At 68.7% G+C, this 115,343-nt stretch carries 78 protein-coding genes and 7 pseudogenes; 50 read left to right on the top strand and 35 right to left on the bottom strand.

Features of this window, described 5'->3' with window-relative positions; all coding sequences use genetic code 11:
• Positions 1-131 precede the first annotated feature (131 nt).
• The 4 genes from C4B68_RS05965 (at position 132) to C4B68_RS05950 (ending at position 5,929) form a co-directional block, all read left to right on the top strand.
• A complete protein-coding gene (locus C4B68_RS05965) occupies positions 132-1,307 on the top strand; it encodes a substrate-binding domain-containing protein (protein WP_099502860.1) in 1,176 nt (391 codons plus the stop codon).
• A gap of 183 nt (positions 1,308-1,490) precedes the next feature.
• Complete coding sequence (locus tag C4B68_RS05960; RefSeq protein WP_099502858.1) at positions 1,491-2,213, top strand: SDR family NAD(P)-dependent oxidoreductase; 723 nt, start codon at positions 1,491-1,493, stop codon at positions 2,211-2,213.
• 72 nt (positions 2,214-2,285) lie between these two features.
• Complete coding sequence (locus tag C4B68_RS05955; RefSeq protein WP_206337068.1) at positions 2,286-4,871, top strand: ATP-binding cassette domain-containing protein; 2,586 nt, start codon at positions 2,286-2,288, stop codon at positions 4,869-4,871.
• Positions 4,868-5,929: an ABC transporter permease gene (locus C4B68_RS05950; RefSeq protein ID WP_099502854.1), complete on the top strand. Its 1,062-nt coding sequence runs from the start codon at positions 4,868-4,870 to the stop codon at positions 5,927-5,929. Before C4B68_RS05955 ends, C4B68_RS05950 begins: the two co-directional genes overlap by 4 nt.
• Positions 5,930-6,029: 100 nt before the next feature.
• Here the strand turns inward: C4B68_RS05950 and C4B68_RS05945 are convergent, their stop codons facing one another.
• Positions 6,030-7,745 carry a sigma-54-dependent Fis family transcriptional regulator gene (locus C4B68_RS05945; protein ID WP_099502852.1) on the bottom strand — a complete coding sequence of 572 codons (1,716 nt, stop codon included), beginning with the start codon at positions 7,743-7,745 and terminating at the stop codon, positions 6,030-6,032.
• A gap of 109 nt (positions 7,746-7,854) precedes the next feature.
• On the bottom strand, positions 7,855-8,550 hold the full coding sequence (locus C4B68_RS05940) for a GntR family transcriptional regulator (RefSeq protein WP_099502850.1): 696 nt from the start codon (positions 8,548-8,550) through the stop codon (positions 7,855-7,857).
• A gap of 233 nt (positions 8,551-8,783) precedes the next feature.
• Between C4B68_RS05940 and C4B68_RS05935 the strand changes: the two genes are divergently transcribed.
• From C4B68_RS05935 to C4B68_RS05925, 3 genes are read left to right on the top strand one after another with little or no spacing between them, the layout of a single operon-like run.
• On the top strand, positions 8,784-10,274 hold the full coding sequence (locus tag C4B68_RS05935) for an NAD-dependent succinate-semialdehyde dehydrogenase (protein ID WP_099502848.1): 1,491 nt from the start codon (positions 8,784-8,786) through the stop codon (positions 10,272-10,274).
• Positions 10,271-11,509: an iron-containing alcohol dehydrogenase gene (locus C4B68_RS05930; RefSeq protein ID WP_099502846.1), complete on the top strand. Its 1,239-nt coding sequence runs from the start codon at positions 10,271-10,273 to the stop codon at positions 11,507-11,509. The genes C4B68_RS05935 and C4B68_RS05930 overlap by 4 nt, the downstream gene beginning before the upstream one ends.
• Positions 11,497-12,483 (top strand): 3-hydroxyacyl-CoA dehydrogenase, encoded by a 987-nt coding sequence (locus C4B68_RS05925; RefSeq protein WP_306511384.1) that lies wholly within the window; start codon positions 11,497-11,499, stop codon positions 12,481-12,483. Before C4B68_RS05930 ends, C4B68_RS05925 begins: the two co-directional genes overlap by 13 nt.
• A 115-nt stretch (positions 12,484-12,598) precedes the next feature.
• On the opposite strand, the pseudogene C4B68_RS44645 reads toward C4B68_RS05925, so the two are convergent.
• A pseudogene (locus C4B68_RS44645) lies at positions 12,599-12,688 on the bottom strand (SAM-dependent methyltransferase); the annotation flags it as partial.
• 117 nt (positions 12,689-12,805) lie between these two features.
• Here C4B68_RS44645 and C4B68_RS05915 point away from each other — a divergent pair.
• From C4B68_RS05915 to C4B68_RS42995, 4 genes are all read left to right on the top strand, one after another.
• On the top strand, positions 12,806-13,735 hold the full coding sequence (locus C4B68_RS05915) for an aldo/keto reductase (protein WP_099502844.1): 930 nt from the start codon (positions 12,806-12,808) through the stop codon (positions 13,733-13,735).
• 276 nt (positions 13,736-14,011) lie between these two features.
• Entirely contained in the window at positions 14,012-14,353 is a 342-nt protein-coding gene (locus C4B68_RS05910; protein ID WP_099502842.1) for a hypothetical protein, read from the top strand.
• A gap of 176 nt (positions 14,354-14,529) precedes the next feature.
• Positions 14,530-15,714, top strand: a complete 1,185-nt coding sequence (locus C4B68_RS05905) for a DnaJ C-terminal domain-containing protein (protein ID WP_104879960.1) — start codon at positions 14,530-14,532, stop codon at positions 15,712-15,714.
• Positions 15,715-15,833: 119 nt separating this feature from the next.
• Entirely contained in the window at positions 15,834-16,112 is a 279-nt protein-coding gene (locus C4B68_RS42995; protein WP_373682237.1) for a transposase, read from the top strand.
• Between the two features lie 251 nt (positions 16,113-16,363).
• Here C4B68_RS42995 and C4B68_RS41755 read toward each other — a convergent pair whose 3' ends face one another.
• Positions 16,364-16,657 (bottom strand): hypothetical protein, encoded by a 294-nt coding sequence (locus C4B68_RS41755; protein WP_167458938.1) that lies wholly within the window; start codon positions 16,655-16,657, stop codon positions 16,364-16,366.
• Between C4B68_RS41755 and C4B68_RS44640 the strand changes: the two genes are divergently transcribed.
• Both C4B68_RS44640 and C4B68_RS05890 read left to right on the top strand, forming a co-directional pair.
• On the top strand, positions 16,613-17,443 hold the full coding sequence (locus tag C4B68_RS44640) for a PIN domain-containing protein (protein WP_373682236.1): 831 nt from the start codon (positions 16,613-16,615) through the stop codon (positions 17,441-17,443). The genes C4B68_RS41755 and C4B68_RS44640 overlap by 45 nt on opposite strands.
• An 822-nt stretch (positions 17,444-18,265) precedes the next feature.
• Entirely contained in the window at positions 18,266-18,805 is a 540-nt protein-coding gene (locus C4B68_RS05890; protein ID WP_099502839.1) for a manganese efflux pump MntP, read from the top strand.
• A gap of 3 nt (positions 18,806-18,808) precedes the next feature.
• Here the strand turns inward: C4B68_RS05890 and pqqE are convergent, their stop codons facing one another.
• From pqqE to C4B68_RS41750, 11 genes and pseudogenes are all read right to left on the bottom strand, one after another.
• Positions 18,809-19,945: a pyrroloquinoline quinone biosynthesis protein PqqE gene (gene pqqE / locus C4B68_RS05885; protein WP_099502838.1), complete on the bottom strand. Its 1,137-nt coding sequence runs from the start codon at positions 19,943-19,945 to the stop codon at positions 18,809-18,811.
• Entirely contained in the window at positions 19,938-20,267 is a 330-nt protein-coding gene (pqqD, locus tag C4B68_RS05880; protein ID WP_099502903.1) for a pyrroloquinoline quinone biosynthesis peptide chaperone PqqD, read from the bottom strand. Before pqqD ends, pqqE begins: the two co-directional genes overlap by 8 nt.
• A gap of 5 nt (positions 20,268-20,272) precedes the next feature.
• Complete coding sequence (gene pqqC / locus C4B68_RS05875; RefSeq protein WP_099502836.1) at positions 20,273-20,971, bottom strand: pyrroloquinoline-quinone synthase PqqC; 699 nt, start codon at positions 20,969-20,971, stop codon at positions 20,273-20,275.
• Positions 20,972-20,986: 15 nt separating this feature from the next.
• On the bottom strand, positions 20,987-21,877 hold the full coding sequence (gene pqqB / locus C4B68_RS05870; protein WP_099502834.1) for a pyrroloquinoline quinone biosynthesis protein PqqB: 891 nt from the start codon (positions 21,875-21,877) through the stop codon (positions 20,987-20,989).
• Positions 21,878-21,985: 108 nt separating this feature from the next.
• Complete coding sequence (gene pqqA / locus C4B68_RS05865; protein WP_099502832.1) at positions 21,986-22,081, bottom strand: pyrroloquinoline quinone precursor peptide PqqA; 96 nt, start codon at positions 22,079-22,081, stop codon at positions 21,986-21,988.
• A 47-nt stretch (positions 22,082-22,128) separates the two neighbouring features.
• Positions 22,129-23,829: a PQQ-dependent dehydrogenase, methanol/ethanol family gene (locus C4B68_RS05860; protein ID WP_099502830.1), complete on the bottom strand. Its 1,701-nt coding sequence runs from the start codon at positions 23,827-23,829 to the stop codon at positions 22,129-22,131.
• Positions 23,830-23,854: 25 nt separating this feature from the next.
• Positions 23,855-24,316: an MSMEG_3727 family PQQ-associated protein gene (locus C4B68_RS05855; protein WP_099502828.1), complete on the bottom strand. Its 462-nt coding sequence runs from the start codon at positions 24,314-24,316 to the stop codon at positions 23,855-23,857.
• Between the two features lie 326 nt (positions 24,317-24,642).
• A complete protein-coding gene (gene katG / locus C4B68_RS05850; protein ID WP_099502826.1) occupies positions 24,643-26,883 on the bottom strand; it encodes a catalase/peroxidase HPI in 2,241 nt (746 codons plus the stop codon).
• A gap of 41 nt (positions 26,884-26,924) precedes the next feature.
• Positions 26,925-27,899, bottom strand: coding sequence for a DNA-binding protein (locus tag C4B68_RS05845; RefSeq protein WP_240634194.1), 975 nt, complete (start codon positions 27,897-27,899; stop codon positions 26,925-26,927).
• A gap of 786 nt (positions 27,900-28,685) precedes the next feature.
• Positions 28,686-29,522 (bottom strand): annotated as a pseudogene (locus C4B68_RS05840) (RNA repair domain-containing protein); the annotation flags it as partial.
• 19 nt (positions 29,523-29,541) lie between these two features.
• Positions 29,542-29,685 carry a hypothetical protein gene (locus tag C4B68_RS41750; protein WP_167459016.1) on the bottom strand — a complete coding sequence of 48 codons (144 nt, stop codon included), beginning with the start codon at positions 29,683-29,685 and terminating at the stop codon, positions 29,542-29,544.
• A gap of 113 nt (positions 29,686-29,798) precedes the next feature.
• On the opposite strand from C4B68_RS41750, the gene C4B68_RS05835 reads away from it, so the two are divergent.
• Positions 29,799-31,997 (top strand): hypothetical protein, encoded by a 2,199-nt coding sequence (locus tag C4B68_RS05835; RefSeq protein WP_099502901.1) that lies wholly within the window; start codon positions 29,799-29,801, stop codon positions 31,995-31,997.
• Positions 31,998-32,099: 102 nt separating this feature from the next.
• On the opposite strand, the gene C4B68_RS05830 is transcribed toward C4B68_RS05835, so the two are convergent.
• The gene (locus C4B68_RS05830; RefSeq protein WP_099502820.1) at positions 32,100-34,085 is read right to left on the bottom strand and encodes an N-6 DNA methylase; all 1,986 of its coding nucleotides are present in this window, start codon (positions 34,083-34,085) and stop codon (positions 32,100-32,102) included.
• 143 nt (positions 34,086-34,228) lie between these two features.
• Here C4B68_RS05830 and C4B68_RS05825 point away from each other — a divergent pair, with 143 nt between their 5' ends.
• The 4 genes from C4B68_RS05825 to C4B68_RS05810 all read left to right on the top strand — a co-directional run bounded on the left by C4B68_RS05825 (position 34,229) and on the right by C4B68_RS05810 (position 44,117).
• Positions 34,229-35,170 carry a serine/threonine-protein kinase gene (locus tag C4B68_RS05825; RefSeq protein ID WP_099502818.1) on the top strand — a complete coding sequence of 314 codons (942 nt, stop codon included), beginning with the start codon at positions 34,229-34,231 and terminating at the stop codon, positions 35,168-35,170.
• 98 nt (positions 35,171-35,268) lie between these two features.
• Positions 35,269-36,531 carry a serine/threonine-protein kinase gene (locus C4B68_RS05820; RefSeq protein ID WP_099502816.1) on the top strand — a complete coding sequence of 421 codons (1,263 nt, stop codon included), beginning with the start codon at positions 35,269-35,271 and terminating at the stop codon, positions 36,529-36,531.
• A gap of 141 nt (positions 36,532-36,672) precedes the next feature.
• Positions 36,673-39,915 (top strand): DISARM system SNF2-like helicase DrmD, encoded by a 3,243-nt coding sequence (gene drmD / locus C4B68_RS05815; RefSeq protein ID WP_099502813.1) that lies wholly within the window; start codon positions 36,673-36,675, stop codon positions 39,913-39,915.
• Positions 39,912-44,117, top strand: a complete 4,206-nt coding sequence (locus tag C4B68_RS05810) for an Eco57I restriction-modification methylase domain-containing protein (RefSeq protein ID WP_099502811.1) — start codon at positions 39,912-39,914, stop codon at positions 44,115-44,117. The genes drmD and C4B68_RS05810 overlap by 4 nt, the downstream gene beginning before the upstream one ends.
• A 9-nt stretch (positions 44,118-44,126) precedes the next feature.
• On the opposite strand, the gene C4B68_RS41245 is transcribed toward C4B68_RS05810, so the two are convergent.
• Positions 44,127-45,143 (bottom strand): type IIL restriction-modification enzyme MmeI, encoded by a 1,017-nt coding sequence (locus C4B68_RS41245; RefSeq protein ID WP_373682235.1) that lies wholly within the window; start codon positions 45,141-45,143, stop codon positions 44,127-44,129.
• Positions 45,144-45,146: 3 nt separating this feature from the next.
• Here C4B68_RS41245 and C4B68_RS44635 point away from each other — a divergent pair, with 3 nt between their 5' ends.
• Positions 45,147-46,073 carry a tyrosine-type recombinase/integrase gene (locus C4B68_RS44635; protein ID WP_099502809.1) on the top strand — a complete coding sequence of 309 codons (927 nt, stop codon included), beginning with the start codon at positions 45,147-45,149 and terminating at the stop codon, positions 46,071-46,073.
• Between the two features lie 105 nt (positions 46,074-46,178).
• Here C4B68_RS44635 and C4B68_RS05800 read toward each other — a convergent pair whose 3' ends face one another.
• Together C4B68_RS05800 and C4B68_RS05795 are read right to left on the bottom strand one after the other, a co-directional pair.
• Positions 46,179-46,385 carry a DUF397 domain-containing protein gene (locus C4B68_RS05800; protein ID WP_099502807.1) on the bottom strand — a complete coding sequence of 69 codons (207 nt, stop codon included), beginning with the start codon at positions 46,383-46,385 and terminating at the stop codon, positions 46,179-46,181.
• The gene (locus C4B68_RS05795) at positions 46,382-47,176 is read right to left on the bottom strand and encodes a helix-turn-helix domain-containing protein (RefSeq protein WP_373682238.1); all 795 of its coding nucleotides are present in this window, start codon (positions 47,174-47,176) and stop codon (positions 46,382-46,384) included. The genes C4B68_RS05800 and C4B68_RS05795 overlap by 4 nt, the downstream gene beginning before the upstream one ends.
• Positions 47,177-47,479: 303 nt before the next feature.
• Here C4B68_RS05795 and C4B68_RS05790 point away from each other — a divergent pair, with 303 nt between their 5' ends.
• From C4B68_RS05790 to C4B68_RS05775, 3 genes are all read left to right on the top strand, one after another.
• Positions 47,480-47,947, top strand: coding sequence for an ATP-binding protein (locus tag C4B68_RS05790; RefSeq protein WP_180289297.1), 468 nt, complete (start codon positions 47,480-47,482; stop codon positions 47,945-47,947).
• Positions 47,948-48,558: 611 nt separating this feature from the next.
• Entirely contained in the window at positions 48,559-50,181 is a 1,623-nt protein-coding gene (locus C4B68_RS05780) for a competence protein CoiA family protein (RefSeq protein WP_099502805.1), read from the top strand.
• Between the two features lie 326 nt (positions 50,182-50,507).
• Complete coding sequence (locus tag C4B68_RS05775; RefSeq protein ID WP_099502897.1) at positions 50,508-50,837, top strand: deoxyxylulose-5-phosphate synthase; 330 nt, start codon at positions 50,508-50,510, stop codon at positions 50,835-50,837.
• 60 nt (positions 50,838-50,897) lie between these two features.
• On the opposite strand, the gene C4B68_RS05770 is transcribed toward C4B68_RS05775, so the two are convergent.
• The 4 genes from C4B68_RS05770 to C4B68_RS05755 all read right to left on the bottom strand — a co-directional run bounded on the left by C4B68_RS05770 (position 50,898) and on the right by C4B68_RS05755 (position 57,780).
• Complete coding sequence (locus C4B68_RS05770) at positions 50,898-51,980, bottom strand: DNA polymerase III subunit beta family protein (protein WP_099502803.1); 1,083 nt, start codon at positions 51,978-51,980, stop codon at positions 50,898-50,900.
• Positions 51,981-52,056: 76 nt separating this feature from the next.
• Positions 52,057-54,069 carry a serine/threonine protein kinase gene (locus tag C4B68_RS05765; protein WP_099502895.1) on the bottom strand — a complete coding sequence of 671 codons (2,013 nt, stop codon included), beginning with the start codon at positions 54,067-54,069 and terminating at the stop codon, positions 52,057-52,059.
• 169 nt (positions 54,070-54,238) lie between these two features.
• Positions 54,239-56,785 (bottom strand): GmrSD restriction endonuclease domain-containing protein, encoded by a 2,547-nt coding sequence (locus C4B68_RS05760; RefSeq protein ID WP_099502801.1) that lies wholly within the window; start codon positions 56,783-56,785, stop codon positions 54,239-54,241.
• Positions 56,786-56,940: 155 nt separating this feature from the next.
• Positions 56,941-57,780, bottom strand: a complete 840-nt coding sequence (locus tag C4B68_RS05755; RefSeq protein ID WP_099502799.1) for a hypothetical protein — start codon at positions 57,778-57,780, stop codon at positions 56,941-56,943.
• Between the two features lie 301 nt (positions 57,781-58,081).
• Between C4B68_RS05755 and C4B68_RS05750 the strand changes: the two genes are divergently transcribed.
• On the top strand, positions 58,082-64,042 hold the full coding sequence (locus tag C4B68_RS05750; protein ID WP_099502797.1) for an AAA domain-containing protein: 5,961 nt from the start codon (positions 58,082-58,084) through the stop codon (positions 64,040-64,042).
• A gap of 110 nt (positions 64,043-64,152) precedes the next feature.
• Here the strand turns inward: C4B68_RS05750 and C4B68_RS05745 are convergent, their stop codons facing one another.
• Complete coding sequence (locus C4B68_RS05745; protein WP_099502795.1) at positions 64,153-66,324, bottom strand: UvrD-helicase domain-containing protein; 2,172 nt, start codon at positions 66,322-66,324, stop codon at positions 64,153-64,155.
• A 180-nt stretch (positions 66,325-66,504) separates the two neighbouring features.
• Here C4B68_RS05745 and drmA point away from each other — a divergent pair, with 180 nt between their 5' ends.
• The 13 genes and pseudogenes from drmA to C4B68_RS05680 all read left to right on the top strand — a co-directional run bounded on the left by drmA (position 66,505) and on the right by C4B68_RS05680 (position 88,113).
• On the top strand, positions 66,505-70,335 hold the full coding sequence (gene drmA / locus C4B68_RS05740) for a DISARM system helicase DrmA (protein WP_099502793.1): 3,831 nt from the start codon (positions 66,505-66,507) through the stop codon (positions 70,333-70,335).
• A complete protein-coding gene (gene drmB / locus C4B68_RS05735) occupies positions 70,332-72,224 on the top strand; it encodes a DUF1998 domain-containing protein (protein ID WP_099502791.1) in 1,893 nt (630 codons plus the stop codon). The genes drmA and drmB overlap by 4 nt, the downstream gene beginning before the upstream one ends.
• Complete coding sequence (drmC, locus tag C4B68_RS05730; protein ID WP_099502789.1) at positions 72,221-72,985, top strand: DISARM system phospholipase D-like protein DrmC; 765 nt, start codon at positions 72,221-72,223, stop codon at positions 72,983-72,985. The genes drmB and drmC overlap by 4 nt, the downstream gene beginning before the upstream one ends.
• 496 nt (positions 72,986-73,481) lie before the next feature.
• Positions 73,482-73,583 (top strand): annotated as a pseudogene (locus C4B68_RS05725) (IS6 family transposase); the annotation flags it as partial.
• A 431-nt stretch (positions 73,584-74,014) separates the two neighbouring features.
• Positions 74,015-77,761: a S8 family peptidase gene (locus C4B68_RS05720; RefSeq protein ID WP_180289296.1), complete on the top strand. Its 3,747-nt coding sequence runs from the start codon at positions 74,015-74,017 to the stop codon at positions 77,759-77,761.
• Between the two features lie 551 nt (positions 77,762-78,312).
• Positions 78,313-82,200: a metallophosphoesterase gene (locus C4B68_RS05715; protein WP_143674362.1), complete on the top strand. Its 3,888-nt coding sequence runs from the start codon at positions 78,313-78,315 to the stop codon at positions 82,198-82,200.
• 19 nt (positions 82,201-82,219) lie between these two features.
• The gene (locus C4B68_RS05710; RefSeq protein ID WP_240634190.1) at positions 82,220-83,485 is read left to right on the top strand and encodes a HupE/UreJ family protein; all 1,266 of its coding nucleotides are present in this window, start codon (positions 82,220-82,222) and stop codon (positions 83,483-83,485) included.
• An 88-nt stretch (positions 83,486-83,573) separates the two neighbouring features.
• Complete coding sequence (locus tag C4B68_RS05705) at positions 83,574-83,840, top strand: EVE domain-containing protein (RefSeq protein ID WP_240634189.1); 267 nt, start codon at positions 83,574-83,576, stop codon at positions 83,838-83,840.
• Positions 83,841-84,036: 196 nt separating this feature from the next.
• Positions 84,037-84,390, top strand: a complete 354-nt coding sequence (locus C4B68_RS05700; protein WP_306511380.1) for a DUF6247 family protein — start codon at positions 84,037-84,039, stop codon at positions 84,388-84,390.
• Entirely contained in the window at positions 84,387-84,650 is a 264-nt protein-coding gene (locus C4B68_RS05695) for a hypothetical protein (RefSeq protein WP_099502781.1), read from the top strand. The genes C4B68_RS05700 and C4B68_RS05695 overlap by 4 nt, the downstream gene beginning before the upstream one ends.
• A 236-nt stretch (positions 84,651-84,886) precedes the next feature.
• Positions 84,887-86,116 carry a formyl-CoA transferase gene (gene frc, locus C4B68_RS05690; protein ID WP_104880065.1) on the top strand — a complete coding sequence of 410 codons (1,230 nt, stop codon included), beginning with the start codon at positions 84,887-84,889 and terminating at the stop codon, positions 86,114-86,116.
• Between the two features lie 313 nt (positions 86,117-86,429).
• Complete coding sequence (locus tag C4B68_RS05685) at positions 86,430-86,990, top strand: beta-class carbonic anhydrase (protein ID WP_099502779.1); 561 nt, start codon at positions 86,430-86,432, stop codon at positions 86,988-86,990.
• A gap of 322 nt (positions 86,991-87,312) precedes the next feature.
• The gene (locus tag C4B68_RS05680) at positions 87,313-88,113 is read left to right on the top strand and encodes an acyl-CoA dehydrogenase family protein (protein WP_099502777.1); all 801 of its coding nucleotides are present in this window, start codon (positions 87,313-87,315) and stop codon (positions 88,111-88,113) included.
• 27 nt (positions 88,114-88,140) lie between these two features.
• On the opposite strand, the gene C4B68_RS05675 is transcribed toward C4B68_RS05680, so the two are convergent.
• Positions 88,141-88,830, bottom strand: coding sequence for a GntR family transcriptional regulator (locus C4B68_RS05675; protein WP_180289294.1), 690 nt, complete (start codon positions 88,828-88,830; stop codon positions 88,141-88,143).
• A 272-nt stretch (positions 88,831-89,102) separates the two neighbouring features.
• On the opposite strand from C4B68_RS05675, the gene C4B68_RS05670 reads away from it, so the two are divergent.
• From C4B68_RS05670 to C4B68_RS05655, 4 genes are read left to right on the top strand one after another with little or no spacing between them, the layout of a single operon-like run.
• On the top strand, positions 89,103-89,582 hold the full coding sequence (locus C4B68_RS05670) for an NAD(P)H-dependent oxidoreductase subunit E (protein ID WP_099502773.1): 480 nt from the start codon (positions 89,103-89,105) through the stop codon (positions 89,580-89,582).
• Positions 89,579-91,282, top strand: a complete 1,704-nt coding sequence (locus C4B68_RS05665; RefSeq protein WP_240634187.1) for a formate dehydrogenase beta subunit — start codon at positions 89,579-89,581, stop codon at positions 91,280-91,282. The genes C4B68_RS05670 and C4B68_RS05665 overlap by 4 nt, the downstream gene beginning before the upstream one ends.
• Entirely contained in the window at positions 91,279-94,104 is a 2,826-nt protein-coding gene (gene fdhF, locus C4B68_RS05660; protein WP_099502771.1) for a formate dehydrogenase subunit alpha, read from the top strand. The genes C4B68_RS05665 and fdhF overlap by 4 nt, the downstream gene beginning before the upstream one ends.
• 31 nt (positions 94,105-94,135) lie before the next feature.
• Entirely contained in the window at positions 94,136-94,318 is a 183-nt protein-coding gene (locus C4B68_RS05655; protein ID WP_099502769.1) for a formate dehydrogenase subunit delta, read from the top strand.
• A 65-nt stretch (positions 94,319-94,383) separates the two neighbouring features.
• Here the strand turns inward: C4B68_RS05655 and C4B68_RS05650 are convergent.
• Positions 94,384-94,667: pseudogene (locus C4B68_RS05650) on the bottom strand (GTP 3',8-cyclase MoaA); the annotation flags it as partial.
• A 377-nt stretch (positions 94,668-95,044) separates the two neighbouring features.
• Between C4B68_RS05650 and C4B68_RS05645 the strand changes: the two are divergent.
• The gene (locus tag C4B68_RS05645) at positions 95,045-95,977 is read left to right on the top strand and encodes a LysR family transcriptional regulator (RefSeq protein ID WP_099502767.1); all 933 of its coding nucleotides are present in this window, start codon (positions 95,045-95,047) and stop codon (positions 95,975-95,977) included.
• An 18-nt stretch (positions 95,978-95,995) separates the two neighbouring features.
• Here the strand turns inward: C4B68_RS05645 and C4B68_RS05640 are convergent, their stop codons facing one another.
• Complete coding sequence (locus C4B68_RS05640) at positions 95,996-97,588, bottom strand: FadD7 family fatty acid--CoA ligase (protein ID WP_099502765.1); 1,593 nt, start codon at positions 97,586-97,588, stop codon at positions 95,996-95,998.
• A gap of 266 nt (positions 97,589-97,854) precedes the next feature.
• Between C4B68_RS05640 and oxc the strand changes: the two genes are divergently transcribed.
• Entirely contained in the window at positions 97,855-99,606 is a 1,752-nt protein-coding gene (gene oxc, locus C4B68_RS05635; protein WP_099502763.1) for an oxalyl-CoA decarboxylase, read from the top strand.
• Between the two features lie 71 nt (positions 99,607-99,677).
• Positions 99,678-100,934: a formyl-CoA transferase gene (gene frc / locus C4B68_RS05630; protein ID WP_099502761.1), complete on the top strand. Its 1,257-nt coding sequence runs from the start codon at positions 99,678-99,680 to the stop codon at positions 100,932-100,934.
• Between the two features lie 376 nt (positions 100,935-101,310).
• On the opposite strand, the gene C4B68_RS05625 is transcribed toward frc (C4B68_RS05630), so the two are convergent.
• Together C4B68_RS05625 and C4B68_RS41745 are read right to left on the bottom strand one after the other, a co-directional pair.
• Positions 101,311-101,751 carry a PAS domain S-box protein gene (locus C4B68_RS05625; protein WP_099502760.1) on the bottom strand — a complete coding sequence of 147 codons (441 nt, stop codon included), beginning with the start codon at positions 101,749-101,751 and terminating at the stop codon, positions 101,311-101,313.
• A pseudogene (locus C4B68_RS41745) lies at positions 101,675-102,025 on the bottom strand (type ISP restriction/modification enzyme); the annotation flags it as partial. The gene C4B68_RS05625 and the pseudogene C4B68_RS41745, both read right to left, overlap by 77 nt.
• A gap of 69 nt (positions 102,026-102,094) precedes the next feature.
• On the opposite strand from C4B68_RS41745, the pseudogene C4B68_RS05615 reads away from it, so the two are divergent.
• A pseudogene (locus C4B68_RS05615) lies at positions 102,095-102,756 on the top strand (class I SAM-dependent methyltransferase).
• 424 nt (positions 102,757-103,180) lie between these two features.
• Here C4B68_RS05615 and C4B68_RS05610 read toward each other — a convergent pair.
• Complete coding sequence (locus tag C4B68_RS05610) at positions 103,181-104,341, bottom strand: C40 family peptidase (protein ID WP_099502758.1); 1,161 nt, start codon at positions 104,339-104,341, stop codon at positions 103,181-103,183.
• 174 nt (positions 104,342-104,515) lie between these two features.
• Here C4B68_RS05610 and C4B68_RS05605 point away from each other — a divergent pair, with 174 nt between their 5' ends.
• Entirely contained in the window at positions 104,516-105,385 is an 870-nt protein-coding gene (locus C4B68_RS05605) for a DUF429 domain-containing protein (protein ID WP_099502756.1), read from the top strand.
• Between the two features lie 102 nt (positions 105,386-105,487).
• Here the strand turns inward: C4B68_RS05605 and C4B68_RS05600 are convergent, their stop codons facing one another.
• Complete coding sequence (locus C4B68_RS05600; RefSeq protein ID WP_099502754.1) at positions 105,488-106,456, bottom strand: ABC transporter substrate-binding protein; 969 nt, start codon at positions 106,454-106,456, stop codon at positions 105,488-105,490.
• A 465-nt stretch (positions 106,457-106,921) separates the two neighbouring features.
• On the opposite strand from C4B68_RS05600, the gene C4B68_RS05595 reads away from it, so the two are divergent.
• From C4B68_RS05595 to C4B68_RS05580, 4 genes are all read left to right on the top strand, one after another.
• Positions 106,922-109,696 (top strand): ATP-binding protein, encoded by a 2,775-nt coding sequence (locus C4B68_RS05595; RefSeq protein WP_240634186.1) that lies wholly within the window; start codon positions 106,922-106,924, stop codon positions 109,694-109,696.
• A gap of 2 nt (positions 109,697-109,698) precedes the next feature.
• Positions 109,699-110,184, top strand: coding sequence for a roadblock/LC7 domain-containing protein (locus C4B68_RS05590; protein WP_099502752.1), 486 nt, complete (start codon positions 109,699-109,701; stop codon positions 110,182-110,184).
• A 117-nt stretch (positions 110,185-110,301) separates the two neighbouring features.
• Positions 110,302-110,733 carry a DUF742 domain-containing protein gene (locus C4B68_RS05585; protein WP_099502887.1) on the top strand — a complete coding sequence of 144 codons (432 nt, stop codon included), beginning with the start codon at positions 110,302-110,304 and terminating at the stop codon, positions 110,731-110,733.
• A gap of 34 nt (positions 110,734-110,767) precedes the next feature.
• Positions 110,768-111,295, top strand: a complete 528-nt coding sequence (locus C4B68_RS05580) for a GTP-binding protein (protein WP_240634674.1) — start codon at positions 110,768-110,770, stop codon at positions 111,293-111,295.
• A 72-nt stretch (positions 111,296-111,367) separates the two neighbouring features.
• On the opposite strand, the gene C4B68_RS05575 is transcribed toward C4B68_RS05580, so the two are convergent.
• The 3 genes from C4B68_RS05575 to C4B68_RS05565 are packed head-to-tail and all read right to left on the bottom strand — an operon-like array spanning position 111,368 to position 113,891.
• Positions 111,368-112,042 (bottom strand): ABC transporter permease, encoded by a 675-nt coding sequence (locus C4B68_RS05575; RefSeq protein ID WP_099502748.1) that lies wholly within the window; start codon positions 112,040-112,042, stop codon positions 111,368-111,370.
• Positions 112,039-112,746 (bottom strand): ABC transporter permease, encoded by a 708-nt coding sequence (locus tag C4B68_RS05570; RefSeq protein ID WP_099502746.1) that lies wholly within the window; start codon positions 112,744-112,746, stop codon positions 112,039-112,041. Before C4B68_RS05570 ends, C4B68_RS05575 begins: the two co-directional genes overlap by 4 nt.
• A complete protein-coding gene (locus C4B68_RS05565; protein WP_099502744.1) occupies positions 112,743-113,891 on the bottom strand; it encodes an ABC transporter ATP-binding protein in 1,149 nt (382 codons plus the stop codon). The genes C4B68_RS05570 and C4B68_RS05565 overlap by 4 nt, the downstream gene beginning before the upstream one ends.
• A gap of 281 nt (positions 113,892-114,172) precedes the next feature.
• On the opposite strand from C4B68_RS05565, the pseudogene C4B68_RS42980 reads away from it, so the two are divergent.
• A pseudogene (locus C4B68_RS42980) lies at positions 114,173-114,487 on the top strand (F420-dependent methylene-tetrahydromethanopterin reductase); the annotation flags it as partial.
• Here C4B68_RS42980 and C4B68_RS05555 read toward each other — a convergent pair.
• Entirely contained in the window at positions 114,444-115,343 is a 900-nt protein-coding gene (locus C4B68_RS05555) for a CDP-alcohol phosphatidyltransferase family protein (RefSeq protein ID WP_099502742.1), read from the bottom strand. The pseudogene C4B68_RS42980 and the gene C4B68_RS05555 overlap by 44 nt on opposite strands.

Raw genomic sequence — 115,343 nt, 5'->3', positions numbered from 1 at the left:
ACTCCGATCACGCCGGCGACCCCGCCCTCGGAGTCGGGCCGGGCGCTCGGCTCCCGCGGCCCGGCGCCTGCGCACACCTGGTGCTCTCGGGCCACCGAGGTCCTTCATCGCTCTCGACGAGGAGACATTCCATGTTCATCAAGAAGCGGGCCGTCGCAGCGACCAACGTCGCCGCCGCCATGGCCATGGCACTCAGCGCCTGCGGGGGTCTGTCCACCAGCTCCGTCGGATCGACCGGTTCCGGTGGCTCCGGTGATTCCGGCGCCTCCGGCGGCCCGTGGCCGACCGTGAAGGTGGGCGGTGTCGGCGTGCAGGCCGACATCCCGGACATCAGCAAGTTCTGCGGCACCAAGCCGATCAAGGTCGGCTACGCCGACGGCAACAACAACAACACCTGGCGCAAGGCCACGATCGCGCTCTTCAAGGCCCAGGCGGCCAAGTGCAAGAACATCACCCAGGTCGTGGTGACCGACGCCCAGAACAACACCCAGAAGGCGATCTCGGACATCAACTCGATGGTCGCCCAGGGCGTCAAGGTGATCGTCACCTTCGGCGACGCCGGACAGGCCCTCCTGCCGGCCGTCCAGAAGGCGACCGCGGCCGGCGTCGCGGTCGTGCCGATCGTCTCCGGCATCGGCGGCACTCCGGGCAAGGACTACGTCGACTTCGTCTCCGAGAACGTCGAGGAGTACGGCAAGAACCTCGCCGACTGGACCGTCAAGGCGATGCACGGCAAGGGCAACCTGATCATGCTCGGCGGTGTCGCCGGCAGCGCCTACTCCCAGACCGTCTACGAGGGCGTCAAGAAGGCCGTCGCGGCCAATCCCGACGTGCACCTGCTCAACGCGGACGGCTACGTCGCCACCGACTGGGACGTCAGTAAGACGCAACAGGTCGTGGCCGGTCTCATCACGAAGTACGGGAAGATCGACGGCATCGTCTCCGACTTCGGCGGCGGTTCGGTCGGCGGTATCCGCGCGTTCATCGCCGCGAACAAGCCGCTGCCGGTCTGGTCGGCCAATGACTCCAACGAGTTCGCGTCCCTCTGGTACCAGTACCACAAGCAGTACCCGAGCTTTCAGATCGCGACCGAGTCGTCCCGTAACTGGGTTGTCGAGGCTGCTCTGAACAAGGGGCTCGCCGCTTACAACGGCATCACCGACACCGAGCCCTCGACGTACAACCTGGAGATCATCGAGGACTCGACCAACCCGAAGATGATGCCGAAGTACGACAAGTCGCTGCCCGCTGACGCGATTCTCTCTTCCGGTCTGACCACCGAGCAGATCAAGGCTCTCTACAAGTAGGCCCTGTAGCAGCCCAGTCGGCATTGAGGTCATCGCAATTCCCAGCAGATGCCCGGGCCTTCACGAATTCCTTCACGGCCCGGGCGGCCGACCTCAGCGCTTTCGACAGCGATTTCCCGCACGAACCCCCTTTCCCGCAGAAACCCAACCACGCAGCCACGTACGGATATCCGAGGAGCACCCATGAATCGACTCGACGGTAAGGTCGGCATCGTCACCGGCGCCTCGCGCGGCATCGGCCACGCGATCGTCGACGCCATGGCGGCCGAGGGCGCGGCCGTCATCGCGACCAGCCGCGCTGCCGCCGACGACTCATTCGGCGCCGGCGTCACCTACGCGTCCCTCGACGTGTCCAGCGAAGCCGACTGGCAGCGTGTGATCGCCGAGGTCATCGACCACCACGGGCGCGTCGACTTCCTCGTCAACAACGCCGGCATCATCGCCTATGAGACCGTCCACGAACTCACCAGTGAGGAGTGGAACCGGGTCGTCGCGGTCAACCAGACCGGCACCTGGCTCGGGATGCGTGAGGTGATCCCGCAGATGATCACCCAGGGCGGCGGCAGCATCATCAACGTCTCCTCGATCTGGGGCAGCGCCGCTGTCGCCGGTGCGCACGCCTACCACGCGACCAAGGGCGCGGTGCGCAACATGTCCAAGAGCGCCGCCGTCAGCTACGCCAAGGAACGCGTCCGCGTGAACTCGGTCCACCCCGGTTTCATCTGGACCCCCCTGACCGAGGCTCAGGCCCCTGAGGTGAACGAGTACGTCATCTCCCAGACCCCGATGGGCCGCGCCGGACGGCCCGAGGAGATCGCCGCCGGAGTCGTCTTCCTCGCCTCCGACGAGGCCAGCTTCGTGACCGGTTCCGAGCTCGTCATCGACGGCGGCTACCTCGCCCAGTAAGGGCCCCGTCAACGAGCCGAGGCGCCGGCCGACCACTCAGGTCCGCGCCCCTCAATCCTCCAGGAGTCCGACGTGACCAACTTCGGCAGCAAAGGGCCTGAGACTCAGGTCCGGCCACCGCAGCAGGGCGCCAGCCCCAACCCCTCCCAGTCCCACCACGCGGCAAGTCAGACGGCAGGGCAAGCCGCTTCGGTGCTCTCCATGCAGGGCATCGGCAAGTCCTTCCCGGGCGTGCGCGCACTGGACGAGGTCAGCTTCGACGTCCGCCCGGGCGAAGTCCACGCCCTGGTCGGCGAGAACGGCGCCGGCAAGTCCACGCTGATGGCCGTGGCCTCGGGCGCGTTGGCGGCGGACGACGGCACCGTCGTCATCGGCGGCGCCCAGCTCACGCACGCGCAACCCGAGCAGGCGCGCGGCCTCGGGCTCGGAATCGTGCGCCAGCATCCGGCGCTTCTGCCCGACCTGACAGTGGCGGAGAACATGGCCCTCGGCGTCGGGTACCAGCGCGTCGGCGGACTGCGCCGCGCGGCCGCCTGGGCCCGCGAGACGCTCGCGCCGTGGGAGATGGAGATCGACCCGCGCGCCCGCGTCGGCGATCTGTCGATGGAGAAGCGGTTCATCATCGAGATCGCCAAGGCGCTCGCGCTGAACCCGAAGGTCCTGATCCTCGACGAGCCCACCGAGCATCTCAACGCCGAAGAAGTGCAACGTCTGTTCACGAAGGTCCGCGAGACCGTCGCGACCGGCGCCGGTGTCGTCTACATCTCGCACCGCATCCCTGAGGTGAAACAGATCGCCGACCGGATCACGGTCCTTCGCGACGGCCAGACACGCGGAACCTTCGGCGCCGGGGCCGTCACCGAGGCGCAGATCGTCGAGCGCGTCGTGGGCCGCAAACTGGAGACGGTCTTCCCCGCCAAGGAAGCTGTTCCCGCGGGCGCGGCCGAGCGACTCGTCGTGACCGGGCTGTCCGGTCACGGCTTCGACGACATCTCCCTGACCGTCCGCTCCGGCGAGATCGTCGGACTGGCCGGGGTCCAGGGCAATGGCCAGACCGAGCTCGTCCGTGCCCTGGCCGGCCTGGTCTCGACGTCGGGCGAGGTCGTCGTCGACGGGCAGCGGGTCAGCGGCGGGAACGCGGCGGCGGCGAACGCCGGTGTCGTCTACGTACCGGCCGACCGGCACGGCGAAGGTGTCTTCCTGCCACTCGGCGTGAGCGAGAACATCGTGGCGCGCACCCTGCACAAGGTCCGACGCTTCGGCCTGGTCAGCGACGTACGGACTCAGGCCACCGCGAGGGACCAGATCCGCAACCTCGCGATCAAGACGCCGACCCCCGATACGCCGATCAGCTCGCTGTCCGGAGGCAACCAGCAGAAGGCCGTCATGGCACGCACGCTGCTCGCGACACCGAAGGTCCTCGTGGTGGAGGAGCCCACCCAAGGTGTCGACGCCGGTGCACGCGTCGACCTGTACAAGATCCTGCGCACCGCGGCCGACGACGGCGCCGCCGTCATCGTGCTCTCCTCCGACAACGTCGAGCTGGAGGGCCTGTGCCACCGCGTGCTGATCATGTCGCGCGGAAGCGTCGTCGAGGAGCTCACCGGTGAGGAGATCACCGAAGCGGCCATCGCGCACGCCGCCCTGACCTCGACGAGCGTGCGCGGCCACGAGAAGACCCGGCCGGCGAAGCGTCGCCGACTGCGGGACTGGCTGGCCGGCGACCAGGCCCCCGCGGCGGTGATCGCGCTGATCGTCGTGCTCCTCGGTCTCGGTACCGGAATGCACAATGGCGACTACTTCGGCCAGCTCAACCTCAACAACCTCCTGCTCATGCTCGCGCCGCTGTTGCTGGTCGGTGCCGCGCAGCAGGTCGTCGTCATGGGAGCAGGGTTCGACCTGTCCGTCGGCCCCCTCATGGGCTTCCTGGTCGTGATCGGGTCGTACTGGATCGTGGACGGCGGAAACCTCGTCGTCGGTCTGATCATCATGGCCGCCGGCGCGCTCGCCGTAGGCGTGATCAACGGCGTCATGGTGACCTGGTTCCGCATCAACCCGGTCGTCGCCACCCTCGCGGTCTACATGGCCCTCCAGGGCATCTACCTGTCCCTGCGGGACACGCCGGGCGGCACGATCTTCCCGGCGGTGGCAGCTGGCATCCAGGCCCACTTCGGCGCGGTTCCGCTGGTGACCATCATCGCGGTGCTCCTCGTGCTCCTCCTTGAGCTGGCACTGCGCCGCACCCGGTGGGGCGTCGAGCTGCGGGCTCTGGGGTCCGAGCCGGACGCCGCGGAGCGGCTCGGGGTGAAGATACGGCTGATCCAGTTCACCTCGTACGTGATCTGCTCCGTTCTGGTCCTGCCCGCCGGCATCATCCTGATGGCCCAGATCGGCATCGGTGACGGCCGTCCCGGTCTCGCCTACACCCTCAATTCGGTGACCGTGGTCGTGCTCGCGGGAGCGAGCATCTTCGGCGGTCGCGGTTCGTTCATCGGGATCATCGCCGCGGCACTCCTCGCTCAGCAGCTGGTCAATGTCTCCCCGTTCCTCAACCTTTCCCCTGCCTGGGGCTACTGGCTCCCGGGCCTCGTCACCATCGGCGCCGCGGTGCTGTACGCGCAGCTCCGCCGTACTCGCCGGACGGGAGCACACGCATGACCACCCGACCCACCAACGCCTCCCGTCCCCCTGCGAGTTATGACGGGAACGCCATGGGCACCTTCGACGCGGGCGCCACCTGGCGCCGTCTCCTGTCGGGCAGCGGGGTGGGGATCGTGATCGCCACGATCATCCTCTTCGCCCTCAGCCCCGCCATCGCGCAGGGCAGCCTGGGCTCAGCCCCGCTGCTGAGCATGCTGCCCTTCGCCGCCGTGCTCGCCATGGCGGCCGCCGGCCAGACCCTCGTCGTGCAGCAACGCGGCCTCGACCTGTCGGTGCCCGGCATGATCGCGCTCGCCGCGGCCCTGTGCACCTGCATGGTCCAGTCCCACGGCTGGCCGGCGTGGCTCGCCGTCACCGTCGCCGTGATCGCCCCCGCTCTCGTCGGCCTGGTCAACGGAGTCCTGGTCGCGGTCGCCCGCGTCATGCCGCTGGTCGTGACGCTCGGCATGAACGCGGTCCTGCTGGGCACCGTCCTCGCTATCTCCGGCGGCTCACCGGCCACCGCGCCGGGCGGCCTGAGCCGGTTCTCCGTCGACCGGACCTTCGGCATCCCGAACACGTTCATCATCGCGGTCCTCATGCTCGCCGTGGGCGGCATCATCGCCAAGCGCTCGGCGGTCGGGCGCCGGTTGACCTACATCGGCGTCAGCGTTCCCACCGCCTCGGCGCTGGGCATCCGCGTCACCCTCTACCAGGTCGTCGCCTACGGGTTCGCGGGCCTCGCCTACGGCGCCGCCGGTGTTCTCCTGGCCGGCTACACCCGCACTCCCGGGCTCTTCATCGGGGACAGCTACGTCCTTCCGACGGTCGCGGCCGTAGTACTGGGCGGCACCGCCATGACCGGCGGTCTCGCGAGCATCGTGGCCAGCGGCGTCGGGGCGCTCTTCCTCACCCAGCTCGGACAGCTGCTGCGCTCGCTGGGTTGGAACGACGCTCAGCAACTCATCGCGCAGGCAGCGGTCCTGGCCGCGGTGGTCCTGCTGCGCCAGGCCGCCCCCGCCCTTCGCGGGCTGGCCCAGCGCCGACGCCAAAGGGCGCTGCCCACGGCCGGATGACTACCGAACGACAAAGTGGTCCGGGACTCTGGTCCCGGACCACTCTGTGCATACCTGTGGCTGCGAAGGGGCTACGCGGATGCCGCCTCGAAGTCGTCCGTCACGAGTCGGTGATCTTGTAGGCCTTCATCTTGCGGTAGATCGTCGCCCGGGACAGGCCGAGTATCTCCGCGGCACGGGAACGGTTCCCGTCCGCTTCCCGCAGCGCCCGGGAGATCGCCTCGAGCTCGGCACGCTCGATCATGGTCAGCGCACGCGAACCCTGGATCCGCTCCGGCAGGTCACTGGGCAGGACGTATCCGCGCTTACCGGCCAACGCCAACCCCTCCACGACGTTGTGGAGTTCCTTGAGGTTGCGCGGCCACTGGTATCCGGTGAGCAGGCCAAGGGTCTCCGCATGCGGTTCCAGGCCGACGCCCGGCATGGCCCGGTCCGTGAAGTAGCGCCACAGCGCGGGCAGGTCGGCGGTACGTTCCCGCAGCGGCGGAACCCACACATGGGACGCCCCGAGACCGACCGCCGTCTCCTCCGCCTCCGCGGCCGAGCGAAGCGTGGCGGTGAGCATCACCGGGCCCTTCAGAACGCTCATCTCCAACAGCCCGGCCAGCGCGAGCCTGGCAGCGGGGTCGAGGGCGTCGAAGCCCTTGACGATGACGGGCGCTCCGCCTTGCAGCCGCTCCGCGATGTTGCGAAGCCATCGCTTCCCGCCGATCAGGGTCCGCTCCACCGTGTCGATCACGATGTGGGCACCTGGCCCGGGATCGCCGGAACGGAAGGGGAGCCCCAGGGCGAGCGACGTCTTCCCGACGCCGGCCTCGCCGGCGATCACCACCGGCCGCGTCGCCTCCCGCCTTCGTGCGACCGCGTGCAGAGCCGCCATCCAGTCCGGCGAGCGTCCGATCAGCTGCGTGCGGGCCGGCCCCAGCGCGGTGCTGGTCGAGGTCCTGCCCCGCTGGAGGGAGACGATCGCTCCGGCGCCCGTCTCGACCGGAGCCAGCCGGACCTCGGTGAGGCCGCCGGAGAGCTCGATGATGAACCGGCCACCGGACTGCCGCTGGACCAGCTCTCCGAGCACCGCGACATCCGCGCTGGACAGTCGGGCGGCGCCCTGGCTCTGCATGATCAGTCCCTGCGGACCGAAGCCGACCACCGCGCCGGCCTTCGCCTTCGAGGCGTCCACGAACGCCTGGAAGACCGCCCGGGCCTGGGGGGAGGCCACATCGAGGAGATGCTGCTGCAACTGGTCGGCGACCGTCTTGACCATGGGCCGCAGCAGCGAACGGCCCTCGATGATCCCGCTGGACAACGTCACCACAGCGACGATCTTCTGGGTCAGCGGGTGCCGGATCGGCGTTCCGGTGCAGACGGCGTCGCTGTACATGTCCGCGTAATGCTCGGCGCCGGTGATCTGGACGCAACTCCCGGTCGCCAGGGCCGTACCGACGCCGTTGGTGCCCACGAGCGACTCGTCCAGGACGGCCCCGCGGTCGGTGCCGACTCTGTCGAAGTGGCGCCAAGCGTCATGGTCCGCGGCCCAGCGCCCGAGAATACGGCCCTGGGCGTCCGCGAGCAGAAGGCCGACGCCCGTTCCCGACAAGTCGGCGGAGAAACGCGACATCGGCGCCTGAAAAAGATCCAGAAGATGCTGATCGAGCTCATCTTCCGCGACATGCGGCACCTCGCGGACATTGGTCGGCACACCGAGCGCCTCCCGGGAACGCTCCCAGGATCTCAGCAGCGCAGGCGCCACATCGATGCGGTCGGTGTTGCCGGTCAACCATTCGTCTTTGAGTGCGTTGACTGGCCCAGTCGACATGCCCTTCCCTTCCTAATGCAGAGCCGGAGCATAATGCGGCATGGCCCGTCTAGCGCCATCTCGCGATGATTCTGTAATCAGAGGAAGATCGACGAGTGTCGATTCCGGATCATTCGAGTCGCTTGAGGCCTCGGGCCAGACGCTGGCGATACTCCTCGACGGCCAACGCCGCCGCGCCATGGACATGGTGCTCGCACGCGGCTCGTGCCGCGACGGCGTCACACGAGACAGCCGCGGCTTCGATGATGCGGCCGAATTCCTCGAACGAGATCCGCGCCCGTTCGTCGTCGATGAACGCGTAGCGGCGAAAGATCTGGACCCGAGCGTGGACGCGGGCGACGTCCTCGGCGAGGACCGGGTTGCCTGCCCCTTCGAGCAGGAGCCCGTAGAACCGCTCGTTCGCCTCCTCCCGTGTCTGGACGGTGCCCCTGAGGTAGGTCGTCTCCATCTCGATCAGGAGCGCTTGCAAGTCCTTCTTCACCTGCTCCGACGCACGTGCCACGAAGAGTTCGCCCACCAGGCCCTCGAGCGCGCGCCGTACCTCGTAGATCTGCTCAATGTCCCGCGGCGTCAACACGGTCACGACCGGACCGTGGTGGGCGACCACCGTCACCAGCCGCTCCGCCTCCAGTTGGCGCAGCGCCTCTCTGACCACGGTGCGTGAGACGTCGTAGGCCTCGCACAGGGCGCTCTCGCGCAGGGCGTCGCCAGGCTGGAAGGTCCCGCTCAGGATGTCTTCCCGAAGCAGCCGTGTGATCTGCTGCCGCAGCGGTGCCGCGTGTCGCGTCAGTCTCGAAGTGCTCATGGCGGCTCCCTCAACCTCCAACTGTCGCTTGCCAGGCCCGGCGGCTCTTGGGGCTGGTGAGGCACTGTCTCAAATCGATGCACCAGACCGGATCCGGCACTTTGGCCCGTAGCGTAATACGAGATGACGGTAATACGACACCGCGGGAACGTGCCGTGCCGTAACGGCGGCAGCTCCACCCGAGCCGGTTGGCTGCCGCCGCACCGCTCCCGCCGAAAGAGGAGGACCCTTCCATGACGACACCGACCGCGCCGGTCACCGCACAGGTCCGCGGACGGGAGATACCCGTCGATTTGTACATCGACGGTGCGTGGACCCACGCAGCCGAGACGTTCTCGGTCGTCAACCCCGCCAACGGCCGGACGATCGCCGAGGTCGCCGACGGCACGGTGGAGCAGTCACGCGCCGCGCTCGACGCGGCCGTCGCCGCCCAGGACGCCTGGCGGCATGTGCTTCCGCGCGAGCGTGCCGATCTGTTCCACCGCGCGCACCGGCTGCTCCTGGAGCGTGCCGACGACATCGTCGAGACCATGACGCTGGAGAGCGGCAAGCCGCTGGGCGAGGCCCGGGGCGAGTTCCAGCTCTCGGTCGACTTCTTCCTCTGGTACGCCGAGCAGATCGCCCACCTCCACGGCACCTACGCGCACGGCTCCCGAGGCGCCTACCGCGTCGTCACCACCCACCAGCCCGTCGGCCCCTGCCTGCTCATCACTCCGTGGAACTTCCCGCTGCTGATGATTGCCCGCAAGGCCGGCGCGGCGCTCGCCGCCGGATGCACCGTCGTGGTGAAGTCCGCGAAGGAGACCCCGCTGACCTGCGCGCTGTTCGTACAGGCGCTGCACGACGCCGGTTTCCCGGCGGGTGTGGTCAACCTCGTCCACACCACGACCTCGTCCAAGGTGTCGGCGGCGCTCATGGCGGACAGCCGGCTGCGCAAGGTGAGCTTCACCGGCTCCACCGGTGTGGGCAGCACCCTGCTGAGCCAGGCCGCCGCGAACATCACCAACGCCTCGATGGAACTCGGCGGCGACGGCCCGTTCATCGTGCTCGACGACGCCGACCTGGACCTGGCGGCCGAGCAGGCGATCGTGTGCAAGTTCCGCAACGCCGGCCAGGCGTGTGTCGCGGCCAACCGGATCATCGTCGACAGCAGTGTCGCTGAGGAGTTCACGGCCAAGTTCGTCGCGCTGACCGAGAAGCTGAAGGTCGGCGACGGCTTCGATCCGGCCACCGAGGTCGGCCCGATCATCTCGGCCCGCCAGCGCGACACCGTCAAGGAACTCGTAGACGGCTTCTCCAAGATCGGCGCGACCCTGCTGACCGGCGGCAAGGAGGTGCCGGGCGACGGATTCTTCTTCGAGCCGACCGTCTTCTCCGTGACCGAGGCCGATGACGACCTGTGCCACCAGGAGCTGTTCGCCCCCATCGCGACGATCTACACCGTCGACTCGGCCGCCGAGGCGGTCAAGGTCGCCAACGACACCACGTACGGGCTCGCCGCGTACGTGTTCACCCGCAACGTGGACCGCGCCATCGCCGTGAGTGAGCGCCTCGACTTCGGCATGGTCGGCATCAACCGCGGCATCATGGCCGACCCCGCTGCCGCGTTCGGCGGCATCAAGGCTTCCGGCCTCGGCCGCGAAGGCGGACACGAGGCGATCTACGAGTTCCTCGAACCCAAGTACCTCGCCATCACCGTGAACGAGACGGAGGCAGGCCTGTGACCGCGTGCGTCGGCTCCCTCGGCGTCCTCCGCCAGCCCAAGACCGTCATTTTCGGCCCCGGCGAACGGCGCCACCTGCCCCATCTCCTGGGCGAGATCGGACGCCACGTCCTCGTCGTCACCGACGCCCGCATGGCACAGGTGAGCGAGTTCAAGGACATGGTGACCGCCATCGAAGGACAAGGGATCACGGTCTCAGTGTTCTCCGAGGCCGAACCGGACCTGCCCCGCGAGAACGTACTCACCGTCGTCGACCGGTACGGCGACGCCGACGTGGACGCCCTGCTCGCCGTCGGCGGCGGATCCTGCCTCGACCTGGCGAAGGTGTCTGCCGCCGTCCTCGCCCACGGCGGCGACGTCCGCGACTACTACGGCGAGTTCCTCGTCCCCGGCCCCGGGCTACCGGTCATCACCGTACCCACCACTGCCGGCACCGGCGCCGAAGTCACCTGCATCTCGGTCGTCTTCGACCAGGACAAGGGCATGAAGATCGGCGTGGCCAGCCCCCACCTGGAGGCGTACGCCGCCGTCATCGACCCCGAACTCACGGTCTCCTGCCCGCCGGCACTCACCGCGGCCACGGCAGCGGACGCGCTGACCCACCTGGTCGAGACATTCACCGACCGCGTCAAAGATGTGACCCCCGACTTCCTGGCCAACCACCTCTACATCGGCAAGAACCCGCTGACCGACATCTTCTGCCGCAGCGGCCTGACCCTGCTCAACTCGTCCCTGGCGGGCGTGGTCGCCGACCCGACCGACATCGAGGCACGCTCCGCGACCATGCTGGCCGCGTACAACGCGGGCATGGCCATCAACACCGCCGGCACCGCTGCGGCGCACGCGATCCAGTCCCCGATCGGTGCACTGACCCACACCTCGCACGGATTCGGCGTCGGAGCGCTTCTGCCGTACGTGATGCGCTTCAACCTGCCGACCCGGATCGCGGAATTCGCCGAGATCGGTACGCTGCTCGGCGCTGCGGACCCCGAGTCGACGGTGTTGGATCAGGCGAAGGCCGGCATCTCCCGCATCGAGGCGCTGCTGGAGACCGTCGGCTGTCCGACCGACCTGAAGACGCTCGGCCTGGACCCAAAAGACTTCTCCTACGTGGCCGACCAGGCGATGCTCGCGACCCGCCTGACGGCCAACAACCCGCGCGACCTCACCCACGAGTCCGTGATCGAGATCCTCCAGCGTGGCTACGACAACGACCGCACCTGGTGGTCGGTGTGACGAGCACAGATGTTGAGCCGGCGCATGGCCCGACGGAGCCGGTCGCCATCGCCGGCGCCGGCTCCATCGGGGTCGCCTTCGCGATCGTCTTCGCGAGGGCCGGGCACGAGGTCCGGCTGTGGGATCCGTACCCGGCGGCTCTGGAGCGAGCCAACGATGAACTCTTGGACCGCCTCGACCAGTTGTCCGTGCACGGCCTCGTAGAGACTCCGAGCGCGGTGAGTGAGCGGGTGACGTTCGCTCGCGAATTGGCGGAGGCGGTCGAGGGGGTGGCGCTGGTGCAGGAATGCGCCCCGGAGCGGGTGGGGGTCAAGCAGGATTTGATCCGGAGTGCGGCCCAGAGCGCGCCTGCTGAAGCGGTGTTCGCCAGCTCAAGCTCAGCGATACGTCCCAGTCTGATCGCAGCGGACCTGCCCGAAGGGCTGGGGGAGCGGATCCTGATCGGCCACCCCGGCAACCCGCCGTACCTCATCCCGGTGATTGAGCTCGTCCCCTCACCCAGCACCGCTACATGGGCCGTCGAGCGCGCTCGCACCGTCTACACCGGTGCGGGGCTACGCCCGATCACGGTCAACCATGAACCGGAAGGCTTCGTGTTCAACCGTCTCCAAGGCGCGATACTCCGTGAGGCCTACTGCCTGGTCCGCGACGGGGTAGCGACCGTCGACGAGATCGACGAAGTCGTCCGCAGCGGTCTGGGGCGCCGATGGAGCCTCATCGGCCCGTTCGAGACCGTGGACCTCAACACCCGCGGCGGCCTTGAATCACACGCGGAGAAGATGGGCCCCGCGTATGCGCGAATGGGCGCCGAGCGCGGGCAGAACGACCAGTGGACGCCGGACTTGGTGTCGACCGCGGTACGCCAGCGTCGCACTCTCTTGCCGCTGGACCGATGGGAAGAGCGGGTTCGCTGGCGGGATGAGCAGCTCATGCGGCTGACGCCACTGTGGGAGGACATCCGTGGCACATCCTGAGCGGGCTCCAGTTACCGCTCAGCACATTTGATCGGATTGGACGGGGATCCTGATCGAGGGGCGTCCTGATCGGTGATCCCGGGGCGACCGGCGGGCAACCCGGGAGTGCTCGGGATCAGATGCGGCGGGCGGCCCAGACGGTGCGCTCGGTGCGTATCGCCAGGTCGTCGCGGCGCAGGATGCTGTGCGGGCTGGCGGTGTCGAGTGGGCAGGTCCCTGCTGAACAATCTTGATCATCGACTCGGTGCTGGATGGATTGGGCCTGCGATCGTCATGCGGGGGTCGCTCGCGCTCCGTCAGCACGCTCGGACAGGATGGTCCCATGAAAATGATCTCCTTCCCCCAGACCGAACTGCGCGCGTCGAACGTCGTCCTGGGGCTGATGCGCATCGCCGAACTAGCAGATGACGACATCCGCACCCTCTACGGCAGCGCCCGGGACGCCGGGATCAACACCTTCGACCACGCGGACATCTACGGCCCCTCCCGCCACGCGTGCGAAGCGCGGTTCGGGCAGGCCATCAAACTCTCTGCTGCGGAGCGGGAGTCGATCGTCATCCAGAGCAAGGTCGGCATCCGGTCCGGCTTCTTCGACTTCTCCAAAGAGCACATCGTGCGCACCGTCGACGAGTCGCTGGCGGCCCTGCGCACCGAGTACCTCGACGTGCTCCTGCTGCACCGGCCCGACACCCTCGTGGAGCCGGAGGAGGTGGCCGCGGCCTTCGACGAGCTCCACTCGGCCGGGAAGGTCGAGAACTTCGGCGTTTCCAACCACACACCGGGACAGATCGAACTGCTTAAGACGGCGGTGCGCCAACCGCTGGTGGCCAACCAGGTGCAGCTGAGTATCACCCACTGCCCGATGATCGCCTCGGGAATCGCCGCCAACATGGCCGATCTCGGTCAGTCGGTCGACCGCGACAACGGCCTGCTCGACTACTCACGCCTCCGGGGAATGACCGTGCAGGCGTGGTCGCCGTTCCAGAAGGGGTTCTTCGACGGGGTCTTCATCGGTGACCTCGAGAACTATCCGGAACTGAACGCCGTCCTCGACGAGTTGGCCGCGAAGTACGATGTGACTCCCACCGGGATCGCCGTCGCGTGGATCACTCGCCATCCGGCGAACATGCAGGTAGTACTCGGGACCACCAACCCAGGTCGGGTGGCCGAGTCGGCGGCGGGCTCGGAGCTCCCGTTGACCCGTGAGGAGTGGTATCGACTCTTCCGCGTGGCCGGCCACATCGTGCCCTAGCCTGCGCGTTTCGCTTAGCATGCTGTCCGGATCTTGATCGGGAAAGCGAAAGTGCCTTCTGAATTGGAAGATGAGGCTTGTCGAAGGTCTCTGTCATCACAGCGGGAAGGCACTTTCTCCTTGCACACTACCGGGTCACGCCCCCAGGCTTGTTGCCTCGGCCGACGGTCGCGGGGTGGTCAACCACGCCGGATCCCTGTGGGGTGCCGAAAAGGCACGCATAGCAGTTGACCGGGCACTTTGCACTCCGGTCCGGTGATGGCAGCCTCGGGCTGTATGGCGCTGCGCATGCTCTACCTGATCTTCATCCGGCTCCTCGGACTCCTGGGCGTCGAGCGGGGGTTCCTTCTTCCGGGCGGCGGCGGGGAGCGCGTCGAGTTTCTTCCGCGCCGCTTCCCTGTCTCTCTGCGCCTCGTTGATCCATTGGGTGACGACGGCGGGGTCGGCTCCGGCTTCGAAGGCGGCCTGGTAGCGGGCGAGTCGGCGTTCGCAGTCCTTGATCGCCTGGCGTGCTTGAGCCTGCTCACGTCGTCCAGATCTTGGCCATGGAGACCGATGGGCGACTACCGGCCTTACCCGCTGGCCCCTTCGTCCCGAACGCGATCGGGCGTTCCCTGACCGTGGTTGGGGACCGCTGTCATGGCCGTTTGACTCCTATCCGCGTGGGATGTCTTGTCGGCCAGGACCACATCCGGCCGGGTGCGGGGCCTTCCACGGCGTTCGCAGTGCCCAATGCAACCGCCGTAGGCCAGGATGTGTCTGTCCAACGGAGGGCTTCGTGAAGGAAGGGCCTGATGGCGGTGACCGGCGGTCGGGGTTACGGGAGTTATGCCGCTCTTGTCTTCGGCGTGGTGCTGTTCTGCTGGGGGCTGTCGCCCTTCCTGACGGACGGCGTGGACTGCGGCGGACAGCGGATGAACGAGTCCGACAAGTGCGTGACCACGACCGTGAACGCGAACCATGTCAACAGCCACACCTCCGACCTCGCGGAACAGCGCAGTGCGAACCGGCGCTTGGGAGTACTCGGGATGGCCGTCGGCGGGGCGATAGTCCTCGGCTCCTGCTACATAATCCGCCTCCAGGTGCGGGCGCGGCGCGAAGAGCGGCCTTTTCGTCTTCAAGTCGTCGAACAGCGCGGCCGTTTCGCGCGACTGAGGTCGAGACGGCACGACGAACCGCGGCACATCCGCGGGGTGGTGCGGCTGAGCCCCACGGAAGCCGCAGCCGGCACGACAAAGACGGTGGAGTACCGGGCCCGGGTGCGCTGCGATTACTGCCATGGAACCGGCAAGGACGGCCAGAAACGCTGCCGTGTCTGCGGGGGAAGCGGGCTGACCAGGCGCGCCCCGCAGTCGGTGACGATCCGGGTCCCCGCCGGAACCCGGGACAAGAGCATCGTACGCGTACGCGGCAAGGGCGTACCGGGCCGCTATCCGAGGCCGTCGGGTGACCTGCTGCTGTCCGTGCGGCTGGTCTCCCAGGACGGGGGAAGCAACGAAAGGGGACACACCGGCGGCGGACGCAAGGACGGCAGGGCCCAGGACGGCGTACGGGCGCAGGAGGGATGGGCGTCACCGCGGCCGGCGCCCGCGCGGGAACCGGCCGCACAGGGATCGACCGGTTCGGCGGCAGGTCCCGTCACCGTGACCGGAAAAGGCGTCCGCTTCACGGCCGGACCCACGGGATTTCTGGTACAGCAGGAGCGCAGGTCGGCCGCCGGAGGCCGGAACTGGGTGGACTATGTGGAGCTGTCCTGGCCGGACATCGCCGACCTGGGCTTCGACAGCGACCGGCACGACCCCGTCGTCGCGCTGTACGCGGTCCGCGCGGCCGGTGGTCGTCAGCACGTCGTGGATTCCCGTTCCTTCAGCACGGCCCAGTGGCAGGACGTGGCCAAGGGCGTCGAGCGTCTGAGCGGAGGGCGGATCACCCTCGACCTCAGCCGGCGCGACCTCCCGGGCGGCCTGCGCGACTCCTGATCGTGACCAAGGCGGCCGACTCCTCACGGGTCGCCGCCGCGAGCAACCCTGTCGAGAACCACACGATCAGTACTGCGGGGCGCTGGGCAAGACCGCGAAACTGTCAGGTGGCCCCGAGCGTGCACCTGGTCACCGACGTCGCCTCCTGCCCGGTGGACTGGCGGCTGTTCCTGCCCGTCGAGTGGGACCGGGCCGCCGCGCCCGCCGAGGAGGCCGACCGGGTGGACCGACGCCGCCGGGCCCGCATCCCCGACGCGGTGGGGCACGTGCCGAAGTGGCAGCTGGCCCTGGACATGGTCGACGAGCTGCGCTGCTGGGGCCTGGACCCGCCGCTGGTGGTGGCCGACGCCTTCCGCGAGGGGCTGACCGAGCATCGCGTATGGGGTGGTGCGCTCTGATACCGCGGTGCTGCCCGAGCAGGCGGTGCGGACCGCCCCGGCATGGTCGGGCACCGGCCGGAAGCCGTGCCCCGTTACCGGCAGGCGCCCACCGCAGTGCGGGAGTTGGTCCTGGGCGCCGGGCGCGATCTCGTCGCCCGCATGCACGACCTGGGTGCGTCCGTCGGCGACAGGGAGGCCGCGGTCGCTGGAGCCCTACGACACGCCCGACGCAGGATCGGGTTAGACAAGGCGAATCGGACACCCGCCGGTCACTCAGCGTGGATGTTCGGCCGGACCTCCACGATGATGTCCGCGTCCGCCTCGTCGCCCTCCTCGTCACACCAGAGGAGGACCCGCACGTGCCTCGCCCGGGAAAGGCCGCGCATCTTCCACTCGGTCATCAGGTCGGCGACGACGAGGGCGACGGCGTATTGGGGGCCCTCGCTCGAATCATCGGCGGTGATCGCGCCCCGCCACCGTTCGGAATCGCTGCCGTAAGGGCGCCATCCCTCCGAGCCGTGCGGCTCGAAGACCCGGTACACCCAATCCGTCTCGGTGCCCATAGCACCGATCCTGTCACTGCAAGGAGTCCCCTGCGCCGTATCGGATCGACGCCCGCCGAGCGCGGGTCGACCGGCTACAACAACTGCCCCGACGTCCTGGAGCTGGACGACGGCGAATTCCTCGTCAGCGGGGAGCGGCTCGGCGCCGGACATGCTCTGGTGCCGCAGCGTCATCCCGAGCACGAGGTGGCGCGCAGGGCGTTTCGCGAGGCGTCGGCGACGGTGATCTCGCCACTGGTGTTCGCCGAGATCGAGCACATCATCACGCGCAACGTCGACCGCAAGACCGCGCACGTGGTGCAGGACTGGCTGCTGCAGCAGGAGCGGTCCATGCGCGTCCTGGTACCGGAGGTGTCCGCCGCCGCGTTGCGTACCGCGCGGACCGTCCAGGACCGGTACGCGGAGCTGAAGCTGGATCTCGCGGATTCGGTGAACGTCGTTCTGGCCGGACAGTACGAGACGGACACCGTGCTCACCCTCGACAGGCGGGACTTCCGCGCCATCCGCCCACTGACCCGGCACCCCGCGTTCCGGCTCCCGCTGCTTGCTGCTGGCACCGAGGCCACGGTGGTCGAGCGCCTGGCCGCGGCCCTGCGCCCGGGCGGTCTGATCGTCGCCGGCTTCGGCCTGGACGAGGCCCACCTGCCGGTGCCGCCCAGCATCACCCTGCCAGAGTACGACGACTGCTGCGCTGCGGTTGGCCTCACCATCGTCGACCGCTTCGCCACCTGGGACGCTGCCCCTTACGACGGCGGCGGCTATGCCGTCAGCGTCCACCGCCGGTGAGGCTCTGCGGGACATCTTGATCACCGCGCCCGCCCCGCGTCCAGCAGCTTCTCCGGGCAGTCCGCGAACAGCCAACTGGAGCGGTTGGCAACCAGTTCTCACGAGGAGATGGTGGGACCACCCGGAGGATCTTGCATCCGGAACCGCCCTTGCGGGATCACGACCGTATCGTTAGCGGTCAACTCGCCCCTCGGACACAACCACTGACGATACGCAGATGAGGGCCTCGACCCGGTGGTCGGGGTCCTCGTTGTGTGTTCGTGGGTGACGGTGATGCCCAGGGCGTCGTAGAGTGGCCCTTTCTCGTCGGCGTTGACTGCGTGGATGCACTGTGCAATGTGCCCATTACTCTCAGCCATCTCCCGGGTTGTTGCGTTGGCGCCTCGGCGACCGGCACCCGAACTGATTACCGAATCAGAACGGCTCGAGCGGTCGTGATCAACTCGGCGGCATCCTCCAGGAATACGCGCATAGAATTTGACCTGCGCGGGCTCAGTAATCGGCACCGCACGACGGTCGAATGTTGAAAGGGCGAACGACAATCGTGAATTCCGTGAGTCCATTGTACGGCCGCCGACTCGTCCGGGTCGGCTCCTGGCTCCGGCGGATTTCCGTCGATGCGGGAGTGTTTCCGGGAGCGGGCCGTCGCGAGGTGGCGATTCCGCGGGCCATCGTCGGGTGAATAGTGTCGAGAATCTTCGAGAAATCGGCTTGCCGGATTTATTCCGCGGACCGTCCGAGATATCATGTCGTCATGGCCGACCCTAGTCTAGGCAGCGTCGTTCCTGCCCGCGTCGGTCTTCATCGGGCAGCGACGCCGTCATGATCTGGGAAATACTGGGCCTGGGTTTTGTACTCAGTCTCGATAATTTCCGGGTATCGATCGCTCTCGGCACCGTCCCATTCGGTCTGAAGCGCGCGGTGCAGGTCGCACTGACCTTCGGGCTGTGGGACGCGATCATGCCCCTGGTCGGGCTGTTGATCGGTCGCCAGATCGGAGAGTCCGTCGGGGACGTTGCCGATTTGGTGGGCGCGACCGCGCTCGGTGGGTACGGTCTCTACCTTGTCATCTCGGCCCTTCGGAACCCCGAGCCGGACGAGTTGGACCACCCGTGGGTGCTGTTCGGCATCCCTTTGACGCTGAGCCTGGACAACCTGTTCGCCGGGGCGAGCCTGGGGATCCTCGGGCTCTCGCCGTGGTTCTCGGCCGCCGTCTTCGGCGTCATGACGGCGGTGATGTCGCTGATCGGGCTGCGGCTCGGGCGGGCCGCGGCGCGCCTCATCCGGATCCGCTCGGACCTGCTGAGCGGAGTCGCCTTGATCGTCGCCGCTGTGGCGCTGCCGTTTGTGTTCGGCGGCTAGCCCTCACTCAACCCCGGGAGCGGGCCGGTCCGCTCCACCCGGTTGGCGGGCCGGCCGGCGAACCCGGTGCGGGCGGGGGATAAGCGGAAGATCGTCGGCCCGCGAGTCGGCGTTGGCGGCCTCGACCGCCCGGGCGACCAGGTCGTGGTCGGGCGACAGATGGCAGACCGGGTCGGTGCGGGCGGCGTCGCCGGTGAGCAGGAACGCCTGGCAGCGGCACCCGCCGAAGTCCAGCTCCCGCCGGGGGCAACTCCGGCAGGGCTCCGGCATCCAGTCCGTCCCCCGGAACGCGGTCATCACCGGTGACTCGGCCCAGATCCACGCCAGCGGGTCCTCCCGCACGCTGGCCCGCGGCAACGGCAGGGACTGGGCGGCCGGGCAGGGCAGGACGTCGCCGTTCGGCGTCACGGTCAGCTGCCGGGAGGCCCATCCACCCATGCAGGGCTTCGGGTAGGTGCTGTAGTAGTCGGGGATGACGTAGATGACGTCCATGCGGTCCCGCAGCCGGTCCCGGGCGGCCCGCACGACGACCTCGGCCGCCTCGAGCTGGGCCCGGCTCGGCAGCAGCGCGGCACGGTTCCGCCAGGCCCAGCCGTAGTACTGGGTGTTGGCCAGCTCCACCCGGTCCGCGCCCACCTCCTCGGCCAGCCCGAGCACCTCGGCGACGCGGTCGATGTTGTACCGGTGCAGCACCACGTTCACGGTGAGCGGCCAGCCCAACTCCTTGACCAGGCCCATCGCCTCGATCTTGCGTCGGAAGGACGGGGTCCCGGCGATCCGGTCGGACAGGGCCGGCTCGTCGGCCTGGATGCTGATCTGCACGTGGTCCAGGCCGGCGGTCCGCAGTTGCTCGGCCCTCGGACGCGAGAGCCCGAGGGCGCTGGTCACGAGGTTGGTGTAGAGGCCCAGATCGTGGGCGTCCGCCACGATCTCCACCAGGTCGCGCCGCAGCAGCGGTTCCCCGCCGGACAGATGGCACTGCAGAACCCCCAGGTCGCCGGCCTCGGCCAGTACCCGCCGCCACTCGTCCGTGGTCAGCTCGTCCTGGTACTCGGCCATGTTCAGCGGGTTCGAGCAGTACGAGCAGGCCAGCGGGCAGCGGTAGGTGAGCTCGGCGAGCAGGCCGAACGGGCTATCCATCGTCGAGCTCCACCCAGCGCCGGGCGACGAGCCGGCTCAGGAACTGCCGCACCTCGTCGTCCGGGACGGCCTGGTAGCGTGCGCCCAGCTCGGTCACGATCTCGGCCACGGTGTGCCGCCCATCGCACAGCTCGAGGATGTCCGCGCCGCTGCCGTTCAGAACCACCACCGTCTCGGGGTTCAGCAAGATCTGACGCTGCCTGGTCCGGCAGAAGGTCATCCGGACATGGCGCGCCAACCGGGGCCGGTCCGAGCCGGACACCCCGACGACGGATCGGGTCCTGGTGTTGGTCTGGGTCGTTCCGGTAGGGGTCGGGTCCATGGCGGTCACTCCGGGTAGGCCTGGTCGATGGCGTCCAGCAGGCTCCATAGGACGTCGCACTTGAACGACAGCGCGTCGACGGCGCGCGCCTGGGACTCGGCGGAGAGGCAGTGCGCAGTGACCACCTCGAGGGCGTGCTCGCAGTCGCGGGGGGCCTGCTCCAAGCGGGCGCGGAAGTAGGCGAGGCCCTCGGAGTCGATCCACGGGTACCACCGCTCGAACCCGGCCAGCCGCGCCGCCATCAGGTCGGGCGCGAACAGCTCAGTGAGCGAGGACGCCACCGCCTCCACCCACGGGCGGGTCCGGGCGAAGTTCACGTAGGCGTCGACGGCGAACCGCACGCCGGGTACCAGGTGCCGGTGGTCCAGGACCTCTTCGCGGGTCAGCCCGGTGGCCTCGCCGAGGCGCAGCCACGCCTCGATGCCGCCCTCGCCGGCGGCAGTGCCGTCGTGGTCGATGATCCGTCGGATCCAGCGGCGGCGGACCTCGAGGTCGGGGCAGTTGGAAAGGATCGCGGCGTCCTTGCGGGGGATGTTCTCCTGGTAGTAGAAGCGGTTGGCCACCCAGCCTCGGATCTGCCTGCGGCTCAGCTGGCCGGCGTTCATCCGGACGTGGAACGGGTGCTGGTCGTGGTACCGCCGCGAGTGGGCCCGCAACGTCTCGACGAAACCGTCGGCGCCGGTTCTCGTGGTTGTTGTCGTCACGGCCCTACACCTGCCCTACACCTGGACCTCGAGGCCGTCCATGGCCACCTCCATGCCGCTCTCCTCCACGATGCGCCGCTCGGGCGCGTCCTCCAGGAGGATCGGGTTGGTGTTGTTCATGTGCACGAAGATCGTCCGCCCCACGCACAGCGACGAGAGCTGGGCCAGGCTGCCGTCCGGGCCGTCGATGGGCAGGTGGCCCATCTCCCGGGACGTCCTGTCGGCCAGGCCGAGCCGTACGAGTTCGTCGTCGCGCCAGCAGGTCCCGTCGATCAGGAGGCATGCGCAACCCTCGACCTCCACGCGCAGCGCCGGCGTCAGCGATTGCACCCCTGGCAAGTACACCAGCGTCGCCCCGCTGCGCTCGTCGGTCAGCCGGTAGCCCACGACGCGGCCGTGGTCCACCCCGGCTCCGAACCGAGCGCGCTTGATGGTGGGCACGTCGAACGCCCGGCAGGACAGCCCGTCCGCCAGGGCAAGGCCGGCGCCGGGGATCACTGCCCGCCACTCGACCGGGCAGTAGCGCTCGAGCGTGCTCAGAATCCCCGAGCCGCCGGCACCCAGGATCTTGGGCACCGTCGGCGTGGCGTACAGCCGCAGGGCGCGGGCCTCGCGCAACAGAAGCAGTCCCAGCGTGTGGTCCAGCTCGGCGTCGGTGAGCAGCACCGCCTCCAGCGGCGTCGTCCGGTCCTCGTGCGGGTGCAGGCCGGGGAAGGCCTCGATCTGGGTGCGGGCGTCGGGCGAGGCGTTGATGAGGAACCAGCGGCGGCGGTCGGCGCTGACCGCGACCGACGACTGGGTGCGCGCGAGGCCGGCCCGGGAGCGGACCGCGGCGCACACCGAGCAGCCGCAGTTCCACTGCGGGGAGCCGCCCCCCGCCGCCGAGCCCAGCACTCGCAGCAACACGCGGGCACTCCGTTCATCGAAAATCCGGGTCCGTCGCAGGCCGGCCGTCTGTGGCCGTCCTGAGTGGTTGGAGGGCGCCGGACCAGGTCCGGCGCCGCCCCACGTCCGCTAGTCCTCCAACCGATCGAGGTACATGGTCACCTCGGCCGCGACTGTGATCTCCTCGAATTCGGGCGTCTCCCACACAGCGAGCTGAGACTCCATGGATTCACCTCCTCTCTGCCCGGATTGCGGCAGGCTCCGGTCACGCGCTACGACGATTCCGGAAGGGCGAAGACGATCAGGGCGCTTCCGTGCCCCGCGCCGAGCATGCCGGGAAGGAATCCCTCGGTCCACCCGCCCCAACCGACCGGCACGGCGATGTACTGCCTGCCGTCGACCATGTAGGTGGTCGGGCTGCTGTGGTGGCCGCTTCCGCACTGGAACTGCCACAGCAGCTCCCCTGTGCGGGCGTCGAGCGCGTTGAACTCCCCGGAGGGCTCACCGGCGAACACCAGGTCACCACCGGTGGCCAGCACCGAGGCGCACATCGGGAGTTCGTTGCGCCAGCGCCACTTCTCCTCGCCGGTGGCGTCGAAGGCGCTGATGGACCCCGCCATGTCCTCGATGTCCACCTGAACGCCCGCGCCCCAGTACGGAATGCTCTCCTTGAACTCCCGGCGCCGCCGGGTGGCCGTGGCACCGGTGTCCTGGACCGGGACGTAGAAGAGCCCGGTCTTGGGGCTGTAGGCCGCATGGGTCCATTCCTTGGCGCCGGCCGGACCCGGGTAGAAGTGGACCGGTTCTCCCTCCTTGTCCGGGTACACCTTGGCCGTCACCTGGCCGTCCCTCGTGATCGCCCCCCACGTGATGCGGTCCACGAAGGGAGTGATCTGGACCCTCGCGCCGTTGGTGCGATCAAGGACGAAGAAGTAGCCGTTCTTGTCGAAGTGCCCGAGCAGTTTGCGCCCGTCCTGCTCGAACAGGATGCACTCCGCGACGCTGTCGTAGTCCCATACGTCGTGCGGGGTGCACTGGTAGTGCCAGCGGATCTGACCGCTGTCCACATCGACGGCGATGACGCTGTCGGTGAAGAGGTTGTCGCCCTCGCGGACGCCTCCGTCAAAGTCGGGCGCCGGGTTGCCGGTGCCGACGTACAGCAGGTTCGTCTCCGGGTCGAAGCTGCTGGTGACCCAGCAGTTCGCCCCACCGCGTGCCCAGGCCTCGCTGTCGGCGGGCCAGGTCTCCGAGCCGGGCTCCCCGGGCTTCGGCACCGTGTAGCAGCGCCACTGGTGCTCGCCGCTGTCGAGGTCGAACGCGTCGAGGTGGCCGCGTACGCCGAACTCGCCGCCGGAACTCCCGACGATGACCATGTTCTTCACGACCAGGGGGGCGACCGTGGCGCTCTCCGCGGCCCGGACGTCTCCGTAGGTCCTCTCCCAGACCCGCTTGCCGGTGGTGGCGTCGAGCGCGAGCACACGAGCATTCGCCGTGACGAAGAAGACCTTCCCCTGAGCCACGGCGACCCCACGGTTCACGTTCCCGCAGCACAAGGACACGTCGAAGGGGACCGCATGCTTGTACCGCCAGATCTCCACACCCGTCTTCGCGTCAAGGGCCCAGACCCAGCCGTCCCAGCCGGAGAGGAACATGACCCCGTCGACGACGATGGGGGCGGCCTCGAACGAGTAGGTCGACGCGCCCGCGATCAGGCCGGTCGTTCCGGCCTGGAAGACCCATGCGGGGCCGATACGCTTGACGTTCTCCGTGTTGACCTGGTCCAGCGGGCTGTACCGCTGCCCGTTGTAGGCGCCGTAGTAGGTGAGCCAGTTCTGGGGTTCCTCGCGGGCATTGAGTATGCGCTCGTAGTTGACGCCGGCCACTACCGGCGGCGCGACGTCCCCGCCCGCGACCTTGCCGGTCAGGGTTCCCTGATCGACAGCCTCACCCGCGTCCACGTAGTCGACGGTCATTTACACCGCCTCCTCCTTCTTCTTCCTATGGCCGCGGCTGTTCGGGACGGTCGAGGCGAGCCTCCGGCGGAGCGTCCCCCAGGACGACGATGGCCCCGGTCAGCCCTCGGCCCTCGTCATTGCCCGTGGGCGAGCCGAACCAGTAGTAGCCCGGCCCGTCGAGGTTGAGGGTCGCCCGGCCTCGCGAATGGTTCACCAACCAGATGAACTTCCGGTCGCCATTGCTCGGCAGGAGCGCGCAGTGCGTGTTCAGGTCGTCATTGACGAGCTCGAGCTCGATATCGCCTTCATGAGGCATGACCAGAATAGAGGGATCCCAGGTCAGCTCATCAGGGTTGATACGAATGGTGGCCTGCAAGCGGCCATCCATTCCCTCATGGGCCTCCCCAATGCTTCCGGTTCCCAGCACTTGACCCAGCGCTGCTTTGTTCTGCGCGGCCAACCCGATCTTGTTGAGCAGTTCGGTTCGCTCCTGCGCGGTCGTCATTGGGGCTTCACTCCCCTCATCGCGAAATCTCTGTACCCACTTCGCATCGGCCGCGCGGACGGCGGCGGCACGTCGCGGCAGGTTGCACACCTCCGCTCGGGCAAAAATGTTCTCCGAATTGACCTCTGAATTACTTTTTTCGCATGGCCCGATACTGGGTGGCAATCCTTATTCAATAAGCACGCTACGCCGGATGAATAACATCGACAACGGTGAGCGCCGGTTCGGGTCGGCTCATGCCGTTCGTCCGCGACCAGCTACCGCTCGTACCGGATGTGCCACCGCTAGGAGAAGCCGGAAGCCGGCATCCGGGCCCCGAGGGAGGATCAAGCGAGGTCGTACCGATCGAGGTTCATGACCTTGTCCCACGCGGCGACGAAGTCCCGCACGAACTTCTCCCGTGCGTCGTCGCTCGCGTAGACCTCCGCGACGGCACGCAGTTCGGAGTTCGAGCCGAAGACGAGGTCGACGCGGCTACCGGTCCACTTGACCCCGCCGGTGGCGCGGTCGCGACCCTCGAAGGTCTCCGCGGTCGCGGATGTCGGCTTCCATTCCGTGCCCGTGTCGAGCAGATTCACGAAGAAGTCGTTGGTCAGCGCTCCGGGCGCCGAGGTGAAGACGCCCAGTGGCGACTGCTGGTAGTTGGCGTCCAGCACCCGCAGGCCCCCCACGAGGACGGTCATCTCGGGCGCGCTCAGGTTCAGCAGGTTCGCGCGGTCGACCAGCAGGTGCTCCGACGGCAGCCGGTTGCCCTTGCCGCGGTAGTTGCGGAACCCGTCCGCGGTCGGCTCGAGCGGGGCGAAGGACTCCGCATCGGTCCACTCCTGCGTGGCGTCCGTGCGCCCCGGAGTGAAGGGGACCTGGACGTCGTAGCCGGCGGTCTTGGCGGCCTGTTCGACGGCGGCGGCTCCGCCGAGCACGATGAGGTCGGCCAGCGAGATCTTCTTGTCCCCGGTCTGGGAGTTCTTGAAGGACTCCTGGATCCCCTCCAGGGTGCGCAGCACCTGTGCCAGCGTGTCGGGGTCGTTGACCTTCCAGCCCCGCTGCGGCTCGAGGCGGATGCGCGCGCCGTTCGCCCCGCCACGCTTGTCGCTGACGCGGAACGTCGAGGCCGACGCCCACGCGGTCGAGACGAGCTGCGAGACCGACAGTCCGGAGGCGAGGATCTGGCTCTTGAGCGCGGCGATGTCCGCCGCCCCGACGAGCTCGTGGTCCACGGCGGGGACCGGGTCCTGCCAGATCAGCGTCTCCCGGGGGACCAGCGGTCCGAGGTAGCGCTGGATCGGACCCATGTCGAGGTGCGTCAGCTTGAACCAGACCCGGGCGAACGCGTCCGCGAACTGGTCCGGGTTCTCCAGGAAGCGCCGCGAGATCGGCTCGTAGACCGGGTCCAACCGCAGCGCGAGGTCCGTCGTCAGAATCGTCGGGGAGTGTGTCGTGGACGGGTCGTGGGCGTCCGGCACGGTGCCGGCCCCGCCGCCGTCTCTCGGGATCCACTGCCACAGACCGGCGGGGCTCAGCTCCAGGTCCCACTCGTAGCCGAACAGGGTCTCGAAGAAGCTGTTGTCCCATCTTGTCGGGGTGGGTGTCCATGTACCCTCGAGCCCGCTGGAGATGGCGTCCGCGCCCTTTCCGGTGCCGAAGCTGCTCTTCCAGCCCAGGCCCTGCTCCTCGAGCGGGGCGCCCTCGGGTTCGGGGCCGAGGTAGGCGCCCGGGTCGGCCGCGCCGTGGGTCTTCCCGAACGTGTGGCCGCCCGCGATCAGCGCGACGGTCTCCTCGTCGTTCATCCCCATGCGCCGGAACGTCTCGCGGATGTCCCGGGCCGCGGTGAGCGGGTCCGGGACGGTGTTCGGTCCCTCCGGGTTGACGTAGATGAGGCCCATCTGGACGGCGGCCAGAGGGTTCTCCAGCTCCCGGACGCCGCCGTGACGTTGGTTGCCGAGCCAGGCCCGCTCGGGACCCCAGTAGATGTCCTCGTCGGGCTCCCAGACGTCCGCCCGGCCGCCGGCGAAGCCGAAGGTCGTAAAGCCCATCGTCTCCAGGGCGCGGTTGCCCGCGAAGATCATCAGGTCGGCCCAGGAAATCTTGCGGCCGTACTTCTTCTTCACCGGCCAGAGCAGTCGGCGTGCCTTGTCGAGGTTGCGATTGTCCGGCCAGCTGTTCAGCGGCGCGAAACGCTGCATGCCGGCGCCCGCGCCACCGCGGCCGTCGCCGATGCGGTACGTCCCGGCGCTATGCCACACCATCCGGATCACGAGCGGCCCGTAGTGGCCGAAGTCGGCCGGCCACCACTCCTGCGACGTCGTCAGCACCTCGTCGACATCCCGCGCCAGGGCGTCGAGGTCGAGCGTCCGGAACTCCGCGGCATAGTCGAAGTCCTCGCCCATGGGGTCGGCCATGGCGGGGTGCTTCCGGAGGATCGTCAGGTTGAGCCGGTTCGGCCACCAGTCGCGGTTGCTCGCGCCCCCCGTCGGGTGACTGCGATACCCGGCCGGGACAGCGAGGCCGAGGCCGCCCGCGCTCCCGACGTTCGTCTCGCCGACAACGGCGTCCGGACTGTCAGACACGGGAACTTTTCCTTCCGGGAACAGATGTTGTGGAAAGGAACTCAGATGTCCAGCGCGCGACGCACGGCCGGCGCGTTCCGCCGGGAAACCGGCACCATCCCGTTCGTCCGGTCATCCATGACCAGAGACAGCTCGCCCTTGAGCCCGCGCTCGATCTCCCGGATGCGGCTGAGGTTGACCACATACCGACGGTGCACCCGCAGGAAGCCGGCATCCGCCAGCTCACTGTCGAGCTTGTCCAGGCTCAGAGAGGCGGCTCGCAATCGCCCCTGATCGGTGGAGAGCCACACGTCTTTCCCCTGCGATTCAGCGAAGGAGACTTCCGGCAGCCGCAGCAGCACCATCCGGTTGTCGCGCATCGCGACCAGTCGGCGCGGCTGCACCCGAGGGCGCGCGGACCCCTCCGCCTGAGGCAACTGCACCCCGTCGGAGGCACCGAACGAGACCAGGTTCCCGATCAGGTGTCCGGACGAGAAGACGGGTCGGATGCTGATCGATGTCGGCTCGTCGGCGAGGTGGGCGAAGATCTGCGTCGAGCCGACCCAGTCAGGATTGTGAGCTGCCTGCCTGGCGGCATGCCGGGTGGCCGCGATCAATTCCGGCAGCCCGGCATGCCATCGCAGCGTCGGGTCGACCGCCGGGGTGGACGCCGGGACACCAAGGAGCACGCTTGCCATGTCGTCGGCGATCACCACCTTGCCCGCGGCGTCCACCGCGGCGAGCGCCGCACTGGAGCGTGCCCTGGCCTGGGTGTAGGCCGCGACCAACTCGGCGCCGCTGTCGCGGGCGCGCCTCTTCAGCTTGTACTGGATCATGGTGGCCGCGTTCGCCAGCCAGCTTCCCGCGTCGGCGGGAAGCTGGCTGCGCCAGGAGCAGATGTTCAGGACCGCGATCGGTTCCCTGGTCACCACGTCACGCACCGCGATGCCCTCGCAGACCCAGTTGTGGAACGCCTGGCACCAGTGCTCCGCACCCCTGATCGGCACCGGGCCGTACGCCTCGAGCGCCGTGCCCATGCCGTTCGTGCCGGCCGCGGACTCGGACCAGCAGAACCAGGGCGCCAGATTGGAGTCACCGGCTCTGACGAGCGTGGCTTGATCACCCCACTCGGCCAGGATCCGGCCAGTGGCATCCGTGACGGTAACGATGCCACCGAAGTTGCCCACTTCACGTGCCACGGAGGCGGCACGAAATCCCAGCTCAGCGAATACGACATCGTGCTCGGGCGTATGGTCGAGCTCCGCGACGGCTACCGGTGCCTCTGTGAGGTGAGGATCGACCCGGTACTCCTCTCGGCAGCGGTGCCAGGAGATCGCCACCAAAGGCCGGACACCCGGGACCTGATCCTCGCCCTGCACGAACCGTTCCCACGCCGCGAGAACGGTGCCGCTTCCCGGGTTCGCCGAGATGGGCTCAAGCCGATGTACATCTTTCATGGTTCAGAACCGCCCTTGGTCCATCCCCAACGCCCGACGGCGTGCGCGCGGTCCGCGCCGGTCGCCGCTCGTCGTGGCCTGGCCTACAGCGGACTGGGCGCTGTCGCGCGTCTTCCTGCTTCGTCACTCGTCCCAGGCTGTGTCACAGACCTGCACTCCCCACCCTAGGTTGCGGGTGCCGATAAATCATCCGCCCAGGTGGGTGCCGCCGGGGCGCCGCTGTATGTACTCGCGGTGATCGAGCACGCCGGCCGCGCACGCCAGGCTTGCCTCACCCGGCTATGTGCCTCACCTGTCGGTGATCTCGGAGAGCCAGGCCGTGTCCTCCGGGCCCGGCGCTTCGGGGCCGGGCGCGGGCAGCCGGCGGACCTCGCCCGTGCGCAGGGCGACCGTGGCCCGTGGCCGCATCGGCCCGTCGCCCCTGCGTGAGAGCAGGACGAGTTCCCAGACTGTCGCCGTCATGGCGTCGAGCCGGGTGGCGCAGTCCGCGGTGACTCGCCGCGGATCCCGGGTCCGGCCCAGGGACAGATGTGGGGTGAAGTTCTTGGCGGGCCCACGACAGCGCGGGAACCGCTGCTGCAGTACGCGGTGCAGGTCCGCCCACGGCGCCTCGCCGGCCGCCGTCGGGTCGAGCCACACCGTGAAGTACGCCCTGTGCCGGAAGGTGCGCACCCCGTCCATCCGGGCGGTGAAGACCGGCGTCTCGGCCGTCGCCGCGGCGAGCAGCGGGGCCGCCCGCTCGAAGTCGGACTCCGGCACGAAGCCGAAGAGCACATTGACGTGCGGCGGCCAGCGGTGGATCTGCGGATCGTAGTCCCGGCGGATGTCCTGGATCGGCGGCCACAGCTCCGCAGGCGGGATCCAGGCCACCGCCGTGCGGGCCGTCGGGGACACGTCGAGGACGCCGGCGGGCTCGCCCCCGCCGGAGCTCGTGTCGAAGCTCAGGTCCGCTTGCGGGTCCCGCACCCGGCCGGCGCCCGACGCGTCGATGCGGTCCACACCCGTGGCCCGGTCCCAGACCACCTCGCCGTCCGCCTCGATGAACACCACCCGGTGCCACGGGATGTCGCCCCCGGGCACGAAGGAAGGCAGCGGGATGCGTTTGAGGACATCCCCGCGCTGGCTGATCCCCAGCACGAACCGGGCCGGGTCGAACCGCGGGTCCCAGCGGACCCGGTGATAGATCTCGTCGCTGGTCCGCATCACGCCTCCTCTCCCGCCTTCACACCTTCTCTTCCTCCAGGGTGCCGCCCACCCTGTCCTCGGCGGTTGTTCCGCTCGCACCGCGACGCATCAGGCGGGTGCGCCTGACGGGGGAGGGCAGGGAGAACCGGTGCGCCTGCGTGGTGAGCACCCGCGGCGGCACTGCCGCACCTCTTCTAGGCGTCCTGTCGGTTCTGGACCTGCTTGTTCGTCACGGCCGGTAGCGTGGGCAACGAGACAGAGCCCTGCGAAAGACAAGAGCGGGAAACCATGCGGATGATCTTCAATCCCGCGGAGGAGAACGAGTACGAGGCGGTTTGTGCTCTTCTTGTCCACCGGTTCGAACAGTGGGCCTGGGAGAACGGGATCGACGCCGATCCGTTCGTCGTCGAAGCCGCGCTGGACTACCGCCATCTCGGTACGCCGGACGGCAGGCTGGGACTGTGGGACCAGCGGCACATCGAGGAGTTCCTGCTCGACTGGGTTCCGCGGACGGTGACCGTACTTCCCGACGAGGAGCCCGCCGATGCGCCGGGCACCCTGCGGTGCCTGCTGCGGTATCTGGACGCCGTCCATCTTGCCGATCCTCGAGGGGCGTCCCTGCCCGAGGTGCTGGAGGCCGTCGACGCGGTGGCGCCCCGCTATGCGGAGGCGATGACCGACCGCAGCCGCTGGGGCCTGGCGAAGTTCTGGATCACTACCGCCGCGGAGCGGGGCGTCGACGTCCACGACGAGCAGGCGTTGCAGGACTTCGTGGGGCGGGCACAGGGTGGCGAGGTGCCCTACGACCCGGAGGTGCTTCAGACCATCGTCGAGCGGCACATGCGGAGTTCCGGGCCCGTACGGTCCGAGCCGCAGCTCCCGGTCGCGCTCCCGGGCGACGACGTCCTGCGGGAGCAGGCCGGCCGGTCACCGGTCCTGCGGCAGCTGCGTGGCTTGGCCGAGTGGGCGGGGCGCGACCGCAGGACGCTTACCGGTTCCGGCAGGCTGCGTCTGTCAGATGCCCGGGAACTCGTGGAGCGGCTGGACACCGGAGATGACACGGACTCGGTCCGCTCGTCCGCGGACCTGCCGCGCCTCAACCTCCTTGTGGAGTGGGCGAAGACAGCCAGGCTGATACGAGTCGCCAAGGGGAGGCTGTACGCGGTGGCCAAGGCCGAGCCTGTGCTGAACGACCCGCTTGCACTGTGGCGGCGCGCGTTCGACGCGTTCCGCGAGCTGCCCAGCCCAGTGAGAGGCGGGCGCGGCGGCAGGTACGGAGTATCCGTGCTGTTCGGCGAGTACGACGTGTACGACGTCGTCCTGCCCGACGTACTGGCAACCCTCTACAGCCTGCCGTACCCCATGCCCTGGCCCCGGCTGCGGGACACCGTCAACCTCGCTTACCGCTCGAGTTCCCTGCTCGAGGTCTTGGCCACGGACTCCATCGGGTTCGGACAGGCCGATGACGATCTGCGCACCGTGCTGGGTGTTCTGGAGGACCTGGGGGCGATCGAGTGCCACCAGGGGATGGCCGACCCTGTCTTTGCGGATCTGGCGATGAGCGAGAACGACCTCGAGGGGTGGGCCGGAACACCGGCCGAGGACGATGACGACCTCGAGACGCCGTCCGGCATACTGCCGGGGATGCCGACCGGACTTGCCGGGCCGCTGGACGACGCGCTGCTGGACGAGACCCTGTCGGGTGACGCCCTGTTGGACGGCGCCCCGCCCGATGACGCCCTGTTGAGTGACGCTCTGTTGGATGACGAGGCCACCCAGCGGGCCCGGAAACTGAAGTCCGAACTGAACTCGGGCCCGGTCGAGTTGATCCGTCTCACTGACCTCGGAACGGACTCCGTGCGCCGTCGGCTGCTGGCCGAAGGCCGGGACGCACCCCTGATCGGCGAGCTTGCCCAGGCCGCGCCGGCCGGTTTGCTGGGCGTCCTCGCCGATCACTACGATCCGGAGTCCGCCCGGGCGGAGCTCACCGCGTGGATCGCCGTCCACGGCGACCGGTCCGCGGCGCTGGAGCAGCTCGTCCGCGCGGTGCGGACCATGCCGTTCCGTACCCGGGCCGAGGCCATGCTGGACGTCCTCGTCTCATCGCTCGACGACGGGGAGCTCCTGCTGCGAAGCCTGCGTTCGGACCCCTCGCTGGCTCCCACCGCGCTGAGCCTCCTGGCCCGCCGGGAGATTCTCACCCCCGAGGACCTCACGGAGCCGGAAAGCCTGCTCATGGTCGCTGAAAGCCTGTTGCAGCTCTGTGAGGCGACCGGTGCCGACGGGGTGAGGGAGGTACTACGCCAACAGGGTCGCGAGGCCGAAGAGGCCCTCCGGGCGGCTCTGGCCTCCGGTCACCCGGACCGAGAGGGCCTCGCGGACCTTCAGGCCCTCGCCGAGCGTGTGCCCTGGGAGCGCAAGGCCCACGTCGGCCTTGTTCAGCAGCGCGGCCACCGAAAGAACGGCAGACGGGGCGGCAAGCGGCGCCGCTGAGGACCTGGCGCTCCTGGCGCTCATGGGCGACGCACCAACTCCATTGACTGGGCCGGTGGTTCGTCGCAGACAGCGAAGAGCGCCCGAACCTGTGCGATGCTGTCAGATGATCAGCCCACCCGCGGCGAGTAGATCGCTCATGTCGCCCACCAGCCCCTTGCCCAGGCCCTCCGCCCTGGTGAGAAGCGCCTCGAAGGCCTTGAGGCGACGGAAGGTTTCGGCGTAAGTCGCCTGCTCCTCCAGGGGAAGTTGGAGTACCTGAAGGCGCCGGATGTCAACCCTGGACGAGCTGGAGGCGTGGGTGCCTGCCTGGCGTCCGTTGGCGGGCGAGCGCAGACAGCCGGCGAGGAAATGGGCATCCAGTTTCTCCGGGTCCACCCGCAGGGAGTAGAGCTGGGGACCCAGGGCCATCGGCGGTCCTTCGTGCACCCATGCTTTGAATGCCCTGATCACTCCGGCGACCACGACGTCGCCCTCCTCCGCGATGGTGTGTGCCGAGTCGGCGAGGAGTAGCCCGCTGGGAGTGCCGTCCATCAGTAGGTCAGGAACGGTAAGGAGCGGGACGGCGGTTTTACGAGGTGGTGCCGCGGTCTCCGATGGTTGTTGCCCGGCGCGGAGCGTCAGGGCACCGGCCTTGACGAGGTCCCCGACGGTAGCTGTGGCCTGCGGTGTCTCGGCCTCGAAGCCGAGTTTGGAAAGATACTGCACCTGACCGGCCAGGTCGGTCAGGGAGGCCCCCAACTGTCCCCACGATGTCGCGAGTTCGATGCCGGATGGTTCCGTGCTCGACGCGGTGTAGCGACCCGGAGTGACGTCCACCTCGTCGTCCAGCAGGTCGAGCAGGGGGACGCGCACGGCGCTTTCCGGTAGGTCATCGTCCGGACGGTCGAGGGCTTCCACGGCGGAGAGGACGAATGAGCCGAGAGCGTCCCAGTCGGGTCCCGGCTCGCGCGCGCCGGGTCGTGCGAAGTGTGTGGCGTCCACGAGTAGCGCGTCCTGGCTGGGTGGAGCGGAGAGGGGGCTGTCCGGAGCTGCCCTCAGAACCCACAACTGGAGTGACACACTGTGCGGTTGTGCGCTGCCGGGTGGCAGGGCCACGACCGCTCGAAGCGCACCGGTACGCAGCAGGGAACCCCGGATGCGTCGGCCCGCCTTGCGTGACGCGACGGCGGGTGGAAGGACGATGACAGCTGTCCCGCCGGGCTTCAGGTGAGAGAGCAGGTGCTGTACCCAGGCCAGTTCCGGCTCGGTCCGCGGGGGTAGTCCGTGTGTCCAGCGCTGGTCGGTGGCGAGTTCCTCATAGCCCCAGTCGCGTTCGTTGAACGGTGGGTTGCAGACCGCGATGTCGGCTCGCGCCCCGGCGAACGGATCCTCGCGCAGCGCGTCAGCCGTGGCGATCTCCGTACGGACGTCCCTGTGCTCCGTGATGAATCCGAGCCGGGCGGAGGCCAGCGCTGCGAGTGCGGGATCCCGCTCGCACCCCAGCACTACCAAGCCCGAACCGTCGTATTCCTGCGCGGCCGCGGCAGGCAGATGCCCAGTGCCGCAGGCTGGATCGAAGACGGTCAGCCCTCCTTCGCCCTCGCCGAGACGGACGGCAAGGGCGATCCGGGTCATCAGCGAGGCGAGCTGCGGAGGTGTGCTGCTGAGCTGCCGTACATGCGTTTCGAGCCACCGTTGCAGCAGGAACTCAAAGGTCTCGCGCTGCCCCTCGCTTCGCCCCAGCCTCGCCGCCTCGCCCACCAACTCTCGGGCTTCGGCGGAGAGTTCGGAATGCGAAATCCGGGCACGAGGAGCACGCATTCGACGGGCCGCCTCGGCGACAGCCAAGCCCGACTCGTCCCTGCTGCCGAGTGCCTCGAACCGCGGCCAGAGGAACTCGCGGCCACCGATGTCCTTGAGCTTGCCGTTGTCCCGCAGCCATTGCTCCACCTCCGCCAGTGAGAACTGCGGACTGACGTCGGTGCCGCCGATGCGGGTGGGAAAAGAGTCATGACGGCGGCGCCAGTTGCTCACTGCCGCGCGCCCCACGCCGGCGATCCGGGCGATCTCGGCCAAGCTGACGGGTACGGCGTTGGTTGTACTCATCGAACAGTCTCCGAGGTGCTTGGCCGGCTGGGCTGGTCAGGGTCCCAGTGGCTGGGGTGCGTGGAAGGCTACTACGCTCATTGACTTTGTTCACAGTGTAGAACTACGCAGTCGCTGTGTGAGAAGTGTGGAAGATGGGCGAAATGCAGAAATTCACGGCGGGAACAGTGGTGCGCGACCGCTACCAGCTGCAGTCGGTTCTCGGCCGAGGCGTGATGGGGCAGGTGTGGCAAGGGTCTGACCTGTATCTCGAGCGGCCCGTGGCGGTGAAGACGATCGCCGCGGATCTGCTGGCCGTCCCGCAGAGCCGCAAGGAGGCGCTGGCTCGTTTCAAGAGGGAGGCGCAGGCCGCGGCGCGCCTCGACCACCCCAACATCACCACGGTCTTCGACGCGTCGATCACGGACGACACCTGTTGTCTGGTGATGGAACTGATCGAGGGCACCACCTTGGAGTACCTCTTCGACCAGCAGGAGGGCGAACGATTCGACGTGCCCTCGGCCGCCGCCGTCGCCGCCCAGCTGTGCGCCGGGCTATCCGCGGCCCACGGCGCCGACCTCGTGCACCGCGACCTCAAGACGCAGAACGTCATGGTTCGGCGGGACGGCGTCGTCAAGATCCTGGACTTCGGACTGGTGAAGCTGCTCACTGACGTCGACCCGCGCCTGACCATGACCGGCGAGGGCATCGGCAACATATTCTGCGCGTCACCCGAACTGCTCTCGGGCCAAGACCGTCTCGACGGCCGCAGCGATCTCTACGCAGTGGGCTGCCTGCTGCACCACATGCTCACGGGCAGAACGCCCTTCGCCACAGACCAGCCGGCGCTCCTGGCCTCCCGCCACCTGAGCTCGCCCCCGCCCGTCATCTCCGGCTCGGGCGTGAACGTCCCCGGCGCCCTTCAGGAGCTGGTCACGGCCCTGCTCGCCAAGCGCCCGGACGACCGCCCCTCCTCCGCCACCGAGGTCTACGCGGCCCTCGCCCCCTACCTTCCGGAATCTGACCCAGGGCTGGCCACCCGCCGCGGTCTGCCCGAGGACCCACGCCGCCCTTTCGTCGTACCGCAGGGGCCGAGGCCCGTGTGAACAGTGAGAGGATGCCCTCGCTGACCGGGTGCGCCCCGCCGCTCCCGGCCGCAGGGGTGTGACAGGCGCCGCGGGCGCCGGGACTGGGGACGGGCGCAATGCGGCGAAGCCTTGGACGGTACGAGCTCACGCACGAGCTGGGCCGAGGCGGCATGGGGGTCGTCTGGGCGGCGTACGACCGTGACCACGGCCGGGAAGTGGCCATAAAGCTCCTCGCGCCCCGCAGCCGCAGTGCCGAACTCACCACGTTGGAGCGCCGGTTCCTGCGCGAGGCGCGACTCACCAGCCGGCTGGACCACCCGGGCATCCCCGCCGTCCATGATCACGGCAGCCACGAGGGCGAGCTCTACCTCGTCATGGACCTCGTCCCGGGCCGTGCCCTCGACGCCGTACTCGAGAGCGACGGCCCGCTAGCGGTCGAGCATGCGGCAGACGTCGCACGGCGTGCCGCCGACGTGCTTGCCTACGCCCACGGCCAGAGCGTCGTGCACCGCGACCTGAAACCGTCGAACCTGATGATCACCCCGGGCTGCGAGATCAAAGTCCTCGACTTCGGTGTTGCGGCCGCCCTGGAACCCCAGCCTGGCGAAACCCGCTTCACCGCGGCCAACGCGACCCCCGGCACGGTCGTCTACATGGCACCCGAGCAGGCCGTGGGCAAGACCGTGCCCGCCAGTGACCTCTACTCGCTGGGCTGTGTCCTCTACGAACTGCTCACCGGGACGCCCCCCTTCACCGACGGCAGCCCCTTCATGCTGTACCACCGGCACGCGAACGAGCCCGTGCCTCCGCTCGCCGAGCGCCGCTCCGGCGTCCCGACCGGGTTGCAGATGCTCGTGGCGGGCCTGCTGGAGAAGAAGCCCGAGGACCGGCCTGCCTCCGCGGCCGAAGTGGCCGCCCTGCTCGCGGCCTGGGCCCCGGCACGGACGACGGCTGCTGCTACGGCGCTCGCGCACCCACGACTGACCGAAATCGCCGCCCTGCGCCAGTCCGGCCACCCCGCCCGCGCCTTGGAGGAGTACGGGGAACTCATGGCTGCCCCTGGCCTCGGGCGCGCCGACTTTCTCACCGCCCGAGCCGGAGCCGCCCTGTGCGTGGGCGCGCTCGGCCGCACCCGTGAGGCCCTGGACGAGCTGAAGTCGGTCCTCGCCGAGCAGCGCAGCCTTCTCGGGCCTGGTGACCCCGCGGTGCTGGACACGCGGTACGAGATCGCCGTGCTGCTGGTCCGTACGGGAGAGCGGCACGCGGCGGCGGAACTGGTGCGGCGGCTGGCCGACGACGAGGACAGGGTGCTGCCCGAGGGTGATACCCGGCACGGACGCAGTCGGATGTTGCTGGGTCGGCTGCGGCGCATGGCCTGAAGCTGAAACGTACTACGCCCCCAACTTTGTAATCTCTGTTCACAGTTGACGGGCCGTGTTACGCTCCGATCGTGCTGTTCCGGTGGGGAGACGGGCCACTGTCTACGGACGGCGCAGGGGACACCGAGGGGAACAGCGCCCATGACGCCAGCAGTTCAGCGCGAGACCGAGCGGACGGGGGCGGAACAGCTCCCCGAGGAAGGCAATCTCGTCGAGGTGCGCGGCCAGTCATGGGTGGTCGCACGCGTCGAACAGTCCCCGGCCGCCGACGGCGACGAGGACCGCCGGGGCGCCACCTTGGTCCATCTCCAGTCCGTCGCCGACGGCCGTTTCGGCGACACCCTCTCCGTCATCTGGGAGGTGGAGCCCGGCCGCCGCGTGCTGCCCGCCGGTTCTCTCCCCGATGCCTCCACCGGTTCGTACGACTCCCCGAACCGCCTCGCCGCGTTCCTCGACGCCGTTCGCTGGTCCGCTGTCGCCTCTGCCGACGCCAAAACCCTCCAGGCTCCGTTCCGTTCGGGCGTCGCCGTGGAGCCGTACCAGCTGGAGCCGGTCTCCCGGGCGGTCGGCGCACCCCGCGTCAACCTCCTCCTCGCCGACGACGTCGGTCTCGGCAAGACCATCGAGGCCGGCCTCGTCGTGCAGGAGCTGCTGCTGCGCGGCCGGGCCCGCCGCACCATGGTCGTCTGCCCGGCCGGCCTCACCCTCAAGTGGCGGGACGAGATGGCCGAGAAGTTCGGCCTGGAGTTCACCATCGTCGACTCCGAGCACTGCGCCCGTCTGCGCCGTACCCACGGCACAGCAGCAAATCCCTTCCGCGTCCACCCGCTCACCATCGTCTCCCTGCCCTGGCTGCGCGGCCAGAAGGCCCAGCGCCTCCTCGACGAGGTCATCGGCGCCCCCGAGGAGAGCCCCGACGGCGAGCACAAGCGCTTTTTCGACCTGCTCGTCCTCGACGAGGCGCACCACGTGGCGCCCGCCGCACCCAAGCAGGTATACGCGGTCGACTCCCAGCAGACCAAGCTGATCCGGCGCCTCGTCCCGCACTTCGAGCACCGGCTCTTCCTCTCGGCCACCCCGCACAACGGCTACCCCGAGTCGTACACGGCGCTCCTGGAACTCATCGACGACCAGCGCTTCGCGCGCGGCGTGGACCCTGACAAGGAAGCCCTCAAGGACACCGTCGTACGTCGCCTGAAGTCCACCGTCACGAACCCCGACGGGACGCCCCGCTTCCGTACCCGCAAGACCCTGGAACTCTCGGTCAACTACACGCCGCAGGAGCGTGAGATCCACCAACTGCTCGGATCGTTCGCCGAACTGCGCCGCAAGAAGCTGTCCCCGAAGGCCCGTGGTGGCCGCCGCGCCGCAGACCTGGTGACGCTGCTGCTGAAGAAGCGCCTGTTCTCCTCTCCGGCGGCCTTCCTCCACACCGTCCAGGTCTACCTCTCCCACCTGGAGGACACCGGCTCCTCCCGCGGTCGCGCGGCCGCCGCCGAAGTCCCCGAGTGGCTGGAGGAGTTCGCCGATCTCGTCGCCGACCTCGACGACACCGGCCTCGTCGACGCCGAAGACGACGCCCTCACCCGCTCCACCTCCCTCACCCCCGCCGAGGACGGCCGGGAACTGGACCTGCTCCAGGAGATGGAGCGCTGGGCCTTCACCCACGAGGCCGCCCCAGACTCCAAGGCCGAGACCCTGATCCGCGAACTCAAGGCGATCTGCCGGCCGTCCGACGGCACGTTCTGGACCAACGAGCGGGTAGTCGTCTTCACCGAGTACCGCGACACCCAGGAGTGGCTCTACGACCTCCTCCAGCAGGAGGAACTCACCGACGGCGGCCGCGTCGAACGCCTCCACGGCGGCTTGTCCACCGAGGAACGCGAACGCATCCGCCTCGGCTTCCAGGCCGACCCGTCCCTCCACGAGGGCAAGGTCCGCATCCTGCTCGCCACCGACGCCGCCGGCGAAGGCATCGACCTCCAGAACCACTGCCACCGCCTGATCAACTACGACATACCCTTCAACCCCAACAAGCTCGAGCAGCGAATAGGCCGCATCGACCGTTGGGGTCAGAAGAGGGACCCGGAGATCTACCACTTCATAGGCTCCGGATGGGAGCAGGCCCAGGCGGGTTCCTACGAGGCCGACCTGGAATTCCTCTCCCGCGTCGCCAAGAAGGTCGCGCGCATGGAGCACGACCTCGGCTCCGTCAACGCCGTCCTCGCCGACGCCGTACAGCGCCGCATGACCGGCGACATCGCGCCGGTCGACATCGAGAACGCCAAGCCCAAGCCGATCAAGGGCCGCCGCACCGGTGGCGACGTCGCGCCCGAGCAGAACGTCACCGCCCAGACCAAGAGGCTCGCCGACCAGTACGAGGGCACCGTGTCGTCCCTCGGCCTGACCCCGGCCAACGTCAAGCGCGTCGTCGACACCGCCCTCGGCCTCGACAACCAGCCGGCGCTGCTGCCCTCCTCGTTCCGTGCCAAGCAGTTCGAGCCCGGCGACCTCTTCGAGGTGCAGCCCCTCTCGGGAAGCTGGGAGCGCGCCACCCGCGGCCTCGCCCACAAACTCCGCGAGGGCGAACAGTGCCCCCTCACCTTCTCCCCGGCGGTTGCCGCACAGGCCCAGGACGACGTGGTCCTCGCCCACCTCAAGCACCCGCTGGTCGCCCTCTCCACGCGCCTGCTCACCGCAGCCGTCTGGAACGCCGACGTGGTTGACCTGAACCGCGTCACTGCCGTCGTCTCCGACGACCCCGGCGTCACCACCACCCTGGTCTCCGCCTACGCGCGCTACGTCCTTGTCGGCACCGACGGCACCCGCCTGCACGAGGAAGTCCTGTACGCGGGCGGCTGGTTCGGCGACACTGGCCGGTTCCGCCGCTGGGAGTCGGTGAACGAACAGGGCCGGGTCCTGTCCCAGGCGCTCACCGAGGGCACCGAGGCCGCCCCGCACCTACGTAAGGAGCTCACCGAGTCCTGGCCCAGGCTCCGCGACCCGCTCTACAACTCGCTGGAAGCTCGCGCCACCGAACTCGGCCGCCAGCTCGGGAGCAGGCTCGCCGATCGCCGGGTCGAGGAGGAGCGCCGTATCACCGCAACTCTCGACCGCTTCGAGGCCACCCTGCGAGCCAAGCTCAAGGAGGAGGGTGACGGCGACGGCGAACAGCTCGCCCTGCTGTCCACCCACGAGCTCACCGGCCACGAACGCCGCCAGTTCGAGGACGACCGCCGCCGCTGGCGGGAACGCCTCGAAGGCCTTCCCGCCGAGCGCGAACGCGAACTCGCCGCCATCGCCGCCCGCTACCGCGAACCCCGCTCCCACCTCTTCCCCGCCGCCGTCGTCTTCGTCGTTCCCGCAAAGGAAGCCCGCCGATGAGCCCCCGCCGCCCCATGAGCAGTGGAGTCGCCGCCGCCAAGGCCAAGGCCGCCGACGGCCGCAGGCAGCACCAGGAGTGGCTGGACCTCACCGAGGTCTCCGGCCCCTTCCTGACCATGCCCGTCCTGCTGAGGGCCTGGCCCCAGCTCGACACCCTGGAGAAGGACGAACGCGCCCGGCTGCGCGCCCGCCACGCCGACTGGCAGACCGACACGACGGCGGGGCGCGACGAATGGGTGGCGTACATCCTGACCCGGCTCCTGGGCTGGAACGACGCCTTGACTCTCCGCGTGGGCGAGTTGGAACACCACGGCCTGGACCGCCTCACGCTGCGCGTCGCGGAGCACAACACCGAGGTCCGCCCCGACTTCGCCCTGGTCGACCCGGGGACCGATCTGGCGACCGAGCCCAGCGCCGAGACCGCCGCCAAGCGGGTGCGGCTGCTCGGGATGACCGTTCCGGCCGGCACCGCGCCCACCGCCCGCGCGGGAGGCGGCGGCGACTGGGCGGCGGCGCCGGCCGACCGCCTCGCCCGTCTGCTGCGTCACCACGGGGTGCCGCTCGGCCTGGTGACGGACGGCCGCTGGTGGTGCCTGGTCTGGGCGCCACTCGGTGGCGTCACGACCACGGCCGTCTTCGACTCCATCGGCTGGAACGAGGCGGCGGAGCGGAACGTCGTCCGCGCGTTCGTGTCGCTGCTGCGGCGCCGCCGCTTCTTCGAGTACGACGAGTCCGAGACGTTGGTCGGGCTGCTGAAGGCGAGCCTGGCGGCGGGCGAGGACGTCACCGAGGCGCTGGGCGTCCAGGTACGGCAGGCGGTGGAACTCCTCGTCGACGCCATAGGCCGAGCCGACGTCCGGGCCGTCGAGCACGGCGCACCGGGCCTGCACGGGTCCGGCGTCGGCGCGGGCGAGGTCTACCGGGGCGCGGTCGCGGTGATGATGCGCATCGTCTTCCTCCTGTTCGCCGAGGAGCGGGGCCTGCTGCCCGCCGACAACGAGGTGTACGCGCGCTCGTACTCCGCCCGCTTCCTGCGCGACGAGCTGAAGGCGCGCGCGGACGAGGAGGGCGAGACCTCACTGGAGCACACGACGTCGGCGTGGCACCGCCTGATCGCTCTCTTCCACGCCGTGTACGGGGGAGTGGACCACCCGGGCTCCGGCTTCCACCTGCCCGCGTACGACGGCTCGATCTTCGACCCCGACACGTATCCGTGGCTGGAGCGCACCACCCCGCTGCTCCCGATAGACGACCGTACGGTGCTCCACATGCTCCAGGCGGTCCAGGAGGTCCGCGTCGGCAAGGGCAAGGACCGCGAGGTCCGCACGCTCAGCTTCCGCGCCCTGGACGTCGAGCAGATCGGCTACGTCTACGAGGGGCTGCTGTCCTACGACGGGCGCAGGGCGACCGAGCACATGGTGGGCCTGATCGGTCCCGAGGGCCTGGAGCACGAGGTGCCGCTGCGGGAGCTGGAGTCCCTGGCGGCGAAGGCGGCCACGTCGTCAGGTTCGGGTGCGTCGGTGAAGGCGCTGGCGAAGGCCATCCACGAGAAGTGGAAGGACCCCAAGCCGCCCGCCACGGCAGGGCAGTTGGAGAAGAAGCTTGCCCCGCTGTCCACCGATGCCGCCGTGGAGGCGAGGCGCCGCCTGAACGCGGTGACGAAGGACCCTGCGCTGACGGAGCGGCTGGTGCCCTTCGTAGGCATCCTGCGCGACGACCTGCGGGGCCTGCCGACGGTCATCCCGAACGGCGCCCTGTACGTCACGGAGTCCTCGCTCCGGAAGAACACGGGCACGCACTACACGCCCCGCTTCCTCGCGGAGGAGGTCGTACTGCACGCGCTGGAACCGCTGGTGTACGAGCCGGGCCCGCTGCAGACGGCAGACACGGGGGAGTGGCGGCTGAAGTCCGTCGGGCAGATCCTCGATCTGAAGGTCGCGGATATAGCGATGGGTTCGGCGGCGTTCCTGGTGGCCGCCTGCCGGTACTTGGGCGACCGTCTGATAGAGGCCTGGGAGAACGAAGGCCGTACGGACGCGATGGTCTATCGGGCCGGGCGCGCGATCGACGCCGTGACGGCGGCCGACGCGGAACAGGACCCGGTGGTTGTCGAGGCCCGCCGCCAGATCATCGAGCACTGCCTGTACGGGGTGGACATCAACCCCATGGCGGTGGAGATGGCCAAGCTGTCGCTGTGGCTGGTGTCGATGGACCCGGGGCGTCCGTTCACGTTCCTGGACGACCGGCTGGTGTGCGGGGACTCGCTGCTGGGCGTGCACAACATGGAGCAGATCCAGGGCGTGCACATGAAGCCGGAGCAGCAGGCTGACATCTTGGCTGAGCAGGCGCGGCAGTTGGTGGATCAGCTGACCCGGGAGCGGTTGGCGATCACGGCGATCAAGGGCGTCGACCTGCCGGCGCTTCAGAAGAAGCGGGAGCGGTTGGAAGAGGTCAACCGGCATTCGCGGCGGCTGCGATTGGTTGGTGACCTGATCGCGGGGGCTGCGCTGGCTACTTGTGCTTCGGGGCGGGTGCAGTGGTACGCGGAGGACGGCGGTGAGCGCGTCAGGGACCTCTTCCCGCAGGCGGCGTGGATCGTCCAGCGGATTATGGAGGACGGGGTTGACGACGACTCGGACGTGATGCACGAGGCGCGGGTGAGGCCGAAGGAGTGGCTGGGGGCGGAGCTGCCGGACGGGGGGCTGGAGCGGCGGCCGGTACATTGGCCACTCGTTTTCCCGGAGGTGTTCTCGCTGCGCGGTGGGTTCGACGCGATTGTGGGGAACCCGCCGTTCTTGGGGGGCCAGAAGCTCACGGGCACGATGGGCGAGCCCTACCGTGAGTACATGGTCGACTACCTTGCTCACGGAAAGCGTGGTAGTGCAGACCTGGTGGCATACTTCGAGCTCCGTGCCCATCAACTACTGAACAGCGGCGGTCAGACAGGCTTGATCGCCACGAACACGCTGGCGCAGGGCGACTCGCGAGAGGTTGGCCTCGACCAACTGGAGGCAGCGGGTATCACGATCCGCCGTGCCATCAAGAGTGCGCGATGGCCTTCGAAGTCGGCGGCCCTGGAGTATTGCGCGGTGTGGACTGCTGTCCGCTCGCTGGCGGATTCTGCTGAGCGCATCCTTGACGGTGTGGCCGTGCGTGGCGTGACCACGTCACTCGATCCGCGATCGCGAGTCTCAGGCAAGCCGTACCGTCTGGTAGCAAACTCCGGACAGTCCTTCCAGGGCTCTATCGTCCTGGGCAAGGGGTTCCTCCTCGCACCCGAACAGGCCGAGGATCTGATCCAGCGGGACCCGCGCAGCAAGGACGTCCTCTTCCCCTACCTCAACGGCGAGGACCTCAACTCCCGCCCGGACTGCTCCGCTAGCCGCTGGGTGATCAACTTCCATGACTGGCCCGAGGAACGGGCCCGCGAGTACCCCGAAGTATTCGCCATCGTGGAACGGGACGTGAAGCCCGAACGGCTGAAGAACAACCGCAAGGTCTACCGGGACTACTGGTGGCAGTACGCGGAAAAAAGGCCAGCCATGCTCAAGGCAATCCAGGACCTCGACCGTGTCTTGGTGGTAGCACAGACCAGTCGAACGCAGATGCCAGCAATGGTTCCAGCCACACAAGTCCTTTCGCACATGATCGTCGTCATGTCAACAAGTCGCGCTTGCGACCTGGCGTTCCGATCCAGCAATATTCAATACAGCTGGACTGCGAAATACTCGGCGGCCCTGAAGGCAGATCTTCGATTCATTCCGTCCGATTGTTTCGAAACGCTGTATCAACCGCCAACCACGGCAGCTATGGAAGAAGCTGGTTCGGCACTTGAAAATTCGCGGAGTGTCATCATGGCCAATCGAGGCATAGGGCTGACTAAGCTCTATAATATTATCCATGACAGTTCCGTCGTCGACAATGACATTCAGGAGCTACGGAAGGTCCATCAGGAAATCGACGAAGCGGTGGCGGAAGCGTACGGCTGGACCGACCTTGAACTGGGGCACAGCTTCTTCGACACCCAGCAGGGCCGCCGATTCATCATCGCTCCCATCGTGCGGACTGAGATTTTGGACCGACTTCTAGAACTCAACCATTCGCAGCATTCGCGTACCGAATGCCAAAATATAGTAGTTTCAGATCGTCGACGGCAGGGGCCTCGCCTGGCGACCTCGCCCGGAGACGAATTCCTGTTCTGATCCCTTTATTTAGAACAGAGCATCCGCTTGCCTTCCGCGGAAGAGTCCCAGCTTGGCGGATTCTCCGGGCTTTCGGTTCCTGACACATGGTTCCGAACCGGAACTAGCGCCGTGTTGCTCATGGTTGAGTTCCAAGAGTCGATCCAATACCTCGGTCTGCGCAGCGGGAGCGATCGTAAACCGAGGCCCCTGTCGGGTCTGATGGAAACCATGTCCCAGCTCAAGGTCGGTCCAGCCGTACGCTTCCGCCACCGCTTCGTCGATTTCCTGGTGGGCCTTCCGTAGCTCCTGAATGTCATTGTCGACGACGGAGCTGTTATGGACCATGTTATAGAGCTTGGTGAGTCCCGCCTGTCGGTTATTCATGGCGCTTCTCCGAAATCTGTCGAATTCCAAGCCTACAGCCTGCATGCGTCTTGTAGGCGCAAGTTGGGGCAGCGTCTCATAGACGTCGGAAGGGGTGTAGCGTAGATCGCCCTTGAGACTGGATCCTCGATTGATAGCCCAGGTGTAGTGGATTCCGCTGCTCAGCAGGGAAAGATCCGTCGCCTTATTGCTGGCAAACACGACTGCCGCTTCGCTAATCACGTGTCCGGTATGAATGAACGCGGGGAGTGCCGTTTTGCTGACGCGAGCTACCACCAAGACACGGTCAAGGTTGGCAATAGTTTCGTATAGCTTTGGTGCCCGTTCGGCGAATTGCCACCACCTGTCTCGACGCGCTGGCCGGTTGTTCTTGAGCCGCTCCGGCTTCACGTCACGCTCGACGATGGCGAATACTTCGGGGTACTCGCGGGCCCGTTCCTCGGGCCAGTCATGGAAGTTGATCACCCAGCGGCTAGCGGAGCAGTCCGGGCGGGAGTTGAGGTCCTCGCCGTTGAGGTAGGGGAAGAGGACGTCCTTGTTGCGCGGGTCCCGCTGGATCAATTCCTCGGCCTGCTCGGGAGCGAGGACGAACCCGCTGCCAAGCACGTAGGAGCCGATGTATGCCCTTGGGCGGTTTCCGGATACCAGACGATTTCGCAATGTATGTATTTCTGGCCAAACGTGAGGTATTTAAGGTCAATTTCTTATGGCGAAGGGTTATGCCAGGGTGGCGCTGCGCATCCCCTTCCCATGGTTCTTGACGACTTCATTTCCGCACAGTGTGCCGACGGTTACTCGAACAACACCATTGGCGCCAGAGTCCGTTGCGTTCGAGCCATCGCAAAGGCCGCTCTCGTGAGGGTTGAGGAGCTGACCGTCGATCACGTGTTGAGCTACTTTGGTGCGCGCTCACTCAAGCCCTGGTCCAGGCGGACCTACCTCAACCACCTTCAGGCCTTCGGGAAGTGGCTGGGGGTGGATCTCGTGGCTGGCATACGCAAGCCGCCGGCGCCACGATCGACGCCCAATCCGTTACCCGAAGGCGAGTTGACCCGGTTGACCCTCCATACGGAGGGACGCCAGAGAGCATGGGTGCTCCTAGGGGCCTTCTGCGGCCTCCGTGCGCACGAGACTGCCAAGCTCAGACGTGACGACATCTCGGTCCTGCAAGAACGTGAGGTGGTTCTGCGCGTCCAGGGCAAGGGCGGTCGCACCGACATCGTGCCAATTCCGCCAGTCGTCGTACGCGAGTTGGATCTGACGAACGAGGGCCGTCTATGGGATGGGGTGAGCCCTGAGCGTATATCGCGTACCATCGCCAGTGTTGCCGCGAAGCATGGCATCCGGATGCGCTATCACCAGCTCAGGCACCGGTTTGGTACGGCTGTGTACCGTGCCTCCGGTCGAGACCTGCTGATGACTCAGCGACTGATGCGTCACGCTTCGCCCGCGACAACCGCTGGCTACGCAGCGGTGGCTGATGATCAAATCCACTCCGTGGTGGGCGCCTTGCCAGGTGCGGACCCTGACGCTCGGACGAAGCGGCCGCGGCGTCGCCGCGCTGATGCCTGCTCCTCCTGTGGTGGGTGACAAGGCGGACGTGTCACGAGGGAGCGGCACGTCCTCGCTGCGTCCGGACTCGCCGTTGCCTGTGGCGCAGGTGAGCCGGCTATTCCCATCAGGAGTTGTTCAGGGCTACCTCGTAACGCATGGCACGAACGCCGCCCACTCATCCCGGCCGATCCGCAGCACGGGCCCGCCACCCACGACCTTCGAGTCCCGTACGTACACGGCGTCCAGTCCGGCGGCCACCTCCACGCAGTCGCCGCCGCCCGATCCGCTGTAGCTGCTCTTGAACCAGCGCAGCCCGTTCACGTTTTCGGATACCTGCTCCACGCTCATGTCTCTCCCACCAGCTGTTCGATGAGCCGCGCCGACTCGGCGGCGTTCAAAGCCTGCGATCGCAGCTTGCCATACCGCAACCCGAAGGCGCTGACCTCCGCTGGATCACGAACGACGCACCCGACCTCCTGGGACTCGACGTATCCGATTTGTTGATGCTCGTTCGTCTCCAACACCAGGAACGGCCCGTTCAGGCCCGAGTGGAACCCCGTCGAGGCGGGCATGACCTGCACCTCGACATTGCGCAACGCTCCCACCTCCAGCAGGCGTTGCCACTGCCCTCGCATGATCTCCGCATCGGCCACCGGGTTGCGCAAAGCCTCCTCACTCACGATGAACGACAACTCCGCCATCGGCACCCGCGCCAGCAACTTCTGCCGGCTCAGCCGCGCCTCCGTATGCCGGTCGATGATCTCCTCGCTGAGCGGCGGACAGTGCCCGGCGAACACCGCCCGCGCATACCCCTCCGTCTGCAACAGCCCGGGCACCAGCAGCGGATCGTAGGAGAACCGGCTCACGACCTCCGCCTCGATCAGCGCGAAGTTCCGGAAGAACCTTGGCAGTTTCGCCCTGTCCACCTCGTCCTGCAACACATCCAGAACCCCGCCCGCCTTCAGCACCCGTTCCGCCGCCGTCGTGAACGCCGCCTTCGCCGGCCGCCGTCCCTGCTCGACGGACGCGACCTGCTCCAGCGAGTAGCCGATCGCGTCCCCGAGCTGCTGCTGGTTCAACCCGGCTCGCTTGCGCAAATGCTGGAGGAGCACACCGTACGCCGACCACACGCCCGGCAGATCGGGCGCCTCGTCCTTCGTCTTCGCTGTGCGACCCGCCCGCGTGTCCCGTACGTCCCGTACCGTCCTCACAGTCCCACGCCCTTCCCGTCCCGCTCCGCACCCCGCCGCCCGCGACCGTGTTCGCCACCGGGCCATGTTCAACGCCGCCCGCAAGAACCGGGACACGCCGCGGGACCCGTACAACGCCCGTACAGGACCCGTACAACCAAGTGCACAGCCAGTCGCCCCCTCCGTACGACCAGCACGCCGTACGGCCGTCGTACCTGGTTGGCGGGCCATTCACCCCATCACGCTGACACCGTGACCCAACAACAGACCACCGACGAAACGAAGCCGCCCCACACGCCCGCCCCCCAACTGACCCTGCGCTTCAGCAGCACCAGACGCGGCGCCCGCCTCGCCCGCCAGCTCGCCGTCCAGCAGCTCACCGAGTGGACCGGCCTCCCGCACGACTCCGACCCCGCGCTTGCCGTCGCCCACGTCACCGCCGAGCTGGCGTCCAACGCGATCACCCACGGCCGCCTCCCGGGCCGGGACTTCCGGCTGACGCTCCTCCTTCTGCCCGACGCGGCCCGTATCGAGGTGACAGACGCCCGCCCGGAGAGTCGTCCCCCTCATTCCGTAGCCGAGTTGGCGCCCCTCGACGCGACATCGGGCCGCGGCCTACTCGTCGTCGAGGCGTACGCGGACAGCTGGGGTTGCACCTCCCGTGATGCGTACACGAAGACCGTCTGGGCGGAGGTGCCGCTCCGTAATGCGGGCTCGTGACGCACCCACCCCTCGTCGGAGCCGGCAGCCCAGCGAAAGCCGCGGCGACGCCGACGAGGGAGACCGTCAGTGATCGGCGTAGTGCTCCGCCAGCTTCTCGATTTCCGGGTCCACAGCTGCATGTCGTCACCCGGTCGCTTGTACGGTGCGCGCCGGGCCAGCTTTAAGAAGCCGCCGGACGGCCAGCCGCTGTCCTTCAGCACCACGAGCGCCGACAGCAGGGGCAGTGATCCATCAGGGCTCTCTCGGACCGAGGCGTCTTCCAAGAGGTAAGGCATGGGGCCCTCGTAGGCGGGGACGTGATGACCGAGCCGTGCCAGTTCGCTGCTCAGTTCGCCGTACGGAATAGGTGCCGCACCTTGGCGTGCCCGAGAACGCAGGATCTCGATCACGGCGTCCAGAGCCTGCTCGTACTCAAGCGTGCCCTTCTGCATGTGCCCCTCCCGGCCTCTTGTTCCGATGACCGTTGAGCGTATGCCGCCGGCCTCGCGATCGCGCTCGAATGCGCGAAGCGGACGTTTACCTCTTGTGAACTGAGTACATGGATCGCATACTGATGGCGATCAACGTCGCCCGCCCTCCCGGCAGGCGCGCGTGGCCCGGGGGGATTCATGATCGGCTCAGACGGCAGACTCGTGCAGACCGCGGTGATCGGGAGTCGGAACTCGGGACGCGCGATCATCCTGCCGACGGACGCGGACGAACTGACCCGGTGGCGTCGACGCCACCCTACCTACACCTACTGGTGCGGCACCCAGCTCGGCGGTTGCGGCAACGAGTTGTCGGACCGTTTGTACCGCGACAAGGTCTGCCACTTCGCTCACCGACCCCACACCTCCTGCCACCGTACGGCCACCGGCGCGGCCAGCGCGGACCACCTCTTCATCAAGGACGACCTCGCCGCATGGGCCGGACGCAACAGGCTGAAGGGGCAGGCCACTTCACGCGACCTCGGATCCGGCCCCGGCGACGCCGTCGACTTCCGGGTGGGCGCGGCCAGGCAGCATGTGCGCTTCCAGTTCAGCAGGCTCGCGCACGCCGAGTGGTACCAGGCCCGCCAGAGGCTCTCCCGTGAATCGTTCACCCTCGACTGGGTCTTCGGTCCAGGAACAGCCCAGCCGGAGACCCTGGAGGAGCTGTACGACGAGTACGGATACCTGCTCCGCTTCCGCTTCGAGACGCTCGGTGCGGTACGGCGCATCCGTCTCAGGGCGGAGGACCCCCGGCGCAGCACCGACTGGGTGCCCCTCGACGCCTGTGCGATGACCCCTGCGGGGCTCCGGGTCCCGGGCGTTGAGCCGCGACGACGTTCGGGTCCCCGCCCGGCCGCCGCGGCAGGAGCCCCGCGCGGGGAAGCGCCGGTGCGGCGGTCCCGCGCGGAGCAGGTGCTCGCGCTGAAGGAGGCACTGGTGAGCGCCGCGAGGTTTCGGACCCGGCCCACCTGGGAGGCGCTGGCCCGAACCGCCGGAAGCGCCCTGCTGGAGCTGTCCGTCCCGGACCGTGTCGGTTTGCTGGTCGCAGTGGAGCAGACCGGCGGCGGCGAGGGGAGCCCGCTCCTGTCGGCGCTGATCAGGACCGGGGAGAGTGACCCGCCGCCCTACGTGGGGGACGTGATCGCCGCTGTCGGTTGCGGGGTTCCCGCGACGGCGGCGGTACTCAAACGATGGTGCCAGCGCGAGGCGGACCGGGCGTTCGCCGTGTACGGGGTACCGTCCCGTACGGCTCCGCCGCGGCTGCCGCTCACCGCTGATGGTCAGCTTGCCGCGCAGCAGAGTACGGAGCCTGCTCAGCGCCAGACCATCGTGCATGTCCAAGGCGGTCTGGTTTGGCAGGCCCCGGCCCGGCCGAAACCGCAGCCAGAGGGTCGCGGCGGGATCCCCCTGTACCGCGACACGGAGATTCGGCATGCTCTGCGTGGCGCACGGCAGAGACCGGGACCGAAGCACGCCGCGGCTCTCATGGTGCGGGCGGAGGAGGCGCTGACGAGGCTGCCGGAACCGCAGCGCACTCAGTTGGTCGCCGAGATGGCGACCACCCGCCGCTGGCTGGACAGCCGACCGGACACGCTGAAGCCGAAGCCTAGGCAGAGCCGGCGCGCGAAGAAGGCGGTGGACGCGAAGAAGTCGGCGCGAGCGAAGAAGACGGAGCAGGGGAAGAAGGCGAAGAACCCGCTGAACGGCGCACGTCCCCTGCCCGGGGTCGGAGACGCCCGACCGAAGAAGAGGCCGAAGTGAGCGGTGTTCCCGCCACGAGTGCCGGCCTCGGGGCCTCTGGTGCGGTTCGACCGCAGACGTGGTTCCGTCCTTCGCGTCCACCGCATGCGAAGGTCGGTGCTCCTTCGAGCAATCAGCTCACCAGCCAGGCCCGTTGACCGAATACGGAGTTGCCCATTGTCCCGACACCGACGTGCCGTGGGCACCGCCCTGCTCGTCGTCGCGGCGCTCGCCAGTGGTGGCTGCGGGAGTGACACGAACCCGGGGCGTCGGGTGAGTTGACCTGCTGGCGGTCACGGCCCGGAAATTGCGTCGAGTTCTCCATGTGCGCTGCCTACCCTGGCGACATGGCCCATGCGAAGACCCACTACGTCTGCCTCCCCTGTCGGGCCTCGTACAAGCAGCCCTACGACAGGGACAGGCAGCGGACCTGCCCCCGCTGCGCGCAGCCGCTGATTCACGTGGGCTCTGCCTTCGCCGCACCCCGCCGCCGGGACACCGCGGCCTGGCGGACACTGTCCGTGCTGCTGCGCGCGGGCGTCCGATTCCACAAGAGCTGCTGCGGCGGGCCCGGGTACCGTCCCCGCACCCTGAGCGAGGTCCGTGAGCGGATGACGTACGCCCGGCGCAGCGGTGAGCCCTTCGCCAGGGCACTCGTACGGTGCGAGGTGCCGTGACGCCGACGCGGGACTGAGTCTGGCGGACGGAGACAAGGACCAACCCGGCCCGTACGGACGCTAGTTCTCCAGGCGGACCGGCATCAGGAGCGAGAAACTGTCCTCGTCGTCGGGGCGGCGGATCGCGAGCGGTGCCATGGGCGCGCCCAGCTCCAGGATCAGCTCGTCCCTGGCTCCGGCGGTGAGCGCGTGCAGAAGGAACTCACGGTTGACGGCGACGTTGTTCTGGTCGTCGTCACCGTCGTCGCACACGATCACGGTCCCGTCAGCCGTCATCCTGAGCACGCTGAGGTCGTGGGGCTCGCCGCCCTGCTTGCGGGTCTCGCTCGTGCGGACCGGACCGGTCTTCAGCGCCTCCCGGAAGGTCGCCGTATTGACGTGGGCCCGGCGACCGGCCGGCAGGTGGACGAGGCGACGGTAGTCGGGGAACTCGTGGCCGAGGCTCTGGCCGGCCGCTTGCCGATCCCCGGTCTCCAGCGTGACGCGGTCACCGTCCACCGCGAGCTGGACAGGTTCCTCGCCGGTCAGCAGCGCCCGTATCGCGTCGGCGAGCGGAAGAGGCACGACGACCTGCGTGCGAAGCCCGCCGCGCCCGGTCGTGGGTGCCTGCGCGACGGCCATCCGGTAGCGGTCGGTGGCCACGAGGTGGAGGCCTTCGCCTTCGATGTCGAACAGGATCCCGCCGAGCATCGGCAGCTCCGGGGCGGTACCGGCCGCGAAACGGACCGCGTCCAGCGCGGCGGCGAGTTCCGGTGCGGGGACGGACAGCCGGGCTATGGCGGTGCGGAGCGAAGTCATGGGGTTCTCCCTGTGGTCGAGTAGAGCTCGGAGCGTGGAGAACTCGCTGCGGGCGTCGGACAGCCCCAGTTCGAGACGGCGCAGGTGCGCCTGAAGGAGACCGCGCACCAGGTCCGTGTCCGCGCCGGCCCAGGCGGCCAGGACGAGTCGAATGTCCGCCAACGGCATGCCTGCCCGGCGCAGCCGGGCCAGCAACCGGGCCTCTTCCAGCTGCTGGGGCTCGTACCAGCGGTAGCCGCTGACCGGGTCGACCCAGGCGGGGACCAGCACACCGGCACGGTCGTAGAACCGAAGCGCGCTCACGCTCAGTCCGCCGTCCCGGGCCATCTCCCCAATGCTGCGCATCTCGTTCTCCACACCCGGAACTCTGGGCCCTCGACAAGGTCGAGGGTCAACCTCGGCCACGGTCCGGACCTGTCACTCAGGTCGGGCAGTCGGCCTGCGTGGTGGCCGTACCCCAACGGATCATCATGTAGTGCGACCCGCCGATCTCCGCCACGGCGTAGCGAGAGTACGGCCAGGCGCTTCCCGCGCTCTCCCGTTCGTTCACGAGAGCCCGGCACGCCTCACCGGCGACCAGGCCCGCCCAGGAGTCGACCTGCTTCTCATTCCACTTCACGTAGTCCGACCAGACGTACATCACCGCATTGTCGGGGTCGAAGCCCACCTTGATCTGCCTGTTGCCGAGCACGCGATCCGTGCCAAGTGTCTGACGCATCCCGTTGGTTCCCGCGATGATCTTCCTGGCGGCTCCGTCCGCGACCCGGATCTCCGCACTGTCGGTACTGGGGATCATCGCCTGCCCCAGGCCGTTCTCGTCCGGCTGCCAGTCCTGCGAAACGTCCGTGTCCTGCCCGGTGCCGTCGTCGGCGGCCGACTGGCACTCGGCGTTGGTGACGAAATCGTCCTGCCACGTCACCTGGGGATCCTGGCCCTGCTCCTCCTTCACCATGACGTACGTGCGGTACGGCAGGTCCGGGTGCAGGCGGAGAACGAGGTCCCGCAGCGTCAGACACATCGACTTGGCGATCTCCGTCTCCGCGTACATCGTCCCCTGCTCGTCGGAGGTCAGCCGGTACGAGAGATAGACCTCCCGGCGCGACTCGTGGAACCGCACGGTTTCCGGGGTGAAATCGACGCCGCCGCCGAGGTCCTGGGCCTCCACACCCTCGTCGTGCAGGACCGCGCGCGCCACGTCATGCTCGCCCGCGCCCTGTGCCGCTCGCGCCTGGTTCCAGCTCGCCACACTCGCCGAGCTGCCGCTCGCGGCCTGCTGCTCCGCCGCCTCGTCCCCCTTCGCGGCGCTCGCCGAAGACTGCCCGGATACGGCCGAGGCCAGCGGCGACGCCGAGGCCGCGGACGAGGGCGCATGACGGCCGCCCCCGGCGTCTCCGGGCAGCAGCGCCGCCACTCCTCCGGCCAGGCCGCCGATGACGCCTGCCGCGAGGACGACGGCACCGGCCAGTCGCTTCTTCGAACGGCTCCGCTCCGAGGGCAGCTGCCAGGTGGGGTCCTCCGCGGCCGGCACCTCCCAGACGGCCGTGATCATGTCCACGGCCGTCGCGGGCACCGCATCGGCACTCGCTACCTGAGTGACCTGAGAGGCCAGCAGCACCGCGCACTCCTGGGCGGCTTCGGCGGCCGACGGGCGGTCACCCGGTTCCTGGACCAGCGCTTCCTCCACGGTGCGGCGCAGTGGTGCGGGGACGCCGTCCAGGTCGGCCTCGCCCGACATCACGCGGAAGGCCACCACATCGGGCGCGCCGGCCACGAAGGGCAGCCGGCCCGTGGCCGCGTAGGACACGAGTGCTCCCCACGCGAACATGTCACCCGCCGGCCCCGCGGTGCCCTGACGGTACTGCTCGGGGCTGATCCAGCCGGGGGTGCCGGTCATGACCCCGGTACGGGTGACGCTGGTGCCGTCGGCGGCGTGCGCGATGCCGAAGTCCAGCACACGGGGGCCGGCGGGCGTGAGCAGGACGTTCTGCGGTTTCACATCACGGTGCACCACTCCCACGGCATGAATGGCGGCCAGCGCCTGCGCCGTGGCGGCCGCGAAGGCGTACAGGCTCCCTTCCGAGAGCGGTCCGTGAGCGAGCACGTGCTGGTTCAGCGTCGGCCCGGGAACGTAGGCGGTGGCCAGCCACGGGGTCGGCGCGTCCGGATCGGCGGCGAGCAGTGGGACCAGGTGCGGCCCGGTGACACGGGAGGACAGTTCCACCTCGCGCCGGAAGCGAGCCCTGAACTCCGGCTCCTGCGCCTGCTCGGGATGAATCACCTTGACCGCCACGCGCATTCCGTCGGAGGTGACGCCGGCATGGACGGTGCCCATACCGCCCGCGCCGAGACGGCCGACGATGCGGTAGGGGCCTATGCGGGAGGGGTCGCCGGGACGGGCCGGCTGGACTCTTCCGCCGGAGCCGATTGCGCTCACGAACACTTCCTTGAACAGAGGGTGGCCTGGGCAGGCCGCGGTGTGACAGGTGGTCAGGAGGCAGGGCCTTCGGGGGTCCGGTCATACATCGGCCAAGGCGAACAGCGGATGCCGCTCCAAGCCGCAGGGGTGCTGGACAGTGGCAACCGTCCGCATCCGGAGCTCGGCTTCAGCCCCGCCGCGCCAGATCCAGCGCCGCCACCCCCACGAACCAGTCCAGCACCTCGCAGATCTCGTCACCGTTCCGCGCGAAGACACTCAGCGGGAAGGACGGACGCAGCTCCAGCTTCGCCTCGGGCAGGTCGATGCCGTCGATCTTGTTCAGGCGGTTCAGGAGCTCCCGGCGCTGTTCCGTGTCGTCGAAGGGGCTGCGGGTCTTCAGGTACTGGAAGACCACCTCGACCGTTCCGCTCACGGGGTAGATGCCGACCGGCCACATCAGGTGGGGCCGGCGGCTGGTACCAGCGTCCAGCATGGGGAAGCAGCTCGTCTCCTCGTGCCGGCCGTAGGTCACATGGCCGCCCTGGTGGCGCCAGAAGTCGAGGGCTGCCATGACTCCGGCGTACGCGTCCGGCCAGTTCTCCCGTAGCTGCGCACGGAAGCGCTCGGCGGCCGCCTCGTCCTCTCCTTCGGGGAGCGGGTCGTGTACGGCGGGCTGTGTCACGTCCCTGCCCAACAGGGTGGCCAGCTCGGCGGCGGACAGGCGCTGGGAAGGGTGGGCTCGCCCCAGGGAGTCGAAGCGCACTCCCTCGCTCGTCAGCAGGTCCTGCGGCGGCGGCCGGTCGCTGCCGTCCGCCCAGCGGAACGAAGGGGAGATCCTGCCTTCCACAGTGAGCACGCGGTAGGCGCCGATCACCGTCGTGTTGGCGCCCAGGTAGGAGCCGACGGGTACCGGGTGGCTGCCGATCAGCTCGGCGACATCGCCGTAGGTCGTCCAGGTGCCGCTCGGCATCGCGACCAACGCGGACCGCAACTCCGTCCAGCCGGGCCACTCGTCGCCGGCCGGCTTCACTCCGCCGATCGGTCCCGGCCACAGCTCCGTCGCGCGCTCGGAGAGCCTGTCGGCGCGGTGCATGATCTCGGCCTTGCCCCAGCGCTCGGCGGAGGCGATCTCCAGATTCATGCGCAGGGCGCTCGACTCGAGAATCTGCTGCTTGCGCTGGAAGGGATGGTTGGACAGCTTGGAATTGTCGCCGGTCAGTGTCAGGTTGCCGAGCGTGTGTACGAGCAGGTCGTGCAGCTCCTGTGGCGACTGGTTCCCCTCGGTCTCTTCGTCGAGCAGGTCGAACCAGGCCTGGGCCGGGCGCTGGGGGAGGACGTGCTCCACGCTGAGGGACGCCTTGTCGAAGTCGACGGGCTCGGTGGGGCGGTAGCTCTCCTCAAGGCGACGCAGAATGTAACTGCGCTGTGGGGGTCGGCCACTCCAGTAGAACGGCTTGCTGCGGATCGCCTCGCGCAGCTCCTCGTCGCTCGGCCACCGACGGCGTCGGCCTGACAGGAACCGCCGGACAGCTTCGGCCGCCGGCCGGTCGGTCTCCAGCTCCTTCGGGGCCTCCATGAAGATCCGGTTGAGGCCCGTGGTCGGTGTCTGGCAGATGAGGCGCCTCACCAAATACGACTCGACATAGAGCAGGGCTTCCGCCGCGTCTTCGGTAGTCGTGCTGCCTGCCTCGACGAGGTCCAGCAGATGGAGTGCCAGAGGGTAGTGGGTCTGACCGCCCCAGGCCGCGAGGCGTTCCAACACGGTACGGAGAGAAGTTGAGGGCTCACGGGCAGGTTCGACGATCCGGAGGAACCGTCGCCCCCGCTCCGCGAGCTGGGCGACCTCCCGCTGGAGCGCGTCCTCGTCGCCGGCAAGCGGCTGGAGCCGTTTCTGCTGTTCCCGGTAGATCTCGCTCTGTTTCGTCTTGTGGTGGCCGCGCACAACCAGGTCCAGCCAGACGAGGAGTTCGAGGTTCTTTGGTCCGAGGGTCTGTTGCATGGGCAACCACAGCTCTTGGTAGACCCGCTCACCGCGCTTGGGAAGGAGCATGAACACGTAGTTGCGCAGCAGGTCGCTCTGGCTGAGCCCGACGCCCGTGTTGTTGATCGACTCGAAGATGCGGTACACGTTGTCGCCCGGCTCGGCGGTGATCTCCACGATCGAGAGCAGGTCTTTGAGGACGGTCTCGACCGTCGCCACCCATCGCTGTATATCCGCTTCCTGACCCTCGGCGAGCGCACCGCGGAAGAAGCGGTACGCCGCACCGATGTTGTCACCCCCGCCCGCCTCGGCCCGGGACTGGACACATGCGGTGTACGCTTCCCGGTCGGCCTGGGTGGGCAGCAACCGGTAGTGGTCGAAACCCTCGTGGAACTCGTTGACCAGGATCTGCCGGTGCACCCTGTCGGCGGCCCGCGACTCGCCGCTCGCCTTGAGGTGATCGCGCAGGGCGGTGAAGGCCAGCATCAGGGTGGTCAGTCGTTGCTGACCGTCCACGACCAGCCATCTCTGTACGCCGCCCGCTTGGATCTGGCCCGGAGCCAGTACCACTGAGCCGAGGAAGTGCGGTGCCGTGGACTCTCCGGACACATGCTGGTCGACGAGTTCACCGACGTCCTCCCAGAGGCGCTTCAGCTGCTCCCCGCCCCAGCTGTACGTCCGCTGGTAGAGCGGTACTTGGAACTGCTTGTCCCCTTGGACGAGCTTGAGGAAGGTGATCTCCTGGGCGCGCATGCGCTTCCTTTCCCTGCCGGGTGCACAGGTCCTGCCAGTCCGTCCAGCGGCTCGGCCCTCGGTGACAGCGGTCAACTGAATCTAACGTGAACTCAGTCAACGGTGGTGGGTTTTGGTTCATCCTGACGTTCACGTAGGGAGCGCGATGCTGCTCATCAGGCGTCGCTGTCCGCCAGCGCTGCGGTCGACTGGTTGGAGATCCTGGGCATCGTCTCGTTCGGGGACCGGCGCAGAAGCTTGATCGTGCGGCCTTCGACCCAGGCGTTCCACGACTTGAGGTAATAGAGCAGGTGCTCGCGTGAATCGTCATGACGACGGTGGGTCTTGCCCGCCGCCAGGCTGAGCATGGTGTTGCGCAGCGTGAGGCGCGGATCGCCGGGTTCCAGTCGCGCGCCGGTGATGACTCCGTCCTGCCAGGAGGACTGATCGATGTCGGGCCGCGCCTCTGTGGTGACGTACCAGCCAATCGTCGCCGCCGTGACCGTGATGCGGCATGCGCGGTTGAGTGCGATGCCGTGAGAGAGGGCGTCGCGGATGCCCGGGTGCTTCTCGAGCATGACCAGGAGCTGGTCGTTGCTGGTGACGGATGAGCTGCCGCTCCACGCGGAGTTCGGTGCGTGCAGGTAGAGGTGGAGCCCACGCAGGGCTGCGGCCAGGTGCGTTGCGTTGGTCTCGCCGGCGAGGGCGAGCGCGTCCCGACCAGTGCGCTTGCGCCCTGTGTCCATCACTGTGAAGGCGGTGCGGGGCACGCCGTGTGTGACGGTCAGTGGCACTGTGAGCCCGGCCTTGACGATTGCCGCCAACCGGTGCTGACCGTCGATGAGTACATCGTCCTCGTCGAAGGCGATGCCCTGGTGTGTCAACTGCCATTCCCCGCGCTGGATCTGGTCGGCCAGCTGCTGCACCGTGTTCTTGCTGAGAGGCCGGTTGTTGGTGTTTCGCGTGAGCCACTTCGCGGCCAACTCGGGCGAGACGTGTAGCACTTCCATGCGCATGGCGCGTGTGCCTTTCCTTGGGATGGTCGACAGGTTGGACGAAGGACGCAGGAGCATCGTGCGCTAGGCTTGTGAACTAAGTCAATACCTATAAGTGCTTGCTGGCCTGTTATCGATGCGTGATGCGGGTGGCTGCCCGTCGGGACGGCCTCGCCAGATCCCTGCTGATACCCTCGATCCGTGTGCTCAGTTCACACTCGAGTTGACGTGCCGGGGGGCGCGTTGGGTTCGTGCTTCGGGTGGCTGGGGCGGGATTTCTCAAGTGGCCACTACGTGGCCCTCGGAAGCGGTGGGGTGGCGTGTGAGCCAGGGTGAGAGTGTTCTGAGCGACGGTGTGCAACCGGTCGGCTCCAACTATCAGTACGACGACGGGCTGCATGTCCGCGTCGACAACGTCGTGCCGTACGAGCTTGTCGACCCCGAGGACTCCCACGGATACCGCCAAGGCAACGACCTGGTTCGGTGCACGTTGTACCTGAGCAACGGCACGGCACAGCCCATCGACGTCGACGGAATCAGCCTGCTGGTCCGCAGCGGCCCGTACGGAAAGACGGGCCGCCAGGTACAGGACTACAACACCCAAGTGCTCGACGACGAACTAGAGGGCACGCTGCGCAAGGGCCGCCGGATCTCGGCGACCTGGGCCTACAGCATTCCCGCCGGCACCGCTGCGGAGCTGGACATCGAGGTGCGATTCCCGAGCCGACACGAGCGTGAGAGCGTCACCTTCACCACGGTCGTGGCCACTCCGCCGACTCCTGTAGGCACTCGCGTGGGGGCCGAGCGAGCCACACCGGCGCCGCTCCCCGACCAGACAGCGCTGTTCGGCGAACAGCAGCAGTCCCTGTTCGCTGACGCGGAGCCGGATTCCGTGAACGATTCCGGGTCTGCCGATGGGGATGGCCCCCGTGTTCCGAGCCGTTCAGTGCTCGGGGGTGTGCCGTCGCAGCCGACTGGTCCCGAACGACGTGTCGTGCCCGCCCGGACACAGGAGCTGTCCGCCGACGAGACCGACGCCACGCGCGTACGTCAGATCTTCAGGTTTCTCGCCGAGGCCGAGGAGTCCAAGGCCCGGCCCGTCCGCACTCTCGACGGCGCAGCGGGCACCGTGTGGTTCGAGGAACTGCCGGACACCACGGGCGTCGAGGTGATGCTCGACGGGGTGCTCGCCACCGACGACCCAGCCTGGCTGACCGTCACACGCCCAGAGCGCGAGGATGCCCCTCATCCCATGCCCCTGCTCGCGCCCTGGGTGGACGAGACTCGCATCCGGGACTTCAAGCAGACTCGCGCCCCGCACCTGCGCCGACGGATCGAGCCCGAATTTCCGGACTGGTCCGAGGGAATTCCGCTGGAGAAGGCCTACCACGAGCTGGACGAACACCCCATGCGGGAGAAGATCGAGAAGCTGTACGCCGCCTGGGAGCAGGAGTGGCGCGCCTGGGCTGAGCGGCGGCGCGCGATCGACCCCAACGTCCGGCTGTACGACCGGCTTCACAAGATGCATGAGGACGCCGCCAACCTCGGCGAGGCGTACGAACTCGTACTCGGGCTCGGTCGGCTGACTTGGCAGACGACCGGTGGCCAGCGTGTGGAACGGCACCTGGTCACCCATCGGGCCACCATCCAGCTCGACCCGTCCACAGGCACGCTCACTGCCGCTCCCGACCCGACCGGCGTCGGTCTGGAACTCGAAGAAGGCATGCTCGAAGGAGCCCAGCATGTGCCGGGTCCCGTGCGGGAGGGAATCGTCGAGGTGCTGGAAGGCGCCTCCGACGTCACCGACCCCGAACATCTCGAAGCCCTGCACACTGCCCTGCGCAGCTGGGCCAACGCGGCGCACAGCGCCGGAAGCTACGTGCCGACCGTGGAACGCGCCAAGCCGCGTACCCTCGACGTGCCGCAGGTAGGGCTCACACCCGCACTCGTCCTGCGTGAGCGCAACCGTCGGTCGACCATGGACGCACTCAAGGCCATCGCCCGCCAGATCGACGCGGGCACCCCTCCCACCGAACTGCTCGGCTACATCGCCGGCCGCGACGGGGCGTTGACCGCCGCCGATCTCGCGGCGGCCGAAGACGACGGCACGGAGACCGACACCGGCGAGATGTACTTTGCGCTGCCCGCCAATGAGGAGCAGCGCACGATCGCCGAACGTCTGCGTGCGAACCGGCTTGTCGTCGTACAGGGCCCGCCCGGCACCGGCAAGACGCACACCATCGCCAACCTGGTCACGGACCTGCTCGCCCAGGGCAAGCGGGTCCTCATCACCAGCCACACTCCGCGCGCCCTGCGCGTACTGCGGGACAAGCTGCCGGAGTCCGTCCGTGACCTGTGCGTGAGCCGTACCGAGGACGGCGCGGCCGCCCAACGAGAGCTCGAGGCATCCGTACAGAAGATCCTCAGCGAGTACGCCGGTTACGACCCGAAAGCCTCGCAGCGTGAGATCCGTGCGCTCCAGGCACGGCTCGCCGCGGCCCGGTCCGCCCAGCAGGCCATGCTGCGCGATCTTGCCGTGCTGCGTGAGCAGGAGACCCATCGCTTCGTGGCCGAGATCGGCGACTACAGCGGCAGTCTCCAGGAGATCGCCGAGCGCCTCACCGCCGAGGCGGGACGGTACGACTGGCTCGGCCGGGTCCCGCAGGAGCGGCCCACTCTGAGCGCCGACGAAGCTCTGCGCCTCCTGCAGGCCACGCGCGCCTTCACTCCGCACCACCAGGCTCTGGCCGCCGAAGTACCCGGCCCCTCCGAGCTGCCGAGCCCCGGCGACTTCGAGGAAGCCGTCTCCGTCGTGCGTTCGGCGGAGGAGGCGCACGCTGCGGTGCGGCGGGATCCGCTGAGCGAGGAGTACGACACGGCCGTGCGCGGCCTCGGAGAGGCCGAACAGCAGCGGCTCTCGACGGCTCTCGACTCCTTCACCGCTACCCGGGCGCGTGCCGCATCGCTCGCCGCTGCGGCCGGAGAGTGGGCCGTGGCGCTTCTGAAGGAGGTGACCGCGGGCCAGGACTGGCAGGCGCGCAGCCGCCAGGCCGCCGTCACCGATGCCCTCGCGGCGGTCGACGCCTCGCTTGCCGCGCTGGGTACCGCGATGGTCAGCGGCCTGGAGCAGTACGACCCGGCCACCGCGCTCGGCCAGGCCACCACTCTGCACGACGGGCTCGGTCAGGGGCAGAAGCTGCGCGGGCCGCTCGGCACGCGCTCGAAGCTGGCCAAGGTCGTCGGCGCGTTCGTGGAGGCCGTCCGGGTCGACGGGCGGGCTCCCGAGGATGTCGGAACAGCGGCCGTCGTTCTCGCCCGCGTACAGCTCGAATTGCGCCTTGCGCAGGTCGAATCCGAGTGGGCAACCCCCGTCGGCGCCTGGCAGGGGCACGGTCCGCGACTCGCTCGCCTACGGCAGGACGCTGAAGCGCTCGAAGCGCTTCTTGCCGTCGCCGCCGCCCGCACCGACGTGCTCACCGCCGCAGCCACCTCCCCGGAACTGGCCGTCGCCACCTGGCAGGACCCGCCCGTCGAGAATGCCGTACGAGGCCTGCTGCGCGCGGCGACCACGCTGCGCGCCGCCGAACAGTCGCGCAGGGTCATCGCGGACACCGAGGAACTCCTGCGCACCTGGAGCGACCGGCCGGGCGTCTCGCCTGTCGTCACGCGTGCACTTGACGCCGTGCGCGCCCAGAACCCCGATGGTTACCGCGAGTTCAGCCACGAGATCGCCGAGGTCCGCGAGGCCGCCGGGCTACGGGTCGAACAGCACGCAGCACTCACACGCGTGCGCGAGGCGTTCCCCGCACTCGCCGAGGGGATCACCGACGCCCCCGAGGACGCAGCCTGGGACACCCGGCTGCCGCTGCTCGCCGAGGCCTGGGCCTGGTCCGCGTGGCGGGACCGTATGGAGCGGCTCACCGATCCCGAGGCCGAGCGCGCCCTGCGGAAGCGCCTGACGGAGGCCGACGACGAGGCACGCATCATGCTCGCCAGACTCGCCGCCGCCCGCGCCTGGCACCGCTGCCTCGGACTGCTCACCGGTGACCAGTCCCGGGCGCTCAGTGCGTACCAGCAGGCCGCTCGCCGCATCAAGGGCAAGTACCAGCACCGCTACCGGCGCGACGCACAGGCCGCACTCCGCAAGGCGCAGACAGCGGTTCCGGCGTGGATCATGCCGCTGCACCAGGTCGCGGAGACCGTGCCCATGGACCGGCCCGGCATGTTCGATGTCGTCATCGTCGACGAGGCCAGCCAGTCCGGCCTGGAGGCCATGCTGCTGAGCTGGCTCGCCGACCGGATGGTCGTCGTCGGCGACAGCAAGCAGGTCAGCCCCTCCAACGTCGGCCTCAAGCAGGACGAGTACTTCCACCTGAGGGATCGGCTGCTCACGGCACTCGAGCCGGATGTCCGCAGTCTCTTCGGGCCCGAGTCCAGCTTCTTCGATCTCACGGAGGCACTTTCCGCCGGCCGCGGCACGCTCATGCTCAAGGAGCACTTCCGGTGCATGCCGGAGATCATCTCCTTCTCCAACGAGCTCTGCTACAACGGTCGGCTGCAGCCGCTGAGGCAGTACGGTGCCGACCGGCTGCCCCCGGTCCGTACCGTGTACGTCGAGGACGGCGAGGCCTTCGGCAGCAACACCCGACTGGCCAACACCGCCGAGGCCGAAGCGCTCGTCGAAGCGATCGTGCGCTGCTGCGCAGACCCCGCGTACGACGGGAAGACCATGGGCATCATCAGCCTCCGCGCCAGCAAGGGGCACTTGGCGGAACTGGAGAATCTGCTCGCCGAACGCCTCGACTACGAGCAGCGTGAGGAGCGACGCATCCGGGTCGGCGACGCAGAGGACTTCCAGGGCGACGAACGCCACGTCATGTTCATCTCCTGCGTCAACTCGGCTACCACCGCTGCCGGGACCGTGCCGGGTGGCTTCAACGGCAAGACGTACGAGCAGCGGCTCAACGTCGCCGCCTCCCGCGCCCAGGACCAGGTGTGGGTGTTCCACAGTGCGCGCACGGAACAGTTCCACGAGAACGACCTGCGTCGACAGTGGCTCGACCACCTCACCCGGCCTGCGGAGGAGGACACCGTTGCCGTCGCGGGTGAGGTGCTGCCCGATGTACGGCACGAAGCGTTCGACAGCCTCTTCCAGCAGAAGGTGTATCTGGAGCTGATCACGCGCGACTACCGTGTGCGGCCCGGCTACCGCGTCGGCCGCCACGCGATCGACCTGGTCGTCGAGGGCGGGACACGCAGACTCGCCGTAGCCTGCGACGGTGACGCCTTCGCGGAGGGCGAGGACGCGTCGACGGCGGCTGCCAGGCAGCGCGACCTGGAGCGCGTCGACTGGACCTTCGTCCGCATCCGCGGAAGCCGGTTCCACCTAGACCGTGAGCAGGCGCTCGCGCCGCTCTGGGCGGAGTTGGAACGGCTGGGGATCGAGCCGGTCCGGGAGGACCCGGAGGAGTCCGTACTTCCAGCCGAGGATGGGCAGACCGATGTCTCGCCCGCCGGCGATCCGGTCGGGGACGACGGGGTGAGCGCGCGCAGGGAGGGCGCAAGCCAGCGAGCTGATTCCCAGGCAGCCGCTGTCACGCCGACCCGGCCGGTGATTTCGGTCGTCGAGCCCAGGGACCCACGCGAATCCACGCCGGCTCCTGCAAGTGAGGCGGCGACTCCCGCGCCGGCTCCGCTGCAGGGGAGAACCCCGGCCTCGGCGCCCGTGCGCACATCGGCACCGGCAGCCAAGCCCGTCGCACGGCCCGTGGCATCCGTGCCTCGACCGCAGCGGGGACAGGTGCCTCTCCGAGCCCCACAGAATTCTCTCCCCGTTCAGGAGATTCCGGCTGCCGCCTTCCAGCGGCTGGTCCGCGAGATGCAGGAGTTGCAGGTCGCTGTCGACGCTCCGGACGAGATTCCCGACGGCATGGACGCGGCCAACCTCGTCTTCCTCAGGAAGACAAAAGCCGATCAGCGTGATCGCCGAACGAAGCGCCTCGGTTTCCTGCGGACGTTCATCGACGCTGTCCGTGTCGGGCAGGAGACGGGCACGCCGAAGGTCGTGATCCCCGGTGCCCTGCTCGTCCTCGAATTCGACGGGCAGGTCGATGACGGCACCTTGTACACAGTTGCCGAACTGCCCACCGATGAGGCGGACATCGTTTCTCCGTCGTCTCCGTTGGGGCACGCACTGATGTGGCAGCCGCCGGGGCGTGAAATCTCGTACGACGCCTCTCAGGACAAGACGCACACCGTCGTCGTCCGGGAGATCCGGGTCTGAGGTCTGAGGCTCCTGGACCAAGGCCGGAGGAAGACTCGGAACAACTGCATCCACCGATGGGACCCGCCGCCCGAACCGGCTTTTGGTTCGGGCGGCGGGGCTTGTGCGTCTCAGCCGGCGACCGGGTCCAGCATGCGGCTCCGCTCACCGCTCCACGAGATGGCGAGGGCATCGCGGGCCCGCGTGCACGCCACGAACAGCAGGCAGTGCTCGGCCAGCAGATCCGATTGGTGCTGCACGGGATCAACCTCGGCCGGCGTCACATGCGGGGCGAACGGCAGCACACTCGACGTGACGCCCACGACGGCCACGCAGCGGAACTCCAACCCCTTCATCGCGTGCATGGTGGCCACTCGCACCCCTGATATCCCCGGACCCGGATCGTCCTTGACCGCGACCGCCGGGATGCCCTCCCGCCGCAGGCGGGTGATGACCGCGTCGACCAGCGTGTTGAACCGGGCGCACACGGCCACCTCGGACGGTTTGACACCGTCCTGGTCGATCCAGGTCCGGATCTGCTCGATCAACGCCCGCAGCTCCTCGTCCTGGCTGCCGTATCCGCGTGCTGCCGGGATACGGCCGTGCAGCTGGGATCGGTAGCCCCGGAGCGAATCCCGGCCGCTGTCCTCGTCGTCGTCCTCACCGAGTCGGCCCACGGGCTGACCGTCGAGCAGCGATGCGGACCAGCGCAGGATCTCTTCCGTGCTGCGGTAGTTGAGACGCAGCCGGGACGTACGCCCTCGGACGTTGATACCCAGCGAGCGCAGCGAGACGCGGGAGTCGTAAATCCGCTGATGGGGGTCGCCGACGAGGAACATGTCGTCGGACTGGGAGGCGACGCAGGCGCGCAGCACTCGCCACTGGGCCGGATGGAGATCTTGGGCCTCGTCCACGACGACGTGGCGGTAGCGCGGCCCGCCGTCGGCCAGGATCCTCGCGGCCTGGTCGCACAGCTGCGTGTACGTCGCCGAGTCGCGCGAGGCGAGATCTGCAGCGAACCGGTCCATCACGCGCCACAGCCGGGCTCTTTGTACTCGCCCCACCTGGGTACCGCGCCCCCGTCGTACACAGCGCAGGTACTCCTCGGGTGTACGCAGGCCCTGCGCCAGGACGACGTTGCGATACTCCTGGGACAGGAACTGTTCCGTCCACGGGAGTTCCTCGCGTGCGGTGGCACGCGTCCAAGCGCTCTTCTCCGCGCCGGCAGTAAGAGGTTTCGGTGAACTGCCCCGCGCCTCCCGGATGATCCGGGCGGCGAGCGAATCCACCGTCGTGACGTCGACGCGTTCCAGCAGGTGGGCGTCGGCGTCGCCGAGCAGGAGCGCCAGGCTGTCCCGCAGAGCAGCCGCCATGGCGTTCGTGAAGGTGGTCAGCAGGATCCGGTCGCCCTCACGACCAGTACGCAGCAGATGTCGGACGCGGTGCAGGGCGACGACCGTCTTGCCGGTGCCGGGGCCGCCGGTGACCTGAGCGGGTCCGTTGAAGCCTGGGTGATAGGCGTACCGGCGCTGGGCGGGGTGGAGGAAGATGCGCCAGCGGGTGAGGTCCTCGGTGAGGATCCGCTCCAGCTCGCCGGGGCCCGTCACTTCCACAATGCGGTTGGGGGTGTTGAGAATTGCTTCGGTGAGGGTGATCGTCGGCCGGTCCTCTGCCGTGCGCACGGTCTGCCCACGCGGAGCGATCAGCTGCTCCCAGACATCTTCGGGGGAGTAGTCGGCCGCCAGGTACTCCAGCACCTCGTACTGGTCGGCGGGCATCATGGGTGGTGCCATGACCGTCAGATCGTCGGCCGTGACACAGACGCGGGCCAAGCGCAGGACCTGATCGTCGACGCCGAGGTCGCGCAGCACGGTGTCGGAGTGCTTCTCGAAGAGGCGGGCAGGGGTGGCGACCGCCTTCGTCTCGAAATAGGTCTCCATCTGCTCAAGGGCTTCGACGTTGCGTACCTCGAGGCCTCCGGTGGCGCCGTTGACCGAGTAGGCGCGCTTGCAGGCCCAGTTGATCGCCTCGTCGTGAGGTGCGACCCGAAGAAGTGTGAACAGCTCGCTTCCGTCATCGGGGGCGAGCAGAACGCCTCGGTAGAACTTGGTGATGCGTATGGTGCGGATCCGGGGATCCCGCGCCCGCTCGAGTTTCTCCAGGTGCATGCCCTTGCTGGCGTGGAGCTGGGAAACGGTCATGCTCCGGAACATCTGGATCGCGTCGTTGACTTCCTTCTGGACGGGCCTCTGGAGCGAGATGAGGTCCGCTACGAAGTCGTCGGAGAGGGCGAGTCGGGGCATGGGCGTCCTCAGGTCGCGGGTGGTCGGTGGCCGAGGACCAGCCTAGAGACTCGTTCCGCCAGGAGTGACGGAGCTCCGCAGATCGTTGTGTGAACTCAGTCAACGGTCTATATTTCTCGTGCTGTCGTACGATCGATCCACGCTCGCGCCCCACCGGATCTGTCCGAAAGGACCCACCGAATGCCGGCCCAGCCTGCTCAAGCCGCTGTACCGCACCCGCTTGACGAAGTGCCTCAGACGTTTCGTTCCGGGGACTCGTACGCGGTGCGGGACGGACTTGTCACCTACATCCGCCGCGATCTGCTGGGACCCTGGGACGGTGAAACTGAGACTCTGTCGAGCGCCTCTTCCGGGCCGCGCGACCGTTACCTCGTTGGCATGCTTGGGCCGCAACCCCAGGCCGTCACCGGAGAGGGGATCGCACTCGCGGCCGCCCAGAGCGCGGACAGTGACTCGGGCGACGAGCAGGAGGGCGACGACGGTGAGCCCCAGGACCGGTTGACCCCGCAGGCCGCCGGACACATCTGGGCATCCTCCATGGGGCTGTCCTTCACGGTCCCCGCTTCTGTCGGCACACTCAGCGCCCACGTCCGCTGGGGCCGCTACACGCAGTCCGAGGAAGCCACGGACCGGGGCACCACCCGTAGGGTCTGGTCGCGCGAACCGATCGAGTACCCGGTGGACATCGACGTGACCGGTGCGGCCGACCGGATCGTCAAACTCGAAGGCGACGCCGTTGTCCTCGACATACAAGTACGACAGCACACCGGTCGAGCCGGCGCCGAAGATCTGCGCGTCGTCGAACTGACCCTGGTGAACCGGCAGCAGGACAGCCGCGAGGCTCGCGACGCCCACTGGCTCTTCCAGACCGCGATCGAGGTCACCGCGTTTCCGGACGACCAGGCCGCGGTCTTCCTCCCGGTCGATGACCCTCTGGATCTCGCGAACCGAGGCAACGCCCCCGAGGACCCCGAGGATCGGCGGCTCCGTCTCCTCTACCGGGACAGCCTCAGCCACGCCAAAGGCCGTAACGTCGCCGCGCATGCACATGTGCGCAACGGTGAGCGCAACGCGCACCGCCTCACCACCACCTGGCTTCCGGAGGACGACGTCCGGGCCACTACCGCACCCACCCTCGAGGAGCAGGATCTCCTCCGCGGGCTCGAGCTCGGCATGGACGAACTCGCCTCGCTCGCGGTGCCTGCCCGCCGAACCGAACTCAGCGCCGCACTCGCCCCGCTGGCCGACGGCTACGGCACATGGCTCGAACAGCAGCGTCGCAAGGCTCACTCGCTCCCCGATGACCTGCGCGAATCGGCGGGCGTCGCCATCGAACAGGCACTGGAGATCTGCGACCGGATAACTCTGGGCATCGACAGGCTCGTGGCCGACGAAACCGCCCTGGAGGCCTTCCGGTTCGCCAACCGGGCCATGGCACTCCAGCGCCGCAACACCGCTATTGCCGCCGCTCGCGCCGGTCGTGAGGACGACCGCGACTCCTACCAGGAGGCGTACGACGAGGTCTACGCCAAGGGCAAGGAGGCTGCCAGCTGGCGTCCATTCCAGCTCGCTTTCGTCCTTCTGAATCTCGACTCACTCACCCAGCCGGGGCACTCCCACCGTGGCACCGGCCGCGAAGCACTCGTCGACCTGCTGTTCTTCCCGACCGGTGGTGGCAAGACCGAGGCCTACCTCGGCATCGCCGCCTACACCTTCGCGCTGCGACGCCTGCAAGGCACGCTTGGCTCGGGACCGGAGGCACGCAGCGGTGAGGCGGGCGTCGGTGTCCTCATGCGCTACACCCTGCGCCTCCTGACCGCCCAGCAGTTCCAACGTGCCGCCGCACTGGTCAGTGCCTGCGAGGTGCTGCGCCGCGAGGAATTCGCGCGGGACGTCCGCTGGGGCGCCACCCCGTTCCGTATCGGACTCTGGGTGGGAACCTCTGTCTCGCCCAACTGGTTCGACGAGGCCAAGGAGCAGATCGCCGACGCCAGGGAGAGCGCGAGCGACAAGCACGCGCGGGTCCTTCAAGTCCTCACTTGCCCCTGGTGCGGCAGCGGACTGACGGCCCGCTCCCACATGGAGTACGACGAAGGACGGCGCCGCGTTCTGCTGTACTGCCCGCGCGGGGAAGGCGAGGACCGCTGCCCCTTCTCGCGGCGCGAATCGCCTGGCGAGGGCATCCCCGTGCTCACCGTCGACGAGGAGATCTATCGGCTCGCCCCGTCTCTGCTGATCGCCACCGTGGACAAGTTCGCCCAGCTGCCCTGGAACGGGTACGCCGGTCTGCTGTTCGGCAGGGTCACCGAGCTCTGTCCCCGCCACGGCTACCGCCACGACGACCTTGACGCCAAAACCGGTTGCGGAAGCCGCCACAACGCGAAGGGCGACATGCCCGGCGTCACCGCACAGCCCGTCACCCGCCTGCGGCCCCCGGACCTGATCATCCAGGACGAGCTGCACCTGATCTCCGGTGCGCTCGGCACCATCGTCGGCCTCTTCGAGTCCGCCGTCGATCAGCTGTGCACCTGGAGTGTCACCGACGCCCGGGGACAACGCCACGAGGTCGGGCCCAAGATCGTCGCATCGACCGCGACCACTAAACGGGCCGCCGATCAGGTACTCGGCGTCTTCGGCCGCAAAGTCGCCGTCTTCCCGCCGCAGGTCCTCGACGTCGGTGACACCTTCTTCTCCCGACAGGTCGAGCTGAGCCGCGAGAACCCCGGCCGCCGCTACCTGGGCGTGTGCGCGCACGGCACCCGCCTCAAGGCTGCCGAGATCCGGGTCGCCGAGATCCTGCTCCTCGCCGGGCAGCAACTTTTCGACGACTACGGCAAGCCGGCCGACCCCTATATGACGCTTGTCGGCTACTTCAATGCGACCCGCGAACTCGCCGGCATGCGGCGGTACATGGACGACGACATCACCACCCGCGTGCGCTCCAACGGCAGCCGCAGAGGCCAGGACACGCTGGCCGATCGCATCGTGAGCAGAGCCGGCATGCTCAGCATCCAGGAACTGACCTCGCGCATTTCCTCCGCTGACATCGGCGCAGCCCTCAAGCGCCTGGAAATCGGGTTCGACCCCGAGCGCGACACCTCGGACCGGCGACGCGCCTTCCTGCGCGAGTATGCGACTGCCATGAAGGAGAAGCGTGAACCCCGCGCCGCCATGACGCCGACGGCCAGACAGGCAGTCGACGTCGTCCTCGCCACCTCCATGCTGCAGGTGGGTGTCGACGTCTCCCGGTTCGGTCTGATGCTGGTCGTCGGCCAGCCCAAGAACACCGCCGAGTACATCCAGGCGTCCTCGCGCGTCGGCCGTGACGCCAAACGCCCGGGTCTCGTCGTGACCCTCTACAACTGGTCACGCCCCCGAGATCTCGCCCACTACGAAGACTTCGAGCACTACCACGCCTCGTTCTACCGCCAGGTCGAAGCTCTCTCCGTCACCCCGTTCACCCGCCGAGCCCTCGACCGGGGCGTGGCCGCCACTTATGTCGCCGCGTTGCGCCAGGCCGCATACGACACGTCGCGCAACCTGGACGCCCACCATGTCGACCTCAACGGGCCGCTCGCCCAAGACGTCGAACGTCGGCTTCTGGAACGGGCCGAACGGGTGGGGGGCGAGCGGCCGCGCCAATATCTGAGCGAACGTCTGGACCGACTGAAGGACGAATGGCGCCGCAAGCGGGACGAGAACAGCTCGGCCCTCGGCTACCGGAAGGAGAAGCGCAAGACGACGATCGTGAGCGGGCTGCTGAGGCGGGCAGACGGATCCCGGTGGACCGAGCTGACCGTCGGCCTGTCGATGCGCGAGACGGAGAACGAAATCAACCTCCTTCTCCCCGGTGGCGGCGCCTTTCTCGACGAATCCTCAGGAGGCGGCCCGGACTGGAACTTCGGAGCCCCCGACACTGATTCCGACCCCGACCAGGACATGGCGGCCACCGTGGACAGCGACGAGTACGGACCTACCACTGGCGACGCGGCCAGGAAGGGACAGCGATGACCACCCACGGCAATCGCAGGGTCGGAGCCGTCCGTCCCAGCCACCTCATGTTCACCGCCGGTATCGGCTCCCTCGTCGATCTGCCGAATTTCTCGGTTCTCGTCAAGGGACTTGACGCCTGGAGCTACTCCGGCATCACCGATTACGACATCGACGAGCCTCGGCTGCGCGCCGCCGTCAACCGATCCCTCCAGCGCTACGGGCGCGGACAGGTCGAGCAGTTGCGCGCCGCCCCATGGCTGGAGGGTGGGGACGCGGACCCCAAGGGCTGGGCTGCGCAGGGTGTCGGGGTGCCCGTCACACCGTTTCCTCAATGGCTGCGCTGCACCGCCTGCAATGTGCTGGCCGCCGTCGACTCCAGTGAGTTCGCCTTCATCAACTCCAACCCGCGTACGCCGCACGAAGCGAAGTTCGTCCACGACTGCAAGCGGGGGAAGCCTCTCGCCGTCGCTGCCCGCTTCACCCTCGTCTGCACTGTCGGCCATCTCGATGAGTTTCCGTACACGGCATACGTCCACCACGGGCAGGCCTGCAGCAAGACGCCGCGCCCGAAGCTGCGCATGAAGGACCACGGCGGCAACCAGGCCGCCAACGTCACCATCGAATGCGTCGCCTGCGGCGAGAAGCGCAACATCCGCGAGGCGATGGGCGAGCGAGGCCGCCGCAACCTACCGCTGTGCCGCGGACGTCACCCGCACCTGGGCACATACGCGGCGAACGGCTGTGCTCAGGACTCGGTCCTGATGGTGGCGGGCGCGTCCAATCAGTGGTTCCCGCTCACTCTCAGCGCTCTGGCCCTGCCCAAGGGGCAGGGCGGAGACATTGACAAGCTCCTCGACGACCACTGGCCCGACTTGCAACTCATAGATGATCGCGGACAGTTCGACTTCATGGCACGCATGCCCAAGTTCGGGTTCCTCAAAGAGTTCGAGGCCGACGCGGTCGTCGCGGCCATCGCGGCTCGTAAGCAAGGATCCGACGGACTGGCTCCCTCCGCGCCCGACGTCCAGGCCGACCTCTTCGGCCCCGAATGGGACGCGCTCTCGGGCCCCGTTCCAGCGCCGAGTGACGACTTCGCCCTGCGGAAGGTCTCCGTTCCGCCCCGCCTCGGCGAACTCTTCTCAGACATTCGCCAAGTGGAGCGGCTGCGCGAGGCACGCGCCCTGATCGGTTTCACCAGGCTCGACGCCCCTGACCCTGAGTCGCCGGAGATCGCCAGCCGGGTAGACCTGTCCCGCGGTACGCAGCCCTGGGTGCCGGCCAGCGAGGTTCGCGGCGAGGGCATCTTCCTTCGTGTGCGGGACGGCCTCATGGCCGACTGGGTGGCACGTATGGAGAAGTCGCCGCATATGGAGGCCCACAGGGAGGCTTTCGGTCGATTCCGCGCAAACCGAAAGTCGGACCGCAAGACGAGCGACTTCGATCCCTTCTTCGGTTGGCCCGGGGCACGGTACATCGCCCTGCACACGCTTTCCCACCTTTTGATCCGTACCATCGCCCTGGAATGCGGCTACAACTCGGCCTCACTCGCAGAGCGAATTTATGCGGGAGACGAAAAGAACCCAAGGACGGGCATTCTCATCTACACCGCTGTTCCCGATTCGGAGGGCACCCTCGGAGGCCTTGTTTCGCTTGCTGAGGAGCGCGAGTTCGACCGGATCGTCCGTCGTGCCCTGACCGACGCCGGGCACTGCTCGGCCGACCCACTGTGCTCCGAGCGCCTGCCGCACGACCCGGGCGACTACCTGCACGGAGCCGCCTGCCATGTCTGTCTCTTCGTGTCCGAGACCACATGCGAGCGCGCAAATCGGTTCCTGGATCGCCGCTTCCTCGTACCGCTTTCCGGAGACAAGGAACAAGTACTGACACCGGTCGGCCTGCTGCCGTGAGCAGAAAAGAGTTCGAGGGAGCTGCTGAGGCTGCCGTTCTGGCCCTGGGCCCCTCTCGTGGCAAGGACCTCGCCGGACTGCTGGCTCAACGACGCAGCAGAGAGCGGGTACTGACCGAGCTGGCAACACCGGGGATCAGCGTGGCCGTCGAGAAGCTGTACGACGCGGTGGAGACGGAGTCGATTCCCTTCGCCGAGGCGGCGGCCTACGTTCGGGGCTATGTCGCGGCTCTGCTGCATGCCCGGGAAACGGTTCAAGTCCGTACGGTGTGGAGCGGCCCCTCGACGCCGGCCGTGCCGGTGCGGGCGACTGCCCAGGTGCTTGTCGAGGTCATCAATGAGTCTCGTGACGAACTGCTGGCCATGACTTACGCGGCCCGCCCGTATCCGGCCCTGACACAGGCTTTGACCGAGGCCGCGGCAAGGGGTGTGAAAGCGCACGTCGTGGTCGAGACACTGGCGGGCGCGCGCGGTCTCCTCTCGGGCCGGGAACCAGCCGATGCGTTCGTGTCCGTTCCTGGGTTGCGTCTTTGGCACTGGGCACGTGACTCGGCCGGGCACGCTCACTCGCGCCAGCACGCCAAACTCGCGGTCGCCGACCGTCGCATGCTCTTCCTGGGCAGCGCCAACCTGACCGAGTCCGCGGCGCGGCGCAATATCGAGGCAGGGGTCCTGGTGACGGGCGGCGAGGCACCACGGCGTGCAGCAGAGCACATTGTTGAGCTGCAACGCTTGGGCATACTCCGGCCCTTTCGACCTTGAACGGGTAGGTTCTGGTCTCGGAGCTCGCCCCTTCCCGCTGCGACCAAAGAATCAGGGGCCCATGAGTCCGAAATCCCCTTGCCTGATCGCCACATGTATGTCGAGGATCGACTTGCGGGTGTCCTGACACTGGGCACCCAACTCGCAAGTGACTACCGCGGCACCCGCCATACCGCGACGGTTGACGTAGATGGAGTCGTCACCCTGCCCAGTGGCGACCACTTCACCAGCGCAGACGAGGCGGGAAGACCGGTGTGCAGAACCCGCCGATGCATAGGCATGCCCTATGGCACGTCACCAGCCGGATGGAGCGCACGGTCCGCGGTCTTCCCGGGCGCTTGGGCCGGGAGCGGGCAGCGTGCCGGAGCTCATTCTCGGCCTGGTACGCGGGCAGGACTTCGGCGACCTGTTCATCAGTGCCGTATCGCTGGCGGTGGCGGCCATCCCCGAGGGCCTGCCCGCGGTGGTCGCGGCGCAGCAATGCGCCGCCGCCCACCGCCACCTCATGACCGCACCCGACCACCGAGCCGAGATGACCATCCGCTTCGCCATCTGGAACCAGATCACCGGCGCTGCCGACGAGCCCACCACTGCCTGACCACAGGCCCGGAACCCGGCACCACCACGCCCCGACACGTCGTCAGGCACCACACACCCAACATACCCGGCGAAGCCCAGCCGCGTCGCGCCCCGCTTGCCGGACACAAGCTCCTGCTTGTCCTTGAGCAGTGTGCAGTGCTCGACCACTCGTCCAGGTCCAACGGGATACGGGCCACGGTCGTCGATCGTCCTCGCGAGGCTCCACTCACCGCAGTCGTACGGCCTCGGACTCACCCACACGGGTGAAGCCCTCCCGAAATCACCACCGTTTGCGGTTGGTGACACGGTTCTTACCGGCACCCCGTTGACCTTGCGTGTATGCAACATGCAAGATCACACGTTATGAGATCAATATCAACTTCCGCGCCTACCAGGGGCGACACCCCATGGCCGGCGCGGGCGACGCGAGCGACCGTGGCCGCCGCCGCGGTGACTCTGCTCGCAACGACCATGCCCGCAGCGGCGCATGGCACCCCGTTGGCCCCGACGGCGGCCGGGCGATCAGGCGCCTCGGGCGACCGGACGGTCACCAAGACGTGGACCGTGACCCTGGTGACCGGCGATGTGGTGAAGGTCGAGCGGTTCGCCGACGGCCGGCAGGCCGCGACCGTCAAGCCGGCCCCTGGCCACGAGAAGGAGGTGTTCAGCACCCGCGACGTCGACGGCACCCTGCATGTCACACCGTCGTCGGCGATCCCCTATGTGGCCTCGGGACAACTGGACCGAAGCCTTTTCAATGTCACCTCGCTCATCGAGCAGGGCTATGACGACGCCCGCAGCGCCCGGTTGCCGCTGATCGTCTCCTACGCCGAGGCCGTCGACTCGCTCCGGGAGCAGAAGGCACCGGCCGGAACCCGCCGGACCGCCGTGCTGAACAGTGTGCACGGTGCCGCACTGAGCGCCGACAAGGCCGAACTGCCGGACTTCTGGAAGTCCGCTACCGCCGCGCCGTCGCAGAAGAACCGGAAGTCCGGCCCCGAGCTCGCCGGGCACATCGACAAGGTGTGGCTGGACGGCAAGGTCAACGCCGAGCTCGACCGCAGTGTGGAGCAGATCGGGGCACCGGACGTCTGGAAGTCCGGCCCGACCGGGAAGGGCGTCAAGGTCGCGGTGCTCGACACCGGCGCCGATCCCGAACACCCCGACCTGCGGGGCAGGATCGCCGGCGGGCAGAACTTCACCACGGACGAGAACACCGATGACGGCCACGGCCACGGCACCCATGTGGCCTCCACCGTCGCGGGCAGCGGAGCCGGCTCCGACAGCACCCGCAAGGGCGTCGCGCCCGACGCCGAACTCCTCATCGGCAAGGTGCTCGGCAGCGACGGGTCCGGTTACAACTCCTGGGTGATGGCCGGCATGGAGTGGGCCGCCCACTCCGGCGCCGACATCGTCAACATGAGCCTGGGCGGCCCGCCCCAGGAGAACGACCCGATGGCCGCCGCCCTCGACCGGCTGACCGAGGAGACCGGCACCCTCTTCGTGACCGCCGCGGGCAACTCCGGCCCCGGCACCGGCACCGTGGGTTCGCCCGGCATCGCGAACCGGGCGCTGACCGTGGGAGCGGTGGACCGCGACGACACCCTCGCCGAGTTCTCCAGCCGGGGTCCGGTGGGCGACTCGTCCGAGATGAAGCCCGAGATCACGGCGCCCGGTGTGGGCATCGTGGCGGCCCGCGCCCACGGCACCTCCATGGGCGCCCCGGTCGACGACCTCTACACCGCGGCCTCCGGCACCTCCATGGCCACGCCCCATGTGGCGGGCGCCGCCGCGCTGTTGCGCCAGCAGCACCCCGACTGGAGCCCCGCCCGGATCAAGGACGCCCTGGTCTCCACCGCCAAGGTCGTCGAGGACACCGAGACGGACGCCCAGGGCGGCGGCCGGATGGACGTGGCGCGAGCCTCGGCCCAGACCGTGCACGCCACCGGCACCCTCAACCTCGGCGCCGTCCAGCCCGGCCAGGACCCGGTGAACGGGACGGTCACCTACACCAACGACTCCGACAGTGACGTAGAGCTGTCCCTGTCGCTGGAGGTCAAGGGCGCCGGAGGCACCGCGGCTCCCGCCGGGCTGATCGAGGCCGGCAAGTCGTCGGTCACCGTGCCCGCCGGTGCGACCGCCACCGTGCCCGTCAAGGTCACGCCCACCGAGGCCGCCCGCGGCCGGTACACCGGCCACCTGACCGCCACCTCGGCCGACGGCTCGGTGAAGGCCGGTACCGCCGTCGCGGTGACGGTCCAGGGGAAGCTGCGCACCATCACGCTCACCGGCCTCGGCCGTTCGGGCCAGGAACCGTCCACCGTCACCTGGTTCCAGATCTTCGGCAGTGATCCGCGATGGGACTTCATCGGGTACTACCTGCCTGAGATCCACGGCCCGAACGTCACCTTCCAACTCCCTGAGGACACCTACTTCTTCGAGGCGCTGGTCGGGTCCAAGAACAGCACCGGCGACGAACACAGCATGGACGTCCGTCCGGAGCTGAAGGTCGACCGCGACCTCACCCTGGTGGTGGACGCGAGCAAGGCCGTCAAGGTCGACATCCGCACCCCGAAGCCGGCCGAGTCGCAGGGCATGGTGCACTACGGCTTCCACCGCGCCTTCGGCGGCCGGGACATCTCCAGCAGCGTGATCGAGTACAGCGTCATGAACACGCTGTACATCACCCCGACGGACAAGCCCGCCAAGGGTTCCTTCGAGGCCTACTCCCGGTGGCAGCTCGCTCCTCCCCGTATGACCGTCAAGGCCCTCGGCCCGGGCGCCCCGGACCTCTATGCCCCCCCGTATATGCACTCTCCCCTGGTGGACGGCACCAGGCGTCTCCCGCTCGTGGACGTGGGAGCCGCTACGGAGGAGGAACTGGCGGGCAAGGATCTGCGCGGCAAGATCGCGTTCATCGCCCCGGAATCCGATGAGTACGGGAGTGTGGCCCGGGCCGCCTCGGCCGGAGCGGCCGCGGCCCTGGTGGTCTACCCCGGGCCCGGGTCGCCCTGGATGCCCTGGCACCCCGCCGGCGGCGAACGCCTTCCGATCATGGCCGCGCGCGTCAGCCAGGACCACGGCAGGGAACTGTCCGAGCTGCTGTCCGAGCGCGAGGTGCGGATCGAGTGGTCCGCCGTCTCCGCGAGCCCGTACCAGTACGACGTGACGCTGGTCGAGCGCGACCGGGTGCCCGGCAGGATGGTCTACGACATCGACCGGCTGCCGACCGCCACGGTCAAGAGCCACTACCACCGCTCCGGTGCGTCCGAGTGGAACGCGGAGCAGCGCTTCGCCTGGCGCCCGTGGCAGAACACCGCATTCCTCATGGAGACCGAGTCGTTTGTGAAGGTGCCGTCCGTGCGCACCGAGACGGTCACCGCCGACGACACCGTGTGGCTGCACCGTGTCAACAACACGATCCCCATGAACATCGGGCTCCCGGTCACCGGCGGTACGACGGCCGGATTCCAGCAGTACAAGCCCGGTGAGGTCCGGGAGGAGAACTGGCACCGCTCGGTGATCCGTCCGGCCGCCCCGAAGGGCGTCGAGGGATTCTCCTCGGCCCGCGACGGCGACACCATCGGCCTGCGGATCCCGGAGTTCACCGAGAGCGAGACCGGGCACTACGGCTTCGCCAAGGGAGACGACGAGGTCAGCACCCGCCTGTACCGCGGTGACGACCTGATCGCCGATCAGCGGTACGCGTGGGGCGACATCCCCGTCACCGGCGGCAAGGGCGACTACCGGCTCCAGGTGCACACCGCCCGTGCGGCCGGTCCCGAGTGGCAGATCTCCACCTCCACCGACACCAGTTGGACGTTCTCCTCGCAGACCACGGCGAAGAGCACGGTGCTGCCGCTGATCCAGCTCGACTACGGCGTACCCGTCGACGGCGCCAACCAGGTGCGGTCCTCGGGTCCGACCGCCGTGTCGCTGAAGGCCCGCCACCAGGACGGCCTCAAGGGCCCGGAGATCGACCGGATGCGGGCCTGGGTCTCCTACGACGACGGAGCCCACTGGACCAAGGTCGAGCGCCTGTCGCACGAGGGCAAGGGCGCCTGGAAGGCCCTGATCGACCCCAAGGCCGCGGCCAACGGCACCGGCTATGTCTCCCTGCGCGTCCAGGCCCAGGACAAGGCCGGCGACCAGGTGGATCAGACGGTCATCCGCGCCTATGGAGTCCACACCAAGTAACACCGAATAACACCGAATAACACCGAATGAATCCGAATAACCTGGAACATTCGGTACCCGACCCATGCGGCCGGCGGCACCATGCCGCCGGCCGCATGGCGTTGTGGGCGCGTGAGGGCGCACCCATCCCGAAGTCCGCCTCCAGATACGTACGGCAGCTCTGGTAGGAGAGGTTCTTCGGCTCGGTGATGGCCAACTCGACGGCTGGGTAAGGACGGTGATGTGGCCCGGGGTCCTCCGGTCGGCTCTGCGGCCGTTACTCGACTGCCGCAACTGCCGCAACCGCCGCGACTAACTACAGCCGCTTCCTGCTGGATGACGCTGCGTCCGTATTTCCTCTGCCTTTGGCGCCTGACCCCGCCCAGTTCACCTGTGCTGCCCAAGATGGTTGCCATGGGCATGCTGCGGAGCGCCGTAGTGAGCCCTTCACCTTTGGGCGACAGGAGGGACTTCCGCTGATGGAGCCGACAGCGCGACGAAGACGGTTCGGTGGCATATGGGGCGGGTCCCCTCTCGCCGCCGCGGTCATGGCCGGCGTGCTGCTCACGAGCATGAGTGGGAACGCCGTGGCCGCACCCGCCGATCCCGGCCCGGTGACACGGCAGGCGGGTGAGGTCGAGCCGGGCGGCACCACGAGTCCGCCGACGCTCACTCCGCACGACGGTGCGTACCTGGAGGGCACGGCGAAGGTCGCGGCCACTCCGACCGCGGCCGACGACGATGTGACCGGCCTCGCGATCGACGGGGATGAGCTCGACGCCGACCGGACGGTGGGGGTGTCCCGGCTGAGCTTCGACGTCGGGTCGAACTCGACGGAGGCGCGCTACCACAACTACGTGCTGGTCAACGGCGCGTACCGGGTGGACATCGGTGACCTCGTCAACGAGCGGGCGACGATCGAGATCCCGAACGAGCATCTCGTGAAGGGCGAGAACAAGGTCGAGGTCTTCGCGGGCACGGTCGAGAGCTCGTGCGGCACCAACTACGACGACTTCGTCCTGTCGGACGTGGGCCTCGAGCTGCTCGGCGAGATCGCGGACGGCGAGGAGAACGAGTACACGTACTCCTTCGGCGACGGCAGCTGCGGCTCGAACACCTCGCTGCTCACGAAGGCGACGCTCAGCTTCTTCGTCCTGGGCGACCCCCAGGGCACCACCGGACTCACCGCGGACGTGGATACGGCGAAGCTGGCGAACGGTAAGCACACCATCACCGCTACGACCGCCTCGGGCGCATCCGTCAAGCACACCGTGACCGTGAACAACACCCCGGAGGGGGCGCCGCGTCTGCTGCCCAAGGACGGTTCGCTCGTGAAGGGCACGCAGCCGGTCTTCGCGACGACCCCGGCGGGCGGTGACAGCGGCGTCAAGTCGCTGACCGTCGACGGCGCGGCGCCAGAGACCGAACCCACACTCGGCAACGGCGCCGCGACGTTCTCCTTCGACGTTGCCGCGAACTCGATCGACGACAAGTTCGACAACTACCTGCTCGTCAACGGCAAGCGCGTGGACCTGGGCGGCAGTTGGGTGAACCAGCGGGTGGACATCGCGATCCCGGCCCGGTTCCTGGTGCCCGGCGACAACACGATCAAGGTCGTCACCGGCGACTACAAGGAGTCCTGCGGCAACAACCGCGACGACTTCGCGATCTCCCACCTCGCGCTCGCTCTCGACGGCGCCACGGTGACGGGGCAGGACATCGACGCGTCGTACAGCATGGGCGACGGCACCTGCGGCAGCAGCGACACCGCCCTGCGCGAGGCCACGCTGCGCTACACGATCGACGCCCCGGCGGTGCATGTCTCCCAGACGCTCGGTTCGGGCGACGCGACCCTCGGCTTCACCGTGGGCGGCAACTCGATCGAGGCACGCTACGGCAACCATGTGCTCATCAACGGTCAGAAGCTGCTGCTTGAAAGCGACTTCGTGAGCCGGCACGTGGATCTGACGTTCCCGAACGAGTGGCTCGTGCCCGGATGGAACACGGTCGACTTCGTGACCGGCACCTTCCCGACGTCGTGCGGCGACAACCGTGACGACTTCGCGATCTCCGGCATCACGGTCACTCCGGCAAACGGCACGGCCACCGGCCAGATGCTGAAGAGCTTGTACGGCATGGGTGACGGCAACTGTGGCGACAACGTGATTCCGCTGACCGAGATCGACCTGGAGTTCCTCGTGGACGGTCCGGCCCGGGGCCTGCGTGCCGACCTCGACACCACCAAGATCGAGGACGGCAGGCACACTCTCGCCGCGACCTCCACCACGGGCCAGACCTCGACCCGCGCCCTGGTCAGCGACAACTCGGCCCCGAAGGTCGCGCAGAGCACCCCGGCCGCCGGTCAGAAGATCACCGCGGCGGTCGTCCTCGACGTCCGGGTGGAGGACGCCTCCGGCGTCGTGACCGGACCGGACGTCAAACTCGACGGCGAGCCGATCGACCTGGGCTCCCCGGTGGGCCCCGGCCTGACGGCGGGCGAGCACACCCTGTCCGTGACCGCCACCGACAGCCTCGGCAACACCGGGACCCGTAAGGTCGTCTTCTCCTCCGCGGGCATCCCGGACGTCCCCGCGGACCTCACCCCGGCGTCGGGCACGACCGACGCGGACCGCGATGTGACGCTCTCGGCGAAGGTGGCCGAGCCCGACGGCGGCACGGTGGACGCGACGTTCTCCCAGGCCAAGATCCTCACCCCGAACCAGGTGTACAAGGGCACGGCCGCGTCCGTCCCGACCACGCTGCGGGTCAAGGGCGAGAAGCGCGTATCGGCCAGGGGACTTGAGCCCGCCGACGGCGAGACGCTCGACGCCCCGGCCGGCCGGGACGTGACGTACCAGCGGTTCGACGTCGAGGTGAAAGGGCACGTGGACTCCCCGGTGCTGCGCTGGGAGGGCGTCATCGACCCCGAGCGGCTGGCGGCGCTGCGGGTGTGGAACACGCGGACCGAGGCATGGGACGTCCTGACGAGCGCCCGCGGCGCCGCCGAGGGCGACACCGTCCTGACCGCGGTCGTCGACCGCACGTACATCGACCACCAGAAGGTCCACGTCATGGTGACGGGTGAGGACCCGTTCGCCGACGACATCGACCCGGGCGACCCGAACCGCTTCGCCGACCCCGGCTCCTACGACTTCTCGCTCGTCCACTTCACCGACACGCAATACCTCTCCGAGGGCGCGGTGGAGCAGGAGACCGCCGAGGAGCGCGCCGTCTGGGAGTCCGCCTACGGCGGCATCGTCGACTGGATCAAGAAGAACAAGACCGCCCGCAAGATCGCGTATGTCGCCCACACCGGCGACATCATCGAGAACAACATCCGCAAGCCCGCCGACGAGGCCACCCGGCAGCAGGTCGTCGGCGAGTTCGAAGTGTCCTCGAGGCAGCAGGGCGTCCTGGACGGCGCCGGCGTCCCGAACGGAGTCATCGCGGGCAACCACGACAACCAGTCGGGCACCGAGAACGGTCCGGGCGCGCTCTACAACCAGTACTACGGCCCCGACCGCTATGCGGCGCTGTCCAAGGGCTGGGAGCACGCCGAGTACGGCGGCCCGTGGCGCGCGGGCGACAACCAGAACCACTACGACCTGTTCTCCGCGGGCGGCCTCGACTTCGTCGTGGTCGGCCTGTCGTACGGCGTGACGCGCGAGGAGGCGGAGTGGGCCGACTCTGTCTTCGAGCGGTATCCCGACCGCAACGGCATCCTGCTCTCGCACGACTACCTCGCGCCGAGCAGCAACCCCGACGGACGCGGCGCCAAGTTCTCCGCGCCCGACGGCTCGATGCTCTACAAGAAGGTGGTCGAGAACAACCCGAACGTGTTCCTCATCCTCGCCGGCCACGAGCACGGCGTGGGCACCAACGTGAAGACCAAGGTGGGCCAGGTCGGCCACGGTGTCGTCGAGCTGCTGGCGGACTACCAGTTCTACACGGTGTCGGCCGACCGGCTCGGGCTCACCGAGATCGGCGGCTACCAGCCCACCGATCAGCTGCAGTTCGGCGCGAGCTTCTTCCGGATGCTCCAGTTCGACGTCGACCGTTCCGAGCTGATCGTGGACACGTACTCCCCGCTGCTCGACGAGTTCGGCGCCACCGAGTACGACACCAGCCACCGCTACAACGGGCTCGAGGACAACATGGTCCTGCCGGTCGACCTGAGCACCCGTACGACGACCTTCAAGACCGACTCGCTCGCGCTCTACAACCCCGTGAGCGTCATCGGGACGAGCCGGGTCGACTCCGGTGAGATCGCCTCGGTGACGTGGAAGGACCTCAAGCCCGGCACGGCCTACGGGTGGCTCGTCACGGCGCGTTCCACCGGCGGCGGCGTGACCGCGTCCGAGCCGAGCGTCTTCGTCACGAAGGACGCCGACGGCCGTCCCGGCACCTGGGGACCGGACTCCAAGGAGTACCGGTGGTTCACCCCGTCGAGTCGACAGTGATCGACAGTGACCGGATGACGTGACAGCACCGATCGCCGCCGCCCCGGACGGACCGAGCAAGTCCGGGGCGGCGGCCGCCACCATTCTCCAGGCCTCCGATCCGGAATCCCGAGACCTCACCGTGCCTTCGTTCCCGCTACTCTCCCGCCGGCTGCCGCTCCGCCGGCTGCCCGCAGCCGTCCTCGCCGCCGCGGCGATCCTCTGCGGCCTGGTCACAGCCGGCCTCGTCCATCCCGCCCCGGCCGCCGCGCACGACGCGAGCACCAGCGCCTACGCCGAGGTGACCGGCACCGACGCCGAGGCCGTGCTCGACCTCGAGTACGACCTGCTCATGAAGTCGGCCTGGCTCTACGCGGAGGCGTACGAAGCGAAGGACCGGGCCGAGCAGCTTCGCCAACTGCGGGTCAACGCCGACGCCGTGACCGAGTACGTCACCGAGCGCTTCGCCGTCACCTACGACGACAAACCGTGCACGCCAACCATGGCGGGCGACGCGGACGTCCACACCCGCGGCAGTCGACCCTTCGCGGTGCTGACGCTCACCTACGCGTGCGCGGGCGGCGCCGGGGGCACCCATGAGATCTCCAGCGCGCTGTTCCCCGACGCCGAGACCTTCGTCCACGGCACGGAGACGATCGTCGACTACGACCTCCACGGGCAGCGGGGCTCCGTGGTCCTGACCGCCGCGGAGCCGACGTTGAAGACCGCCGAACACCAGGAGCCGCGCCAGGTCGTGGAGTTCTTCCTGCTCGGTGCCGAGCACCTGCTGTTCGGCCTGGACCACATCCTCTTCCTGCTGTCCCTGCTCATGGGGGCCCGCGGCCTGCGCGACGTCGTCCTCACGGCGACCGCCTTCACCGCCGCACACAGCATCACGTTCCTGCTGGCGGCCATGGACGTCGTGGACGTACCGGGAGCGGTCGTCGAACCGGTCATCGCGGCGTCGATCGTCGTCGTGGCCCTCGCCAACCTCAGGTACCGCGACCGCGACCGGACCGCCCGATGGCGGTTGCCGGTCGTCTTCGTGTTCGGTCTCCTGCACGGCCTGGGCTTCGCCGGCGCGCTGGGCATCGACGAGAGCTGGTCCTGGGAGCTGCTGCTGTCGCTCCTGAGCTTCAACGTCGGCATCGAGGCGGTGCAACTGTGCCTCACCGCCCTGCTGTTCCCGCCGCTGGCGCTGCTCCGCCGGACCCCCGCGCACCGCTGGGCCCTGCCCGCGCTGACGGCTCCCGTCGTGGCCGTCAGCCTGTACTGGTTCTGCGCCCGCATCCCCCTGCCGGTGTGACGGCCAGAGTCTCCGGGCCCTACGCGGTATCCGCCGCCTCGCCCACGAGGACCCCGAACTCGACCTCTGGCTAAGCCGACGCAACCGCATGAACCCGGGCGACCGCCTGTGGTACTTCTTCAGCCAACCGGAGTCGGCGGTCGCCGCGGTGGCCGAGGTCGACAGGGAGCCGCAGGAGGACCCCGACGACTCCGACTTCCCCTACCGGGTCGACGTGACCCTGCTACCCAGGCCCACGGACGCGCTGTACCGCAACCCGGTGGGCCGGGACGAGCTGGAACTCGGCCAGGTGCGGTCGGTGCAGAAGGTCAAGCCGGGGGCATTGGCAGTCCTGCTGGCGCGTGCTGGCCTGTAGGACGTGCGACTCTTTGCGACCCCCTTATCCCCTGGAGGCCGCGTGGCGACTCGGCGCGGCGGCAATCGCACAGACGCCGACCGGACACTCGGTGTGGTCGGGTCGTACCTGTGCGTCGATCCGGCAGTCGATCCGGCGCGGTGCGAGTACCGTCGAGATCGCAGTCAACGCCCACCCTCGAACCGGGAGCACGACCGTGACCGCACTGCCCGCGCAGCCGCAGGCCGGTGAGCCGCTCATCCCCATGCCCGCTCTGACCCCCGATGCCCTGCGTGCCGCCGTCGAGCAGCTGACGCCGAGCCGTATGCCGGTGTTCGTCCGTGATCTCGTCGACGCGACCACCAGCGCTCAGCAGGCCCAGTCTCTCGCGCCGCTGCGCACCTTCGTCCACACGTGGGGCGTGTTCGTCGCGATCCAGCGCTATCCCTCACGAGCCGCACGCCTGCGGCACCTGGAGGAGGTGGTGAGCGGCGGGGTGGAGGATCCAGCGGATGCCATCACGGAGATCAGGAAGATCCACGTGGAGGCGGAGGCCGAGGCCGGACTGTGACCGACTGGAAGTGGGACTACAACCCGAGCGAGGAGCACCTGACGGCTGGGCTCCCCGTGGGCGTGATCGCTGAGGTGGAGCGGATCGCCACCGAACTCGCCGCCTTGGGCGGCGACGCCGAAACGGCAGGGGGCAGACCGGAGGACAAGCCCGGCGGGCTGAGGAACTTCCCCATCTTCGGCGGACGCGGCTTCATCCAGTTCCTCGCGGTTCCCCGACACTCGTGCGTCTACGTCTGCAACATCGTCTGGAACGGGTGACGGCATCTGAAGAGGCGTAAGTGCGCCCGTGGTTGGGCGCTTGGAGCAGGCGGGCGCGAGATCAGCTCGCCGTCCCTCCGGTGATCGGAGGAGTGCGGCTCCCGCCGAAGTAGCGGTACGAATTCTTCGGCGCCCCCTGGACATCCCTCGCTCCTGCCGCAACCATGAAGCGACTCCATACGGTATGCAATCTACAGTATGGATGGCCTGATCCCGGAACCGCGAAGGTGGCGATCATGACGAAGGCTCTCGAGGGCGTGCGCGTCCTGGATATGACGCACGTGCAGTCCGGCCCGTCCGCAACGCAGATCCTCGCGTGGCTCGGCGCCGATGTGGTCAAGCTGGAGGCGCCGACCGGTGACATCACCCGCAAGCAGCTGCGCGATCTCCCGGACGTCGACTCCCTCTACTTCACGATGCTCAACAGCAACAAACGCAGCATCACCCTCAACACCAAGACCGACCGCGGCCAGCAGATCCTCACGGAACTGATCCGCCGCAGCGACGTCATGGTCGAGAACTTCGGACCCGGCGCCATCGACCGCATGGGCTTCACCTGGGACCGCATCCGCGAGATCAACCCCCAGATCGTCTACGCCTCCATCAAGGGCTTCGGCGAAGGCCCCTACACCAACTACAAGGCGTACGAGGTCGTCGCCCAAGCCATGGGCGGATCCATGTCGACCACCGGCTTCGAAGACGGCCCCCCACTCGCCACCGGCGCCCAGATCGGCGACTCCGGCACCGGCATCCACGCCGTCGCGGGCATCCTCGCCGCCCTCTTCCAGCGCACCCACACCGGCCGCGGCCAGCGGGTCAACGTGGCCATGCAGCATGCCGTGCTCAACCTCTGCCGCGTGAAACTGCGCGACCAGCAGCGCCTGGCCCATGGCCCGCTCGCTGAATATCCCAACGAGGACTTCGGCGACGAGGTTCCCCGGTCGGGCAATGCGAGTGGCGGCGGGCAGCCGGGGTGGGCGGTCAGGTGTGCGCCGGGCGGCCCGAACGACTACGTGTACGTCATCGTCCAGCCCGTCGGCTGGAAGCCGATCAGCGAGCTCATCGGCCGGCCCGAACTCGCCGAGGACCCCGAGTGGGCCACCCCCGAAGCCAGGCTGCCCAAGCTGGAGAAGATGTTCCAGCTCATCGAGGAATGGACCAGCACACTCCCCAAGTTGCGGGTGCTGGAGGCGCTCAACGCCCACAACATCCCCTGTGGTCCGGTCCTGTCCACCAAGGAGATCATCGAGGACGCCTCGCTCGCCGCCAACGGGATCGTCGTCGAGGTCGAGCACCCCGAGCGCGGTTCGTACGTCACGGTCGGCAACCCGCTGAAACTGTCCGACTCCCCGGTCGAGGTGGAGCGGTCCCCGCTGCTCGGCGAACACAACGAGGAGATCTACCTCGGCGAGCTCGGCATCTCGCATGACGAGCTGCCGATGCTCAAGGCGCAAGGGGTGATCTGACCGTGGCCGTCGACGGGGCCGGTCAAAGGGGGCGGCGCACGCTTGATAGTCGGCGTTTATCACCTAGAAGTCGTTCTCGCGTGGACCACCTCTCACGGCCTGGCCTGACCTGGCCGAAGCCGGTCTCCGAGCGGGAGTTCGGTGCCCGCCCCAACTCCTCGCCCTGCCAAGGGAAACCACTGCGCGGACTCTGGACAAGGGATCGCGGGTGGACGAAGAATACTGGCTACTTCATACCGTATACGGATCTGCCCGCCTTAGGGGTGACCTACATCTGTCTCCCAGGCGCTCGACCGGAGTGAGGTAGCCCAGCATGTCGACACCGGCCCCCCGTCTCGCTCAGTCCACCAGCAGGATTCCCGGCGGCGGGACGGTCACCGACCGGCTCGTGGAGTCCAACCGCGCCTACGCCGCCGGATTCGTCGACCCAGGCATGGGCGCCCGCCCCGTCCTGCGCGTCGCGGTCGTGGCCTGTATGGACGCCAGGATCGACCTGCACGCCGCGCTCGGATTGGAGTTGGGCGATTGTCACACCGTCCGTAACGCGGGCGGAGTGGTCACCGACGACACGATCCGCTCCCTGACGATCAGTCAACGCGCGCTGGGCACACGCAGCGTCGTACTCATCCACCACACCGGCTGCGGACTGCAGAGCCTGACCGAGGACTTCCGGATCGAACTGGAGATGGAGGTCGGGCAGCGGCCGGCGTGGGCCGTCGAGGCATTTCGGGACGTCGATCAGGACGTACGGCAGTCGATGCAGCGGGTGCGGACGTCGCCGTTCCTGCCGTACACCGATGACGTCCGAGGTTTCGTCTTCGACGTGTCGACGGGGTTGCTGCGGGAGATCGATCCGATCGACCCACGGCACTGAGCCACTCCCGTTCCCGCTGCCGAGCCGCCCCGGGTCATCCCCTCCGCTGGGCGGCCACCGCGGCGATCTGCTTGCAGTAGAAGTCGGCGGTGTTCCTGGTGTGCCGGCGCAGACGCTGCTGCATGCCGTCTGCGTCGACTGCATCGTCTACATCGCCTGTGTCGTCTGTGTCGCCTGTGTCGTCTGTGGCGCGAAATCGCGGAAACCCCCCCTTGGTTGATTGCCCTTCCCTCGCCTCTGGCGCTCCGGAAGGATCCAGAATACTGTATGCAATCATGCTCGCTCTCGCGCAGAGCTGCGTTCCCGAGGAGGGGGTCACCCCGTGTCGTACCGCATCGCTCTCTCTGAAGTCCTGAGCACAGTCATCACGCCGTCCGCCGAAGTGACCGGCGGTCAGGGCAGATTTCCCCGCGGGTCTGTGACCGCCCTCGGCGGCGCCGGGCTGCTGGGACTCACCGTCTCCACGGAATTCGGCGGCGGCGGCATGGGATTGCCGGATGCCGCCGAGGTGGTGGCACGGGTCGCACGCGTCTGCCCGGCGACGGCGGCCGTGCTCCAGTCCCACTATGCGGCGGTCGCCGTCATCGAGTCGTACGGCAGCGACTGGGTCCGTGGTGAGATCGCCGCCGGTCGCCACCTCGGCAGCCTCGCTCTGGCCGAGGACGGCCCCGGCGAACAGGGCGTGCGGGGGGAGCTCTGGGCGGCACGCTCCAGCGCCGCCCGCTCCGGAGATGTGGTCGCCCTGCGTGCCCGTAAGCATGAGGTGGTCGCGGCGGGAGAAGCCGACAGTTACGTCTGGTCCTCCCGGCCGGTCACCGCGCCGGACGGCCTGACGCTCTGGGTGGTGCCCGCGCACGCCCCGGACCTGTTCGTGCCGGCCCGGCCCGACGGGGGAGGGCCAGGTGGCAGTGCGACGTCCACCGTGTTCGCCGACCCGGTCCTGGTTCCCGCCGACGCCATGCTCGGACCGGACGGCGGTGGGCTCGACATCGTGCTGCGCACCGTCCTGCCGTGGCTGCTCGAACTACAGGCCGCCGTCGGCGGCGAGGCGGTTCATTCGGCGGTGGCCGACGTCCCGCTCCGGCCCGATCGCCGCGTCACCGATTCCCTCGCGTCGTCGTGAATCCGGCTGCGGGGGCGGCCCGTCCGGTCAGTCCTGGCCCGCCCCGGCAGCGATCTGCTTGCGATAGAAGTCGGTGGTGCGCTCGGTGTGCTTGCGCATGATCTCGCTCGCGCGGTCCGCGTTCCCCTTGGCGATGGCCTTGATGAGCTGCGCGTGCTCGTTCCAGGCCTCCTTGCCGCGGGGCTGGGCGATGGGCGTGTAGTACCAGCGCACCTTCTGGCCCACCTGCGAGATCAGCTCAGTCAGTACGGCGTTGTCGGCCATGGAGGTGATGTAGGCGTGCAGAGCGGTGTTGGCGGTGACCAGACGTTCGACATCACCCTCGGCGAGCGCTTCGACGCCCTCCTGCTGCAACTCCCAGAGGCGTTCGACGTCTTCGGGCTTCGCGTTCTGGGCGGCGAGCTGGGCCGAGTAGGTCTCAAGGACCGCGCGGACGCTGAGCAGCTGGACGGCCTCTTCCTCGGTGGGGGAGTGCACGAAGGCGCCCTGGGCGGGGCGCAGGTCGACCCAGCCGTTGGTCTGGAGTCGTTGCAGCGCCTCGCGTACCGGCTGGCGGCTGACGCCGAGGTGTTCGGCGAGTTCGGCCTCGACGAGGTGCTGGCCGGGCTTGAGGGAGCCGCTGACGATCAGTTCGGTCAGCGCGTCGTAGACGGCCTGGCGCAGCGGTGCCGGGCGGGTGACGCGCCGGGACGCAGCGGCCGTGAGTGCCTCGCGCATGGTTGCCCCGTTCTGCCACCGGGCCGGCGGAGCCGACGGCAATACCAAGTGATGGCCGCCGAGAGGGTTGCCGACGGCGGCCTCAGTATACAGGTTTTGGTATGCAACATGGGGCGTGCGCTGTCGAGGGCCGCCCCTCGGCCGGGCGCCTTCCGGTTGCCTCGGTTGCCTCGGCCGGCGATGTTCGTCGACGGAGTTCTGTATACAGAAGCCTGTATGGGGTAGTGTCCCAGTCCCCTGCAAGCATCGCCATCGGCCCTTGGGGAGCGATCATGACGACCAGCGGGAGTGACGTGACGGTCGAGAACGTGGTGCGGAGGGTGGCGGCCGGTCACCGAGGTCAGCGCGGCGCGCTGCTGCCCGTACTGCACGCCGTTCAGGCCGAGTTGGGCCATGTGCCGCAAGAGGCGATACCGGTGCTCGCCGACGAGTTCAACCTCTCCCGTGCGGACGTCCACGGAGTGGTGACCTTCTACCACGACTTTCGCCGCGAGCCTGCCGGACGCACCACGGTGCGGATATGCCGTGCCGAGGCCTGCCAGGCCCTGGGCGCGGGCAGCCTGGTGGGCTATGCCCGCGAGGCCGGACTGTCCCTCGGGGAGACGACGGCGGACGGCGCGGTGACCGTGGAGCAGGTCTTCTGCCTCGGCAACTGCGCTCTCGGGCCGACGGTAGAGGTGAACGGTCGGCTGCACGGACGAGTGGGCCCGGCCCAGCTGGGCGCGATCCTCAACGGGACGGTCTCTTCATGAACAACTCTTCGGACTCCACGGCACATTCGGACTTCACGGCGAGGTCGGACTTCACGGCGAGGTCGGACTTCACGGCGAGGTCGGATTCCACGCCGAGGTCGGATTCCACGGCGAAGGTCTACGTCCCCCGCGACTCGGCTGCCAGATCCGTCGGCGCGGACGAGGTCGCGGACGCCCTGCAACTGGCGGCGGCTCGCGGAGACTTCGACATCGAAGTGGTACGCAACGGATCGCGCGGCATGCTCTGGCTGGAGCCGCTGATCGAGGTGGTGACCCCGCACGGCCGCGTCGGGTACGGACCGGTGGCCCCCTCGGAGGTGGAGGGACTCCTCGCCGCCGGCATGCTCGACGGAGCCGACCACCCGCTGCGGCTCGGCGTCGTGGACGAACTGCCCTGGCTGGCACGCCAGACACGCGTCACCTTCGCCAGAGTCGGCGTGACCGACCCGCTGTCGACCCAGGACTATCTGGAGCACGGCGGACTGGCCGGGCTGCGCGCGGCGCTGGAACTCGCCCCCGAGGACGTGGTCACGGAGGTCACCGAATCCGGGCTGCGCGGCCGCGGCGGCGCGGGATTCCCGGCCGGTATCAAGTGGAAGACGGTGCTCGGATGCACGGACGAGCTGAAGTTCGTCTGCTGCAACGCCGATGAGGGCGACAGCGGGACCTTCGCCGACCGGATGGTCATGGAAGGCGACCCGTTCATGCTCATCGAGGGCATGACGATCGCCGCACACGCGGTCGGCGCGAGCGAGGGCTACCTCTACATCCGCTCGGAGTACCCCGACGCGGTGGCCACGATGCGTGCGGCGATCGGCATCGCGCGTGAGCACGGCTGGCTAGGGAAGGGCATCCTCGGCTCGGCGCTCGACTTCGACCTGCAGGTACGCGTCGGCGCCGGCGCGTACATCTGCGGCGAGGAGACCTCCATGCTGGAGAGCCTGGAGGGCAAGCGGGGCATGGTCCGCGCCAAGCCGCCGATCCCCGCGATCGAGGGCCTGTTCGGCAAACCGACGGTCGTGAACAACGTCCTCACGCTGGCCACCGTCCCCATCGTTCTCGCAGACGGGGCGAAGGCGTACCAGGAACTCGGCGTCGAGCGCTCGCGCGGCACCCAGGTGTTCCAGCTCGGCGGCAACATCGCGCACGGCGGCATCGTGGAGACCGCGTTCGGCGTCACCCTGCGCGAACTCGTCGAGGACTACGGCGGCGGTACGTTCTCCGGGCGCCCGGTGCGCACCGTGCAGGTCGGCGGGCCGCTCGGCGCCTATCTGCCGACGTCGATGTTCGACCTGCCGATGGACTACGAGGCCTTCGCGGCGGCCGGTGCGATGGTCGGCCACGGCGGCCTCGTGGTGTTCGACGACAGCGTCGACATGGCCGCCCAGGCGCGCTTCGCCATGGAGTTCTGCGCCGAGGAGTCCTGTGGCAAGTGCACACCGTGCCGGGTCGGTTCGGTGCGCGGTGTCGAGGTGATCGACAAGATCGTGGCCGGTGAGCACCGGGACGAGAATCTGGCGTTGCTTGAGGATCTGTGCGACCTGATGACCGATGGTTCGCTGTGCGCGATGGGCGGACTGACGCCGATGCCCGTACGCAGCGCCCTCGCTCATTTCCCCGACGATTTCCTCGGCGGCCGTCGAAGCCTGGAGATCCAACCCGTACAAGCGACTGGCGTGAGGACGGAGGGCACGGCATGACACTCCTCAAGGAACCCGACTTCGGAACCCCGGAAAGGCCCGGCCCGGCGACGGTGTCGGTGGAGGTGGACGGCCTGCCGGTGACCGTCCCGGAGGGCACGTCGGTGATGCGCGCCGCCGCGCTCGCCGGCGTCGACATACCCAAACTGTGCGCCACCGACAGCCTTGAGGCGTTCGGCTCGTGTCGGCTGTGCGTGGTGGAGATCGACGGCCGGCGCGGCACCCCGGCGTCCTGCACCACACCGTGCGCCGACGGGATGAAGGTGAGCACCCAGACGCCGAAGGTGGAGAAGCTCCGCCAGGGCGTCATGGAGCTCTACATCTCCGACCATCCGCTGGACTGCCTCACCTGCCCGGCCAACGGCGACTGTGAGTTGCAGGACATGGCCGGCGTGGTCGGACTGCGGCAGGTGCGGTACGGCTACGAGGGCGAGAACCACCTCGATGCCGAGAAGGACACGTCCAACCCGTACTTCGACTTCGACCCGTCCAAGTGCATCGCCTGCTCCCGCTGCGTGCGGGCCTGCGGCGAGGTGCAGGGCACGTTCGCGCTGACCATCGAGGGGCGCGGCTTCGACTCCAAGGTCTCGGCGGGCGCCGGCGAGACCTTCTTGGACTCCGAGTGCGTGTCCTGCGGGGCCTGCGTGCAGGCCTGCCCGACCTCGACGCTTCAGGAGCGCTCAGTGGTCGAACTCGGCATGCCGACCAGGTCGGTGGTCACCACGTGCGCGTACTGCGGTGTCGGCTGCTCGTTCAAGGCCGAGCTGCGCGGCGACGAGCTGGTGCGGATGGTGCCCTACAAGGACGGCGGCGCGAACGAGGGCCACTCCTGTGTGAAGGGCCGCTTCGCCTTCGGTTACGCGTCGCACCCCGACCGGGTCCTCAAGCCCATGGTCCGCGAAAGGATCACCGACCCGTGGCGTGAGGTCGAGTGGGACGAGGCCATCGGCACCGTCGCCACGAAGATGCGCGAGCTCCAGGACCGGTACGGATCGAGTTCGATCGGCGCCATCTCCTCGTCGCGCTGTACCAACGAAGAGGTCTACGTCGTACAGAAGATGGTGCGCGCGGCCTTCGGCAACAACAACGTCGACACCTGCGCCCGCGTCTGCCACTCCCCGACGGGATACGGACTCAAGCAGACCTTCGGCGAGTCGGCCGGCACCCAGGACTTCCGGTCGGTCGCCGAGGCCGATGTGATCATGGTGATCGGCGCGAACCCCACGGACGGGCACCCGGTGTTCGCCTCCCGGATGAAGCGCCGCCTGCGCGAGGGCGCCGAGCTCATCGTGGTCGATCCGCGCCGCATCGATCTCGTGCGCTCGCCGCACATCGAGGCCGCGCACCACCTCCAGCTCAGGCCGAGCACGAACGTCGCCGTCGTCAACGCCATGGCGCACGTGGTGGTCACCGAGGGCCTGGCCGACCTGGCCTTCGTGGAGCAGCGGTGCGAAGGGTTCGACGAGTGGGCGGAGTTCGTCGCCCGCCCGGAGAACAGCCCGGAGGCGACCGAGGAGATCAGTGGCGTACCGTCCGAGGAACTGCGGGCGGCCGCCCGGCTGTACGCGAACGCACCCAACGGGGCCATCTACTACGGCCTCGGCGTCACCGAGCACAGCCAGGGCTCGACCATGGTCATGGGAATGGCCAACCTCGCGATGGCATGCGGCAACATCGGCCGGGACGGCGTCGGCGTGAACCCGCTGCGCGGTCAGAACAACGTGCAGGGCTCGTGCGACATGGGTTCGTTCCCGCACGAGCTGCCCGGCTACCGTCACGTCTCCGACGACGCCGTACGCGATGTGTTCGAGAACCTCTGGGGCGGCACCATCCTCGCCGAGCCCGGACTCCGGATCCCGAACATGTTCGACGCCGCGATCGACGGGTCCTTCCGGGGCCTGTTCGTCCACGGCGAGGACATCGCTCAGTCCGACCCGAACCTCAAGCACGTCACCGCCGCGCTCGAAGCGATGGAACTGGTCGTCGTACAGGACCTGTTCCTCAACGAGACGGCGAAGTTCGCGCATGTCTTCCTGCCCGGTGCGTCGTTCCTGGAGAAGGACGGCACCTTCACCAACGCCGAGCGCCGTATCAACCGCGTGCGCGCGGTGATGAAGCCGAAGACGGGCAAGCACGAGTGGCAGATCATCAGCGAGATCGCCACCGCGATGGGTTACCCCATGTCCTATGACCACCCGAGCCGGATCATGGACGAGATCGCCACGGTCACACCGACCTTCACCGGTGTCTCCTTCGATGTGCTGGACAAGCTCGGCAGCGTCCAGTGGCCGTGCAACGAGTCGGCTCCGGAGGGAACTCCGGTCATGCATGTCGACGAATTCGTGCGCGGCAAGGGCAAGTTCGTGGTCACCAGCTACGTGGCGACCAACGAGCGCAGCACCCGGCGCTTCCCCCTGGTCCTGACCACGGGCCGCATCCTCAGCCAGTACAACGTCGGGGCGCAGACCCGCCGTACCGGCAATGTCGCGTGGCACCCCGAGGACATCCTGGAGCTGCACCCGCACGACGCCGAGGAACGTGGCATCAAGGACGGTGATCTGGTGACGCTGGCCAGCCGTGTCGGGCAGACGACCCTGCACGCGGAGATCTCCGACCGGATGCCTGTCGGCGTCGTTTACACCACGTTCCACCACCCCGTGACCGGCGCCAACGTGGTGACCACGGAGAACTCGGACTGGGCGACCAACTGCCCGGAGTACAAGGTGACCGCCGTACAGGTCGGCCTCGCGCACCCGCTCGAGCGCGGTGACACGAAGGTGGCCGAAGCCGAGGACGGCCAACTGGTCACGGTGGTGGACTGAGATGGCGGGCACAGTGCCACCGGAGTCCAGGATGGCCAACGACATCGCCGCGCACCATGGACACCTGCCGAGCGAGCTGGCCGCCGAGGCGATCGCGGGACACCTGGGCAGGTTCTGGGACCCGCGCATGCGCACCCGGTTGTACGAGTTCGTGGACGCCGGAGCGGACGGGCTCGACCCGTTGGTGGTCGCCGCCGTGCGGCTGATGCGCTGACCGGCGGGCCGCACCGGCGCTCGGGGCCGGTGCGGCCCCGCCGGCCCCCAGCACTGGGCGGGCTGTCAGCCGCCGATCGCGGACATCGGGCGTCGGGGCTGGAGGAAGGACGGGTCGCCGAGACCCGAGTCGGCCTTCTTGTCCCACATCGCGGCGCGTCGGCGTTCGGCGAGGTCCTGGTCGGACGCACCGGAGCGCAGGGCGGTGCGCAGGCCCGACTCCTCGCGGGCGAACAGACAGTCCCGGACCTGCCCGTCGGCGGTGAGCCGCGTGCGGTCGCAGTCGCGGCAGAACGGCCGGGTGACGAGGCGATCACCCCGACCCGGCCGGGCCCGCCGTCGACCAGCCAGGTGAGGGTGCGGAAGACCTCCGGGCTCAGGGTGTCGAGCGAGACGTTGACCCGGTCGGGCCCGGCGGTGCGCAGTGCCTCGGCGTCTTGGCGCGGCACGGTAGGGCCGTCACGGCCGGTACGGAGCCTCAGACGTCCGCGCCCGCCTAAGCGCTCCGCTGGAAGTCCGGTGCGTCATCTGCGGGTCCGTCGTGGCTGGTCGCGCCCACGCGGCGGAGCCGCACAGGTGACAGCCCCGCGCCCCTTCGGGGCGCTGCCGCACCGCACCGGACTTCGCCAGACCCGCTCAGCGCGGTACGCCGCTGCCGGACCAAGGGCGCGGCCGGTCAGGGTGGGTAGGCTTGGCCGATCACATGGCATTCAGCGAGGAGTCGTTCATGCTGTTCCGCCAGCTGGAGTACTTCGTAGCGGTGGCCAGGGAGAGGCACTTCGCCCGGGCGGCGGAATCCTGCTATGTGTCGCAGCCCGCGCTCTCGGCGGCGATCGCCAAGCTGGAGCGGGAGCTGAACGTCACGCTGATCAACCGGGGGCACAACTACCAGGGCCTCACCCCGGAGGGCGAACGGCTCGTCGTGTGGGCCAAGCGGATCCTCGCCGAGCAGGACGCGTTCAAGGCCGAGGTGGCCGCCGTGCAGTCGGGCATCACCGGGACGCTGCGGCTGGGCACGGACCCCACCGCGTCGACGACCCTGGCGCTGCCCGTGGCCGCGTTCTGTGCGGCGCACCCGCTGGCCAAGGTGCAGGTCCGCTCCCGCCTGTCGACGAAGGAGCTGCACCGCCAGCTGCGCGACTTCGAACTGGACGTGGCGATCGCCCACTTCGACCCCGGCGACCGGGAAGGCCTGCAGGTCGTTCCCCTGTACCAGGAGCGGTACATGCTGCTGATCTCGGGCGATCAGCTGATGTCCCAGACATCCACCATGACCTGGGCGGACGCGGCCCAGTTGCCGCTCGCGCTCCTGACGCCCGACATGCGGATCCGCCAGATCATCGACGGCGTCTTCGCGGACAAGGGGTTCGTGGTGACCCCGCAGGTGGAGACGGACTCGATCGCCTCCCTCTACGCGCACGTGGGCGGCGGGGAGTGGGCGAGCATCGTGCCCCACACGTGGTTGCGTGCGATGCCGGTGATCGGCAGGACGAGAGCTCTGCCCCTGGTCGACCCGGAGGCAGGTGCCCAGGTCTCGGTGGCGATCCACGCGGCGACCCCGGGTTCGGTAGCTGCCCGGGCCTTCGTCAACGCGGCCACGGGCCTGGCGCTGGACGACTTCTTCAACCAGCCACTGCCGGCCGAGCACCGCGTGCGATGAGCCGGTACGCGCCTGGCGTCACGGCGCGTACCGGGCCTCCACCGCGAGCCGGTCGAGCCCTCCCTTGGCGGTGTGCGGCAGAGCGGCGACGAGCGCGATCCGGTCGGGTACCTCGAAGGAGGCCAGCCGGTCACGGCAGTACCGAAGGATCTGCTCGGCGCCGATGCCCTCGCCCCCGCGTACGACCACCGCGGCACCGACCCGTTGCCCGTACGTCGCGTCGGGGATGGCGAACACGGCCGCCTCGGCGACTCCGGGACATCCGGCGAGAATGTCCTCGACATGCTCGGGCGAGATCTTCTCGCCCCCGCGGTCGATGAGGTTCTTGATACGCCCGGTGAGGGACAGGTACCCCTCCTTGTCGAGTGCGCCCAGGTCTCCGGTGCGCAGCCACTCGTCGGTGAAACTGCGCGCCGTCTCGCCCGGATCGCCGAGGTAGCCGCGGGCGACCGTGGGGCCGTGCACCCACACCTCACCCTGGGTGCCGACCGGACACGTACGCCCGTCCTGGTCGACGACACGCAGAGCCACTCCGGTGGGCCGGCCGACCGACCCGTGCTTCAGGGGCCCTCGCGGTGGCAGCGGCTCGCTGGTCACCTGGTGCGTGGACTCGGTCATCCCGTACGCGGACAGCAGCGGTGCCCCGAACGTGCGCTCCAGCGCCCGCTGTGTCGCTGTGTTGAGGGGGGCACTGCAACTGCGTACGAACTTCAGCGGCGGCGTCTGCGGCCCCGGGTACGCGATCTCCGCCCGGTCCAGGAGGATTTCATGGATGGCCGGGACCGCCGTGAACCAGGTGGCGGCCGCAGCGCGCATGTCGTCCCAGAACGTGCGCGCCGAGAACCGTCCCCGCTCGGGCAGCAGCACGCATCCTCCGCCGGCCAGCGACGCGAGCAGCGCCGCGAACAGTCCGTGGCCGTGGAAGAACGGCATCACCGCGACCGTCGCGTCGCCCGGCCCCAGCTCGTACGTGGCGCAGATACCGCGCACGGACGCGGCCACGTTGGCGTGCGTCAGCGGGACCATCCTGGCGCGGTCGGTGGTCCCCGCCGTGAACAGGACGAGGGCGTCGTGGTCCGAGAGTTCGTGGGCCGCGCCCCGGACGTCGCGAACCGCACGCGCGCCGGTGTCCAGGGCGACCGCCGCCGTCCCGGCACGGGAGGCGACGACGCGCAGGGGCCAGGTCGGGACCCGGACCTGAGCGATGGGCGGGGCGTCGGCGGCGGCCGGCCCGAGGAGGAGCGCCCGCGCACCGAGCGCTTCGAGCCGGGCGGACAGCTGTGACCCGGGCAGCGCCGGGTCCAGCGGAGCGACCACCAGGCCGGCCCGCGCCGCACCCAGGAGCGCGACGACGAACTCGGCGTTGTTCGCGCAAACCAGTCCGATCGCGTCGCCGCGGCGCAGCCCCGTGCCGCCGAGCCGGGCGGCCACGTCGTCGGCCAGGGCCGCGAGGGCGCGGTAGGACAGGTGCACCCGGTCCCCGGTGACGATGAGAGCCCGGGCCCGCGGACGCTCGCGCACCTGCCGGTCGAGGAGATCGGCAAGGCCGGTGATCTCCGGAGGTTGGTACCGGTCCGCGCCGCGCACGGATGCCGCCGCCGGAACGGCCATGACCCCACCTCTCCGTGCCCTGTCCGATGAAGCAGTCCTCTGCGAGCGTGCGGTGGTGCGCGGTACGCGTCCAATACGCAGTGGCGAACGCCCGATAGCAGGTGTCTATCAAGGGAGTTGCGGGGCAGGTCGGGGGCCTCCGCCAGCCATCGATAGATGCTGTTTATCAGCTGGTCGTCGATGGGTCTTGGACGCGGGGAGGCCAGGTCAGGAAGGTGAGATGAGTAGCCGCACCGGCAGGACCTGCCCAAGGAGGACCTCGGACCATGACCGCCCCCTCGACACTGGAGACAGCGGCGACCGCCGACGTTCCGACCGAGCTCACCGACGGGTACCACCTGGTCGTCGACGCGCTCAAGTTGAACGACGTCGACACCATCTACGGGGTGGTCGGCATCCCGATCACCGACCTGGCCCGCCTCGCTCAGGCGCAGGGCATCCGCTACATCGGCTTCCGTCACGAGAGCAACGCGGGACACGCGGCCGCGGCGGCCGGCTACCTCACGAAGAAGCCAGGCGTGGCCCTGACGGTGTCCGCGCCGGGCTTCCTCAACGGCCTTGTCGCACTGGCGAACGCCACCACGAACTGTTTCCCGATGGTCCAGATCTCCGGCTCCAGCGAGCGCCACCTCGTCGACCTCAAACAGGGCGACTACGAGGAGATGGACCAGCTCGCCGCCGCTCAGCCGTTCGTCAAGGCCGCGTACCGGGTGAGCCGGGTGGAGGACATCGGCCGCGGTATCGCCCGCGCGCTGCGCACCGCGATCTCCGGGCGCCCCGGCGGGGTCTACCTCGACATCCCCGCCGCGGTGCTCGGCTCCATCATGGACGCGGAGGCCGGTGCCAGGACGCTGAGCCGGCTCGTCGACCCGGCGCCGCGCCAACTGCCCGCGCCCGAGGCGGTGGACCGCGCGATCGAGCTCCTCGCGAGCGCCGAGCGGCCGCTGGTGGTACTCGGCAAGGGCGCCGCGTACGCCCAGGCGGACGCCAGGATCCGCCAGTTCATCGAGTCCACCGGCATCCCGTACGTACCGATGTCGATGGCGAAGGGCCTGCTGCCCGACGACCACCCGCAGTCCGCGGCCACCGCCCGTTCGATGGCGCTGAAGAAGGCCGACGTCGTGATGCTCGTCGGCGCCCGCCTCAACTGGCTGCTCAGCCACGGCGAGGCACCGAGCTGGAACCCCGACGCGAAGTTCATCCAGGTGGACATCGAGCCCAGGGAGATGGACAGCAACCAGCCCATCGCAGCCCCGCTCGTCGGCGACATCGAGTCGGTCCTCGACGCGCTCGCCGAGCGGACCAAGCCCGGCCAGATCGCGGCCCCCGCCGCCTGGCGGGAGGAGTTGGGGGCACGCTCGGCGCAGAACGTGGCCAAGATGGCGGAGCGGCTCAAGGCCGACCCGCACCCCATGCAGTTCATGGGCGCCCTGAAGGCCGTACGCGATGTCATCCACGCACGACCCGAGACCTACCTCGTCAACGAGGGCGCCAACGCGCTGGACATCGCGCGCAACGTGATCGACATGCACGTACCGCGTCACCGCCTCGACAGCGGTACCTGGGGCGTCATGGGCATCGGCATGGGGTACGCGATCGCCGCCGCCGTCGAGAGCGGCGCGCCGGTCGTGGCCGTGGAGGGCGACAGCGCCTTCGGGTTCAGCGGCATGGAGTTGGAGACGATCTGCCGCTACAAGCTGCCGGTCGTCACCGTGATCATGAACAACGGCGGCGTCTACCGCGGCGACGACGTCAACCCGCTCGACGACGCACCGTCCCCGACGACCCTGATGCTCGCCGCCCGCCACGACCTGATGATCGAGGCGTTCGGCGGCAAGGGCTATCGCGCGACCACGCCCGCCGAGGTCACCGCCGCCCTCACCGAGGCACTGGCCTCGGGCGGCCCGGCGCTCATCGACTGCGTGATCGACCCCTCGGCCGGCACCGAGAGCGGTCACATCTCGCACCTCAACCCGAAGGGCATCACCGTCGGCAACATCACGGCGGCGAAGAAGTAACCGCCTGAGAAGTAACCGCCTTCACCTCGAACTCCCCCCCGCACGAGATCATTCACGAGAAGGAAGCCAACATGAGTGAAAAGCCGCTCGCCGGAATCCAGGTGATCGACTTCACCGGTGTCCAGGCCGGTCCCGCATGCACCCAGATGCTCGCCTGGTTCGGCGCCGACGTCATCAAGGTCGAGCGCATCGACGGCGGCGATGTGACCCGCCGTCAGCTGCGGGACATCGAGGACCTCGACGCCCTCTACTTCACCATGCTGAACAGCAACAAGCGCTCGCTGGCCATCAACACCAAGACCACCGAGGGCAAGGAGGTCATGGAGAAGCTGATCCGGGAGTCGGACATCCTGGTGGAGAACTTCGGGCCCGGCGCCATGGACCGCATGGGTCTCGGGTGGGACCGCATCCACGAGCTGAACCCGCGTCTGATCTTCGGTTCCATCAAGGGCTTCAACGACGACTCCAAGTGGAACGACCTCAAGGTCTACGAGAACGTCGCCCAGGCCGCCGGCGGCGCCGCGTCCACCACCGGCTTCTGGGACGGTCCGCCCACCATCAGCGGCTCGGCCCTCGGCGACAGCAACACCGGTATGCACCTGATGATCGGCCTGCTGACCGCGATCATCCAGCGCAACGAGACCGGGCTGGGCCAGAAGGTGTCGGTGTCCATGCAGGACGCCGTGCTCAACCTGACCCGCGTCAAGCTCCGGGACCAGCAGCGCCTGGCGAAGGTCGGCTACCTGGAGGAGTACCCGCAGTACCCGAACGGCGAGTTCGGCGACGCGGTGCCGCGCGGCGGCAACGCCGGTGGCGGTGGCCAGCCGGGCTGGATCCTGAAGTGCAAGGGCTGGGAGACCGACCCCAACGCCTACATCTACTTCACGATCCAGGAGCAGAACTGGGCGCGCACCGCCGACGCCATCGGCCACCCCGAGTGGAAGGACGACCCGGAGTACACCACCGCCCGGGCCCGCCAGCCGCACATCATGGAGATCTTCGGCGAGATCGAGAAGTGGCTCGCCGACAAGACCAAGTACGAGGCGGTCGACATCCTGCGCGAGTGGGAGGTGCCCTGCGCCCCCGTGCTCAGCATGAAGGAGCTCGCCGAGGACCCCGGCATGCGCAAGAGCGGCACGATCGTCGAGGTCGAGCAGAAGGAGCGCGGCACCTACCTGACTGTGGGCAGCCCGATCAAGTTCTCCGGCTTCCAGCCCGACATCAAGGGCGCGCCGCTGCTCGGCGAGCACACCGACGAGGTGCTCGCGGACCTCGGCTACGACGCGGACGACATCCGCAAGCTGCACGAAGGCCAGGTCGTGGCCTGACCTGAAGCCGAACTGCCCAGGTGCCCTGCGTACGAGCTTTCGCGCGCAGGGCACCGGCATGTGCGCGGGCGCTGGACACACCACGCGGTCATCGGCGTGTGGCTGGCGCTGGACACGACGCGGTCATCGGCGTGTGGCTGGCGCTGGACACGACGCGGTCATCGGCGTGTGGCTGGCGCTGGACACGACGCGGTCATCGGCGTGTGGCTGGCGCTGGACACGACGCGGTCATCGGCGTGTGGCGGGCGCCGGACGCGACGCGGTCATCGGCGTGTGGCGGGCGCCGGACGCGACACGGCATGGTGCGGGCGCCGGACACGACACGGGCCATCGCCGCGCTGGTCGCGGCGATGGCCCGGTGTTTCGGCGGCGTTTCTCAGGCTGTTGTGCTGGCGGTGGCGGCCTCGTTACGCCGCATCCGTTCCTTTTCCCGGGCCCGTCGAGCGGTGACATCCCGGATGACGGCGCCGCAGTGGCCCGCGCCGCCGTCAGGATCGGCCAGCAGCACCACGCTGAACTCGATGGAGAGCTTGCGGCCGTCCGCCCCCACCGCGGGAACCGAAAGGAGGTCCGCTTCCCCGTACCTGCTGGTCCCTTGCGCCATGGCCGTCTGGAAGCCGTCCCAATGACGCTGCCTGTGGCGCTCGGGGATGATGATGTCCAGGCTGCGACCGGCGACCTCGGCCGCCGAGAACCCGAAGATGCGCTCCGCCCCCCGGTTCCAATAGCGGATCAGTCCTTCACGGTCGATGATCACTATGCCGTCGGGTGCCTGGGCAGCCATTCCCAGCACCACCTCGGGATCCAGATCTTCCATGTCGCCTCCGAGCCGGGGCCATTGGTGCCGACAGTATACAGAATGCAGTTGTTGCGGAAACCCGCGTGCGGGTCTCAGCCGACGGCGCGGACGCGGTCGAGGGCGACGGACGGGACGCGGTCGCGCCGGACGTCATTGAGCGGATTTGGTGTGTCGACTGCTGGTTGAGGAAGAGCTGGCCCTCTCGGAGCGCCGCCCAGAGGTCAGGACGCGGGCGGTCGAGGACACGGTTGTCGGCGACGAGGTACTGGCGGTCGAAACTGCGCAGGGCCGTGCGAACAGGCGGGAGGGAAGATCGTGATTCTCTCGGCTCGCCTCAGCGCCAGGAACTACTGTCGCGAGCGTGGTCGAACACGATGCCCTCAGCGCCACCCGCGAGGCCTACGACGCTGCTGCCCCCACCTATGCGCAGCTGTTCCGCGACACGCTGCGTGACAGTCCCCTGGACCGTGCGGTCTTGGGTGCCTTCGCCGAGGCGTACGTGCGAGCGGGGACGGTCAGGTCGCGGACCTGGGGTGTGGGCCTGGCCATATCACCGCTTATCTGGACGAGCTGGGGCTGGCGGCGTTTGGTGTTGATGCCTCTCCCGCGATGATCAAGTTGGCCCGACAGGCCTATCCGGGCCTGCGGTTCGACGTGGGCTCGATGGCCGCGTTGAACATCGCTGACGGCGTGCTGGGCGGCGTACTCTCACGTTGGTCCATCATCCACACTCCGCCGCAGGAACTCCCCGTCATCCTGGCGGAGTTCCATCGTGTGCTGGCACCTGGCGCCCACCTTCTGGTCGGCTTTTCGGCAAGCGATGATCCGTCTCACCCGACGCAGGTCTTCGATCACACAGTCGCGCCGGCCTACCGGTGGTGGCCTGATCACCTCGCCGCGATGCTGCGCAAGTCCGGGTTGGCCGAGGTAGCCCGGATGGTTCGCAAGCCCCAGCCCACCGACCGACGGCAGTTCCAGGAGATTCAACTGCTCGCCCGCAAAGCCTCGACAGAGGCTGCCTGACCGAACACATGACCGCATCGGGTGACCGAATAGCCTGCCGAGGCGAAGGTGTTGCACACAACTGCACAACCCGTCGACGGCCGACGCCGTGCTCTACCCGGCGACCGAGGCAGGGCAGAAGATCCGCGGACTGCGTCCCTGATCCCATGCCGGAAGCGGGGCGGAGCGATCCCCCCGCCAGAAGCGGGCGGAGCGCCGCCACCGCATGCTCCCGGACGCGGGAACTGTCATCCAACCAACTTCTTGCCCGCCGACGCGGGGCCGACTCGATCGAGCGACCCCGCACCGCGAATGGAGACGCATCATGACGACTACACCGAACCCCAACCCTCAGCCCGACAATGCCCCGCAGGGTGGCTGGGGGCCGCCCGGTCAGCTTGCTCGGGTGGAGCGCAACTGGGTGTTCGTGTAGCCGGCCTCCGGCCTAGGCAGGGCGCGCCGCACTGTGGATCGCTGCCTCTCCGGCGAAGAAGATTGACTCCTCGCGGATGCGGGCTCCTGGGCCCGGGGCGTGGATCATTGTGCCGTTGCCGACGTAGAGGGCGACGTGGCTGATGTTGGCGAAGAAGAAGATCAGGTCGCCGGGGCGGAGTTCGGCGAGGGGGATGGGCCTGCCGTAGGTTGCCTGGTCGTGGGTGGTGCGGGGGAGTGCGACTCCGGCGGCTTTCCAGGCGGCCTGGGTGAGGCTGGAGCAGTCGTAGGAGTCCGGGCCGGCCGCGCCCCAGACGCACGGTCTGCCGATCTGGGCTAGGGCGAAGGCGAGGACGTTCGCGGTGTTTCTGCCGTAGCCCGCGTCCGACGTGCTGTCCGCGCCGATCGGTAGGGCTGCGGCGATCGGTATGGCTGCTTCGATCGGTACGGCTGCTTCGATCGGTACGGCTGCGCCTAGGGCGGCCGATTGTTGGGGTGGCCATTCCTGCCACTCCCGCCGCTCCTCTGGCGCTTGGTTCACGCGTGGCGGCTCTGCGGTGTTCCAGGTGTCCTGCATCGGTGCGACCGGCGTCTTGCGCTCCGCGGTGTGCCTGGACAGCAACTCCCTGGCCCCGGCCAGCTTTTGGCGGTTCAGTTCCTTGCGCGTCTTTGGTGAGGACTGTGGCAGCTGTTCGGTGAGCGGGGCGGGGAGAGCCCTGCGAGGCTCCGGTGCGGCGGGTAGCGCGGCTATGGGTGCTGCGGTGGGTCCGGCGGTCAATGCCGGGACGGGGCGTCCCATTGCCGATCCGCTGTCACCGCTCGTGAGTTCGTTGCCGGGGCGCGTTGTGGGCGTCGGGGCCTCGGGAAGCTCCCGTGCTTTCGCGGGGCCTTTCCCGGTCGCGCGGTTCGGCGTTCGGTCGGGCGGCAGCACTGCCGGCACGGTCGGGCCCAGCTGTGCGCGCGTCGCGTTGAACCACTGCCTGGCGAGGTTGGCGGCGTCGGTGTCCTCGCGACCGCGCGCGTTGCCGGCGTCCGGGGTGACGCGCTTGCGCGCCGCCCCCGTGGTCGTCGCCCGGGGCGCGTTGTAGGTCCCGCTCACGGTCTTGGCGTGATCGTAGAAGGCGCTGATCCGCCGCTGGACCTCTTCCGGGCTCGGCCCGTCGTCCTGTGCCATGAGCGGCCTCTCTTTCCGAACTCCGCCTGCCGGGGCGGCGGTCAACTGCCAGGACAACCTAGCCAAGTTGTGCGCCTCAAGTGAAGGTTGAAGTGTTAAATGTCCGATACGTATTCGTGACCCGATCTTCGGCGGCACGCCCACGCTCGCCCACGCCTCTGGTAGGACCGAACCATGGAGATCGAGCGGTTCATCGGTGTCGACCTCGCCTGGGCGCAGGGCGGCGGCCCCCGGGCCAGGCCCAATGAGACGGGTGTCGCCGTCATCGACGGGTCCGGTGCGGTGATCGACTGTGGCTGGACCCGGGGGATCGACGAGACGGTTGCCTGGATTGGTGGGGTGGCCTCGGGCCGGTCTTCCCTCGTGTTCGTCGATGCGCCGCTCGTCGTCGACAACCCAAGCGGCCAGCGGGCGTGCGAGCGGGAGGTGGGGCGGCGGTACGGGCGGTGGAAGGTGAGCGCGAACAGTACGAATCTGGGGTCGCCGCGCCTCGCGGGAGTGTTGTTGCGTGAGCGATTGCGCGCGGCGGGGTGGGTGTACGACGACGGCGCGTCCGGACCGCCGGTGCGTGGTCTGGTGATGTCGGAGTGCTATCCGTACACGACCCTCGTCGGGGCGACCGAGCTCGGTTACGACCAGGAGAGGCCCACGTACAAGCGGCGGCCCGCGCGCGTGCCGACGGCGCGGTGGCGTGCGGTGCGGGCCGCCGAGTGCGACCAGCTGATCGTGCGGCTCGCGGGGCTGGCCACCGCCGATCCGCCGCTCCTGCTGTCCTCCCACCCGGTGTCGCGTCGGTTGGCCGAGGAACCCTCGCCCGAGGCCTCGGCCGAGTACAAGCACCGCGAGGACCTCATCGATGCGCTGCTGTGCGCCTGGACGGCGGCGCTGTGGGCGCGGTATGGGCTCGCGCGGTGTCAGGTGCTGGGCGCCGGCATCCCCGCCGCCGGGCTAGGAACCACCGCAAGAGGAACCGCCGCCACGATCATCGCTCCCGCCCGACCTGAGCAGAGGAGGGACGGGACCGGCGTCCGCCCTGTGACGTGACGCCTCGGCGCCAAGGCATCAGGCCGGAGCGGGTTCCCGCCCCGGCCTTCAGACACCGCCGGCCGGCCCAGCCCAGCTCGGCTCAGTTCAACTCGGCTCAGTTCAGCTCAGGCCGGCCGACGACAGCCACGCCTTCGCCACATCCAGGGGATCCTTTCCTTCCTGCACCTGGCTGTTGAGCTCGATCAGGGTCTTCGTGTCAAGCTTCGCCGAGACGTCATTGAGCACGGAAACCCCGGCCGACGGCAGATCGCTCTTGTACGTCAGCGGAGTGACGTTCTGGAATCCGAAGAGATCCTTGGAGTCCTGCAGGACCACGAACTTGTTCTTGGCGATTCCAGGGTCCGTCGTGAAGATGTCCGCGGCCTGGATGTTGTTGCCCTTGAGGGCCGCCGCCGTCAGCGGGCCGCCGGCGTCCAGCGCTTTGAAGGACTTGAATTCGATGCCGTAGACGGACTTGAGGCCCTTCAGCCCCTGGTGACGGGTCTGGAACTCGGGCGAGCCGCCGATGACCAGGTCCTTCGAGACGTCGGCGAGGTCGGCGATCGTCGACTTGTCCGTGAGGTTGTACTTCTTGGCCGTGGCCTCGTTGAGGGCGACCGCGTCCTTGTCCTGGGCCTCGGACGGCTCCAACAGGGCCAGTTTCGCGTCGAGTTTGGCCGTGATGGCCTTGTTGGTCTCCTCGACCGTCTTCGGGGCCGCCTTGGCGTCGAGGTAGGCGAGCAGGGCCCCGTTGTATTCGGGCAGGACCGTGAGCGTGCCGTTCTTGATCAGGCCGTATGTCGTCTCGCGGCTGCCGATGTTCAGCTTGTAACTGACCTTGATGTCCTTGGACTTGAGGGCCTCACCGTAGATGTCGGCAAGCAGGATGCTCTCGGGGAAGTTGTTGGAGCCGACAACGACCGTACCGCCCTTGGCGGCGTCCCCCTGCAACGGGTCGTTCTTGCCGGAGTCGTCGGAGGAACCGCAGCCCGTCAGTGCGGCCGTGGCCACAACCAGCAGGGAAACAGCGTACGTTGCGGACGTTTTGGTGCTTCGGGCGATCGTCACGTGGTCATCCAGACTTGGCATGAGTGGGGTGGTCGTGGGCGGAAGACGCGGGTGGTCATGGTCCAGACGATCCAATCGAGGCGTCTTAAGGACCGTCAAGACACGAATAGATCACTGCTGATCACTGACGGAGACCGTACGACGTCATTCCTGTCACCGCCGGACGCCGTACGGTGTTGAGTCGGACCCCATGCGGCGCCCATCCGTATGGCTGATGAGGACCGTACGGGCTCCTCCAGGTGACTGATGGGGACCGTGTGGCTTCGCCCCGTGTGCACAACGCGACCAATACGACGGTGAATCCGGCGTTTCCACCTGTCACTTTTTGGCTGATCATGGCCGCACTCTTGGGACAGCCGCTACTGTGGGGCCGCGTCGAGGGCCCTGTTCCACTTGTCGGGCCGAGCGCGCTGTCGCGATCGCTGAACCACTGAAACACCCAGCCCGGGCCAAGGGCTTCCAGGGGAACAAAGTCGAGGAGGGTCGGTGCCCGCGCACGAAAAGAAGGCCGCCCAGGGGCAGTCGTCCACGGCTCCCTCAAGAGGCCGAAGGCCACCCCTCCTCGACCGTTTGCCTTTCCGCCGCAAACTCAACGTCCTGGTGATCGTCCCGCTCGTGGTCGTCTCCGTGATGCTCTCGTACGTCGTCTACAGCCAGGTCGACCGGGCCAGGTCCGCCGCCGACACCGCCCAACTCGTGCGGGACAGCGCGCACGTGACCAAGCTCATCGACAGCGTGCAGACCGAGCACCGGCAGGCGCTCCTCGTCTCCCTGCGCCACCAGGCTGCCCTTGACCGTGACAACGCGCCCGACGCCTCCTCGTACCTCCAGGCGCAAGGGCAGGTCAACCGCCAGATCGAGGCCGTCCGTTCGGCCTACGGGGACCGGCTGCCCGACGCCGAGGCCTCGGCGCTGCAGGAACTGGAGGGCCTGGACAGCCTCCGCAAGACCGTCGAACTGGGTCCGATTCCCGCCGACAACATCGACCCCGCGTACGGATCGGTGATCGAGGGCCTCATCAACGGCCTCGGACTCGGCCAGTTGGGCGCCGAGTCCTCGTCGTCCGCGGGCAATCTGCTCGACGCGCTGCTGCGCGCCGACACCGCTCACGCGTCCTTCGAGACCAGCGTCTTCGCCGCCCGTACCCGGGACTCCAACGCGCTCATCGAGTTCACCGGTGCCGTCGGCGACTACGAGCAGTACGGCTACCACGCCGAGCGGTTCACCCGGTTCGCCAGCCAGGAACAGGGCGCGGTTCTCGCCGAGATCGAGCGCAGCCCGTACCAGAACGTCATCGCCCAGCACTGGGCCGAGCTCCAGGTCGACCCGAGCGGTCTGGTCGCCGAGAACGCGGGGCAGGTGCGCGTCGCCCTCGGTGACGCGCTGCGCGCCGACCCCACATACGAGCGCCAGGCCGAGAACCGGCTGAAGATCACTCAGAACCTGATCGGCGAGATCGCCGCCGACACCGAGGACGCGTCGAACGACGCCTGGTGGCAGGTGTTCTGGCTGATCGCCGGCACGCTGCTCGCCTTCGGGGCGTGGTTCCTGTTCTCGGTGCTGGTGCGCCGCTCCGTGGTCCGGACCGTGCGGACGCTCACCGAGGCGGCCCAGCACGTGGCCACCGCGGCCGAGACCGAGCTGGCCCGGGTCGCGGACGACGACGCCGACGACGCGAGCCCACCGCGCCTCGAAGCCGTGCCCGTGCCGGTGCGCGACGAGATCGGTGAACTCGCCGAAGCCTTCAACCAGGTTCAGGTCACCGCGACCGCGCTGCTGGAGCGCCAGGTCGTCAGCCGCCGCAACATCGCCGAGATGTTCGGCAACGTCGGCCGTCGCATCAGCAATCTGACGGCACGTCAACTCGCTCTGATCGACTCGGTGGAGCGCGGCGAGACCGACCCGGAGGTGCTGGACCGGCTCTACCGCATCGACCACATCGCCGTACGCCTCCAGCGCAACGCCGACAGCCTGATGCTGCTCGCCGGAATCAGCGAGACGGGCCTGGGCGCCGAGCCGATGCGGCTCAGCAACATCGTCCGCGCCGCGCTCGGTCAGATCGAGGGCTACCAGCGGGTCACTCCGCATGCCGAGGGCGATGTCACCGTCGCCCCCGACATCGTCGGCGATCTGACGCTGATGCTCGCCGAACTGCTGGAGAACGCGGTGATGTTCTCCCCGGCGACCAGCGGCGTCGAAGTGGTCCTGCGCCCCGGGCACGGATCCGGCGGCGTTCTCGTCGAGATCATCGACCACGGGCTCGGGATGAGCCCCGAGCGCCTTGTGGAGGAGAACGCCCGGCTGATCCGGCGTGAACGGCTCGACCTGGCGCCGACGGAGGTCCTGGGCCTGTTCGTGGTCGGCGGACTGTCCCGGCGCTGGGGCATCGAAGTCGTCCTGTCCCGCACCCCGGGCGGTGGCGTCACGGCCACCGTCGTGGTCCCCTCGACCCACCTCCTGCTCACCGACCCTGCGCATACCGCGGCACGGGCCCCGCACATCCTGCCGCCGGCCCGCCACTCCGGCGCGAGCGAGCCGCGCCCCGCGACGGTGGAGTCACCGCCCGGCCCCTCGGGTCTGCCCCGGAGGGTTCCGGCGCCCTCCCGCAACGCGGAGTCTCCCAGCCACGCGCGCCACCCGGAACCCACGGACGACACCGGAGGCGAGCGCGCCATGGCCCACCCGGCGAACGGGCCCGGCGCGTACCGGCCCGCCGACGGCATCGGCATCGGCACCGGTACCGACCGCGGCTCCCGTACAACTTCCGACCGCGGCTCGGGCACCAGCTCCGACCACGGCTCCGGTACGGCGGCCCCGGCGAGGCCCAGCGATGCCGCTCCGCTGCGGCGCCGGGTACGCGGCGCGACCCTGTCGGCCACCACCGCGGCGAGCCGGATGCCCGCACGAACCGTCAGGAAGCCGCGGCCGCCCGCCTGGCAGACCGCGGACGCGGAGGCGGCACGATCCGAGATCGACGAGTTCGAGGCCGCCGTCCTGCGCGCCCAGCGCGAGAGCGCGGCCGACAGCCGGTCCACCGACAGCCGGTCCACCGACAGCCGGTCCACCGACGGCCGGACCGCCGACGGCCGGACCGCCGCGGGCCGGTCCGCCGCGGTCCGGACCACCGGGGCGAGTCGACCAGACGGCCGGACCACTGCGGCGAGCCGACCGGACGGCAGGCCCGACGCCCCGACCGAAGCCAGCACACCCGACAGCAGACCTACCAGCAGACCCTCACCCCCGGAAGGCATGAGCAAGTGACCATGTGGACAGGCGAGCCTGAGTCCGGAGCAGTGGAAGGAACCGTGGAACCGGTGACGGACGTGAAGGCCGCCGCTGCCGACTTCAATTGGCTGCTCAATCGATTCGCCACCGAGACGGCGGGGGTCGTCGACGTGATCGGAGTCTCCTCCGACGGACTGCTCATCGCGGTGTCCCAACTGCGCGGCCAGGCGGACTCGGAACGGCTCGCGGCGATCGTCTCCGGCATCACCAGCCTGGCCATGGGCGCCGCCGGCAACTACGGTCTCGGCGGCCTGAACAAGGTCATCATCGACCTGGAGGAAGGACACGTCCTGGTGTCGGCGCTCGGCGCCGGCGCCGTGCTCGGCGTGGTCGCCTCGAAGGAGGCGAAGCTCGGCAACATCGCGTACGAGATGACCCTCTTCGCCAACCGGGCGGGTGAGGTCCTGAGCCCACAGCTCGTCATGGAGCTGAAGAACACCGTGGGCGTCGCGCCCACCGTTTGAGGAGCGACCAGTTGACGTCCGACGAGTTGACGTCCGGCCGGTTGACGTCTCACTTGTTGACGTCCGACGGCTGTCACATGACCGGTGACGGCTCGCGAAGCGAAGGGGGAGGACGTGATGACGGCCGGCGAGCCATCAGCCACCGACGACGCCGGGTGGGACGCGGAGCGTCCTGCTTCGGTCGTCCGGCCGTTCCTGCTGACCGCGGGGCGGATCGCCGGGGGCGACAGTCTCGTACCGCCGATCCCGATCGAGACACAGGTGGTCGCGACGGACGTGGGACTGGCTGCCCTGGACGCCTTCGTGTTCGAACAGCACCGCGACATCATCACGGTCTGCCGAGAGCCGCAGTCTTTGGCGGAGATTGCGGCGAAACTGCGGATGCACTTGAACGTGATCCGGGTGCTCGCCGACGATCTACGCTCCGACGGCCAACTGGCCCTGTACGCACCGCAGGCCCATTCCAACCGCGATGTCACCGTTTTGCGAAGGGTTATCGATGGTCTCCGAGCTATCCCCGACTCCCGGGGCGCCATCCGTGAGGGCTGAGTCCGCGGGGCCCCGGCCGCCCCTGCCCGTGAAGATGGTGATCGCGGGCGGCTTCGGCGTGGGCAAGACCACCACGGTGGGCGCCATATCCGAGATTGAGCCGCTGACCACCGAGGCGTCCATCACCTCGGTTGCCGCGGGCGTCGACGACCTCAGCCACACCCCGGAGAAGATGACGACGACCGTCGCCATGGACTTCGGCTGCGTGACGCTCGATCCGACCCTGAAGCTCTACCTGTTCGGGACCCCCGGCCAGGAGCGCTTCGGGTTCATGTGGGACGACCTCGTCGAGGGCGCGCTCGGCGGGCTCGTCATCGTCGACACCCGCAGGCTCGACGACTGCTACGCGGCCGTCGACTACTTCGAGCACCGCGAGATCCCCTTCGCGGTGGCCATCAACGCCTTCGACGGCCAGGTCGACCACGATCTGGACGACGTACGGTGGGCCCTCGACGTCGCCGACCACGTGCCCGTCACCGTGTTCGACGCGCGCGAACGCGGTTCCGTACGGGACGCGCTCCTCGTCGTCCTCGAACACGCGCTGGCCACCGCCGAACGGTGAAGGGGGACGGGCCACACAGCCCGTCCCCCTCTTTCTCGTACGCCAGTCAGGCGGCGCGGCCACGTACGCCAGTCAGGCGGCGCGGCGCCTGCGCACCCCCGGCGACACGGCCACCCGGCCCACGGCCCAGAACAGCACCAGGACGAGCAGCGCCAGGACGGCGATCAGGGCGGCCCCGCCGACGACCTTCTCGTAGTCGCGCTGGTAGAGGCCGTCCACGATGTAGCGGCCGACGCCGCCGAGGCTCACATACGCCGCGATCGTCGCCGTCGACACGATCTGGATCGCCGCGGAGCGCAGGCCGCTGAGGATCAGCGGCAGCGCCGCCGGTACCTCGACCTGGAGCAGGATCTTCCCCTCCGCCATGCCCATGCCGCGCGCGGCATCGACGGGGGAGGGGTCCACGCTGCGGATGGCCTCGTACGTGGTGATGAGCACCGGGGGGATCGCCAGCACGACGAGCGGGATCATCACCGGCAGGATGCCGAGGCCGAGCCAGACGAACATCAGCACCAGCAGCCCGAAGGTGGGCAGGGCACGGGCACCCGCGGACACGAAGGCCAGCGCGTTGCCGCCGCGGCCGGTGTGTCCGGTGACCAGGCCGATGGGCAGGCCGATGGCGGCGGCGATCACGAGGGCCGCGGCGGAGTACTGGAGGTGTTCCCAGACGCGCTGCGGGATGCCGTCGTAACCGTGCCAGTGGGAGCCGTCGCTGAAGAACGATTGCATGAAGTTCAGTACGTTCACGAGACGCTCTCCGGAAGGGGGGACGCGTCCGCCACCGTCGACGTACGGCGTGCGGACGTGCCGTGGGACGGCGGCTGCCAGGGGGTGAGCACCCGCCGCAACACCACCAGCAGGGCGTCCACCAGCACCGCGAGGGCGGCGGTGGTGACCACCGAGTTCACCGCGAGGAGGGGCCGGTGGTACAGCATCGCGGTGGTCAGCAGATTGCCGAGCGCCCCCTGGTTGCCGATCAGCGCGCCGACGCTGACCAGGCTGATGCTGGAGGCGGTCGCCACGCGCAGCCCCGCCATGATCGCGGGTACGGCGATGGGCAGTTGGACCTGGAGATAGCGGCGTACGTAACCGATGCCCATCGCGGCCGCGGCGGAGTTCGTCTCCTCGGGGACCGAACGCACGCCGTCGACGACCGACGGGACGAGGATCACCAGGGTGTACAGACACAGCGGGATCATGACGGTGAGCCGGCTGAGCCCCGTGTAGTCGATGAGCACCACGAAGAAGGCCAGCGACGGGATCGCGTACAGCACCGTCGTGGCCCACAGCACCGGCGGATAGAGCCAGTTGAGGCGGACGCACAGCAGGCCGATCGGCAGCGCCAGCACAAGACCGAAGAGCACCGGGATCAAGGCCTCCTGCATGTGCCAGGAGATCAGGCCGAGATAGCTGTGCTGAAGGTCGCTCGGTATGTCGAAGAAGCCGTTCATCGGGTGGCCTTCAGCTCGGAGGCGTCCTCGGACAGGTCCGGGGCGTCCGCCGCCCGTCGCTGCCGGGCCGCGCGGATCGCGGCGGCGATCGTCGCCTGATCGGCGAGCCCCAGCACCGTCCCCGCACCGTCCACCGCGACCGCCTGACCGGTCGGCGACAGCACGGCCCGGTCGAGGGCGACGCGCAGCGAGTCCCGGCCCACCTCGAAGCCCTGCCCGTACGGCTCAAGGGCCTTGACGTCACCGTCCCACGTGGCGAGGTCGGCCCAGCCGAGCGGCTTGCCGCCCGCCTCGGTCACCATCACCGGCGACGTCGCGTCTTCGCGTCCGGCGATCTCCTGCCAGTCGGAGCCGACCGGGAAGACCCGGGAGCGGTCGAGTTCGAGGTCGCGGGTGGACAGGAACGACAGGCCGCGGATGCCCCGGTCGGCGCCGAGGAACTCCTCCACGAACGGGTCGGCGGGAGACGACAACAGCTCGTCCGGGGAGGCGAATTGGGCGAGCGTGCCGCCGGTGCGCATCACGGCGATACGGTCACCGATCGTGATGGCCTCGTCCATGTCGTGGGTGACGAACACGATCGCCTTGCCGAGTTCGCCCTGGATGCGGAGCAACTCCTCCTGGAGGCCCCGGCGGACGACCGGGTCGACCGCGGAGAACGGCTCGTCCATGAGGAGGATCGGCGGGTCCGACGCCAGCGCGCGGGCGACGCCGACACGCTGCTGCTGGCCGCCGGAGAGCTGGTACGGGTAACGGCGGGCCATGGCCGGGTCGAGGCCGACGCGCTCCATGAGTTCGGCCGCACGCGCCCGGGCGCGATGCTTGGACCAGCCGAGCAGCCGCGGCACCGTGGCGATGTTGTCGAGGATCGTGCGGTGCTGGAAGAGCCCCGCGTTCTGGATGACGTAACCCATCGAACGGCGCAGGGCGTTGACCGGCTGGCGCAGAATGTCCTCGCCGTTCACCCGGATCGTGCCGCTGCTGGGCTCGACCATGCGGTTGATCATGCGCAGCGTGGTGGTCTTGCCGCAGCCCGAGGGTCCAACGAGAACGGTGATGGAGTGGTTCGGTATCTGCAGGGACAGGCGATCGACGGCCACCGTGCCGTCGGCATATCGCTTGCTGACATCTTCGATGGCTATCAAGCGTCGAAACCCTTCGGGGCGGTCTTGCTCGTGCGCGTCTCGATCACGTCTACGAGGCTGCGCAGTCTAGCCAGTTGAAGTTTTCTCCAGGTCACCGAGGGTTACGGTCGCCGGCGCGGGGCCGGTCAGCCGTCGCGACGTGGCCCGAATTCCAGCGCGGGGCCGGAACAGATCGCCCGGCCGGGCTGTTGTGCGGTGCGGAAGACCTTGACGAGACCGTGGTGCGGGGCGGCCGTGAGCCCGCCCGGCCGGAAGGGCGGAGGTGACGGACGGTCCTCAGGCGGGAGCGGGCCGCGGCCGACAACTGGTCGATCCGCGACCGGGTCATCGAGACCGGCAACCGCCAGTCGTTCGTCGGCTCCCCGGCCACCGTCGCCGAGACCATCAACGCCTTCGTCCAGGCCGACGCCGCCGACGGGTTCATCTTCGTCCCGCACATCACCCCGGGCGGCCTCGACGTCTTCGCCGACACCGTGGGCCCGCTGCTCCAGGAATGCGCGGTCTTCCGCACGGAGTACGAAGGCAGCACCCTGCGCGACCACCTCGGCCTGGTCAGGCCCGAGAGCGTGCCGGAACCCGCCGCGACGACGGGATGACCTGTCCGGCATGACGCACGACAGTGCGCCCGAGGGTGCGCTCGGCGGCGCACTCGACGGTCCGCGTGACGGCGCGCTCGGCGGTGCGCACACCATCGCGCTCGGCGGTGCGCTCGACCGGCTTTCGGGCGCCGAGGAGCTTGCGGTCCCCCGTGCGCCACAGCCACGCGATGTCGCGGCCGAACGACCAGACGAGCGAGGCCAGCGCCAGACCCACGATCCCGACGGTCGCCTCGTGCGGCAGGATCCCGGAGCCGGCGACGAGCAGGATGACGCCCTGCAGGGCCGCCACCGTCTTGCGCGCCATGCTGTGCGGCAGCGCGGCATTCAGCCACGGCATCACGCGGGCCGCCGCCACGAACGCGTACCGCATCGTGCCGATCAGCAGCACCCACGGGCCGACCGACATCGCGACGTACACGCTCAGCACCAGGATCAGGAACGCGTCGACCTCCATGTCGAAGCGGGCGCCCAGCGCGGAGGACGTACCGGTGCGGCGGGCGACCTTGCCGTCGACGCCGTCGAGGATCAGCGCGACCGCCGTCAGACCGACGAGCAGGGTGACCGGCGGCGAGCTCCGGAAGGAGTCCGCGACCAGGGCGGTGACCCCGCCGACCAGGATGGCCCGGCCGAGCGTCACCCGATTGGCGGGACCGAAGGAGCGTGGCCGCGAGCGGCGCAGGGCGCGGGTCAGCACCGCCCACGTGGCAATCGCGAAGGCCAGGCCGGTCAGCCAGCCCGCGGGCCCCATGCCGATCCCCGCCCCCAGCAGAGCCAGCAACAGGAGCTGCACACCCGCTCCCACCGTGGTCTCCTGGGCCAGGATCCTCGCGTCGTATGTGTTGTTCAGGGCCAC

This window comes from Streptomyces dengpaensis (genome assembly GCF_002946835.1).
Taxonomy (GTDB): Bacteria; Actinomycetota; Actinomycetes; order Streptomycetales; family Streptomycetaceae; genus Streptomyces; species Streptomyces dengpaensis.
This window is presented reverse-complemented; position numbering and strand designations above follow the sequence as displayed.

Coding starts and splice junctions, on each gene's coding strand:
- C4B68_RS05640 (WP_099502765.1), bottom strand. CDS start 97,588: ATGGCCGTTCCGGCGGCGGCATCCGTGCGCGGCGCGGACCGGTACCAA.
- C4B68_RS05570 (WP_099502746.1), bottom strand. CDS start 112,746: ATGAACGGCTTCTTCGACATACCGAGCGACCTTCAGCACAGCTATCTC.
- C4B68_RS05915 (WP_099502844.1), top strand. CDS start 12,806: ATGAAAATGATCTCCTTCCCCCAGACCGAACTGCGCGCGTCGAACGTC.
- C4B68_RS05965 (WP_099502860.1), top strand. CDS start 132: ATGTTCATCAAGAAGCGGGCCGTCGCAGCGACCAACGTCGCCGCCGCC.
- drmB (WP_099502791.1), top strand. CDS start 70,332: ATGACCACCCACGGCAATCGCAGGGTCGGAGCCGTCCGTCCCAGCCAC.
- C4B68_RS05745 (WP_099502795.1), bottom strand. CDS start 66,324: ATGCCCCGACTCGCCCTCTCCGACGACTTCGTAGCGGACCTCATCTCG.
- frc (WP_104880065.1), top strand. CDS start 84,887: ATGACGAAGGCTCTCGAGGGCGTGCGCGTCCTGGATATGACGCACGTG.
- C4B68_RS05775 (WP_099502897.1), top strand. CDS start 50,508: ATGGCCCATGCGAAGACCCACTACGTCTGCCTCCCCTGTCGGGCCTCG.
- C4B68_RS05610 (WP_099502758.1), bottom strand. CDS start 104,341: ATGGCACAGGACGACGGGCCGAGCCCGGAAGAGGTCCAGCGGCGGATC.
- fdhF (WP_099502771.1), top strand. CDS start 91,279: ATGACACTCCTCAAGGAACCCGACTTCGGAACCCCGGAAAGGCCCGGC.
- C4B68_RS05890 (WP_099502839.1), top strand. CDS start 18,266: ATGATCTGGGAAATACTGGGCCTGGGTTTTGTACTCAGTCTCGATAAT.
- C4B68_RS05755 (WP_099502799.1), bottom strand. CDS start 57,780: ATGCGCATGGAAGTGCTACACGTCTCGCCCGAGTTGGCCGCGAAGTGG.
- C4B68_RS05675 (WP_180289294.1), bottom strand. CDS start 88,830: ATGCGCGAGGCACTCACGGCCGCTGCGTCCCGGCGCGTCACCCGCCCG.
- C4B68_RS05855 (WP_099502828.1), bottom strand. CDS start 24,316: ATGACGACCGCGCAGGAGCGAACCGAACTGCTCAACAAGATCGGGTTG.
- C4B68_RS05625 (WP_099502760.1), bottom strand. CDS start 101,751: ATGGAAGATCTGGATCCCGAGGTGGTGCTGGGAATGGCTGCCCAGGCA.
- C4B68_RS05905 (WP_104879960.1), top strand. CDS start 14,530: ATGGCGGTGACCGGCGGTCGGGGTTACGGGAGTTATGCCGCTCTTGTC.
- C4B68_RS05910 (WP_099502842.1), top strand. CDS start 14,012: ATGGCGCTGCGCATGCTCTACCTGATCTTCATCCGGCTCCTCGGACTC.
- pqqA (WP_099502832.1), bottom strand. CDS start 22,081: ATGGAGTCTCAGCTCGCTGTGTGGGAGACGCCCGAATTCGAGGAGATC.
- C4B68_RS05845 (WP_240634194.1), bottom strand. CDS start 27,899: ATGGGCACGGCGCTCGAGGCGTACGGCCCGGTGCCGATCAGGGGTGCG.
- C4B68_RS05580 (WP_240634674.1), top strand. CDS start 110,768: ATGGTGATCGCGGGCGGCTTCGGCGTGGGCAAGACCACCACGGTGGGC.
- C4B68_RS05940 (WP_099502850.1), bottom strand. CDS start 8,550: ATGAGCACTTCGAGACTGACGCGACACGCGGCACCGCTGCGGCAGCAG.
- C4B68_RS05655 (WP_099502769.1), top strand. CDS start 94,136: ATGGCCAACGACATCGCCGCGCACCATGGACACCTGCCGAGCGAGCTG.
- C4B68_RS05770 (WP_099502803.1), bottom strand. CDS start 51,980: ATGCGCAGCATTGGGGAGATGGCCCGGGACGGCGGACTGAGCGTGAGC.
- C4B68_RS05585 (WP_099502887.1), top strand. CDS start 110,302: ATGACGGCCGGCGAGCCATCAGCCACCGACGACGCCGGGTGGGACGCG.
- C4B68_RS05605 (WP_099502756.1), top strand. CDS start 104,516: ATGGAGATCGAGCGGTTCATCGGTGTCGACCTCGCCTGGGCGCAGGGC.
- C4B68_RS05800 (WP_099502807.1), bottom strand. CDS start 46,385: ATGAGCGTGGAGCAGGTATCCGAAAACGTGAACGGGCTGCGCTGGTTC.
- C4B68_RS44635 (WP_099502809.1), top strand. CDS start 45,147: ATGTATTTCTGGCCAAACGTGAGGTATTTAAGGTCAATTTCTTATGGC.
- C4B68_RS05685 (WP_099502779.1), top strand. CDS start 86,430: ATGTCGACACCGGCCCCCCGTCTCGCTCAGTCCACCAGCAGGATTCCC.
- C4B68_RS05945 (WP_099502852.1), bottom strand. CDS start 7,745: ATGTCGACTGGGCCAGTCAACGCACTCAAAGACGAATGGTTGACCGGC.
- C4B68_RS05950 (WP_099502854.1), top strand. CDS start 4,868: ATGACCACCCGACCCACCAACGCCTCCCGTCCCCCTGCGAGTTATGAC.
- C4B68_RS05715 (WP_143674362.1), top strand. CDS start 78,313: ATGAGTGGGAACGCCGTGGCCGCACCCGCCGATCCCGGCCCGGTGACA.
- oxc (WP_099502763.1), top strand. CDS start 97,855: ATGACCGCCCCCTCGACACTGGAGACAGCGGCGACCGCCGACGTTCCG.
- C4B68_RS05825 (WP_099502818.1), top strand. CDS start 34,229: ATGCAGAAATTCACGGCGGGAACAGTGGTGCGCGACCGCTACCAGCTG.
- C4B68_RS05830 (WP_099502820.1), bottom strand. CDS start 34,085: ATGAGTACAACCAACGCCGTACCCGTCAGCTTGGCCGAGATCGCCCGG.
- C4B68_RS05820 (WP_099502816.1), top strand. CDS start 35,269: ATGCGGCGAAGCCTTGGACGGTACGAGCTCACGCACGAGCTGGGCCGA.
- C4B68_RS05665 (WP_240634187.1), top strand. CDS start 89,579: ATGAACAACTCTTCGGACTCCACGGCACATTCGGACTTCACGGCGAGG.
- C4B68_RS05780 (WP_099502805.1), top strand. CDS start 48,559: ATGATCGGCTCAGACGGCAGACTCGTGCAGACCGCGGTGATCGGGAGT.
- C4B68_RS05705 (WP_240634189.1), top strand. CDS start 83,574: ATGAACCCGGGCGACCGCCTGTGGTACTTCTTCAGCCAACCGGAGTCG.
- C4B68_RS05760 (WP_099502801.1), bottom strand. CDS start 56,785: ATGCGCGCCCAGGAGATCACCTTCCTCAAGCTCGTCCAAGGGGACAAG.
- pqqD (WP_099502903.1), bottom strand. CDS start 20,267: ATGGACCCGACCCCTACCGGAACGACCCAGACCAACACCAGGACCCGA.
- C4B68_RS05590 (WP_099502752.1), top strand. CDS start 109,699: ATGTGGACAGGCGAGCCTGAGTCCGGAGCAGTGGAAGGAACCGTGGAA.
- C4B68_RS05670 (WP_099502773.1), top strand. CDS start 89,103: ATGACGACCAGCGGGAGTGACGTGACGGTCGAGAACGTGGTGCGGAGG.
- C4B68_RS41755 (WP_167458938.1), bottom strand. CDS start 16,657: ATGGGCACCGAGACGGATTGGGTGTACCGGGTCTTCGAGCCGCACGGC.
- drmD (WP_099502813.1), top strand. CDS start 36,673: ATGACGCCAGCAGTTCAGCGCGAGACCGAGCGGACGGGGGCGGAACAG.
- C4B68_RS05600 (WP_099502754.1), bottom strand. CDS start 106,456: ATGCCAAGTCTGGATGACCACGTGACGATCGCCCGAAGCACCAAAACG.
- drmA (WP_099502793.1), top strand. CDS start 66,505: ATGCCGGCCCAGCCTGCTCAAGCCGCTGTACCGCACCCGCTTGACGAA.
- C4B68_RS05810 (WP_099502811.1), top strand. CDS start 39,912: ATGAGCCCCCGCCGCCCCATGAGCAGTGGAGTCGCCGCCGCCAAGGCC.
- pqqE (WP_099502838.1), bottom strand. CDS start 19,945: ATGGATAGCCCGTTCGGCCTGCTCGCCGAGCTCACCTACCGCTGCCCG.
- C4B68_RS05645 (WP_099502767.1), top strand. CDS start 95,045: ATGCTGTTCCGCCAGCTGGAGTACTTCGTAGCGGTGGCCAGGGAGAGG.
- C4B68_RS05935 (WP_099502848.1), top strand. CDS start 8,784: ATGACGACACCGACCGCGCCGGTCACCGCACAGGTCCGCGGACGGGAG.
- C4B68_RS05860 (WP_099502830.1), bottom strand. CDS start 23,829: ATGACCGTCGACTACGTGGACGCGGGTGAGGCTGTCGATCAGGGAACC.
- C4B68_RS05835 (WP_099502901.1), top strand. CDS start 29,799: ATGATCTTCAATCCCGCGGAGGAGAACGAGTACGAGGCGGTTTGTGCT.
- C4B68_RS05960 (WP_099502858.1), top strand. CDS start 1,491: ATGAATCGACTCGACGGTAAGGTCGGCATCGTCACCGGCGCCTCGCGC.
- frc (WP_099502761.1), top strand. CDS start 99,678: ATGAGTGAAAAGCCGCTCGCCGGAATCCAGGTGATCGACTTCACCGGT.